Source organism: Paracoccus yibinensis (assembly GCF_030846195.1).
Lineage (GTDB): Bacteria > Pseudomonadota > Alphaproteobacteria > Rhodobacterales > Rhodobacteraceae > Paracoccus > Paracoccus yibinensis.
The window spans coordinates 1-112775 of the sequence record NZ_JAVCWH010000001.1; the positions used below are offsets into that span (position 1 = coordinate 1).

The following is a 112775-nucleotide window of genomic DNA, read 5'->3' on the forward strand; positions in this document are numbered from 1 at the left end:
CGCAATCAGTTCGCCATAATGTTCGGCGAGCGCTTCGACGCTTGAGTATCTGAAACCGCATGGACCGGGCCAGATACACAAAGTTCAGGACACTCCCTAGTCTTGGGGCGGAGCCGTTAGCTTGGCGAAGGCCATCGCCTTCGCCACGTGGCTCCATATCAACCAACGCCGCTGGGCCTCAAAGGCCCGGCCAGCGCCCGCCCCGCCACCGGCGGGCGCTTCACGCCCACCGGGTCGGGCGCTGGCCTACCGGGGTCGCGTGATGGGAATGTTTCTGATGGCACCCGGTCACGCGGGCGGGGAAACGCAATGCGTTTCCTTTTTCCGCCCGGTCGAAGGAAATCGCAGCATCTGCACTCAAGGCCGCCGCAGCTTTCGGAACGCCGCCGACGCCCCCCACCCCGCAAAGACCGCAACCCCCAGCGACATCAGCCCGTAAAGAAACGGCTGATCGAACGCCAACCGATATAGCCAGCGTTCCACCCCCACCTTGCGCACGTTGATGGGCGCCACGAACACGTCGATCACCTGCCCGTTCCGCAGCAGAAAGATGCGGGTCTTGTAGGCGCCCTCGACGAGATTCGCAGGCAGGCTGACATCGGCGCGGAACAGCGTCTGGTCGATCAGCGACACGCTGCCCTCGTCCAGGCGGTAAAGCCCCTCGTCCTCTCGGATGCGGATCAGGGCTTCGGTAAAGGGAACGGCGCTTTCGACCGCGACCTGGCCCGCAAAGGCCCGCATCGCAAGGGGAAGCGAAATGCGATAGCGGCTGTCCCATTCCGGCAGCAGGATGTCCTCAAGCGCGGCGGAGGTGGCGACGGCATAGAAACCCGGCGCGGCGCCGATCCTGACGGATTCGGAATTGACCCAGATCCCCGCCTTGCGTTCCTTGCGCCAGACCGTGACGCCGCGCGAAGGGGCCTCGACCGTGACGATGACCTGCAACGGGGGGCCGGGTGGGATGGGACCTTCACGCTTGATTGCGCCATAGATCAGGATGTCTGACCCGTCGAAGCTGGCGGTGATCGCCACACTGTCGCTGGACAGGCCCGCCACAACCGTTTCCGTAGGCGGCAAGGACTGGTCCCGCGGCGGAGCATCGGACACCGTCGATTGCGCGCCAGCCATGCCCGACAGCGCCAGCAGGACCAACCCGGCCCATGCCGCCCGCATCAGCCGATCCCCGGCTGGATGGCGTAAAGGTCATCGGGTGTCAGGAACAGATCCAGCGCCAGCTTGCCGCAAACCGCCAGCACCAGCAGCGCCAGCAGGATGCGCAGCTGTTCGGCCCGCAGGCGCGCACCCAGCGTGGTGCCGAACTGCGCGCCTACCACGCCGCCCAGGATCAGCAGCACTGCAAGCATGATGTCCACCGTGTTGTAGCTGACGGCGTGCATCAGCGTGGTGAAGGCGGTGACGAAGGTGATCTGGAACAGCGACGTGCCCACGACAACCTTCGTGGGCATCCCCAGCAGATAGATCATCGCGGGCACCATGATAAAGCCACCGCCGACACCCATGATCGCCGCCAGGACGCCTACCGCAACCCCTACCAGCAGCGGGGGAAAGACGCTGATATACAGCCCCGACGCCCGGAACTTGACCTTCACCGGCCAACGGTGGACCCAATTGTGCTGGTGCAGCCGCTTGCGGTGGCCGGGCTTGGACGATCGCCGCAGCGCGCGGACGCTTTCCTGCAGCATCATCGCGCCGATCAGGCCCAAGAAGACGACATAGCACAGTTGCACGACCAGGTCGACCTGACCCAGGTCCTGCAGCAGCGTGAAGACCCAGACGCCCATCCATGACCCGATCAGACCTCCGGCCAGCAGCACGCCGCCCATCCTGAAGTCCACGCTCTTGCGCTTCACATGCGCAAGGACGCCGGACACGGACGAGGCGACGACCTGATTGGCGCCGGTGGCCACGGCGATGGCGGGCGGGATCCCGATGAAGAACAACAGCGGCGTGATCAGGAAGCCGCCGCCCACGCCGAACAGCCCGCTCATCACGCCGACAAGCCCGCCAAGGCCGATCAGCGTGAAGGCGTTCACGGACACCTCTGCGATGGGAAGGTAGATCTGCATGAACCCGCGCGCCGTTTGCGTCATCGAAAAGGATGCAACGACCCGGCAATGCCGTCAAACCGCTTTCGGGCGCTTGAAGCGCAGGAACCGCGCGGCTAAGCAGGAACGAAGACGTGAACTGGCGCTGTCCCGCGCCCCAGGACCGGCGGAAAATGCGCATCTTGATCACGAACGACGACGGCATCAACGCACCGGGGCTTGAGGTTCTGGCCGAGATCGCGGCAACGCTTGCGGGTCCTTCGGGTCAGGTCTGGACGGTTGCCCCAGCGTTCGAACAATCGGGCGTCGCCCATTGCATCAGCTATTCCCACCCGACCATGGTGGCGAGATTGGACGAACGCCGCTACGCGACCGAGGGAAGCCCCGCCGACTGCGTTCTGGCCGCACTATGCGACATCATGGCGGACGCGCCGCCCGACCTGGTGCTGTCGGGCGTGAACCGGGGCAACAATTCGGGCGAGAACGCGATGTATTCCGGCACCATCGGCGGCGCCATGGAGGCCGCGCTGCAGGGCCTGCCCGCCATCGCCCTCTCGCAATACCTGGGACCGAAGACATCGGCCCTGGCCGATCCGTTCGAAGGCGCCCGCCAACATGGCGCGGCGGTGATCCGGCGGCTGCTGGATCATGGCGACTGGACCTCGGACGCGGATTTCCGGCTGTTCTACAACATCAACTTTCCGCCTGTTCCGGCGTCGGCGGTGCAAGGCACCCGCGTGGTGCCGCAGGGGCGCAGGCAGGGCACGAATTTCCGCGTCGTGCCCTATACCGCGCCCAATGGCCGCCGCTTCATGTGGGCGGCTGGCGGCGCGCAGAATGCCCCCGCACGGCCCGGCACCGATGTCGCGGTCAACATGGACGGCTTCATCTCGGTCACGCCCATGCGGGCGGATCTGACCTGCCACGTGTCGCTGCGCGAGATGGAAAACCTGTTCGACGAAGACAGCCCCAAGGCGGAGAGCCTATGAGCGAAGGTCACGACGACGAAGACGACCCGGCCGAGCGCAAGATGCGCTTTCTGTTCCAGTTGCGGTCACGCGGCGTTACCGATCCGCGCGTGCTGGCAGCGATGGAGAAGATCGACCGGGGGCTGTTCGTTCGCGGCCAGTTCGCCGACCGCGCATACGAGGACACGCCTCTGCCCATCCCCTGCGGGCAGACGATCAGCCAGCCATCCGTTGTCGGGCTGATGACGCAGTCGCTGAACCCCGGCCCGCGCGACACCGTGCTGGAGATCGGGACGGGGTCCGGCTACCAGGCGGCGGTTCTGTCGGGGCTGTGCCGCCGCGTCTATACCGTGGACCGGCACCGCCGCCTCGTGCAGGAAGCCGAGGTGATCTTCCGCCAGCTGGGCCTGTCGAACATCACCGCGCAGGTGGCCGACGGATCGCGCGGCCTGCCGGATCAGGCGCCCTTTGATCGCATCCTTGTCACCGCCGCCGCCGAGGATCCGCCCGGCCCGCTGTTGGCACAGTTGAAGATCGGCGGTATCATGGTCGTGCCGGTGGGACAATCCGATGCGGTCCAGACGCTGATCCGCGTCACCCGGACGGACACCGGCTATGACTATGGCGAATTGCGTCAGGTGCGATTTGTGCCGCTGGTCGAAGGGTTGGGACCGACATGACCCGGATCTGCGGCACGGCAGGTTGAGGACGACGGAAATGAGCAGGACTTTTCGACAGGCCGCCAGCGTCGGGGCGGCTGCCTTTCTTTTGGCGTCATGCGGCGCGACGGGCTTCGATGCCGACCTGCGCGGCTGGATGCCCGGGGCGTTGAACACGGCCGATGCCGCCGCCGGCGCCGCGCCGCGTCCGCAACCCGATGACCGGGGAGTGATCACCTTCCCGACCTATCAGGTGGCGGTGGCGCGCAGCGGCGATACGATCGGGTCCGTCGCGGCTCGCCTGGGTGTCGATGCCGCGCGGCTGGCCCAGCACAATGCCCTGCCTGCGAATGCCCCCTTGGGCGCAGGGCAGGTTCTGGTCCTGCCCCAGCGCGTCGGCGCGGGCGGGGCGGCGCCGGGACCGGGCGGCAGGGCTGTCGTGTCCGATCCGTTTGCGCAAAAGCCGGCGCAAGGCACCTCCTCCCCGGCCGCGACCAGGCAGCCCGCGCCCGGTCCTGCCAATCCCGCGCAGCATATTGTCGTCGCAGGCGAGACGGCCTGGTCGATTGCCCGAAAATACGATGTCAGCGTTCAGGATCTGGCGGCCTGGAACGGCTTGCCCTCGTCCATGGGGCTGCGCGTCGGGCAGCGGCTGATCGTGCCCGTTGCCGGGCAGAAGGCCCCGGATCCGGCGATCGTCACGACCGCGCCCGGCAGCGGCAGCCCCACACCCCGCCCGCCTTCCGCCGAACGCCCGCTTCCCTCGGAAACCACCATACCTGCGGCTGAACCCGGCCCCGCCGCGCCCACGACCGACCTGGGTGCGACGCGGACCGCCGCATCCGCCGGGGGCCGGTTCCAGATGCCGGTGTCGGGGTCGATCATCCGTGTCTATGAGAAGGGCAGGAACGACGGCATCGACATCTCCGCCACCGCCGGAACGGCGGTCAAGGCGGCGGGCAGCGGCACGGTTGCCGCTGTGACCAAGGACACCACCGGCGCGCCCATCGTGGTGGTTCGCCACGACGGCAACCTGATGACCGTCTATACGGGTCTCGACGGTCTTGACGTAGCCAAGGGCGACACCGTGTCAGCCGGCCAGTCCATCGGCAAGGCAGGCGGGGGCGGGTTTGTCCATTTCGAAGTGCGCCAGGGCTTCGAAAGCGTCGATCCAGAAAAATACCTCAACTGAGGACATGGGAACGCGCGCCTGCCTGCCGCGTTGGCCTGGCATCGACAAGCCAATGGAGGAAAGGCATGGACCATTCCCAACACCCCCGGCTTTTGCCGGATGAACTGACCGATGCGGTGCTGACGGGCGCATCCGTCTATGGTCCCGGAGACCAGACGATCGGCAGCGTGTCGCATGTGCATGGCTCTGGAAGCAATGCGCAGGTGGTGATCGACGTGGGCGGGTTTCTGGGCATCGGATCGAAACCTGTCCTGGTCCCGGTATCGGACCTGGACGTCATGCGTGACGGCGATGGCGTGGTCCATGCCGTATCGCGGTGGAGCAAGGAGGATCTGAAAGCCCTGCCCGAACATCGCGACTAGGCTGCCAATGGCGGCGTTCCCGCCGCCGCCTGGGGAGAGACACAGGTAAGGCCACCATCGTGTTCAGCGCATATGGGGTTACGTCGCCTCGGACGGCGGAGGAAGCTGGCATTCGACGCAGCGCCCGCGTTCAGCCTTGGGCGGCAAGCCACCGGCGGTGGTCGATGGACAGATAGCCGACATCGGCCGACCCGGTTTCCAGGGGCAACAAGCGGCTCAAGTCACGCCAGACCCCGTCAGACGATCGGGGTTTAAGTTATGGAGAGTAGCTCACCCACGTCCGCCCCCCCTGCCGTTGCCGCCACCATTCCCGTTGCCACCGCCGTTCCCGTGTCCGCCACCATTCCCATGGCTACCGCCGTTTCCGCGGCCCCCATCGTTTCCTTGTCCGCCGCCATTCCCCTTGCCGCCACCGTTCCCGTGACCGCCGCCGCTTCCCTTGCCGCCTCCCTTGCCGTCGCCGTGGCCCCCTGCACTACCGCCGCCGTTTCCGCGGCCGCCGTTGCTGCCACTCCCGCCTTTATTGCCGCCTGCACTGCCGCCACCGTTTCCAACGCCGCCGGCATTGTCGCCGCCCGGACTACTCCCCTTGTTGCCGCCACTGCCTCTGCCGTCATCAGCCCTATCCTCGGCGCCGTTGCCATCGGTGTTTCCAGTTCTCGCAACGGCATTGCTTTCTGCTCTGTTCCGGACGCCCGCCCGATTGCGGCTGTTCGAGGTGCGCAGCCATTCATTGTCTCCCCGGCCAAATATGGACCGCCGACGGCCCTCTGCTGTTGCCGGGGGTGCCTCGGCGCCGCTTCTGTCCCTGTTGGCCCGGGCCGGGTCTGGATCGCCCCTGCGGGTAATGACCGGCTTTGGCTTCGGGGGCGCTCCTCGGCCGCCCAGCCATAGTTCCAGATACCCCTCCTCTGGGGATGGCGTGAAGCTGACGAAGTCCCGCGCCGCAGTGTCCAGCGAAGCTGCAAGTTCCTCGGCTGCCTTCCGATCCTGGGGATGAAAATATCGGACATGGGTTTCGCCGATTGTGAACGGTGTCGAAGCCTCCTCGGGCGACCATCCCGCCTCTGCAAGCCGCGCCATGGTTTCGGTTCGCCCTTCGGCCGCCATGCGCTCGGGGACGTAGACGGCCAGGCGCATGGTTGGCATTTCCAGCAAGACCGGCGGTCGCTGCGGAATGGCATCTGCCTCCGGCACCTCGGGACGGACAAGCTGCGGCCGTGACAGAAAGAGAGCTTGCTCTGCCTCTCCGAAGGCCGCGCCAGACGACTGCGCCGCAACCCCGTGGCTTGCCTCGAGGTCAGGCTGTTCGGAAGCGAAAGGAAGTGCGGAAATTTCTGGCGTGCTGGGCGCAGCCGTCGTTGCCGCCAAGGCAGCCATCTTCGGTCCAGGCGAGAACGAGGCAGACAGCGCGTCAAGGGGCGCAACAGTCCTTGCCTGCGGATCCGCCGAAGGACCAGTCCCGGAATCCAGGAACACCGCTGCCGAAGGTGCCGACATGACCGGCGTCACATAGGAAAGCGCTGCATCCAAGGGAACGCCAGCCGAGACAACCGGCGGATCACCCAACTTCGGGAAATCACCCGCGTCGGGACGAGTTGCGCCAGGACTGACGAGGGAGGCACCTGCCAGACCACCAATCACCAGCCCAAACAGCATCGGCTGCACTCTGCCGCCAAACGCAGGCTTGTCTTTCGCCTGACGCCATGCGGCAAAGGCCGTGGGCGGACCGAAAAGATGCGCTACGCGGTTTGCGGCTTTCGGCTGCCCGTCCTCGGCAGTGTTCATCAGCGCCGGCACGCTTGCAGGTGGCACCATGTCAGGCAAGTCAGCGCGCTCGCAAGGCTTGGGGCATCCGCCGTGGACGGTCCGCTGCTGCTCTGCTGCACGCTGCTGCAAGACCTTTTCCCGCTTGGCGCGGGCAGCCGCTACCCGTTGTTTCCATTCTTCAGGATCATAGGGAAGAAATCTGGCAGCCGGAGCATCAGCTACGGTCTGGTGCTGCGGTTCTGGCGAATGCTGAACCATGACTGTACCACCAAAATCCGCGCCATTCTGACGCGCTCACGTGCAAAATACCATTTTCGGCCTCGATGCGCAAAGCTGCGAGGATATGGCAGGCGGTTATCCGCAGGGCAGCCTTGCGATCAGCGCGTGTCCACTGATGCCGACGCAGCCGCGCGGCACCGAAAGCAGCATCACAGCGAAAGGGACGAACGGGGATCGACATAGAACACATGGTCGTCGATCAGCCGCACCCGGACCATGGCCGGAACCCAGCTTGGGGACACGGATGTGGCGTGATAATGGTCAGCGCCTTTCAATTCGGGCATCGGACCTTCAAGCAGTGCCTGGGCCGCGAACCGGACCGCCCTTTCCCAAGCTTCCCTGTCGTCTATGGGCGGATAGTCGTACTGCGACGTGAGGAAGCTGAATTGCGAGGGGACGATGTTCCCGCAGGCCGTGTTCCCCCATCGGTGCGGAATTGCGGCGCGTTGAACGATCACCGATGCGACAGCACGCTGCCCGAGATCCTCCTGGTCACGGGCCTCATGGTAGATCGCCACAGCGATGCAGGACAGATCGCTTGCATTGCGCAGCGAGTCGGGCGGCAAGGGAATGGCGGCGCCTTGCAGGATCTGCCGCGCGGTGGCGGGACGCGGCTTCGGCCGACGAGTGTCGACCTTTGCCGGGCGAGGCGCGGGAGCACTGGCGACCTTGAGCGACAGGTCGGAGCGCACAGAGGGCGGAGAGAACCGTCCTGGCAGGGTTGCCAAAGGAAGCTGGAAAGGTCGCGGGGGCATCTGTTGAACCCCAGGCAATCCGATGGACGCTTCCGGCTTGCGGTAGGTCAAATCATCGCCGTCTTCGACCCGCGCAAGAACCATGGCACCGGCATACCATATACCGACGAGCGTGATGGCCGTGCCGAAAACCGTTCGGATCATCGGGAAACCCTTTCGATCCATGGCAACGGCGCAGGCCGCGAAACCGTTCCGGCCGCTTGCGCCATTGCCTGCCCGATAATTGGTGCGCCCGGATCTGCCCCATCAAAACGGGGCGAGCATCAAGCCAGATGAAGTGCTGGCGCTAGTATGGCAGACGCAGGTTTCGTGCGGACAAGGAATGACGAATGGCTCTACAGCGTTCTTCGGTGCTTGGCTCAGCAATAACGCTCGACGAACGCCATCTGGTGATCACCATACCGGTCGCCGTGCGCAAATCCGGCCGGAAGGATGCTGTCAATCTCCGCAAGGTCCGACGTGCTCAGATCGGGGATTTTCCAGTCGCCAAGGTGCTCTGCCGTCCGCGTGCCCGGAATGGGTATGATGTGATCCCCCTGCCCCAGAACCCAGCCAAGCGCCGCACCGGGTACCGTCCACCCTCGCGCGGCGCAAAGGGCGCGAAACGGCGCAACGGCACATAGATTGGCCGAGAAGTTCGGTTCGAGGAACCGGGGATTGGTGTCCCGGAAGTCGATGCCGACGCGGAAATCCCGCTTCAGGGGCTCTCGGCCGAACATCCCCCGCCCCAGCGGAGAAAATGCGACAAGGGCAACCCCCAGTTCCTTGCAGGTCTGGATCAGGCCAAGCTGGGGCATGCGCGTCCAGAGGGAGAATTCATTCTGGACAGCGGTCAGCGGATATTCGGCATGAGCCCGGCGCACGGTCGAGGGCGCGACCTCGGACAGGCCATACCCGCTTATTTTCCCTTCCTCGACAAGCCTTGCCATCGTTCCCGCCAGATCTTCTATGGGGATCTCGGGCTGGCGGCGGTGGATATAGTAAAGATCGACATGCTCGCGACGCAGTCGTCGAAGCGACTCCTCCAGACAGTTGCGGATATATGCCTCGTCGTTGCGCACGGCCCGAGGCGGCCCGTTGATGATGCCGCACTTGGTGGCAAGGTGCACATCCTGGCGCCCCCAGTTGCCGATGACCTCTTCCGACACGCCCATGCCGTAGATGTCGGCGGTGTCGAAATGGCTGATGCCCGCGTCCACCGCCGCGTCAAGGCACCTAAGGGATGTCGCTTCATCGGTGGCGCCGAACATTCCTCCAAAGCTCATCGCGCCAAAGCCAATGGCACCGACTTTGCGGTTGCCAAGCCGCCTCTGTTCCATGCGTGCCCCTCAATTGTATTCCGCGGTGCGGCAGGTAAGCGTGCAGGACTTCGCCAGTCAATAATTCAGTCGGCCTTGCTGTCGGTTAATGACACGCAGCCCTGCCCGCACGCACTGGTTTTCGGCCCGACATTGTTCAGCGACTTGGATCACTGGCTCGCCTTCAGCTCGTGAAGGAGGCAGCGGGATCTCAACAGGCGCAATTCGGAGGAGGTGCCTGATAGTTGGCGGGCCAGCCAAGCTCAGCAGTTTGCATGTCGCGTTTTCGGCCCCGGCCGTGTTACTGACTGCATAGGGGTCTGGTTCTTCCCCATGGGCTAGCAGGCGCACCTCGCTCCAGGCCTGATCCATCGCCGTTCGCGACCCCGTCTGTGGTTCGTGCTGCTACGACAGAGGAGACCTGCCGTGAAGGATGATGCGATGCAGTTCCAGCGCACCATCGGCATCGACTATTCAGGGGCGAAGACGGCAGACTCCAGTCTCCCGGGGCTGCGGGTCTACCAGACCGAGAGCGGTGGCCCTGCGGCAGAGATCGGCCCGCCGCCAGGCCCACAGCACTACTGGACGCGCCGGACCCTCGCCGGGTGGCTGATCGAGCGCCTCGCCGAACCCATCTCCACCATCGTCGGCATCGACCATGCCTTCTCATTCCCCGAGGCCTACTTCGAGGAACACGCCCTGCCCCGCGACTGGGACGTCTTTCTCGACGACTTCCACCGCCACTGGCCCACGGACATGCCCGGCCTCTCCGTTGATTCCCTGAGGCATGGAGGGGACGCGGCTGCGGCACTGGCGGCCTGCCGCAAGGGTCAGACCCGCTGGCGCCGGAAGGCAGAGGAACTGGCCCGGGGAAAGTCGGTCTTTCATTTCGGCGTCACGGGTCAGGTCGCCAAATCGACCCATGCCGGCCTGCCTTTCCTGCGCCACATCCGCCGCGCCCTGCCGAAGCTGCACGTCTGGCCCTTCGACGGCTGGAAGATACCCACGAACAGTTCGGCGCTGGTCGAGGCTTATCCCCGTCTCTACAGCGCCGCCTATGCCACCGAGGGCCGGACGGCTGATCAGCATGATGCCTTTGCGACCGCATCCTGGCTGCGCGACGCAGATGTGGACGGGCGCCTGCCTCAGGCCTTGGCCCCAAAGCTGAGCAAGGTTACAGCTCGACTCGCCCGGCACGAGGGCTGGATCCTCGGGGTGATCTCAGACCAGCCGCCTGCCTCGAAATCAGCGGCGGGCAAGGTGACTGGACTGCCCCGCGCTCGCCCGGGCAAGGGAACAACGACACCAGGCTATCGCAATCCCAATGGCCAGGTGGTGATCGGTCCGACAGGGCGCGCTGGAACGGACCACAACCAGCAGGTTTATCGCCTCTGCTGCGGGCAATGCGGCGTGAATTACGGAGCGAACGGCTCGGACATCCACGCACGCAGATGCCCGGCTTGCGGCGGAGGCAAACCGGGGCTGGTGATTTGACGGACTGACTGTGGTTCGCCCGTCAGCCTCCATAAGACTTCACGAGCCCCAAACCGGTCCGTGGCCGCCGAGACCTGTGACGCGGAGATCGACTTCGGCGCCGACCCCGGAAGTCTGGCTACCCTTGTCTTTACCCAGAGCAGCGTAGGGTGCGGATCTTCCGAGCGATCAGTTGCGCCCTCCAGGGATGAGGCAGTCTTTGTGCCTTGATGCGCGGCGGCCCTTGCCGACAAGGTTACGCGCCCTGTGCGAATGGCTAACCTTGCGCAAGCGCCGGCCTCAGTGGCAATCCAGGAGGCCCGGCGGCCGTCCGTCAGTGCCAGGTGACGACATAGGGGCCGAAACAGCAGCGGCGCGCGGTTACGTTTCCTCGTTCGTCGGCCACGGAAAAGACGCCGACGGTCCATTCGAAGGGGTTCGGGGCAAAGCTGATGACAGGCATGGGATGTTCCTGGGTTCAGGTTTCACGAACCCAACAGCCCTGCCCCGCCCTCAGGTTCCGAAAATTGTCAAATGATGACTTGCATCGCCCTTGATGTTGCACATGCACCACGGCCCTGAACCACTCACTGTCCTGATGGGGTGATCAGGTACTTTTCTCCTGTGGCCTTGCGGCCATAGGCCGCGACGGTTTCGGGTTGCAGCGCCTGTTCCAGCGTGACGCGGGCGGTGTAATGGCTGGCGAAGGTTGTCGTCATCTCGGCCAGGATCCGCTGGTGCATCCGCCCGATGACGGTCGGCTCAAGGCGCTGCAAGGCCCGGAACAGCAGCCAGCCCCCCACGTTCCAGCTGAAGCCGAAGCCGCGGCGCAGGACCGTTGGGCCGGTGTCCAGGGCGCCATAGATATAGCCCTGCTTCGGCACAGCAGAGCCATATCGGTCATAGCTTGTCATGTTGGCCTGCGCGACGGCCTCCATGGCGTTCAGGACGATGCTGGTCGTCTCGCCTCCGCCAATGGCGTCAAAGGACAGGGTGGCGCCGGTCGCGGCGATGGCCTGGGTCAGGTCGTCGCGAAAGCTGTCGCTGCTGCTGTCCACCACATGCTCGGCGCCCAGGTCGCGCAGCAGGGCCACTTGCCTAGGGCTGCGGACGATGTTCACCAGACCGATGCCGTCGGCCTTGCAGATCCGCACCAACATCTGTCCCAGATTGGAGGCGGCGGGCGCATGGACGATTGCGCTGTGTCCCTCGGCCCGCATGGTCTCGACAAAACCCAGGGCGGTCATCGGGTTGACAAACAGCGCCGCGCCTTCCTCGGGTCCGGCGCCGTCGGGAAGGACGAGGCAGTCAGCGGCGGCGATCAGGCGCAGCTTCGCATACATGGACCCTCCCAGCATGGCGACCCGTTTGCCCAGCAGGTGCTGCTGGTCCGGCCCCGCCGCGACAACGGTGCCTGCTCCTTCGTTACCGGGAACAAGCGGCTGGTCGATCCGGGCGCGCATGGCGGGCATGGCGGCAGGCGGAATGCGGGCGGTCAGGGCCTGGCCGTCCCAGGCCAGCGTCTCCATGTCGGCAGGGCCGAACATCAACCCCAAGTCCGAGGGATTGATCGGTGCGGCCTCGACGCGGACCAGAAGCTGGCCCGGGCCGGGATCGGGAAGCGTCAAGGGCTTCAGCTCCAGCCGCAGCGTGCCATCGGCTGTGACGGTCGTTCTCAGTTCCAGGCTGTCGCGGTCCATCAGTCCCTCCGTCTGCGGTTCCTGGGCATCTTTCCGCAGGCGCAGACCAGGTTCAACCGCGTTGTGGCGTGGTTCCTGTCCATAAGCTCAATCCGCCGCCTCGCCGGTCCCCCATGGAGCACCAACGACATGCCCGGGCGCAGATCCTCCGACGGGGGGTGGCCCTTGTCCATGACGATGCGTGCCGCCCTGCGCTACGCGTTTGCTGAATTTGCCGTGGCGTTGGTGCCCGCCAGAAGGCTGCATTTCAGGTGCCGTCGCCGGAGAGAAGGATCCGACCTGGCCTGGCAAGCCCTGGTGTTCCACCGCGTCCGGTTTCCGTGAGGTTGACGATTACCAGACCTCGCTGCCCCTATGGGACGCAAGCGCCCTGCGGGGGCCACAGACTCGCCGACCGACCTGCGCGCCGGCATGACCCAGACGGCCAGCGGCGGGGGGGCGGGTATACCGATTTTGTCCAGTTTGGCCCGGGACATATCGACGGCGATGCAGTCCTGCACCGTACTGGGTCACCGCCATGTCATCGGGCGGAATACCCCACCGGTTCGGCCCGCAGGCGGGGGATAAAATCCACACTGGCGCGGTCGCTCCCCCCCAAAGGCATCGGCAAGTCCCGCCCCACGCCGATTTCCCACCGAGGCCGCACCGGCGGGACTTGTCCACAAATTCTGTGGATCGTTTAGGGGATTACCAGAGGATGCAAGGCTGCGGAACGCCAGGCCGCGAACTGGCGGAAGGACCGCGCTTGCAAAGACGGTGGTCCGTGCCGACTGCAAACGCCGATCGTGCAGTCGGGCCAGTGGGTCCAATGCGACCCGGGTGTGGCGGCGAAGGCCCGCGCCTTTTCCCTCGCGGCAAGCAATGCCTCCTGGAGGGCTTCGGAGAAACCTTCGGCGTCAGCCGCCCCGATGCCCGCTGCCGTGGTGCCGCCATAATCCGCCCGGCCAGCATTGCAGCCCGGCCGCATACCGCAGCTTAGGTGGCGCGCCAGGCAATCCGTTGGGGCACGCCCTGCCTGGTCATGTCGTCCGCCATAGCCGCGCTTGAACCAGACAGTGCGGCCATCAGGTCAATCCGGGATTTCTCTCTGTAGCCTCGTCCGAACTGCCGATGGCGGACAGGATCGTCGTGACGGCTTGCCGATCTTCGCCCGCGAGCCCTTGATCGTCCCTCCAGCGCCTCCGGGAGGCGCCAGATTCGGCGGCATTGGGCAGGGGGCCGGCAGCCGATCGCCAAGCGCCGATCCCGTCCGCCGACGATCCCTATGCGCATGATGCCTCTGTCCGTTGGCTTGCCCGCTTCAACACCCCTGTCCCTGGCGAATCCCGGCGTTGAAGCGGGCGATTTCGCGCGGCTCGGGTTCCTGGCCCGTATAGATCCTGACATACATGGGAATGCGGGCAAGACGGGTTTCGACGTCCTCCTTGACCTGCATCGAGATATAGCCGATCTGGACCAGATAGACGGTGCGGGCACGGATATCGGCCTCGTCCGGAGGGTGGCCCCACCCGACCAGCATGGCGGTGATGGCCTGCAACCGAGCCTCGTCAGCGGCCTTGACACGGTCAGCCACGCCTTCGTCCTGCAAGGCCCAGCTTCGCACCGCGAACTCCAGCGGGGCATCGAAGGTGTTTGCCGCCAGAAAGCAGGTAAGCACATTCAGCATCGCCTCGGACACGGTTTCGGCATAGCGGGTGGTCGCTTCGACCAGCGGCCTTGTGGTCCGCTGTTCCCAGCCGTCGATCAGGGCAGCCAGCAATGCTTCGCGGTCCTCGAAGAACCAATAGAAGCTGGTGCGCGACAGGTTCAGCCGCTTGGCGAGCGGCAGGATCTTCACGGCATCGACGCCGCCCTCGATCAATGCCTGATAGCCGGCCTCAAGCCAACCCTCGCGCGAGCCGCGCCACCCCTTTTCCGCTGCATTGTCGTGGTTCATTGTCGATGGGTATGCGGTTGCCTCCTCCCGAACAAGCCAAATGTTCAGCACAAGCCCTACAGGGTTCAGTCATGTTTATAAAATTGACATCTGTGAACATTTTGGGCATGATCCGATCTTGCACGTTGATCTTGCAGGCAGGCCCATGGCGACCGACCCCCTACTCCAGCCCTTCCAGCTCAAGCACCTGACGCTTCGCAACCGCATCATGATCACCAGCCATGAACCGGCCTATCCCGAGGACGGGATGCCCAAGGGACGCTACCGTGCCTATCATGTCGAGCGGGCAAAGGCTGGCGTGGCGCTGACGATGACGGCGGGATCGGCCTCGGTGTCGCGGGACAGCCCGCCGGTCTTCAACAACATTCTTGCCTGGAAAGACGAAGTGGTCGGCTGGATGCGGCAGCTTGCCGATGAATGCCACGACCATGGCTGCGCTGTGATGATCCAGTTGACGCATCTGGGCCGGCGCACCCGCTGGGACAAGGCCGACTGGCTGCCGGTGGTGTCGCCCGGCCATCAGCGCGAGGCCGCGCACCGGTCCTTTCCGAAGAAACTGGAAGACTGGGACATTGCCCGCATCACCGGCGACTATGTCGATGCTGCCGAACGGATGAAGGCCGCGGGCCTCGACGGGATCGAACTGCAAGCCTATGGCCATCTGATGGACCAGTTCTGGTCGCCGCTGACCAACGAACTGGATGGCCCTTATGGCGGCGATCTGGATCATCGGCTGCGTTTTACCTTCGACGTTCTGCGCGGCATCCGCGAACGCTGCGGGCCGGATTTCATCGTCGGCGTGCGCTATACCGGCGACGAATGCCTGCCTGGCGGCCTGGACGCGGGCGACGGCATCGCCATATCGCGAAAGCTGAAGGACAGCGGTCTGGTCGATTTCCTGAACGTGGTGCGCGGCCACATCGATACCGATGCAGGGTTGACCGACGTGATTCCCGTCCAGGGGATGCGCAACGCCCCGCATCTGGAATTTGCGGGACAGATCCGCAAGGCGACGGATTTTCCCACGTTCCATGCCGCCAAGATCCCCGATGTGCCGACCGCGCGCCATGCCATCGCCTCGGGGCTGGTGGATATGATCGGAATGACCCGCGCCCATATCGCCGATCCGCATCTGGTCCGAAAGATCGTCGAGGGCCGCGAGGATGACATCCGCCCATGCGTCGGGGCGAACTATTGCCTGGACCGCATCTATCAGGGTGGCCTGGCCTTCTGCCTGCACAATGCGGCCACAGGCCGAGAGGAGACGATGCCCCACACCATCCCGCCTGCCGGCACGAAGAAGCGCGTCACGGTGGTGGGCGCCGGTCCCGCCGGCATGGAGGCCGCCCGCGTCGCCGCCGAACGCGGCCATGCCGTGACCGTCTTCGAGGCCGCCGACAGGCCGGGCGGCCAGATCCGCCTGACCGCGCTGCAGGAACGCCGGCGCGAGATGATCTCGATCATCGCCTGGCGCCAGGCCATGTGCGAGCGTCAGGGCGTGTCCTTCCGCTTCAACACCTTCGCCGAAGCAGACGACATTCTGGGCACCGACCCGGACGAAGTGATTATCGCCACCGGCGGGCTGCCCCATACCGAGGTTCTGGCCCAGGGCAACGACCTGGTCGTGTCGGCCTGGGACATCCTGTCGGGCGATGTGAAGCCGGCCCAGAACGTCCTGATCTTCGACGATGCGGGCGACCACGCCGCGCTGCAGGCTGCCGATCTGATCGCCGCGACCGGTGCGCGTGTCGAGATCGTCACCCCCGACCGCGCTTTCTCCCCCGAGGTGATGGCAATGAACCTGGTTCCCTACATGCGCAGCCTGCAAGCCCGCGACACCACCTTCACCGTCACTTGGCGGCTGATATCGGTCGAGCGGGAAGGCAACCAGTTGCGCGCTGCCCTGGGCAGCGACTATGGCGACATGACCCGGAATCGCATCGTCGATCAGGTGGTCGTCAACCATGGCACCCGCCCGCTGGACGATCTGTATTTCGACCTTAAGCCGCTGTCGTCGAATGGTGGAGAGGTCGATTACGAGGCCCTGACCACCGGCGCGCGTCAGGATGTCCGCACAAACCCCAAGGGCAGTTTCCGCCTGTTCCGCATCGGTGATGCCGTCGCCTCGCGCAACACCCATGCCGCGATCTATGATGCCCTGCGGCTGGTGAAGGATTTGTAGGGTCATCAGACGCGCCCGACGCGTCACCATCAAGGTCTGGGGCCGTACTCCAAAGCGTAAATTCGCGTGACTTTGCTGCGCCCTCGCACGTTGACACTGCCCAGCAGGCGCAGACCCGCGTGCTGACCAAGCGCCTCTGCGGTCGCCTCGCCCGCAATCAGGGGAACGCCCATATCCTTTGTCAGGCCTTCCAGCCGCGCCGCCAGGTTCACCGCGTCGCCAATGGCGGAATAGTCGAAGCGCGCCCCTGAACCCATGTTGCCCACGATGCAGGTTCCCGTGTTGATGCCGATCCCGATGGACAGCGGCGCGACGCCGTCGCGCGCGAACTCCTTGTTCAATGCGGCAACCGCGGCGATCATGCGGCGACCGGCGGCCACTGCCCGGGCTGCATGGTCGGGCACGTCCAGAGGCGCGTTCCAGAAGGCCATCAGGCAGTCGCCGATATACTTGTCGATCGTGCCGTTCTCGGCCAGGACGGCCTGGGACAAGGGTTCCATCAGCCGGTGAAGGATCGTCGTCAGCTGTTCGGGCTGTCCCTGCAACTGCTCGGCCAGGGTGGTAAAGCCGCGGATGTCGCAGAAAAGGACCGTGATCTCTCGGCTTTCGCCACCAAGCCGCAAGGCGCCAGGATCGGCTGCCAGGCGTTCGACAAGGGCGGGGGCGAGGTAATGGGCAAAGGCGCGCGTCAGCCCGGCACGAAGGCGCCGTTCGGCCGCAAAGTCGCGCAAGGTCTGTCCCGCCGCCGTTACGGCAAAAGCCGCCATCGGTGCCAGGGGCGGCAACCACAGACGTCCCAACCGCAATGTCAGCCAGCAGGCCACCGGCAGAACCGCCAGGCCCAGGATCAACAACGGGATCTGCCACTTTCGCGCACCCGACCACAGCACGGCCATCGCCAGGATTGCCGCCGCGAAGATCGCGCAGACGCGCGGCACTACGCCTGACGCACGGATCCAGTCCCCCGCGACAAGGTTCGCGACCAAGGTGGCATGGATTTCTGCCCCGGCTACCAAGGCCCCGGATCTGACGGTGGCAGGGGTCGTGAAGGCGTCGCCGCCGCCCTCGTCCGCTGTCGGGGCAGCCTGAAGGCTGAAGCCCACGATCACATCGCGTCCGGTGAAGATACCGGGGGGAAGGAAGGTTCCAGGATCAAGAGCCTGATAATAAGAGACCGTGGGCATGCTGCGTGCCGGCCCATAGAACTGCATCAACGCCCCCGGCGGCGTGTCCGGCACAGTCACCCCGCGCCCTGCCAGCAAGGCGCGGGCAAACGTATCTGGTTGATGAGGCACGCGGCGCGCCGTCCCGTCACGGTCGAGCGGAATGGTTGATACGCCCGCAACCGCGCCCGCCTCAAGCAGCGCCGGAAGGGGATCGGTCCGCAGAAGCTGCGTCGCCTGCGGCGTGTCGAGAATGCGTTCGTCGGCCGCCAGGATCGTGTCCGGCCCCACCGAAGCGGCCAGGGCGGCATCGGCCCCAGGCTCTGACGGATCGGCAAAGATCAGATCCAGGGCGATGACCCGTGCCCCCGCGTCGCGTAGCGCCGTCACCAACCGCGCATGGATGTCGCGGGACCAAGGCCATTGCTGTCCTATCTCCGAAAACGACGGCTCGTCTATGGCGACGATCAGCGGGGCGTCGGCGGGCCTTGGCGGTGGCGCGATCATCGACAGGTGATCGAAGGCCCGCGCCTCCAGAAGCTGCCAGGCGGGCAGTTGCGACAAGACACCCGCTGCCGTTGCCGCCGCCAGTGCCAGGACCGCCAGACTTGCGCGGCGCTTGTGTCTGGCGTCAGGCCCGCCGCCGCGCAGGTCTTTCCACCATGGACGAGAGGGGGCTGCCATGACGTCCCTGTCAGAACCTGATGCTGAGAGAGGCTTCTATGGTCCGGCCCGCGCCCTTGATGCCCGGCGCAACCTCGAACGGCTCGTCCAGCAGATTCCACACGTTCAGTTCTGCCAGGAACCGTTGGTCAGGGGATTCCCAGACCGCTTCAAGATCGGTGGTCCATGCGCCCTCCACGCGTCCGCCCGTTTCGTCACCGATCCGGGGACCGACCCAGTTGGCCGAAAGGCTGGCCCGGATATTCGCCGGATGGACCCAGGTCAGGCCCAGCCGCGCGGCTTCTTCAGGGACGAAGGGCAGGCTTTCGCCAAACGTCGCGCTTGCCGGATCGCGGTTCCTGCTAGCATTCCGCACCACGGTCGCGAACAGACCCAGTCCCTGGGGCAGTTTATAGTTCACCGTGGCCGAGATTCGGTCCAGCCGCCCGTCCACCACGTCGATCCAGTCAAGGCCGGTGGGAATGGGCACGGAAATGTCGGTGAACTCCTGCCGCTGCACATCGACCGAGGTAAACAGGCTGTCGCTCCATTCCGCGTCCCATCGGACAACGGCGGTCTTGGAAATGCCGTCAGGGTCCAAGGGCATACGGCTGGGCTGCAATGCCACGACACCGACCGGCGCCAGGGTGGTGTCCCCGGTGCCGGTCGTCTCGGCGATCCATGCCGCGCGCAGCCAGTGCCGTTCCGCCGGACGCCACGAGACGCCGATACGGGGGTCCAGCCTGGAAAGCGAGACGTCGCCACCGAAGCGCAAGGCGACGGCGCCGGCTTCGACGGCAAGGCCCGGTCTGACCTCGTGGTTGACGTTGACCCAGGCGCGGGCCACGTCGAAGGCGAGGCTTCGCTCCTCGCTTGTGACGATGGGCACCGGGCCAAAGATCGTGGTGTCTTTTTGCGCACGCGATGCCTTGACGCGGCCGACCTCGACCCCGGTGCGCAGCACCCATGGACCGCGACCATAGCGCCAGCCCAGGGCCGCCATGCGCGTGCTTTGCGAGGTGTCCGCGTCAAGGTTGCGGAGGCCAAGAATCCCCCCGGTGGCTGCAGAAGCCAGAAGGCCGGTTTCCCTGGTCTGCTGGACAGCCCGTGTCCCGAAGATCGCCGCTTCGACCACGTTGTGCCAGCCGAAACTGTGGCTCCAGCCAAGGCCCGCGCGATCCAGCCGCGTCTCGCGTTGGCGGTCGAAAAGAATGGTGTCGAAGGGCAGCAACGGTTCGTCCAGAATGAGCAAGCCATTGCCGACCTGGGATCTGACGCGGCCAGTCTGCCCATAGAACACGATGTCGTCATCGGGTGTGACGCTGGCGGTCGCATAGGCAAGACCCGAGGTCACCCGATCGTCGAGGTCGAATTCGGCCAGGGGGATCTGCGATCCGGGCTCGCGCCAGCTGCGGCTGTCCGCCAGCCCTTCCCGTTCCAGCAGAAGATAACCGCTGACCGGGACGGGACGATGGCCGAAGCCTTGCAGTTCAAGACTGCGCATTGCTCGGCTATCCGCGTCGGTCGCGATCGTCCCGAAGCCCAGCGTCGCCTCGACAAAGGGGCGGCGCAGCACGTCATTGCCGCGTTCACGCCCTGTGAGAATACCGGGGGACAGCAGCAGCCCCTGGAAAAGACCGGAAAAACTTGCGGCGTCGGGTATGGGATCAACGACATTGTCGCCATAGCCCAGGCTGGACGCGACGGGCGATGCACTGCCCGCCACGGCCTGGTCGATCAGGCTTGCGCCGTCGAAGGGATCGAACACCGCCTCGCCATAGGATCGGCCCCAGGCATCCAGGCCCTGCAACCGGAAGGCCTGGTTCAGCAGCGACCCCTCGGTCCGGTTGGCCTCGGCCCCCGCGAAATCGCCGCCGCGTGCACGGGCGCGACGCATGGCCGACTGCGCGGCGGCAATGGCGCGGTCGGCCTCGTATTCATCGATTGCAAGCGAGGCGGCGGCTTGTGCCGTGACAGGGTCGTTCGGGTCAAGGCGATCCGCATTGTCCAGCGCCTGCTGCGCCAGTTCGCGCTCTCCGGCGGCAATATAGGCGGCCGCCAGCAACAGCAGGCCCTGGGAATAGGCCGGGTTGGCGGTCGATCCCGCAAGCAGGTCGTCCTGGGCTGCGGCGACATCCCCCCGCTGAAGGTTCCAGCGGCCGCGCGCAAACAGCGCCACATCGAACGCCGGATCCAGGGCGAAAGCCTGGTCGATCAGCGGCTTGGCCTCGTCCGGTCGGTCCTGGTCCAGGTAAAGGAAGGCAAGATTGACATAGGCCACGGGATCCATCGGCTGCAGGGCAATGGCGCGCCGCAGCGCCGCCTCGGCCTCGCGGTTCGCGCCCAGCGTGGACTGCACCGTTCCGATCTGGTTCCACAAGGACGAGACGCCCGGGGCCTCGGCAACCGCGCGGTTCAGCACCGACAGGGCATCGGCATGGCGGCCTTCGAAGTCCGAAAGAAAGACCGCCTGCGCTTTCAATGCGCTTGGGTCGTCAGGGTCGATGGCAAGCGCCCGTGCGATGGCGGCCCGCGCCTGGCTGCGGTCATCGACCAGCATCGCAAGCTGCGCCCGGGCAGCGGGCAGGATCGCGTGGTCAGGAAAGCGCGTCTCGGCCGCCGCCAGTTCCCGCAGGGCGGCGGGAATGTCCAGCAAGACCGCCTGCGCGTAGGCGTGGGCAAGCGCACCCGACGGTGTCCCGGATCCGGGCGGAGGAGATTCCGCGCGGGTGGGATCGGCAAGGGCGCGGGCGAAATAGCCCGCATGATCGGCCACGGCCCTGCGGTCCGCATCCAGACGCGGCCCTGCCGCCGCAAGCAGACGCTGGGCATCTCCATAGCGTCGCTGATCCGCGGCGATAAGACCCTCGACCAGATCCAGCCGCGCGACCAGGTCAGGTTGCGTGACCCGCGCCCGTGCTTCTGCCACCCTTGTCCGCGCCACCTCCGTGCCTTCCAGCGCGAAGGCCACCTCGGCCGCGGTCACAAGGTCGGCCGGGCTGCGCGCATCCGCGGGCAAGTTTTCAAGCCGAGCGCGCTCGGCCCTCAGGGTGGCGCTGGGAAAGTGCGACGGGGCCAGCGACGAAAAGGCCGAGCGGAGGGACAGATAGGTCAGCATCTGTTCTCGGTCGGAAGGGTCGGTGATGATGATCTTGGTCGGCGCCTCGCCTATCCGGGCGGCGGCGGCTTCCCCCTGCCGGACAGTGACCGAGCCTTGTGGATTGCTGAGCCTGACGATCCCCTCCAGCACGGTCAGCGATGTCCGGTCGCCTTCCACTGTCAGGGAAAAATCGGTTCCCCGGACCGCTGCCGCTGCCGCCGGGGTTTCCACCATCAGCCCCTGCCCGCCGCGCGCGGCCCTGCCCCACAATGTGCCGCGCTGCAGTTCAAACACGCTGTCCGACGACGCACCCACCTTTTTGACGACAATCGTGGTGTTGCGCGCCAGACGCATCTGCGTCCGGTCCGCGAACATCACCGCAAGATTGCCCATGGCATTGGTCCTCAGCACATCTCCGGCCAGCAGGTCCTGCGCCAGTTCCACTGCCGTCCAGCCTGACAGGTCAATGAACTGGACCTCTTCGCCCGACCTTCGGGCTATGACGGACCCCGCCGGGGCGGCGTTGCGCGTCAGCGGTTCTGCAAAGGCCGGGCTGACCAGCAGACAGACCACGGCCAGGCGCACGGGCAGTCGGAGACACATGAACAGAAAACCCGAAAAACGGCCTCACGGTTCTGTTATCGGACGACCCGGGCAGTGGGTCAAGCTGTCCGTCTGACAGTCGGATTAAGTTGTCGGACAGCCCACCCGCATGATAAGCATCACCCAGAGTTGTTGCATTTTCAGCAGGTCTTGCGGTGAAATCCGAACCCATGCCCGACGCTCCGGGACCGGACGCACCTGGCGTCGAAAATCTGCCCGAGGCCCATTCTGGAAACGACCCTTATTGGGAGCATCTCAAGAAGGTCAACGACGTCTTCTATGATCAGATAAAGACCGCAGATCAGAAGGCTGCCTATCTGTTCACCTTCATGGTGGCCTTCCTGCTGGCTTCGGCCGAAGGTCGGGACATCTTTTCAATCGCTGCCTATCAGAACGCCATGATCCTTGAAGCGGCTATCAGGGCGGCCATGGCGGTGGCGGTTCTGTTTACACTGTTTTCGGCGCTGGGCGTGGTGCTGCCACGCAGGCTTGCAAAGGGAACGTCCCTGTTCTGGGGCGCCTGGCCCGAGCAGGGCTACCGCGTGCTGTCCGCGCGCGAAAAAGGCGACACGACATTCCTGTTCGACGAATACGCCCGCAATGTTGAAAACCTTGCCACCCTTGCAAGACGCAAATTCCGCCTGGTGGGCATTGCCTTTCGTGGCCTGATGGTCTGGCTGGCTTGCTATGTCCTGCTGCTGGCCGTGGGTCCGGCAAGCTGAGGGCTGATGCAGACCCGGGATGGGCCGGAAGTGAACAATCCGCATCCGCCAGAGGGTACTGTCAGCGGCATCATCAAGACAGACCAGTCCAAGAGGGTGGTCCTGCCCGAACCGCTCCGGCACCTCGCATCGAGGTCCAGAAGACCCGTGCATCAGGCAATACAGCGGTGCACTTCGTTCGGGAACTCCTGTCCCAGCTGAACATGAAAGGAAGCACTGCCGGTTGCCGCCCGAGAACCTGGTGGTCCAAGGCTATGGCGAGCGGTATCCGCAGGTCCGCCAGGAAGGTGACATCCGCGAGAACCGACGCGGACGTCCGCCGGATCACGGACCTGCTGCAAACCGCAGACGCCGTGACGACCTTGCCCAACTGACGCCGTCAGTTCTTGGGACGCGTTCCCGGCCGTCGGAAAAGGCGCCAATGCGGCGGACAATGTCGGCGCAGCGTCACACGGATCTGACGCCCGCGTCAGCCGTTTCTGACAAGCCGCATCAAGGTCATCATGCCCAGCGGTGGCAGAGTGCGTTCCTCTGCCAAGGTCAGGTTCGCCTCGCCGAGCACCCGGGATCGGTCGAAGTCGGAATGCCAGCCCAGCAGGTCCGCAAGTGGTGCGGCAACCCGTTCGGCCATGGCCAGGGCACCCCTTTTCCGGGCGAAGTGGTTGACGATGACCACGCTTCCCCCGGGTCGCACCACCCGGGCCATTTCGGACATGACCTTTTCGGGATCCGGCACCACCGAGATCACATGCATGGCCGCAACGTGATCGAAGCTTTCGTCTGGAAACGCCAGTTCGCGAGCGTCCATCCGGTGAAGTGCCGCCACATTCGCAAGGCCGTCGGCGGCCACTTTCGCACGCGCCTTTTCCAGCATCTCGGCGCTGTAATCGACGCCCGTCACCCTGACCTGCGGGCCATAGTGGCGCAAGGCAAGGCCGGTGCCCACGCCGACCTCCAGGACCGAACCACCCAGTTCGCTCAGCAGCGCGGTGGCCCGGCGGCGTCCGACATCCGTCACCGCCCCAAAGGTCCGGTCATAGATCGGTGCCCAGCGGGCATAGGATCTTTCAACGGCCTGCAACTCCATTCATGCGTCCTCTCGTGTATGACGCCGCCGAAGCCGGATCCATCCGGCCAAGAGCAGCAGCAGATAGGCAAGGTCCAACACCACCAGCGTCAACCAGGGATAGGTGAGCAGTGCCGCCCCCAGGGCCACCGTCCCCAGCAAGAGAAGGCGTGCCTGGTCAGGCCGAACCCGGACGGGCCGGATGGCGGGCGTGGGCAGGCGGCTGACCATCAGGGCAGCGACGGCAACGATCCAGAGAGCGGAAGCAGGACCGGGAAGGACCGCGCCGGGAATGAGATTGGCGAGGAAGATCGGCAGCAGGGCCAGCATCGCCCCTGCGGGCGACGGAACCCCCGTGAAGGACGTCTTGGGCATCGAAGACGCAAGCGCATCCCGGCTGCTGATGTTGAACCGCGCCAGCCGCAAAGCGCAGGCCGTCGCATAGACCAGGGCGGCAATCCACCCCAATCCTCCGGCACCCCCATAGGCCCAGAGGTGAAGCACCAGAACCGGCGCCACACCGAAATTGACGAAATCGCAAAGCGAGTCGAGTTCTGCCCCCATGGCGCTTTCGCTTCTCAGACGGCGCGCCAGCCGTCCGTCAAGGCCGTCAAGAACCGCCGCAACAAGGATCAAGGCAGCAGCCCGGTCGAACTCTCCAAGGCTGGCAAGGCGGATCGCCGTCAGCCCCGCGCAAAGCGCCGCAAGCGTAAGGATGTTCGGTAACAGTTGCACCACGGACAATCGGGACGGGCGATCCGGGTGCCGGGTCATGGTCAGTCCATCCGGGCGGGACGCGCGGACCCGACATGGCCAAGTTCGGCAATCACAGTCTCGCCCGCGACCATGGTCTGGCCGATGGCGACCAGCGGGACCACGCCCGGGGGCAGATAGACATCAAGCCGCGAGCCAAAGCGGATCAGCCCGAAGCGTTCACCTGTCCTCAGCTGCTGGTCTTTCCTGGTCCAGCAAAGGATCCGCCGAGCCACGAGACCGGCGATCTGCACGACCGCCAACTGCCGGCCGTCTGCCAGTGCCAGGCAAAGCCCGTTGCGCTCGTTCAGGTCGCTGGCCTTGTCGAGCGAGGCATTGAAGAACCGGCCGGGCCGGTAGGCCACGGCCAGCACGCGCCCCGCTATGGGCGCCCGGTTCACGTGGCAATTGAACACCGACATGAAGACGCTGACCCGTGTCAGGGCAACGGGTTCCATCCCCAGTTCGGCAGGAGGCACCGCTTCCTCGATCAGCGAGACGACACCGTCCGCAGGGCTGACAATCAGGCCCTCGGCCTGCGGAACGGCACGTCGCGGATCGCGAAAGAAGTAATAGCACCAGACCGTCAGCCCCAGGCCGATCCAGCCCAGCGGCTCCCAAAGGAAGAAAAGCCCCAGGGCGAAGAGGCCAAAGACCGGCAGGAACCGGAAGCCTTCCGGGTGCATCGGCTTGAGGAAAGTGCCCCACATGGTCATGCGTCGGTTGTCCTGCGGCCATTGACGGTTCGGGGCGCATAGCAGCCCGACCGGATGGGGTCAAACGAAGACGACGCTTTCTTGCCGGTTTGCGACATCGTTGACGGGACGGATGCCGCCTTCCCTGAACAAGAGGCGTTTTCTGAAACGCGCCCTTCGATGCCTGACAAAGACCTTGGTCGGCTCGGAGGCGACATAGATGCAACCCGCCGGCAGCCAACGCCGAATTGGGGATGGCGCGTTCAGATTCGGGCGGTTACGGAACTTTTCTGTCATCTGACGCTTTCTCGAACAGTAGCGCAACAAGGCGCCCGGAAAAGGATGTTCTGATGCGAGTTTTGACGGCAAGTCTGTGCGGCAGCATGCTTTTTGTTCTTGCGGCCTGTGGCAATACCGCAACCGAAAGAGCCGCGACTGGTGGTCTTGGGGGTGCGGTCATTGCCGGCCCTGCCGGCGCGGTCGTGGGCGGAACCGTCGGGGCGGCCACCGCCAATTGATTGCCCCCTGCACCTGAAACGGCCGCGTCCGACGCGGCCGTTTTCTGTTAGCCTTGCGGGGCCTTTCTGCTTCCCCTACATCTGGGAAACAAAGGCAGAAGGACAGCCCCATGGCCATGGAAGCCCATGACATCGAAGCCCTGATACGGGCGGCATTTCCCAACGCGCAAATCACGATCACCGATCTTGCAGGCGACGGAAACCATTACGCGGCCGAGGTGATCGACGAAAGCTTCCGGGGCCAGAACCGCGTCCAGCAACAGCGCGCCGTTTATGCCGCCCTTCAGGACAAGATGGCGGGGAAATCCGGTGCCCTGCATGCCTTGGCATTGACCACCAAAGCGCCTGACTGAGGCCCTGCCCCTTGGCCAGACCATCAGAAACAGGATAAAAGATATGACGCAAGTAGCTGATAAAATTCAAGGTCTCGTGGACAATGCCGATGTGGTCTTGTTCATGAAGGGCACCAAGGAAATGCCCCAGTGCGGGTTCTCCAGCCGTGTGGCGGGGGTCCTGAACTACATGGGCGTCGATTACCGCGACGTGAATGTGCTGGCGGACGATGACATCCGGCAAGGCATCAAGGACTTTTCGGACTGGCCGACGATACCGCAGCTTTATGTCAAAGGCGAATTCGTTGGCGGCTGCGACATCGTGACCGAGATGACCTTGTCAGGCGAACTGGATCAGCTCTTCGACCAGAAGGGTGTGGCTTACGACAAGGCCGCGGCGGACAAGATACGCGAAGCAAATGCCTGACGGCCGTAAAGGGCAATAAAAAGGGCCGCCGGAGGCGGCCCTTTCTCATAGGATGTCATCTTCGTAATCGTCGTCATCCTGCTGTTCCCGCAACTTGGCGGCAAGCGTGATGCCGATCGCAAAGGCCCCGATCAGCTTTGCCATGCTGGCGGCATTGCTGCTGTTCGCGCGTGACAAGGTATCCCTTGCGTCCTCGACCTTGTGGCGCACGGTCTGGATGTTGTTCGAGGTGAAACCAACCGCCTGGGCCGCGTTCCTGGCCACTCCGAAGACGCGGCGCTCGGTGTCGTCCGCCAGCTTGTTGGCGCGATAGCTGGCCTCATCCATGAGGGAACTGACCTTGTTACCCGCCTTGTCCAGCATCCGGTCGGCTTCTGCGCGTGCCCGTTCGACAGCTGCGTCTGCAGCCAAGGTGACGCGTGCCTCGACCTCTTTGCGCAAGTCCTCCTTGGTGGGCATTTCGTGCTTGGTCCGTTTGGACAGGACGAACAGCACGATGCCGATCAGGATGAACAGCCCGGCCACGCCAAGGGACGCCAGGGCCGGACCCCAGTCCAGATCATGCGCAAGGAACGACCAGAGGGCAGCGATCAGAAAACCTGCGGCAATGGCCAAGACAATCCCGGCCACCGCCTTCATCGCAGACCGACGCGCCGTGTCCTTGAGAGCCAACTGTAGACGCTGCGCATAGTCGAACATGGGAAACGTCCTCAGCGACGGGCCAGAATCAGGCCGACCAGAAAGCCGATGCCGGCGGCGATGCCCAGAGCCTGCGCGGGATTGCGCCGCACCATTTCGGACACTTCGTCGTAACGCTCTTCGGCATAATGGGCGACTTCGGACGCTCTCTGCTGGCCGGTCTGATACAGGCGCTCAGCCTCGGCCTTGGCGCGGCCTGCATATTCTCCGCCGACTTCACGGGCGCGTTCAACATAGTCCTGCGCCGTTTCACGGGCGGTCTGGGCCATGTCCGCGCCGCGGTCCTTCAGGCTGCCAGCGGCCGAGTTCTGCGACATCTTGTCGGCAGTATCGCGGACATCGTCGCCGATCTTCTTGGCGCCTTCGTTCAGATCCTTTTTCGCCTGCTGCCCGGCAGCCGTGGCGTCTTTCTTCATGTCATTTGCGGTGGGATTGTATTCAGCCATGTCAATGTCCTCCGGTGTGTTGTCACCATCGGGACCTAAACACGCACGACATCGCCATTGTTCCGAGAACCGAAAGAATTCCTGAAAGGCAAGGGCTTGGAAGGATGGTACCGCCTCCCCGGCTCGAACGGGGGACCTCTAGATCCACAATCTAGCGCTCTAACCAGCTGAGCTAAGGCGGCACGGATGCGTTCTCTAACGCCGCTTTGCCCCCGTTGCAAGCCCGTCTTGCCGTGAAATCGCACGCGGGATACAGAAAGCCATCACAGAAGGACAATGGTCATGGGCATCAACAGCCAAAGCGACATCGCAGCCAATCTTCAGATCGGCCCGACCGATCAGGGCATGGTGCGCATCTATGTCGAGGCGGAGGGGATCGACCTGCCCCTGGACTTCGATCCCGAGGAAGCGACCGAGATTGCCGAGGAACTGCTGGCCGCCGCCGAAGCCGCGCGCGACATGGGGAAAGGCGGCGGAAAGCCTAGGAAGCCCCGGCGCTGAACGCGTCGGGATCCGTCAGCCCTTGCAGGCGCAGGGCCGAAGCGCGGGCAAAATCGCGCATGATCCTGCTGCGGCGTGCCCCCGCCAGACGGGTTTCGGGTGCCATGCGCTGAATTTCAGCCCCATAGGCGTCGGCGCAGATCAGGCCGGTATCGGGCGGCAACAGTTCGGACGGGAAATCGCAATCGACGGCCCAGAAATAGCGGTCACACCATTCGAGATATCCCTGCCACTTGCGGTCGCCCATGAAATCGGCGCGGCAGCTTTTGCATTCGATGATCCAGAATTCGCCCTTCGGACCCATGCTGATGACATCGACCCGCAGCCCACGGATGGGCGTGAATTCCGTCAGCACTGCATGATCCAAGCTGCGCAGCAGCCGCCCGACGCCGCGCGCAAGACGTTGTCCAGGCATCGGGGGAAGGCTGGGGTCCATCTGTGTCATGCGGGGCGTTATAGAACGAAGAGGAAACATTCTTCAACCCGCTTGAACTGCCCCTGCCCTGCGCCTATCTCTCGGGATGGCGGGTTTCTGCTCCTCTCGCGTGCGGCCATTTTTCCACTGGCCTATAACTTTTCCGAGGGTGCTGGCTCTGTCGTGACCCTGGTCACGTTACCCGGCGCCCACCTGGTAATCCAGGCTTTCGGGAAATCTCGTGCTGCCGCGGTTGCTGCGGTTCCCGCCACCGACTGAAACCGCCCTGCCCTGCAGCGGCGGTTTTTCCATGCAAGAAGGGCGACCTTGCCGGCCGCCCTTCGTTCGCTGATCTGTCGCTTGAATTAGAAGCCGTAGACGACCGAAACGCCCAGGGTGTTGTCGGTGCGGATGTCACGGTCTTCTTCGTATTCGGTGGTGTAGCTGACACGGGTCGCCAACTGCTCCGACATCTGGAAGTTCACGCCGAACTGGTTGGTGATCACGTCGGGCGAATCTTCCGAGGACAGGAAGTCGGTGTCGTTGGTGATGAACACCATGTCGTTGAAGCGGTGATACAGGCGCGACGACACGATGTAGCCGAGACCGCTGTCCGAGGACTCCGTGACCTCTTCGCGAACGTAGACACCATCACCGTCTTCATCGACCAGATCGAAGCCAGCCTTTTGCGCACCCGACTGGGTGTAGCGATAACCGATACCGGCCTGGACACGCCAAGCGGTCTGATCGGTGTTGATCACGCGATAGCCGGGGCCGACGCCGATGAAGCCGTCGCGGGCCAGTTGGTCAAGATCTTCGGCAACGTCAGCATCGTTTGCAGGGTTGGCGGGATCATATTCATCACCGTTGGCCAAGCCGTCGATGCTGAAGCGTCCCAGCACGAAGGCATAGAAGCGGTCGTTGAAGTAGTACGCGCCATCATAGATGACCGAGACGTCTTCCCTATCCTTTTCGCCCTCGTCATCCTCGCCGAACTCGAGCAGCATCCCGATCGACTGCTGCCAGGGACCAGCATTGTTCGACACACGGCCAGCCAGCGAGAAGTCCTGGCCTTCGGTATTGCCGCTATCACCCGCATAGGTCAGCGCGACCGAGCCGAACAGCCCTTCGCGGCGATCCGGGTTGCTAAAGCGGGCATCGTCGTTGTCACGGTCAAAGTCGTCCTGAACGGCGTCTTCAACGTCGATGATGCGATCGTTGATCGACGAAATGCCGGTGGCGTCGGCGCCAGCCGCGATCTCGGTCTGGGCGAAAGCCGGGGCGGAAAGGGCAGCCATCAGCGCGGCGGAGCCGGTCAGCAGCGTAATTTTTTTCATCTCATCCTCACGAGCTGAGTTTGGTTGTTCTGAACGCCGGTCGGACGCCAGAGCATCTCTGCGAAGAATGAAGTAATGCCACCCGCCCTTGGTTCACAGACCCTCGAGAATCATGGTTGCTTCCCGAAAACGTGAGCAACAGCAGGACAGGGAAAGATAGGCAGGATCATGCTGAAATATGCAGGTGATGGCTTTTGCGGGAACCAAATCGTCATTTCGTGAAACAATTGGAGCTTGGGAATAAAACTCGGCCATTCGTCTAAAATGGTTAATTCCTGATCAACATGTCGGCTGCAATAAAGGCGTGATTGCCCATCTGGCAGGCAATCTGGCAGGAAGGGATACCGATCCGATCTGTTGCATAATCGACACGACAATTCGCATTTTCGTGTCAGCCTGGACGCTCTCCGCTATTTGCGGTTGGTCCGAATGGCCGATTTCTGCAAGACAGGCACCAGGCTTGGACGTGCGATCCAGGCGCGTTTGCCTGGGGATGGCGGCGTTTCGGCCTGTCCCATGACGGCAATGGCAAACTGAACGCCTGCGAAGACGATGGCGTTGAAGAACACCAGCATGAACAGGGCCAGCCAGCCAGCTTCGCTCTTGAGGATCAGATGGCGCAAATGGGCCACATCCAGGGCCAGCAGCGCGGCAACGAAGCAACAGGCCAGTGCAGCGCCGATCAGGACACTGCGGATATAGACGCGAACCATCGTCGGCATGGCGGACCCCACAAGGCATGAAGCCCGACATATAGGCTATCCGGGGCGAAATTGCAGGAAAAAGTGCTGCGTCAGAAAGCCTCGGGCCGCAGCTCGCGGGCGACGTGATCCAGGACGGCATTGACGAACTTCGGTTCTTTTCCATCGGGGAAAAAGGCTTCGGCCAACCGCACATATTCGGTGATGACGACCTTGGGCGGGGTTTGCGGCGTCACAAGCTCGGCCCCTGCCGCGCGGAACAGCGCACGCAGAACCGGATCGATCCGGTCGATGGGCCATTTCGCGACCAGACCCCGGTCCGTCGCCTGGTCGATCCGCGACTGCCAGTTCACCGCCGAATCCACGATGCGGGCAAACAAACCTTCATCCGCAGGCAGGTATCGGCCGTCCTCATCCTCGGCGCCAAGGCGATGGATCTCGAATTCCCGCATCACGCGGTCGGCGGACTGACCGGCCGCTTCCATCTGATAAAGGGCTTGAACCGCATAGAAACGCGCGCCGCTGCTTTTCTCCCGGCGGTCGGCGCGCTTGTCGGTCGGCTTGTCGTCGTTCGGGTTCATGGGATCAGGCCTTGCACAAAGACCGGCTGCAATGGAACGAAAGCCACCCCGCGTCAAGCCCCGGACGGCAAGGGCGCGCCCATGGCCTCGGCCAGGCGGGCGACATAACGGGCCAGGGTGTCGATCTCGAGGTTGACGGCGTCGCCCTGGGTGACGGCGCCCCAGGTCGTCACCTGCCGGGTGTGGGGGATCAGGTTGACGCCGAAGCGGCTGCCCTCGACCTCGTTCACCGTCAGCGACGTGCCGTTCAGCGCGACCGAACCCTTGGGGGCGATGTATCGGGCCAGGGCGGCAGGGGCTTCGAAGGTCAGTCGCAGGCTGTCACCCTCGTCCTGCATACCCACTACACGGGCCACGCCATCGACATGACCGCTGACGATATGGCCGCCCAGTTCGTCGCCCACCCGCAGCGCGCGTTCAAGGTTGAGACGCTTTCCGACCTGCCAGCCGTCCGCGCCGATATTCGTCTTGGACAGCGTCTCGGCCGAGATATCGACGGCGAACCACCCCGAACCCTTGTCCACCACCGTTAGGCAAACACCGTCGCAGGCGATCGAGGCGCCCATGTCAACGGTTGCCATGTCATAGCCGCAGTCGATCCGGGCGCGCATGTCGCCGCGCATCTCGACTGTTGCGACCGTGCCGATATCGGTGATGATGCCTGTGAACACGCGAAAACCTCTTTCCTTCGGCAAAGACCTAGGCGATAGCCTATGGCAGCGCAAGCATCGCACGTTCCGCCGTCTGCCCCTGCCGCGCTGTTGTCAGGATGGCATCGTGCTTCAGGATCGTCACAAGTCGTCGCAAACATCTGCCGCGCCCGAACCCCTGCCACGCGTCTTTCTGCTGCTGCAGGGTCCGCACGGACCCTTCTTCGACCGGCTGTGCCGCCTGCTGCGGACGGCGGGGGCGCAGGTCTGGCGCTGCGCCTTCAACGCGGGGGACGAATTCTTCTGGTCCGACCCTGCGCATCTGTTGCGCCACACGGGCAGCAGCGCCGACTGGCCTGCGCATCTTGACCGGATCATCGCCGAAAAGGGGGTGACGGATATCGTCCTTTATGGCGACGTGCGTCCCGTCCATGCCGCCGCGCGCAAGGCGGCGCAGGCCGGAAACCTGCGGCTGCACGTCTTCGAGGAAGGCTATCTGCGTCCCTACTGGATCAGCTATGAGCGCGGCGGCTCGAATGGCCATTCGGCGTTGCTGAACATCTCGCTGTCGGAAATGCGGGCGACCCTGCGCGGCACTGCGGCCGAGGTCCGCCGCCCGCCCGCCCATTGGGGCGACATGCGCCAGCACAAGGCCTATGGCGCCCTGTATCATTTCCTCGTGCTGGTGGCCAACCGCCGTTATCGCCAGTTTGCCAGCCATCGCTCGCTTCCCATCTTTGACGAGTTCCGGCTGAACCTGGCCCGGCTGATCCTGACGCCGGTCCATTCCCTGATGCGCGCGATCCAGTGGCGGCGCTTCCGTCTGTCGGGCGACCCCTATCTGCTGGTGCCGATGCAGCTGGAACATGATTCGAACATGCTGGGGCATTCCCCGTTCGCCGGAAACCGGGATTTCATCGAACAGGTCGTGGCGGAATTCGCGAGGTCGGCCCCCGGCCATCACCACCTGCTGTTCAAGGCGCATCCGCTGGAGGACGGGCGCGCCAGAAACCGCCGGTCGATCCGGCAATCCGCTGCACGGCACGGAGTGTCAGACAGGGTGCACTACTTCCGCGGTGGCAAGCTGGCCGACATGATGGCCCATGCCCGCGCGATCATCACCGTCAATTCGACCGCAGCCCAGCAGGCGCTGTGGCGCGGTCTGCCCGTCAAGGCCCTGGGCCGAGCGGTCTATTGCAAGCCGGGGCTGGTTTCGGATCAGTCCCTGTCCGATTTCCTGGCTCATCCCCAGCAGCCGGATACCGCGTCCTATCGCATCTTCCGCGATTACCTGCTGCAAACCAGTCAGGTGCCGGGGGGATTCTATTCCCGCCGTTCGCGCGCCCATGCGCTGCGGCTGGTCGCCGATCTGATCCTTGCGCCCGAGGATCCCTATCAGGCCCTGGCCTTGGGTCGCTTCCAGCGCCGCCAGCAGATCGGCGAAGTTCTGGACTAGGGTTCAGGAAGGTGTGGCGTCCGCGCCGCGCACGGTTTAGATTGCCTGCACAACCGGACGGCAAGTCCGGGCCAAGGAACAGGAGTTTTCGAGAGGTGACAGTGAAGCTTTCTCCTGCCCGTCCAGGGGCGGGCGTGGCCATGCGCATGGTCCTGATCGTCGCCATGACGTTGCTTGCGGCATGCAGCCTGCCGCGTTCCGGTCCCAGCAAGAACGAGATCTATTCGGGCGCCGTCGAAAGGGGCGGCAACACGCATGTGATCTATGTGAACGATCATGTCGCCCGCGCCACGAACTTCGTCCCTTCGTATGGTTTTTCCAACAGCTTCCTGCGCGCCGGGCAGGTCGGCGCGGACGAGATCCGGGCAGGCGACGTGCTGGGCCTTGCCATCTGGGAAAACGTGGATGACGGGCTGCTGACATCGCTTGGGACCAGTTCGACCGCGTTGCAGGAAATCCAGGTGGACAGCGGGGGGTATATCTTCGTGCCCTATGCGGGCCGGGTGCAGGCGGCGGGCAACACGCCCGACCAGTTGCGCCAGATCATCACCGAACGGCTGGCGACGCAGACCCCCGATCCGCAGGTGACGGTGGCGCGCGTGGCGGGCGATGGCGCCACGGTGTCGGTCATGGGCAAGGTAACGGCCCAGGGCGTCTATCCGATCGAGCGTCCCACCCGGACGCTGTCGGCCATGCTGGCCCGCGCGGGCGGCGTCTCGATCGAACCCGAAATCGCCGTCATCACCGTCAAGCGCGGCAACGACACTGGCAAGGTCTGGCTGACGGATCTGTATTCGAACGCCAGCAACGACATCGCGTTGCGCCCCGGCGATGTCATCCTGGTCGAGGAAGACCAGCGCAGCTTCACCGCTCTGGGCGCGCTTGGCGGCCAGACCCGCGTTCCCCTGGGGAACGAGATGATCAACGCGGTCGAGGCCGTGGCCATGGTCGGCGGCCTCAATTCGAACCTGGCTGATCCGACCGGTGTCTTCATCCTGCGGGACGAACCGGAATCGGTCGCGTCCCGCGTGCTGGGCAAGACCGTCTCTGGATCGCAGCGCATCGCCTATGTCCTGGACCTGACGCGGCCCAATGGGCTGTTCCTGGCGCGCGACTTCCTGATCCGGGACGGGGACACGGTCTATGTGACCGAGGCGCCTTATGTTCAGTGGCAGAAGCGGCTGGCCGCGCTGATCGGGCCGATCAATTCCGCGAATTCGATCCAGAACCTGACCCAGTGACCCGCGGATGATTGATGATCTGGAAGCCGCCGGGGGAAAGACCCGGCGGCTTTTCGCGTTCAATGCCGGCTTCTGGCGTGGTGCGCGTCTGCGGCGCATCCTGGCGCTTGCAGGGTGGGACCTGCGACTGGGCCTGCCGGGACGGGGCGACAGGGTGGCGATCTGGGGCGCCAGTCCGACAGCCTGGCGCGGCCGCGCCGTCGCAGGCCGCACCGGCGCAGGCTTGGTCACGGTCGAGGATGCGTTCCTTCGATCCGTCCTGCCGGGCCGCGCGCGGAGCCATGTCGCCCGGCGCGGACCGATCGGGTTGCTGATCGACCCGATGGGTCTGCATTTCGACCCTGCCCGACCTTCGTTGATCGAAAGCCTGATTGTCCAGGGTCGGACCGCAGGGCTGGAACCGCGCGCCTGCGAGGCGATCGCCCGACTGCGGTCGGCGGATCTGTCGAAATACAACGCCCATCGTCCCGAACTGTCCGCGCCAGATCCCGGCTATGTCCTGGTTATCGACCAGACGTCCGGCGATGCGTCCCTGATGGGCGTCGGGCGGGACCGGTTCCTGGCCATGCTGGACGCAGCGCGGCGCGAACACCCCGGCCGCCCTGTCGTGGTGCGCAGCCATCCCGAAACGATCCACGGCCTGCGCCTCGGCCATCTGGTCCGCGCCGACCTGCGGCCGGGCGAGATGCTGTGCGACCAGGAAATCTCGCCCTGGCGGCTGCTGGAAAATGCCCATGCCGTCTATGCCGTCAGCTCGCAACTGGGGTACGAGGCGGTCCTGGCCGGCCACAAGCCACGCCTGTTCGGCCAGCCTTTCTATGCCGGCTGGGGCCTGACGCAGGACGAATATCCCCTGTCCCCCGGACGGCGCAGCCCGTCCACGGTCGAAACCCTTTTCGCCGCCAGCCACCTTCTGGCCCCGGTCTGGTATGACCCCTGCCGCGACCGGCTGTGCGATTTCGAAACCGCCTTGGACCAGATCGAAGCCGAGGCGCGGGCCTTTCGCCAGGACCGGGACGGGCATCTGGCCTATGGGATGCGGTTGTGGAAACGACCCGCCATTGCGCGTGGGTTCGGGGACGGGGCGGGCGTGCGCTTTGCTGCCAAGCCATCGGGTGACGTCACGCTGGCATGGGCGGGCAAGGCCGCCCCGGTGCCGGGGGCGATCCGGGTCGAGGATGGATTCCTGCGATCCCGCGGATTGGGCGCGGCATTGACGCCGCCCTTGTCGCTCGTGGCCGACGACCTGGGCATTTACTATGATCCGGCCCGCGAAAGCCGGCTGGAACGGTTGATCGCCTCGGGTCCTCCCGCAGGCGGAAACGCCCGCGCCGGGCGCCTGATCGCGGCGATCCGCGCGACGGGCCTGTCGAAATACAACCTTTCGGGCGGCTATCACCCCGCCCCGACCGAACGCAGGCGCATCCTTGTGCCGGGCCAGGTCGAAGACGACGCATCCATTCGCCTGGGTGCAGGGAAGGAACGCACGAACCTGGATCTGCTGGCCCGTGTGCGCCAGGAAAACCCGGATGCGCATCTGATCTTCAAGCCCCATCCCGATGTCGAAGCCGGCCTGCGCCCAGGCGCCGTGGTGGCGATGCCCCTTGCCGACGAGGTGGCTGTCGCCGCCGATCCCATCGCCCTGCTGCCTCATGTGGACGAGGTCTGGACCATCACTTCGACCCTGGGGTTCGAGGCGCTGCTGCGTGGTGTTCCCGTGACAACCCTGGGCGCCCCCTTCTATCCAGGCTGGGGGCTGACGCACGACCTTGGCCCGATCCCTGCGCGCCGCGTCGCGCGGCCCGATCTGGCGGCCTTGGTCCATGCCTGCCTGATTGCCTATCCCCGCTATCGCGACCCCGTGACGGGCCTGCCCTGCCCGGTCGAGGTTGCCGTGGACCGTCTGCGCGCGGGCATCAGCCCACGCCCGCCTGCGCTGCGCCTTCTGGCCAAGCTGCAAGGGGCATTTGCCGGACAGGCCTGGATCTGGCGGCGCTGAGCAAAAAAGGGAAATTGTCGTCCCTTCCCTGCATCTTTCCGAATATGACCGGCCTCGTCCGGCTGGCGCAGGACAGGGATTTTTCCCCTGCCTGCTGATGTGGAACGCCGTCCTCCGGCATCGCCCCTGAACGCCGGGGTCCGTTCCTTGGCAAGCCCGCAGCCTGTTGTTAACTCATGCCGGCAAACAGGAAAGTCGGCCCATGACCCTTGCCATTTCGCATCTTGCCCGGCGCTTCGGCGCGACCCAGGTTCTGCGCGGCATCGACCTGCAGGTGCGGCAGGGGGAACTGATCGCGTTGCTGGGTCCATCAGGGTCGGGCAAGACGACGCTGCTGCGCATCATTGCGGGACTGGACTGGCCCGATGCAGGGGCGCTGTCCTTCGACGGCAGCGACTGGCTGGCGAAATCCGCCGCCGAACGCCGCATCGGCTTTGTCTTCCAGCATTATGCGCTGTTTCCGCACATGACGGTGCGCGACAATATCGCCTTTGGCCTGTCGGTCCTGCCCCGCGCCGATCGCCCTGGCAAGGCGCAGATCGCCGCCACCGTGGACCGGCTGCTGGCCTTTCTGCAGATCGGCGGATTGGCCGACCGCTATCCGGCGGAACTGTCAGGCGGACAGCGCCAACGCGTCGCCTTGGGCCGGGCCATGGCGATCGAGCCACGCGTCCTGTTGCTGGACGAACCTTTCGGCGCGCTTGACGCCCAGGTCCGCCGCGACCTGCGCCGCTGGCTGCGCGGCGTCCACGACAGCACGGGCACGACCACCGTCTTCGTCACCCACGACCAGGAGGAAGCGTTCGAGCTGGCCGACCGCGTGGTCGTGATGAACGGCGGCGTCATCGAGCAGATCGGCAAGCCGGATGAAATCTATGACCACCCCGCCACGCCCTTCGTGGCCCGCTTCCTGGGCCTGACCGTTGAACTGCCCGTGACGATGCGCGCGGGCCGCGCACATGCGGCGGGCCTGGATCTGACCGTCCTGCCCCGTCGCGCCATTCCCGACGGCCCCGCCACGCTGTTCCTTCGGCCTGCCGACATCCTGCCCGTCCCCGATCCCGAAGCGCCCTTCCGCGTGACCGAGATGGCGACGACCGGCGCCCTTCTGCGGATCGTGGCCGAGGACGACACAGGCTGCCGGATCGAATCCGAGGTGCCGCGCCGTGACGGCCGCGACCTGCGCCAGGGTCAGCCCGTCGGGTTGCGTGCCGTTGCGGGCCAGATCTTTCCCGGCAGCGGACAACAGCCCGCCCAGCCCATCCACACCCCGAAGACCCTCAAGGAGGCCCGCCCGTGAAGACCCGCCTGACCACCGCCCTTGCCCTTGTGCTGGGTCTCGCCAGCCCTGTTGCCGCGCAGGACGCGATCCTGAACGTGTCCTATGACATCGCACGCGAGTTGTTTGCCGAATTGAACCCGGTCTTCGCCGAGAAGTGGCAGGCCGAAACCGGTCGCAGCGTATCCATCGACCAGTCGCATGGCGGATCGTCGAAACAGGCCCGTGCCATCCTGGAAGGCCTGCCCGCCGATGTCGTGACCTTCAACCAGGTGACCGACATCGACGTTCTGGCCGAAGGCGGCATGGTCGATGAAAACTGGCGCGAGGCATTTCCGAACCAGGCTTCGCCCTACTACTCGTTGCCCGCCTTCCTGGTGCGCGAAGGCAACCCGAAGAACATCGACGACTGGGACGACCTGGCGGCCGAAGGCGTCCAGGTGATCTTCCCCAACCCCAAGACCAGCGGCAACGCGCGCTATACCTATCTGGCGGCCTATGCCTATGGGCTTGAGAAGAACAACGGCGACCACGCCGCAGCGCAGGAGTTCGTTCGGAAGATCTTTGCCAATGTGCCGGTTTTCGACCAGGGCGGACGCGCCGCGACCACGACCTTTGCCGAACGCGGCCTGGGCGACGTCCTGATCACCTTCGAGGCCGAAACCGGCGGCATCGCCCGCCAATATGCCGATGCGAAACTGGAACGCGTCACGCCCTCTCTGTCGGTGCTGGCAGAATTCCCGGTCGCGGTCGTGACCGAGAACGCCGAGGACAAGGGAACGGCCGACGTGTCGAAGGCGTATCTGGACTTCCTCTATTCCCCCGAGGCCCAGCGGATCCTGGCAAAGAACTTCAATCGCGTTCATGACGAGGCGATCACCGCCGAATTCGCCGCGAACTTTCCCGACGTGAAGCTGGTCACGGTCGAGGAGGTCTTCGGCGGCTGGGACAAGGTCCAGGAAGAACACTTCGCCGAAGGCGGGATCCTCGATTCAGTCTTTGTGAACCAATGAGCGTTGCGGCGGTCATAGAGGCCCCGACGAGACGGCAGAAGCGGGTGCTTCCGGGCTTTGGCCTGACCATGGGCCTGACGCTGACCTATGTCGGCATCATCGTCCTGCTGCCCGTGATTGCCCTGGTGCTGAAGGGGGCCGAGATCGGTCCCCTTCGCTTCTGGGAGATCGTGACCGCCCCCCGCACACTGGCCGCGCTGCGGCTAACCATCACCGCCGCCGCGCTGGCGACGGCTTTCAATGCGCTCTACGGCCTGCTGATGGCCTGGGTGCTGGTGCGGTATCGCTTTCCGGGCCGGCGGCTGCTGGACGCGATGATGGATATTCCCTTTGCCCTTCCGACAGCTGTGGCCGGCCTCGCGCTGACCGCCCTGTTTTCCGAGAACGGCTGGTATGGCGCCATCCTGGCACCTGCCGGGATTTCGGTCGTCTACACGATCTGGGGCGTGGCGATCGCGATGGCCTTCACCTCGATCCCATTCGTTGTGCGCACCGTCCAGCCGATCCTAGAGGATCTGGACGCCAGCCAGGAGGAGGCGGCCCGAACGCTGGGGGCGACGCCCTTCCAGATCTTTTCGCGCGTAATCTTTCCGGCCATCCTGCCCGCCTATCTGATCGGCACGACGATTGCCTTTGCCCGGTCGCTGGGTGAATTCGGCGCCGTGATCTTCATCGCGGGCAACCTGCCCATGAAGACCGAGGTCGCCTCGCTTCTGGCCGTGATCCGGCTCGAGGAATATGACTACAACGGAGCGGCGGCCATTGCCCTGACCCTGGTCGCCATCGCACTGGTGCTGCTGGCCTTGTCGAACTGGCTTCAGGCCCAACTGACGCGGCGGAGGGTTCCGGCATGACGCCCGCAGCCGCCCCCGCAGCCCTGGCCCCGCGCCAGGATCTGCGCACCGCCAACCTGCTGATCGGCCTGGCCGTCGCACTGACACTGTTCATTGTGGTGGTGCCGCTGGCCTATATCTTCTGGCGCGCGCTGTCCGAAGGGTTTGCGGTCTTTGCCCAGAATATCATGGCCCCCGACACGCTGCACGCGATCTGGCTGACTACGGTCGTGGCCGTGATCACGCTGCCCATCAACCTTGTCATCGGCATCAGCGCTGCCTGGCTGATCGCGCGCTTCACCTTTCCGGGCCGCAAGCTGCTGCTGACGATCATCGAACTGCCGTTTTCGATTTCGCCCATCATCGCCGGGGTGTGCTATCTGCTTCTTTACGGTCGCCAAGGCCTGCTTGGTCCAGCCCTTGCGGCAGGCGACATCAAGATCCTGTTCGCGCTGCCGGGTATCGTTCTGGTGACGCTGTTCGTCACCAGCCCCTTCGTCGCGCGCGAAGTCCTGCCGCTGATGCAGGCGCAGGGTTCGGAACAGGAACAGGCGGCGCTGACCCTGGGCGCATCCGGCTGGCAGGTCTTCCGGCGCGTGACGCTGCCCAATATCCGCTGGGCGCTGCTGTACGGGGCTGTGCTGGCCACGGCGCGGGCGGTCGGGGAATTCGGCGCGGTGTCGGTGGTGTCGGGGGCGATCCGGGGGCAGACGAACACCCTGCCCTTGCAGATCGAATTGCTGTTCAACGACCTGAACATCGTCGGCGCCTTTGCAGCGGCATCCACCCTGACGCTGATCGCGCTTGTGGTTCTGGTCCTGAAGACCGTCATCGAGGGCCGGACCCGCTGATCAGCGGCGGAAATCGGTGGGCCTGATCCCGTGGCGGGCCAGCTTGTCATAGAAGGTCTTGCGCGGCAATTGCAGCCGCCCCATCGCCGCCGTGGCATTGCCGCCTGAAAGACGCAGGGCATCGCGGATCAACTCTCTCTCATAGGCGGCGACCAGCTCCGAAAGACCCGGCGGATCGCCCCCGTCCTCCGCGTCGAAGGGGGTCACGCCGATGGCTTGGCTTTCGGCAAAACCGCGCAGTTCCGGCAGATTGCCGGGCCAGCCATGCCCCGACAGCCGCGCCTTGACCGCCCCGGTCATTTCGGGTGCAGGCCGATCCAGCCGCGCGCAGGCCGCCAGAAGGAAATGCCGGTAAAGCGCCGGGATATCCTCGCGGCGCTCCGCCAAGGGCGGGACCGGCAGGACGGTGCCCGAGAGGCGATAGAACAGGCGCGCATCGAACGGCCCTTCCGCCAGGCGCGCCGGGTCGGCCGTGGTCGAGGCCAGAAGCTGCACATCCATTGCACGAGGGGCCGCGGCGCCTGCGGGCCAAAACTCGCCCGCTTCAAGGATCGCGGCCAGCCGCGCCTGCATTGGGGGCGTCAAGGCATCCACGCGGTCCAGAAACAGCACGCCGCGCTGCGCCCGTTCCAGTTGCCCGGCCTGCCGGGTGCCGCGCGGTCCCGGGGCATCGCTGCCCAAAAGGTCGGCATCAAACCTGGCCTCGTCCACCGCATCACAGGCCAGATGGACAAAGGCGCGGGCGCGGCGCGGGCCCTGGCGGTGGATCGCGCGGGCGACCGTCAGCTTGCCCACACCCTGCGGGCCGGTCAGAAGCACGCTGCCCTCGGCGACGGCCACGCGGTCCAGGGCGGCGCGCAGATGGACCATCACCTCGCTGCCGCCCGCAAGTTCGGGAAAGCCGTCCGAGGCGTCATGGCTTGCCTGTCGCAACTGGCGGTTTTCAAGGATCAGGGCGCGGGCCGACACCGCCCGGTTCACCGCAGCCAGCAACACATCGCGCGACACGGGCTTGGTCAGGAAATCATAGGCTCCGGCCTTCAGCGCCGCCACCGCCATGGGCACGTCGCCATGCCCGGTCAGAAGGATCACCGGCAGGTCGGCGTCGATCGCGTGCAGGCGCTGAAACAGTTGCAGCCCGTCCATGCCGGGCATCCGCACATCGGACAGCACCACGCCCGGATAATCACGCGTCACCCCCTTCAGCGCATCCTCGGCAAGGCCGAAATCCTCGACCTGCAAACCCGCCATCTGCAAGGTCTGAACCTGTGCCGCGCGCAGGTCTTCGTCGTCATCCACCAGGCGCACCAGTCCGGTCATGCCGCTTTCCTCAGGGTCAGGCGGAAGGTCGCGCCCTGGCCCGGCACCGGCGCGTCGGCGATCAGATCACCGCCCAGGTCGCGCGCGATGTCGCGGGAAATCACCAGCCCCAGCCCCAGCCCCTGGGCCTTGCTGGTGGCAAAGGGGGCGAAAAGCTGCGCGCTCATCTGTGGCGAAAGGCCGGGGCCGTTGTCCGAAACCGTCAGCGTGACATGATCCCTTTCCTCCTCGACCCCGATGCTGATCCAGGGGTCGGAACAGCCTTCCTGCGCCTCGAAGGCGTTCGCCAGCAGGTTGACAAGGATCTGTTCCACCCGCACCCGCTCGCCCAGGACAGCCAGCCTTTCGGGAATGGCGGGAAGCCGCACCGGCGTGTCGCCCGCCTTGCGGCGGCTTGTGGTCAGCATCAGCGAGGCGTCGATCGCCGAGCGCAGGGGAACGGCGCCTACTTCTCCGGTGGCCTTGCGGGCAAAGCCGCGAAGCTGGTCGGTAATCTGGCCGATCCGGTCCGTCATGCGCGCAATGCGGGCAAGGTTGTCGCCCGCCGGGCCGTCCGGCAGCATCGCCTGCCCGTTTTCGGCCAGCAGGCGGATCGTGGCCAGGGGCTGGTTGATCTCGTGCGCGACGCCTGCGGTGATCTGCCCCATCGTCGCCAGCTTGTTGGCCTGCACCAGATCTGCCTGCATCTGCGACAAGCGTTGCTGGGCCAACTGGCGTTCGCGCATCTCCTCGGACAGGTCGCGGGTGCGTTCGGCCACGGCACGTTCCAGTTCCGCGCGATGGTTGCGGTCGGCGCGGGCCTTGCGGACAGCGCGAAGGCGGGCGCGGCGGGCCTGGTTCGCAAACCCCATCAGCAGCAGGGTTGCCAGCCCTGCGGCGCCCGCGGCATAGGCAGCCGTCTGGCGGGCCTCTCGGGTCGGCACATGCATTGCCAGCGTCCATCCCGTTCCCCGCACCGGAAGGGTGATCGCCAGGCTGTCGGGCACGGCGGGAGGCGTGGCGGCGAACCGAAGACGCGCATCGGTGGTGATGATGACGCGGCCGTCGGCCTCGGTCACATGGGTGGCGTTTGGGCTGCGCGCCCAGGCCGCCTCCAACCTGTCGAATTCCATCTTGACAACCACGACCCCAAGAAGCGTCGCGCCGTCCCGCACGTCATGGGACAGATACAAGCCCGGCTGGCCGCTGACGGTGCCAAGGGCAAATTCCATGGCCGTGCCCTGGATCAGCGCCTGCTGGAAGTAGCTGCGGAAGCTGTAGTCATGGCCCAGGAAGCTGTCCGGCCTGTTCCAGTTCGACGCGGCGATGGTGCGCCCGGTGTCTTCCATCAGATACAGGACCGAACTCTGCGTCTCCTCCCGCAAACGCTCCAGTTTGGCGGACACCGCGTCGCTTTCGTCGAACTCGCGGCGAAGCGCGGCCTTGACCATCGCGTCGTCCGCCAGGATCGCCACCACGGCCCGCTGCCTGTCCAGAATGCTTTCCAGCGTGAGCGCACGGGACTGCGCAGCGGCAAGCCCTTCGGCGCGCAGATCCTCCAAGGCCCCGGCCCGGATCGCCCAGAAGGTCGCGGCGGGAACCAGCACCAGAAAGGCCACAGCCAGCAGGACCGCCAACCATCCCGCGGCACGCGGCAAGGCCGGCGAATCGCTGGCAATGGACGATCTATGCTGCATATTCCGCACGCCTTCCTGCCCGGCATGGTGTTTCGGTTCCCACACTAGCAGCTTGGGTTTGTGCGGAAAACCACACATATTTTCCGGGTTCTTTCACAAAAACAGTCATGTTTTCAGCGCATTGCAGCCATGCGGCAAGTTTCTTGGGCCGACCTGCCCACGTTTTAGAATGGGCATCATCCAATAGACATCCAAGGCAGGAGGAGGCCTTTCCATGCAGCTGGACACTTCCGCGCATCCCGTGGCCCACGAAAAGCGGCCGTTCTATCGTCATCTCTATTTCCAGGTCATCATCGCCATCGTGGCTGGCGCGCTGCTGGGTCATTTCTATCCCGAAACCGGCGAGGCGCTGAAGCCGCTTGGCGACGCCTTCATCAAGCTGGTCAAGATGATCATCGCGCCGGTGATCTTCCTGACCATCGTGACCGGGCTTGCGGGGATGGGATCGCTGCGCGGCGTGGGTTCGGTCGTGGGCAAGGCCTTCGCCTATTTCCTGACCTTCTCGACGCTTGCCCTGATCGTGGGGCTGATCGTGGCCAACCTCATCCAGCCGGGTTCGGGGATGAACATCGACCCGGCCAGCCTCGATTCAGGGGCGGTGGCGACCTATACCGAAAAGGCGCATGAAACGTCCCTGACCGGTTTCGTCATGGACATCATCCCGACGACGCTGGTGTCGGCCTTTGTCGAAGGCAACATCCTGCAGGTGCTGTTCGTCGCCATCCTGTTCGGCATCGGCCTGATCCTGGTCGGCGACAAGGGCAAGCCCGTGCTGAACATCCTGGAATCGGCCAGCTTCGCGATCTTCCGCGTGGTGGACATCCTGATGAAGGCCGCGCCCATCGGCGCCTTCGGGGCCTTCGCCTTCACCATCGGCAAATACGGTATCGCGTCGATCATGAACCTGGCGATGCTGGTGGGCACGTTCTACCTGACCTCGGCCATGTTCGTGATCGTGATCCTGGGTGCCGTCTGCCTGGCGAACGGCTTTTCGATCTTCAAGCTGATCTCGTATCTCAAGGCGGAAATCCTGCTGGTGCTGGGCACCTCGTCGTCGGAATCCGCGCTGCCTTCGCTGATGGAGAAGATGGAGAAGGCAGGCTGCTCGCGTCCTGTGGTGGGACTGGTCGTGCCGACCGGCTACAGCTTCAACCTGGACGGCACCAACATCTACATGACGCTGGCCGCGCTGTTCATCGCACAGGCCACCAACACCGACCTGACGCTGCAACAGCAGGTGCTGCTGCTGCTGGTCGCGATGCTGTCGTCCAAGGGCGCGGCGGGCGTCACCGGCGCGGGCTTCATCACCCTGGCCGCCACGTTGTCGGTCGTGCCGACCGTTCCGGTCGCCGGCATGGCGCTGATCCTGGGCGTGGACCGCTTCATGTCGGAATGCCGGTCGATCACCAACTTCATCGGCAACGCCGTCGCCACCGTCGTCGTCAGCCGCTGGCAAGGTGCGCTTGACCGCGAGAAGTTCGACGCCGTGATGGGCGGGCGCGAACCCGACGGCCTGGCCGCCCCCGTCACCGGGCTGGCCCTGCATCCCGCCGGGCTGCAGTTGGGCGAACGCAGCGCCGACTGAACCTTCCCACGAAAACGCAAGGCACCGCAGCGATGCGGTGCCTTTTTTCGTCAGACCAGAACGTCGATATCGCGCGGCGGGATGCCCCGCTGGACCGCCAGCAGGTTTTCCATCATCCGCGTGATAGAGGGCGCGAAGCCCGCCGCGTCAAGCGCGCCAAGGTGCGGCGTCAGCACCACGCGTTCCAGCCCCAGCAACGGATTGTCGGGCGTGATCGGCTCGACCGAGAACACGTCGATCCCCGCCCCGCGCAGCCGGTCCTGGCGGATCGCGTCGGCCAGATCGGCTTCGACCAGGACACCCCCGCGCGCGGCATTGACCAGGATCGCGTCGGGTTTCATCAACGCCAGGCGACGGGCGTCGATCAGGTTGCGGGTGCTGTCGTTCAGGTCGCAGTTCAGCGTGACCACATCAGACGCCGCCAGCAATTCGTCCAGCGGCGCGAAGCGGGCATTCAGGTCCGCCTCCTCGGGTTTTGGCAGGGGGGTGCGCTTGGCATAAAGGATCGGGCAGCCGAAGCCGCCCAGCAGACGGGCGAGGGCCTTGCCGATGTATCCCATGCCGACGATGCCGACTGTTCGTCCCGACAGCGTGGCCGAGGTCGGAGCAACCTGCCCCTTGGGCCAGCCGCCGGCGGCGATGCCCACATGGCCGCGCACAATGTTGCGGTTCACGGCAAGGATCAGGCCCAAGGTCGTCTCGGCCACCGCGACGGCGTTCGATCCGGTCGTGCGCAGCACGCGCACGCCATGCCGCCGCGCCGCGTCCAGGTCGATGCCGTCATAGCCCACGCCCCATTTGTGGACTGCCCGCAGCCCTGGCGTGGCAAACATCCTGTCCGTCACCGGCATGTCGCCGGTAATTGCGAAGCTGGCGCCCTGCAGCGCGGCAAGCTGATCCTTCGGATCGCGCGAATCTGCGGCGGTCAGCACCCAGCCCTGCGGCAGGAAGGGCCGGATACGGTCCAGACGTTCAGGCGCGGCAGGGTCAAGAAGGACGATCCGTGTCGCGGTCATATCACGAACCGGATGCCGGGCCGGGCCAGGCCGCCCCCCTGCGCCATCACCGTGCCGTCCGCGCGCCAGCAGGCCGCGCCGGTCATGGTGCCGTCGGGCGAGACCGCGATGGCGTTCATGCCGCCGCCGATGGTCTTCACCGGCCGCACCTCGTGGCCGCGCGCGCGCATGGCGCCGGCCTGCGCGGCGTAGGCCGGTTCCAGTTCCAGGTGATGCCCCTCGGTCCACAGGCGCGGGGCCTCGACGGCTTGCTGCAGGGTCATGCGGTGGTCGATCAGGTTGACGATGGCCTGCATGGCCGATGGAAAGATCCGCACGCTCCCCGGCAGGCCAAGCGCATAAAGCGGCCGGCCGTCCCGCAGCACCATCATCGGCGCCATGGAGGTGGGCACCCTCTTGCCCGGCGCGACCGACAGCGCGCGCCCCGGCCGGGGGTCATAGTTCAGCATGTAGTTGTTGGGGATGATCCCCGTCCCCGGCACCATGAAGCGCGCGCCCCACAGCCCGTTGATCGTATGGGTGGCGCTGACGATGTTCCCGTCCGCATCGGCCACCGTCACATGCGTGGTATCGCGGCTTTCAAGGGCCATCCGCCGCCGGGCATAGTCCTTGGACGTGAACCGGTCCACCGGCACATCGACGAAAACCGGGTCGCCCGAGGCCGCGCGCCGGTCCTCGAAGGCCAGCGCAATCGCCCGCGCCATCAGGTCCATTGCCTCGGGACTGCCGAAACCCATGGCGCGCAGGTCGAAAGGTTCCAGCATGTTCAGCATCTGGACGACATGCACGCCCGAGGATGCGGGCGGCGGCGGCCCGGCGATGGTGTGGCCGCGATAGGTGCCGAAGATCGCCTGACGTTCGACGGCATGCGCGGTTTCCAGATCAGCCAGCGTCACATGGCCCCCGTCCGCCAACCGGTCCACCAGGGCGCGGCCCAGATCGCCGCCATGCAGCGCCGTGTCGCCCTGCGCCTGGATCAGGCGCAGGCTTTCGGCGTAATCGCCCATGACCAGCCGTGCGCCCGGCGCCAGCGGCGCGCCATCCGGCAGGAACAGCCGCGCCATTTCGGGATCGGCGCGCAGGTCGTCCTCATGCTCCCGGATTGCGCCGTGCAGATAGGGGCTGACAGGAAACCCCCGCGCCGCCACGCGGATGGCGGGGTCCACCACATCGGCCCAGGGCAGCCGTCCATGGCGGCGCTGCATCAGGAACCAGCCGCGCAGGTTGCCGGGCACGGCGACGGCTGACGGGCCGACCATGTTCCGCCGCCCTTCGGTCTCCATATAGGCGTCGGGCAGGTCCGAGACCGGCATGAACATATCCGCCCGCGCGCCCTGCCCGGCGACCGACAGCGCGTCGATCACCACATGCCGGCCGTCCGCCAGCCGCAGGTGGGCGATGCCCCCGCCTGCGATGCCGACCATCATCGGTTCCACGACCGTCAGCGTCAGCAGCGCGGCCACGGCGGCATCCACGGCGTTCCCGCCAATGGCCAGCATCTCGGACCCCGCCATGGTGCCCAGCGGCGCATTCGCGACCACCACCCCTCGCGATCCACTGGCGGGGCTTTTCTCGCAGGTAAAGGGAAGGGTCATGCCGGGGTTCCGCTGTTCGCGGCCAGCTTGGCCGCTGGGGACGGCGGGATCAAGCCCGTGCATCCTCCAGCATCATCCGGGCGGCTTTTTCGGCGATCATCATCACGGGCGCATTGGTGTTGCCGCTGGTAATCGTCGGCATGATCGACGCATCGGCGACCCGCAGCCGCCCAAGCGCGCGCATCCGCAGGCGCGGATCGACGACAGCGCCATCATCCGTGCCCATCCGGCAGGTGCCGACCGGGTGGAAGATCGTCGTACCGACCGCCCCGGCCGCTTTGACCAGATCGTCGTCAGTCTGGAAGGCAATGCCCGGCACATGCTCGCTGGGGTCATAGCGGGTGAATGCAGGCTGCGCCGCGATCTTGCGGGCCAGCCGGATCGCGCGCACCGCCACATCCCGGTCGCCCGGCGTTGACAGGTAATTCGGGCGGATCGCCGGATGGGCGCGGAAGTCGGGACCGGTGACATGGACCGAACCCCGGCTTTCGGGGCGCAGGTTGCACACGCTGGCCGTCATGGCCGGGAACGGGTGGACCGGATCGCCGAACTTGTCCAGGCTCACGGGTTGGACATGAAATTCCAGATCCGCCGTGGCCTTGTCCGGCCCAGACTTTGCAAAGATCCCCAACTGACTGGGTGCCATCGACATCGGCCCCGACCGCTTCAGCAGATATTCCAGCCCGATCGAGGCCTTGCCCAGCCACCTGGACGCCTTTTCGTTCAGCGTCGGCACGCCCTTGACCTTATAGACCAAGCGCAATTGCAGATGATCCTGAAGGTTCTCGCCCAGGGACGGCACCTCGACCTGCGGCGTGATACCTGCGGCTTGCAACACATCGCCGCGCCCGATACCGGATTGTTCCAGGATCTGCACCGATCCGATGGCCCCTGCCGACAGCACAGTTTCGCGCGCGGCCCGAACTTCCCGCCGCTGGCCGCCGTGGTGGAAGACGACGCCCTTGACCTCGCCTTCCTCGATCACCAGCCGCTCGACCTCGGCCCCGGTCAGCACGCGCAGGTTCTGACGTCCCAGGACCGGGCGCAGGAAAGCCTTGGCCGCGCTCCACCGCCAACCGGCGCGTTGGGTCACGTCGAAATAGCCGCCGCCTTCGTTGTCACCCCTATTGAAATCGGTGGTGCGCGGGATGCCCGCCTGCTCGGCCGCCTCCATGAAGGCATCCAGAACGGCCCAACGGACCCGGGCGGTTTCCACCCGCAATTCGCCGCCCGCGCCATGGGCGTCATCGGCGCCGCGATAGAAATCTTCCTGGTCGCGGAACAGGGGCAGGATGTCGTCCCATCCCCAGCCGGTGCAGCCAAGCTGGCGCCAGTGATCATAATCCGCCGCCTGCCCGCGCATGTAGATCATGCCGTTGATCGACGAGCACCCCCCCAGCACCCGGCCGCGCGGATAAAGCAGTTCCCGCCCACCCAAGCCTTCCTCGGCCTGGGTGCGGAATCCCCAGTCGGTGCGCGGATTGCCGATGCAATACAGGTATCCAACAGGGATGTGGATCCAGTGATAGTTGTCGCGGCCCCCTGCCTCCAACAACAGGACGCGGGTCTTCGGGTCGGCGGACAGGCGGTTCGCCAGCACGCAACCGGCGCTGCCCGCGCCGATGACGATATAGTCGTAGCTTTCCATCAGCTTTCCGATCTGAACCCCAGCCTGCGGCCCAGCCTGCTGGCGAAGAATTCCCCCACCAGACCGCGCCGGAAGACCAGCACGCAGACCATGAAGACAACGCCCGTGATGATCGTCACCGGAAAGTCAGAGGTGGCGAGGTAGTTCTGCAACGTCACCACCAGCCCCGCGCCGACGACCGGCCCGGCCAGCGTGCCGATGCCGCCCAGCAGGGTCATCAGGATCACCTCGCCCGACATCTGCCAGGACACGTCGGTCAGCGTGGCGAACTGGAAGATCAGCGCCTTGACGCCGCCCGCCAGCCCTGCAAGCGCGGCCGACATCACGAAGGCCCCCAGCTTGTAGCGGCTGACCGAATAGCCCAGCGAGATCGCGCGCTGTTCGTTTTCGCGGATCGACTTGAGGATCATCCCGAAGGGCGAATTCACGAAGCGCCAGATGATCAGCATCCCCAGGATGAACACGGCCAGAACGAAGTAATACATGGTCATCGGCTGGCTCAGGTCGAAGATGCCGAACAGGGTGCCGCGCGGCACCGACTGGATGCCGTCCTCGCCATGGGTGAAGCCCGCCTGCAGGCAGAAGAAGAAGAACATCTGCGACAGGGCCAGGGTGATCATGGCGAAATAGATGCCCTGGCGGCGGATGGCGATGGCGCCCATCACCAGCCCCAGGGCAGCCGCGCCCAAGACGCCCAGCAGGATGCCCGCTTCCGGGGGCCAACCCCAGACCTTCACGGCATGGGCGGTGAAATAGGCGGCACCGCCGAAGAAGGTGGCATGGCCGAAGGACAGAAGCCCCGTATATCCCAGCAGCAGGTTGAAGGCCGCCGCGAACAGCCCGAAGGCCAGCAGCTTCATCAGGAAGATAGGATACAGGAACTGCGGCGCCAGCAGCAGCCCGGCCAGGATGACCGCCAGCAGTGCAAGCTGGATCGCGCCGGCCTTGGGGTGGATGGCAACATGTTCGGTAGCGATGGGTTCGGATTTGCCGGCCATGTCAGGCATCCTTTCCGAAAAGGCCCGCGGGCCGCAGGATCAAGACGATCGCCATGATGACGAAGATCACGATGTTGGACGCCTCGGGGTAGAAGACCTTGGTCAGCCCCTCGACCACGCCCAGCATGTAGCCGGTGACGATGGCCCCCAGGATTGACCCCATGCCGCCCACGACGACAACCGCAAAGACGATGATGATCAGGTTCGACCCCATCAGCGGGCTGACCTGATAGACAGGCGCCGCCAGCACGCCCGCGAAGGCCGCAAGCCCCGCGCCAAGGGCATAGGTCAGCGTCAGCAGCAAGGGCACGTTCACGCCGAAGCTTTGCACCAGCGTCGGGTTTTCGGTCGCCGCGCGCAGATATGCGCCCAGCTTCGTCTTCTCGATCATGAACCAGACCGCAAGGCAGACGATCAGCGAGGCGATCACGACCCAGCCGCGATAGATCGGCAGGAACATGAAGCCCAGGTTCACAGCCCCCGTCAGCGCGGCAGGTGCCGCATAGGGCATTCCCGACGCGCCATAGAAGTAACGGAACGTCCCTTCGATCGCCAAGGCGAGGCCGAAGGTGAACAGCAGGCCATACAGGTGATCCAGCTGGTACAGCCGCGACAGCATGGTGCGTTCGATGATCGCCCCGAACAGGCCCACGATCAGCGGCGCCAGGATCAGCGCAAGCCAATAGTTGACCCCGCCCACGGTCAGCAGCAGCAGGGCCGCGAAGGCGCCCATCATGTACTGCGCGCCATGCGCGAAGTTGATCACGCGCAGCAGGCCGAAGATCACGGCCAGGCCCAGGCTCAGCAGCGCATAGAAGCTGCCGTTGATCAGCCCGACCAGAAGCTGGCCCATCAGCGCGGCAACGGGAATGCCGAAGATCATGGTCATGTCACACCCCCAGTTCCCGATGCAGCATGTCCATCTGGTTCGACAGGTCGGATACCGGGAATTCGGCAATCATGGTGCCATGGTCCATCAGATAGAAGCGGTCTGCGACCTTGGCGGCAAAGCGGAAGTTCTGTTCCACCAGCACCACGGTCATGCCGCGTTGTTTCAGTTGGCGCAGCACGTCGCCGATGGCGTTGATGATGACCGGGGCCAGCCCTTCGGTGGGTTCATCCAGCAAAAGGCAGCGTGCCCCCGTGCGCAAGATCCGCGCCATGGCCAGCATCTGCTGTTCGCCCCCGGAAAGCTTGGTTCCGGGGCTGTTGCGGCGTTCCTGAAGGTTCGGGAACAGGTCATAGATCTCGGCCACCGACATGCCGCCATCGGCGACCTTCGGCGGCAGCATCAGGTTTTCCTCGACCGACAGCGTCGCGAAGATGCCGCGTTCCTCGGGGACGAAGCCCAAGCCTGCGCGGGCGGTCCTGTGCAGCGGCACGGACATCATGTCCTGGCCCGCGAAGGTGATCCGGCCCGTGCGCTTGCGCAGGATGCCCATGATCGTGCGCAGGGTCGTGGTCTTTCCCATGCCGTTGCGGCCCAGGATACAGATCATCTCGCCTTCGTTGACGTGCAGGTCCACGCCATGCAGCACATGACTTTCACCATACCAGGCCTGAAGCCCGGCGGTTTCCAGAAGCGGAGCCGTCATTCTTCGGTTCCCATATAGGCGGTGCGCACGCGCGGATCGGCCGATACGGTGGCGTAATCGCCCGTCGCGATGATCTCGCCCCGCTGCAGCACGGTGACGTGGTGGCAGATGTCGGCGACCACATTGAGATTGTGTTCGACCATCAGCACGGCGCGGGTCTGCGCGACATCGCGGATGATTTCGGCCACCATGCGCACGTCTTCCTGGCCCATGCCCGCCATGGGTTCGTCCAGCAGCAGCACCTGGGGATCCAGGGCGAGGGTCGTCGCGATCTCCAGCACGCGCTTGCGGCCATAGGACAGGTCGGCGGCGCGGTGGTCGCGGTATGGTGTCAGGCCCAGGTTGTCGATCAACTGGTCCGCGCGCCCGTTCAGCCGGTCAAGGGCAGACAGCGGTTTCCAGAACTGCACGGCCAGACCCGCCGGGCGCTGCAGCGCGACCTTGACGTTCTCGCGCACGGTCAGGTGCGGAAACACGGCCGAAATCTGAAAGGACCGGACCAGACCCATGCGCGCGACCTTGTCGGGCCTGGTCTGGGTGATGTCCTGGCCCCGAAGCGTGATCTTTCCTCGCGTGGGTTGCAGGAACTTGGTCAGCAGGTTGAAGACCGTGGTCTTGCCCGCGCCGTTCGGGCCGATCAGCGCGTGGATGCGCGCGTGTTCGACATCCAGATCGACATTGTTGACGGCGGTGAAGCCCGCAAAATCCTTGCCAAGACCGCGGGCGGTAAGCACCACCCGCGGTTCGGATTGCGTCATGACAGGCGCAATGCTCATCGATATGCCTTACTGCGTGACCAGCGGGCAGCCGCTTTCAGCCGGATCCAGAAAGGCCTCGTCGCCCGGAATGGTCGCCAGGACGTTATAGTAGTCCCATTCCTCGGTGATGTCGGCCGGGGCCTTCACCTCCATCAGGTAGACATCCTTGATCAGGCGGCCATTGGCGCCGACCTTGCCGTCCTGGGCGAAGACGTCGTTGACCGGCAGTTCATGCAGCTTGGCCGCGACGGCTTCGGTTTCGTCCGTGCCGGCAGCCTCGATGGCCTTGAGATAGGACAGGACCGTCGAATAGGTGCCGGCGTGGATCATGTTCGGCATCGACCCGGTGCGTTCGAAGAAGCGGCGGCCGAACTCTTCGGATTCGGCATTGCGCTTCCAGTAGAAGCTTTCGGTCAGGTTCAGGCCCTGCGCGGCCTCGGCCCCCAGGCCGTGGACATCGGCCAGCGTGAACAGCAGCGCGGCCAGCTTCTGCCCGCCCTGGGTGATGCCGAATTCGGCGGCCTGCTTGATGGCGTTCTGCGTATCGGCCCCGGCATTGGCCAGGCCGATGACCTTGGCGCCCGAAGCCTGCGCTTGCAGCAGGAAGGACGAGAAATCGGTTGTGGCCAGCGGGTGGCGCACCGACCCGGCGATCGTGCCGCCCTTTTCGGTGACAAAGCTGCTGGTCTGTTCTTCCAGCGAATAGCCGAAGGCGTAATCCGCGGTCAGGAAGAACCAGCTGTCGCCGCCCTCCTGCACCAAGGCGCCGCCGGTGCCAACGGCCAGGGCATGCGTGTCATAGGCCCAGTGGAAGCCGTAAGGGGAACACTGCGCGCCGGTCAGTTCCGTCGTCGCGGCGCCGGTGGTCATGGTGACCTTTTTCTTCTCGTTCGACAGCGCCTGCACCGCCAACGCCACCGAGGACGTGGTCAGTTCCATGATGCTGTCCACCTGTTCGGTGTCATACCACTGGCGCGCGATGTTCGAGGCGATGTCGGCCTTGTTCTGGTGGTCGGCGGTCACGACCTCGATCGGGGCGTCCAGGACGGTGCCGCCGAAATCCTCGACCGCCATCAGCGCGGCTTCATAGGAATTCTTGCCGCCGAAATCGGAATAGACGCCCGACTGGTCGTTCAGGATACCGATCTTGACCTTGCCGTCCGAAATCTCGGCCATGGCGGGTGCGGCAATCACGCCGACAGACGCGGCAGACAACAGTAGTTTACGCATACAACCTCCCTAAGGCATGATCCTTCGGCGCCGCGGCGGAAACCGCGAGCCGGGAAAATGACCTGTTCATGTTGACGAAAGCCTCTCCACCAGCCCTCGCTCGGCCAAAGGATGACTTCAAAGTCACTTTGACACAAGCGTTCAATGCCGTCTAATTTCGTTCAGGTTCTGAACAAATTTGAACAATGATGCTAAGCTGGGATGACCTGCAATTCTTTCTGGCCGTGGCGCGCGAAGGCCAGTTGTCGCGGGCGGCGCGGGTGCTGGGCACGTCGCATGTCACCGTGTCGCGCCGGATCGACCGGCTGGAACAGGCGCTGAACACGCGGCTGTTCGAACGCAACCCGCGCGGATACGAACCGACCCCCGCGGGCCGCCGGCTGGTGGAAACCGCCGAACGCATGGAAGAGGCGGCCGACCAGATCCCTGTTGAACAGGGCACCGCCTCGCGTCAGGCGGGGCCGCTTCGGCTGGCAGTCCCGGAAGGTTTCGCCAGCCTCTTTTCCCAGCATCTGTGGCCCGATTTCATCACGCAGTTCCCGCTGATCTCTCTGGAACTGATCACCATGCCGCAGATCCTGTCGCTGTCCCGGCGCGAGGCGGACATGTCCGTCACCCTGGATCCGATTTCCAGCGGGCCTTACCGGTCCGAGCGGATGGCGAACTATACCCTGCATCTCTACGCGACCGACACCTATCTGGCCGGTCATCCCCCGATTGCCCGGCGCGACGACCTGCGGGCCCACCGCATCATCGGCTATATCGAGGAGATGATCTTCGCCCCCGGCCTGGACTACCTGAACGAGGTCTTGCCAGGAATCCGTGCCTCGATCAAAAGTTCAAGCGTGTTCAATCAGCTGGCGGCGGCGCGCAACCATCTGGGGATTGCCGTTCTGCCCCATTACATCGCGTCGAAATATCCCGAACTGCGGATCATCCTGCCGGACGAGGTGACGCTGGCCCGCAGTTACTGGCTGACCTGCCACCGCGACGTGCGCGCCATGCGCCGGGAACGCGCGGTCATCGCGTTCCTGACCGACAGCCTGCGGGCGCGGGGATCGGACCTGGTGCGCCCCATCTAGGCGCAGGTGATTTTTCTTGCCGCAATGCAACTTGGGGAACAGTCTGGCCATTACGAGAGGTAAAGGAGGTGGACATGGCCGAGGCACATCGACCCGAGGCGGGCACGCCACACCAACCCGAACTTCACCGCGTCATGGGACCCAAGCTGCTGCTTCTGTTCATCGTCGGCGACATCCTGGGAACCGGCGTCTATGCCCTGACCGGAACCGTCGCGGCCGAGGTGGGCGGCGCCGCCTGGGCGCCGTTTCTGATCGCCTTCCTGGTCGCCACGATCACGGCGCTTTCCTATCTGGAACTGGTGACGCGCTATCCTCAGGCGGCGGGGGCCGCGCTTTATGCCCATCGCGCCTTCGGGGTCCATTTCCTGACGTTCCTTGTGGCCTTTACGGTGATGTGCTCGGGGATCACCTCGGCCTCGACCGCGTCGAACGCCTTTGCCGGGTTCCTGAACGACGGCTTCGGGCTGGGGTTCGAACGGGGCGGCGCCGGGATCCTGCTGATCGCGCTTGGCTTCATGGCCCTGGTCGCGGTCATCAACCTGCGCGGAGTGGGCGAGAGCGTCAAGGCCAACGTGGTCCTGACCTGCGTCGAATTGACCGGGCTTCTGATGATCATCTTCGTGGGCTTCTATGCCATGTCCCAGGGCCGCGCCGACTTTTCCGAAGTGATGGTCTTCCGTTCGTCCGAGGAAAAGGGCGCCTTCCTGTCCCTGACCGCCGCGACCGCCCTGGCCTTCTTCGCCATGGTGGGCTTCGAGGATTCGGTCAACATGGCCGAGGAGGTGAAGGATCCCGTCCGTATCTTCCCGCGCATCATGCTGACGGGTCTGGCCATCACCGGGGTCATCTATGTGCTGGTGTCGATCTGTGCGGTGGCACTGGTTCCGGTGGGCGACCTGTCCGACCCGGACAAGGGATCGGCCCTGACGCAGGTGGTGCGCGCGGGCGCGCCCAATCTGCCCTTCGACACGATCTTTCCCTTTATCGGCATGTTCGCTGTCGCCAATTCGGCGCTGATCAACATGCTGATGGCCAGCCGGCTTCTCTACGGCCTGGCGCGGCAAGGGGTCCTGCCCCACGGTCTGGGTCTGATCCATCACACGCGCCGCACGCCCTGGGTGGCGATCCTGTTCACGACGGCGCTTGCCTTCGGGCTGATCTATTTCGTGGTCACGCGATCGAACCTTCCGGCAGTCAGCTTGCTGGGGGGCACCACGTCGCTGCTGTTGCTCTGCGTGTTCACGGTGGTCAACATATCGCTGATCGTGCTGCGCAGGCATCCCGGCGGACAGGACCATTTCCGCGCACCCCGGATCGCCCCCTGGATCGGCGCGGCGACCTGCGCCTTCCTGGCCGGTCCCTGGGCGCGCAGTGCGGCGCAGATGGATCAATACCGCATCGCAGGATGGCTGCTGGGCATCGGCATCCTGCTGTGGGCGGCAACCTGGATCTGGAACAGGGCGCGGCACAAGCCCCATCCGGGCAGCATGGGCGACATCGACCAGATGCGGGAACACCACGGGGATTCACCAAGGAACTGATTTCCGCGCACCTGGGCGAAATTGGCGATCCCGGAAGGAATCGAACCCTCAACCTGCCGATTAGAAGTCGGCTGCTCTATCCAGTTGAGCTACGGGACCGTCAGGCCGATCTTTTGCGGGATCGCGCGCCGATGCGCAAGTCACCCCTGCGCCTTGCAGTCCTGGAAAAGCACCGCGTCCTGTCCGTCCGCGCCATACGAGATCAGCGCGCTGTCGCCCTTGGACCACAGCTGATAGGCATCCGCGCCATCCCCGCTGCGAAAGCGCGCGCCCGAGGCGGAAACGGCCTGCCGCATCCCCACCAGCTTGCCGTCGATCTGCGCCACGGCATAGCCGTCGCTGCCCTCGGGGCTTACGAAGACCACAGCAACCTCGACCCCGCGTTCGCAAAGATAGGTTATGGGGATCAGGTCATCGGCTTGAGCAAGCGCCATCGTGCCAAGGCAGGCGACGGCGGGGGTCAGGATGCGGATCATCGGTTCCTCTCAAGGCCAGGGTCATGAAGACGCTGTTCGGATCGGGGCGATAGCTGCCAAAGGGCGGGCATTCGGCGAAGCCGCCCCGCGCATACAGCCCCCGCGCGGCGGCGAAGCCGGGCTGCGACCCGGTTTCCAGCGACAGCCGCGTCAGGCCGCGCTGGCGCGCGTGGCCGATCAGGCGGTCCAGCATCAGGCGCGACAGGCCGGACCCCCGCGCCTCGGCCAGGACATGCATGGACTTGATCTCGCCATGCGCCCCGTCCAGCCTCTTCAGCGCGGCCATGCCCATGGGCACGCCGTCCCGCCGCAGCACGAAGAAATCGATGTCGGGGGACACCAGAGTCTCGCGCGGCATCATGTGGATCGATTCAGGCGGAGTTTCGGCGTGCATGTCGGCCGTGTGGCGCTGAAACAGCAGCGCCAGGTCGTCCGACAGTGGGGATTCGGGAGCAAATGACAGGGTTCCGGTCACGGCAGCCTCTTGCGGGTGGTGCATGACTAACCCGGATGCAGGGACCCGGCAACCGCATGAAAAAGGGCGGCCGTCGCGGGCCGCCCCTGGCAAGGGATAACGATCAGGCCGCGCGGGACAGCAGCACTTCCTCGACGCTTTTCTGGGCCGCACCTTCGTCCAGGCCCTTCACGGCCGCGACCTCACGGGTCAGGCGATCCAGGGCCGCTTCGTAAAGCTGGCGTTCGGAATAGGACTGTTCGCGCTGATCGTCATTGCGGTGCAGGTCGCGCACCACCTCGGCGATGGACATCAGATCGCCCGAGTTGATCTTCTGGTCATATTCCTGCGCGCGGCGCGACCACATGGCGCGCTTCACGCGGGCCTTGCCCTTCAGGGTTTCCAAGGCACGGTCGATCAGGTCGGGCGTCGACAGGCTCCGCATGCCGATCTCGGACGCGCGGGCGGTCGGTACGCGCAGGGTCATCTTGTCCTTTTCGAAGGAAATGACGAACATCTCCAACCGCAGCCCTGCGACTTCCTGCTCTTCGATCGACACGATCCGGCCGACACCATGGGCCGGATAGACGACGAAATCATCAGGGCGAAATTCGTTCTTCTTGGTCTTGGACATCTGGCTTCCTCTAGGTAGTGCCTTCCGGAAGAAGGACACAAAAGAACCGAAAGCAGAAAAACTGCCTCCGGCTTGTTCGTTGTCGTCAGGCTGTTTCCGCCCGGCAGAGGCAGGGAAACGATAAGTGTGGGGCGCACATCCTTTGGGCCTCTGACTCCCATCAGACGCGAATATGACCGAAGGATAACACAAAATGGACGCCGAAAAAAGCGTCACGATCAGAAGGCAGAGTAGCGGAACAGGAATGATTTCTGTAAATCAGTCAGGTACTTGCCCAAATCCTCTATTACCGGGGCAATGACACGTTCCGAATCGTGTCATAATTGACGCAGCGTCGCCGGGACCGTTCAATCGCCTTCGCCCGGTGCTTCGGAAAAGTATTTTTCCAGCTTGCCCGGCATACCGTCCATTTCTGACGCGGTTGGCAGGGGGTCTTTCTTCTGGGTTATGACCGGCCAGATTTCCGAATACTTCCGGTTGAACTCGACCCAGGACTCCATTGCCGGTTCGGTGTCGGGCCGGATCGCATCGGCCGGGCATTCGGGTTCGCAGACGCCGCAGTCGATGCATTCGTCGGGATGAATTACCAGGGTGTTCTCGCCTTCATAGAAGCAGTCCACCGGGCAAACCTCGACGCAATCGGTGTATTTGCACATGATGCAATTATCGGTCACGACATAGGTCATCGCAGGCTCCATCTCCGTCAGGGCGCTAGTTACGCCCCGGCGGCTGATCATTCAAGGCCGCGCTTTCGGAAAAGACCGGCGTTTCCCGAACCGGGCCAGGGGGAAAACATCGTTCCCCAGGGAACCGGCACGGCCGAACGGTGGGTCGTCAGGCTTCTGCGTCCAGATCGTGATAGAGGGCCTGTGCTTCGGTTGCCGGGCCGCGCCGCTGGCCAAGCCCGGTGATTTCCATGGCGCGGACATGCCCGAATGCCGACACCACGACACGGTCGCCGGGCCGGACCAGCTTGCCGGGCTTGTTGCAGGGCTGGTCGTTCACCCGCACGCCGCCCGCCTCGATCCGCTCGACGGCAATCGCGCGGGACTTGAAGACCCGCGCGAAAAACAGCCATTTGTCCAGACGAATACCGTCCGGTCCGTCGGTCACTTCTTGTCCTTCAGGGCCGCAAGGATCGCGAAGGGGCTGTCGGGATCTGCCTTCTTCTCGGGGCGCGAGGAGAAGGTCGCAGGCTTGTTGTGCTGCGGCTTTCCGCCCTTCTTGAAGTTGTCCTTGCCGCGCGGCTTGCCGCCTTCGCCATGGTTGCGGTCCTCGCGGCGCTCGCGGTTCGGACGGCCGCCTTCGGGCCGGTCTTGGCGGTCGCCATGGGCCTGGCGTTCGCCACGATCCTGCCGGTCGGCGCGGGGTTCGCGCGGCGTGTCCTGCGCGCCGTCACGCCGGGGGCCACCGCGACGGCCCTGCCCTTCGCCCTGCGGACGACGGTTCGGACGCGGCTTCGGCGCCCAGCGGAAGGTATAGAAGACCTCCATCTCGGGCGTGGCTTCCTCGACCGGCTCACCCGCAGCCTCGGCCTCAAGGCGGCGCTTCTCGGCCTGCTCGGCCTCCCAGCGGGCGCGGGTTTCGGCGGCAAGCACGCTTTCTTCCTCGGTCATGGGCGCGTCGGACCCCTCGCCCTCGGGCGCGGGGGCCGCGACGACCGGCGCCTCGGCAGCCTTGACCTTGGCCCGCTCGCCCTTTTCGGCGGCATAGCCCAGGCCTTCCATCAGGCGCGAGAACTGCTCCAGCGTCATGCCCGTGATCGACAGCATGTCGGGATTGGCCTCGAAGCCGCCGCGCGTGTCCTGGGTGCGCAGCAGGTCGGCCAGCCGTTCCAGCATGTCGATGCGGATCGCGCGTTCACCCGCCGGACGATACCCCGACAGCGTGTAATGCTGTTCCGGGACATCGGCGATATGCGGGATCGTGACCAAGCCGGGGGGCGGGCTTTCGGGGAAGGTGTCCAGGCCCTCGGCCAGAGACCACAGCACCAGCCGCAGCCGGGTCGGCGCGGGTTTCAGCAGCGCGGGCATGAAGATCGTGAACTGGCCGAAGCGGACGCCGTGCTTGCGCAGCGCGCCGCGCGCGTCCTGGTCCAGGTCCTTGACCTCGTTCGCGACGCCGTCGCGGGGCAGGATGCCAAGCGCCTCGACCAACCGGAAGGCGAAGCCGCGGGCAAGGCCGGTCAGGGACTCGTCCTTTTGGAGGGTCAGCAGGGGTTCGAACAGCGCGACCACCTTGCGGTCGATGAAATGCTGCAACCGGCGCTTCACCTTCTCGGCGATCTCGGGGCCGGCTTCCTCGTCCACGAAGACCTCGACGCCAGGATGCAGCGCGTCCGATCCGCGCACCAGCTTGCCGACGGCAGAGGCACCCCACATCAGCCCGCCTTGCTCGGTATAGTCCAGTTCGGTGTCCGGCGCGTTGTAGAAGCGGTCGGCGCGCAGGTGGAACTCGGGGCGCAGCGCCTCGTAGCTGGCGCGGTTCAGCATCCGTGCCTCGTCGGCCGATCCGGTCTGGTCGGGGCGGAAGCGGAAACCCTCCAGGCGGCCGGCGAATTCGCCCTCGACCGTCACTTCGCCCTTGTCGTTCACTTCGGCCACAAGGCTCTCCTTCTGCTTGAGCCGGCGCAGCAGCACCGAGGTGCGCCGGTCCACAAATCGTTGGGTCAGCGCCGCGTGCAACGCGTCTGACAATCGGTCTTCTACCGCGCGCGTCTCGCCGCGCCAATGGCTTTCGTCCTGAACCCAGCCAGATCTCTGCGCGACATAGGTCCAGGTGCGGATATAGGCCAGCCGCTTCGAGATGGCGTCGATGTCGCCCTGCGCCCGGTCGATCCGCTTGATGGCATTGCCCAGCCAGTCGGACGGTATCGCCCCATCCTGAAGGAACCCGAAGATTCGCGCCAGCAGGCTGGTATGTTCGGCAGGTGAAATCCCCCGGAAATCAGGCACGCGGCAGACATCCCATAACAGCCGCACATCCTGCCCGCCCTGCACCCGGTCGCGGATTTCGGGGATGTCGCGCAGGGTTTTCAGCGCCTGCACGTCGTCGGCGTCCCGCCCCTTGCCCAGCAGCGCATGGCCGGACGGCGCCTCAAGGCTTTCGATCAGCCGGTCCATGGTGCCGAATTGCAGGTCGGAATTGCGCCAGGTCAGCCGCTGGATGGGCGCAAAGCGGTGATTCTCGATGGCGTCGATCAGGCCTTCGTCCAGGATCTCGGCCTCTCCGGTCACGCCAAAGGTGCCGGACTCGGTATGGCGACCAGCGCGGCCCGCGATCTGGCCCATCTCGTGCGGGAACAGGGGGCGGAGGCGGCGGCCGTCGAACTTGTGCGTGGCGGAAAAGGCCACATGCCGGATGTCGAGGTTCAGGCCCATGCCGATGGCGTCGGTGGCGACCAGATAATCGACCTCGCCCGCCTGATACATGGCGACCTGGGCGTTGCGCGTGCGGGGAGACAGCGCACCCATCACGACGGCGCAACCGCCCTTCTGGCGGCGGATCAGCTCGGCCATGGCATAGACATCATCGACGCTGAAGCCCACGATGGCGGACCGCGCGGGCATCCGCGACAGCTTCTTCGATCCCGACCAGGACAGCGTGGACAGCCGGTCGCGGCGCTGGAACTGGACGCCGGGGATCAGGGACGCAATCGCGGGGCGCATCGTGTCGCTGCCCAGGAACAGCGTCTCGTGCAGGCCGCGCATCTTCAGCAGGCGGTCGGTAAAGACATGGCCGCGTTCGGGATCGGCGCAAAGCTGGATTTCGTCGATGGCCACGAAATCGGCGGCGATGTCGGGCATCGCCTCGGTCGTCGCCACCCAATACTGCACCCGGTCGGGGACGATACGCTCCTCGCCCGTGACAAGCGCCACGACCGAAGGCCCGCGCGCCTTGACGATGCGGTCATAAACTTCGCGCGCCAGAAGGCGCAGCGGCAGGCCGATGACACCGGTGCGATGCGCCAGCATCCGCTCGATGGCGTAATGCGTTTTCCCGGTGTTTGTCGGGCCAAGGATGGCCGTCACCCGGCCGCGTTCATGAATTGTCATGGGCTAGATATCGGTGCCCTGTTGCTGACGTTCCAGACGGGCCACGCCATCTATCGCTTCTTGCTGGTGGGGATGGATGGCCAGGCTTTCGCGATAGGCGGCAAGCGCACGGTCGGCATCGCCCATTTCCTCCAGCATGACGCCCATCTGGGTCAGAGCCGGGAAATGGCGCGGCTCAAGCTGCAGCGCCCGAGCCAGGTCCTGCAACGCCGGACCGAACTGGCCCAGCGTCGCGTAGGCGGCGGCACGGGTGTAAAAGCCCGTGGCGAAGTCGGGCGCGTGATCGGTCAGCGCCGTCAGGTGGCCCACGGCGGCGGGGGCGTCGCCTTCGTCCAGGGCATCCTCGCCCCGTTGCAGCAACAGATCCATCGTGGCGGATCCCGACTTGGACCATTCGCGCAGGATGTCCGATTCGGCGATGCGCCAGCTTTCGCCTTGCGGATTGGCCAGGCGGAGGAAAAGATCGTCCATGTCGGGCCGGTCTTGGGCGCCTGCGGCGGCTGCAACCAGGAATGTTGCGGAAATGAGGAAAACCGTAACTATTCGGTGGCGGATTGCCGCGACGACATTATGGAAAATGTGGCGATCCAGGCGCATATCGTGGATCTTAACCAGCCCGCCTGCCGGGCGCCAGCCCACCTGAAACGAAAGAGCTGAAAATGAGCAATGTTGTGAACGCCGCCGTCGAGAAACTGAACGAGAAGATCGGCAGCTTCGGATCCACCGCCAAGTTCGTGATCGAGGATGAGGGCGCCATCATGATCGACGAAAACGGCGTTCGGGCGGGCGACGAAGAAGCCGAGGTGACCCTGTTCGCCAGCCGCGACACCTTCGAAGGCATCCTGAACGGCAGCGTGAACCCCGCCACCGCCTTCATGACGGGCAAGCTGAAGATCGACGGCTCGATGGGCGTCGCCATGCAGCTTGGCCAGGCCCTGTCCTGATCGCGATGCGCGGCAGGGCCGCACCCTTCAGGCAACTGCCAGGCGATCCCTTTGGCCCCGCGCAGGCCTTCTGGATGCAGGCCGATGACGGTGTGACGCTGAGGCTTGCCCATTGGACGGCGGTGTCGGACAGCCGGGGCAGCATCCTGCTGTTTCCCGGCCGCACCGAATATGTCGAGAAATATGCAGGCGTTGCTGCCGCACTGACCGATGCAGGATATGACGTGCTGGCGATCGACTGGCGCGGCCAGGGGTTGTCGGACCGCCTTTCGGCCGATGCGCGGCTGGGCCATGTGGGCCAGTTCGGCGATTATCAGCGCGATGTGGTGGAGATGGTGGTTGCCGCGACTGAACGTGGCCTTCCCAGACCCTGGCACCTTCTGGCGCATTCGATGGGCGGCTGCATCGGCCTGGCAGCCCTGCATCAGGGTCTTCCGGTCGCATCGGCCGCGTTTTCGGCGCCCATGTGGGGAATAAATCTTCGCCAGATGCCGCATGGTCTGGCCGTGGGCATGGCTTACCTGGCAGGACGGCTGGGGCGTGGCGGACGTCCCGCACCGGGCAGCGGGGCCTTGGAAACCTATGTCCTGCAAGAAAGCTTCAACGCCAACCTGTTGACCACGGATGCCGACGAATGGTGCCGGATGGTGCGCCAGGCGGCGGCTTGGCCGGACCTGACATTGGGCGGGGCCAGCTTCGACTGGGTGGGCAAGGCATTGAACGAATGCAGCCGCCTTGCGCGAATGCCCTCGCCCGACCTTCCGGCGCTTGCCTCCTTGGGCGGACAGGAAAAGGTTGTCTCGTCCGTGGCGATCCGCGACCGGATAGCCCGCTGGACGGATGCGCGCCTGCTGGAGTTCCCCGAGGCGCGACATGAAATCATGATGTGCACCCCTGATCGGCGCAGGGCATTCCTGTCGGCAGCCCTGCGCCTGTTCGAAAGCGCTGCCTGATCAGCCGTTCTCGCCGGACAAGGCCTGCGGACTGTGAACGCGCCGGACCCTGTCAGCCATTGCTGCCGCAGGCAGGCGCAGTCGGACCGTCTTGATGCGGCGCGGATCGGCATCGACCACTTCGAATTCAGCGCCCGAGGCGTGGGGGATCACCTCGCCCTGCGCGGGCAGATGACCCGCCAGCACGAAGATCAGCCCGCCCAGCGTGTCGATGTCCTCGTCCTCATCCTCTCCGGTCAGGTTCAGTCCTGTTTCCGTCTCGACATCGCTGACCGGGGCGCGGGCCTGGATCAGCCATTGGCCGGGTTTTTCCACCACCCACAGGCTTCCCTCGGCCTCGTCATGCTCGTCCTCGATCTCGCCGATGACCTGTTCGATCAGATCCTCGATTGTGACAAGGCCATCGACCCCGCCGTACTCGTCGATCACCAATGCCATGTGGATGCGCTTTTGCTGCATCTGCTGCAACAGCACGCCGATGGGCATCGACGGCGGGACATAAAGCAACGGCCGCAGCATCGGGCGCAGATTGAAGTCGCCGCCCTGACCGAACCCGTGCTTCAACGCCAGATCCTTGAGGTGGATCATGCCCAGGGGGCTGTCCAGCGTCTCGTCATAGATGGGCAGGCGGGAAAAGCCGTGCTCGCGGAACAGCAGGACCAGATCGTCAAGGCTGCTGGTTTCGGGCGCGGCGACCATTTCGGCCTTGGGAACCGCGACATCGTCCACGCGCATCCGGCGGAGGTTGACCATCCCGGGCACGACCGGGGCGGGTCTATGGCCGTCGTCCGCGCCATCTTCCGCGCCTTTCAGGGCATCAAAGAACCGCCCCAGGAAACCGCGCGAACTGGGAAGATCCCGTCCCTCCCCTCCGACGCCGTCCGCCTCGGAGGCGGCATCGGCACCAAGGGGATGGCCGGGTAATCGAGACTCGGAGTTCATCAGACCTTCTCGTGATAAGGATCGGGAATATCAAGGCCCGCCAGGATTGAACGCTCGGCGGCCTCCATTGTTTCCGCATCGGCGTCATTCATATGGTCATAACCCAGCAGATGCAGGGTCGCATGGACCAGCAGATGCGTGACGTGATCGGCGACGGGCTTGCCCTGCGCCCCTGCCTCGGCCAGGCAGGTGTCATAGGCGATGGCGATGTCGCCCAGCTCATCCTCGTCCGGCAGTTCGGGCGTGGCACCGGGTTCGTGGGGAAGATGTTCGACCGAGGGCCAGGACAGCACGTTGGTCGCGCGCGGCTTGCCCCGGAAATCGGCGTTAAGGGCGGCGATGCGGGCGTCGTCGCAACCCATGACCACAACCTCGCCGCCGATGCCGTGCCAGGTCAGCGTGGCCACAACGGCGCGTTCGGCCAAGGTTTCAAGCCCAAGCCGTTCCCATCGGTCATCCTCGATGACGCAATCGGTGGATATGTCGTCAGGCATCGCCTCGCATTGCCCGGCGGGGTGCGTATTGTCCGCGCGGTCCTTCTGATTCGCCACGCGCCAGGGCCGCAGCATCTTCGGTGTCATACGCCTCGATGATCCGGGCGACAAGCGGGTGGCGCACAACGTCCTTGGCGGTGAAATAGCTGAAGCTGATCCCCTTGATCCCGTCCAGGATGCGCTCGGCATCGACAAGGCCAGACTGGATGCCGCGCGGCAGGTCGATCTGGGTGCGGTCGCCGGTCACGACCATCCGCGATCCTTCCCCCAGGCGGGTCAGGAACATCTTCATCTGCATGGTTGTGGCGTTCTGCGCCTCGTCCAGGACCACGAAGGCATTGGACAGCGTGCGCCCGCGCATGAAGGCCAGGGGCGCGATCTCGATGCGCTTTTCCTCCATCAGCTTCTGCATCTGCTTGGCGGGAAGAAAGTCGTTCAGCGCGTCATACAGCGGCTGCATGTAGGGATCGACCTTCTCCTTCATGTCGCCGGGCAGAAAGCCCAGCCGCTCGCCCGCCTCGACAGCGGGGCGCGACAGGATGATGCGGTCCACATGCCCGCCGATCAGCATGGTCACGCCCACGGCCACCGCCAGATAGGTCTTGCCTGTGCCGGCCGGTCCGATGCCGAAGGCCAGTTCGTTCTGGAACAGCGAGCGGACATAGGCCTTTTGCGCGTCCGTGCGCGGCTCGATGGACTTCTTGCGCGTGCGCAGTTCATAGTCCCCGGCCGCGAACATCTCCATCTGCTCGGCCGGCGTTGCGGGGGCCGCATCGTCCATGCCCATCCGCAAGGCGGCCTCGATCTCGGCCAGCGACACGGGGCGGCCCTGTTCCAGCCGGGCGTACAACCCGCGCAGCAGCAGCGCAGCCTCGGACTGCGCTTCGGGGGTGCCCACCACCGCAAGCTGGTTTCCGCGTCGCAAGATGTGGACGCCAAGCGCCTCCTCGATCCTTGCCAGATGCCGGTCGTTCACGCCGCAGAGGTCGATCAGCAGCCGGTTATCGGGGAATTCCAGCAGGGTTTCGGTCGAAGGGGTCGCGACGGGGGGCGTAGGCGTGAGGCCCAAATCTTTCTCCTGCATAGGCATCTTGATTTAAAAGTGGCCCCCGAAGGGGATTCGCACAAGGTCATAGTGACGGGGTGTTGCCAAGAAACCCAGCCAGGGGTGCAGCGCGATCCATTGCGGGAACCGGGCCCTCCCAGGCGATGCGGCCATCCTGCAACAATGCCACCCGGTCGCCGATGGCGCGCACCGAATCCATGTCATGCGTGATGGTGATGGCCGTGGCGCCGGTTTCCGTGACGATGCCCCGGATCAGACCATTGATGCGCCGCGCGCGGATCGGATCAAGACCCGTGGTCGGTTCGTCGAAAAAGATCACCGCCGGATCGTCCGCAATGGCGCGAGCCAGTCCTGCCCGCTTGGCCATTCCACCCGACAGTTCGGCAGGCATCAGGTCCGCGGTTTCTGGCCCAAGGCCAACGCGGCCCAGCTTTTCGATCGCGATGGCCCGGGCCTGGACATCCGGCATCCGCTGGCGCAGGCGGAAGGCGACGTTTTGCCAGACGGTCAGGCTGTCGAACAGCGCGGCCCCCTGGAACAGCATCCCGAAGCGGGCCAGAAAGTCAGGCCGGGTCGCTTGGTCCAGCGGACTGCCCCGCCACAGGATCCGACCGGCCTCGGGCGTGGTCAGGCCCAGGATGCATTTCAGCAGCACCGATTTGCCGGTGCCCGATTGACCGATGACGCACAGGCTTTCGCCCTGCCCCACGGCCAGATCGACCCCCGACAGCACCGGCTTGCCGCCAAAAGATTTGTGCAGGCCATGGATCTGGATCATTCGAAGAACAACCCCGTCAGCACGAAATTCGCGGCCAGGATCCCCACGGCGGCCGCCACCACGGCGGATTTGGTCGCCCGGCCCACCCCTGCGGCCCCGCGGCCCGAATGGATGCCGAACCAACACCCGCAGACCGCCACGATCAGACCGAAAACAACGCCTTTCAGCAGCCCCGACACCACGTCCCAGCGTTCAAGATAGGCGGATGTGTTCGCCAGATATGCCGTCGAGTTGAAGCCCAGCGACTGCGTGCCGACCAGCCAGCCACCCATTATTCCGATGATATCCCCCACACCGACCAGAACCGGCACTGTCAGCATCGCAGCCCACAGGCGGGGCGTGACCAGCCAGCGCATCGGGTCGGTGGACAGCGTCACAAGCGCGTCGATCTGTTCCGTGACTTTCATCGTGCCGATTTCCGCCGCGATGGAACTGGCGACGCGCGCGGCCACCATCAACCCGCCCAGGACGGGGCCAAGCTCGCGCACCATGCCGATGGCGACGATGGCGGGGACCACGTCGCTGGCCTGGAACCGCGCGCCGCCCGAATGAATCTGCAGGGCAAGCGCGGCGCCGGTGAACAGCGCGGTAAGGCCCACCACCGGCAGCGACAGCCAGCCGATCTGCACCAGCTGAGCGGCGAAGGCGCGCCGGTAAAAGGGCCGCAGCCGGAATAACCCGCGCAGGGTGAACAAGGTCACGGCACCAATGCCGCGTGTCATCAACAGCGCGGCGCGGCCGGTCAGCCGAACTGGGTTCACTGCCACGTCCGGTGGTAGCGGTGGCCAAGCGAGGTCAGGATCTCGTATCCGATGGTCCCTGCAAAGTCCGCCAGCCGGTCCACCGGCTGTTCGGGGCAGATCAGGTCCAGTTCGCGCGGCACATCGGCCAGCCCGGTCACATCCACGGTGATCAGGTCCATCGACACGCGGCCCACGACGTGACAGGCCGTGCCTGCCGCATAAAGACTGGCGCCCTTGGAGGAGATCGACCGCAGGATCCCGTCGGCATAGCCCGCCGCAACCGTGGCGATGCGGCGCGGCGCGTCCGCCGTCCAGGTCGCGCTGTAGCCCACGAACTCGCCCGGCTGGACGGTCCGCGTCTGGATGACCGGCAGGGACAGGCGGACCACCGGCTGCGCATTCGCAAAGGGCAGCGCGCCGTAAAGGCCGATGCCGGGGCGGACCAGGTCGAAGTGATAGTCCGGCCCCAGCAGGATCCCCCCGGTCGCCGCGAGCGAACGCGGCACGCCGCAATCGTCGGTCATGGCGCGGAAGGCGGCCAGCTGCGCGGCATTGGCGGGATGGTCCGGCTCATCAGCGCAGGCCAGGTGCGACATGATGAAGTCGGGCTTGGCGGCCAGGACCTCGGCCCGGATGGCGGACCATTCCCCGGCTTCCAGCCCAAGGCGGTTCATGCCGGTGTCGATTTGGATCGCGAAGGGCTTGCCGGGGCGCATGGCCCGGTCACGGAAGAATTGCTCGGGGCTGTTCAGGACGGGGACGAGGCCGGTCAGGTCCGCGCCCTCCATATGGCCGGACAGCACGTTGATGCGGGCATCATCGGGCAGGTGCGGGCGCAACGCGCGACCCTCGCTGGCAAGTGCCACGAAGAAGTCGCGCGCGCCTGCCTCATACAGCGAAGGCGCCACGTGCGCGGCGCCCAGGCCATAGGCGTCGGCCTTGACCACGGCGGCGGCGCGGGCGCCGGAGGCCTTGGCGGCAAGCGCCTTCCAGTTGGCGACGATGGCTTGCAGGTCGATATGCAGGGTCATGGCGGGCCGTTACGTTGAGCTTGGGACCTTCAACCAGAAATCGGCACGCGCTTCCACCTGTTTCAGACGAACTGTTCGCGCAGCAGTCGCTCCTCCAGCCCGTGGCCGTTGTCGAACAGCAGCCGATGGCGGACGTCCTGCGCGCTGCGGATCTGGACCCGGACAACATGGCGCACGGACCGGGAATCCGCGTCCGCCATGACGGGACGGCGGTCAGGGGTCAGGACCTCGACCTCGACCTGGGCTCCCTTGGGCAGCAGCGCGCCCCGCCAGCGGCGCGGGCGAAAGGGGGCAATGGCAGTCAGGGCCAGAACTTCGGAATTGATTGGAAGAATAGGACCATGCGCGGAATAGTTATAAGCGGTCGAACCGGCCGGCGTGGCGATCAAGGCGCCATCACAGACCAGTTCGGCCATCCGCATCCTGCCGTCCACATGGATGCGCAATTTCGCGGCCTGCGGGCCTTCGCGCAACATGCTGACCTCGTTGATGGCCAGGGCCTCGTGGACGGATCCGTCGGCGCGGATCGCCCGCATCCGAAGGGGGTTGATGACGGTTTCCTCGGCGGCGGCCAGGCGGTCCAGCAGCCCGCCCTCGGCATAGCCGTTCATCAGGAACCCCACGGTGCCCCGGTTCATGCCATAGACCGGCAGGTCGCGGCCGGTCAGGCTGTGCAGCGTCTGCAGCATGAAGCCGTCGCCGCCCAGCGCGACCACCACCCCGCAGCGGTCCAGATCCACCGTGCCATAGCGGTCCGTCAGCACCGCCAGCGCCTTCTGGGCAACATCGGATTCGCTGGCGGTGAAGTGGATCAGTGGCGTCATGATGGTCCCTGGCCTTGGCGCGGGCAGCATCGGACGCAGCCTTTCGCAATGCAAGCCCCGCCACATCCCCGGGAAGTCGCACCTGTCCCGGGTTTCTGCCGCATTTGTGCCTTTCCGCACCGTCAACCCTGGGGTATGACATCGCCAAACCGCCGCCCCTTGGCCCAACGATAAGGACGCGAACCATGAACGCCCCGACCCGTGAAACCGGATTCTTCACCGATGCGCTGCAAAACAGCGATCCCGAAATCGCCAAGGCCATCACCCAGGAACTTGGCCGCCAGCGAGATGAGATCGAGCTGATCGCCTCCGAAAACATCGTCTCGAAGGCTGTTCTGGAAGCCCAGGGCTCGGTCCTGACGAACAAGTATGCCGAAGGTTATCCGGGCAAGCGGTATTACGGCGGCTGCCAGTATGTCGATGTCGTGGAAACCCTGGCCATCGAGCGCGCGAAGACGCTGTTCGACTGCGAATTCGCCAACGTCCAGCCGAACAGCGGCAGCCAGATGAACCAGGCCGTGTTCCTGGCGCTGCTGCAGCCGGGCGACACCTTCATGGGTCTCGACCTGAACTCGGGCGGTCACCTGACCCACGGCTCGCCGGTGAACATGTCGGGCAAGTGGTTCAACGTGGTCAGCTATGGCGTGCGCCAGCAGGACCAGTTGCTGGATATGGAGGAGGTTCGCCAGAAGGCCCTGGAAAGCAAGCCCAAGCTGATCGTGGCGGGCGGCACCGCATACAGCCGCGTCTGGGACTGGGCCGCCTTCCGCAAGATCGCGGACGAGGTCGGTGCCTATCTGATGGTGGACATGGCTCATATCGCGGGCCTGGTCGCGGGCGGCGTCCATCCCTCGCCCATTCCGCACGCGCATGTCGTGACCACGACGACGCACAAGTCGCTGCGCGGCCCGCGCGGCGGCATGGTGCTGACCAACGACGCCGACATTGCCAAGAAGATCAACAGCGCAGTGTTCCCTGGCCTTCAGGGCGGTCCGCTGATGCACGTCATTGCTGCCAAGGCCGTGGCCTTCGGCGAGGCGCTGCAACCGTCGTTCAAGGCCTATGCCGCGCAGGTCGTGAAGAACGCGCAGGCCATGGCGGACGAGCTGATGAGGGGCGGCATCGACATCGTCTCGGGCGGCACCGACAACCACCTGTGCCTGGCGGACCTGCGCCCGAAAGGCGTGACCGGCAAGGCGACCGAGGCAGCCCTTGGCCGCGCCCATATCACCTGCAACAAGAACGGCGTGCCCTTCGACCCGGAAAAGCCCTTCGTGACCAGCGGCATCCGCCTGGGCGCGCCCGCCGGCACCACCCGCGGCTTCGGCGAGGAAGAATTCCGCCAGATCGCCCGCTGGATCGTCGAGGTCGTGGACGGCCTGGCCGCCAATGGCGAAGAGGGCAATGCCGAGGTCGAGTCCAAGGTCAAGGCCGAGGTCGCCCAGCTTTGCGCGCGCTTCCCGCTGTATTCCGGGATGTGATCTGCTGAACGGCAATGACCCGCCGCATCGGTTGCGGCGGGTTTTTTCATGCCTACTCGGCTGCGGTTGCGGCGACAGTCGCGTTTGCCCGCACGCGCAACTGTGCCTCGCGCCAGGTGATGTAGCAGATCGCCCCGATCATCAGCCCGCCGCCCAGGATGACCCAGCCGTCCAGAGGCTCGTGGAAGACAAAGACCCCGACAAGGCTGGCCCAGATCAGTTGCAGGAAGGTGACCGGCTGCGTCACGGTCATCGGCGCGACTGCGAAGGCGCGTGTCATGGCGTAATGGCCAGCCGTGCCAAAGGCCGCGACAAGTCCCAGCCAGGCGACCTGCTCCCATGTCGGCGGAACCCAGACCGCCCAGGCGATCGGCGCCAGCCCGATCGAGACGGTCAGCGACATCATGGCGACCACGACAGCGGGCGCGACATGTTGGGTGATGCGCTTGGCGACCAGGTAGGAACCCCCGAACGCAAGCGAGGCGAGGACCTGCGACAGGTGCCCCGGGTCCAGTTCTCGCAGACCAGGCCGCAGCACGATCAGCGCGCCCATCAACGCCACGACGACCGCCATGATCCGCCGCGCGGCCAGACGCTCGCCCATGAACAGCGCTGCGCCAATCGTCACGACGATGGGGTTCAGGAAGCCGATCGCCGTCACCTCGGCCACGGTGATGCGCGACATGGCATAGAACCAGGCGATCACCGCCACCACATGCAACGCACCCCGCAGGGTCAGCAGACGCCAGACATGAGGCGAAAAGCCAGCCCGCAGCGCCGGCACCAGCAGCGGCCCCAGAAACACCAGCCCGAACAGAAAACGGATGAAGGCTGCCTGCGGGGCGGGCACCGCGCCTTCCAGCCCGCGCACGATGCCGTTCACGGCGACGAAACAGAAGCCCGTCACCAGCATCCAGCCGATCCCCGCAAGGTCACGGCGCGTCTGCGCATCCATTTGCATGACGTGCAGTTGGACCGGATTGCGAGGCGGGCGCAAGCTCAATCCACGATCAGGGTCAGGGCGATGGACCACATGACGAGGCCGATCCCCAATTCCAGCACCTGCCAGGCGCGGGGACGGGCGAAGACGGGCGCCAGCAGACGCGCCCCGTAACCCAGGGCAAAGAAGAACAGGACCGACCCGGTCATGGCACCAAGACCGAAGACCAGCGGAGAGGGCCAGCCCGCCGACACCGTCCCCAGCAGCACGACCGTATCCAGCCAGACATGCGGATTGAGCCAGGTCAGCGCCGCGATCAAGGCCAGCGTCCTGCCGAGGGTTTCACCATTCCCGTCGGGCCGCAGCGCGCCGCCCCCCCGCCAGGCCGCACGGAACGACCGCGTTCCATACCAGGCCAGGAACGCCGCCCCGGCCCACCGCATAGCCTCGGCCAGCACGGGCGCCGCAGTCAGGACGCGGGCCACGCCCGTCACCCCCAGCAGGATCAGAAGCCCGTCGGACGCGGCACAGAACAGGCAGACCCAGAAGACATGATGCCGCATCAGCCCTTGCTTCAGCACAAAGGCATTCTGCGCCCCGATGGCGACGATCAACGACAATCCGGTTCCAAATCCGGCGGCATAGGACAACATGGTGGCACCTCCGGGTTCGCCTGTCGCATGGCAGATAGACCAGCTAAAGTGAATTCGCCTTTCCTTGATGAAGCGAAGCTGATGCTTGACTATCCTGCCCTTGCCGCCCTGGCCGAAGTCATCCGCCGTAACTCCTTCGAAGCTGCGGCCGCTGCGCTTCGCGTCACACCCTCGGCCGTCTCCCAACGCATCCGGGGCCTGGAGGACCGGATGGGATGCGTGCTGATCGATCGGGGACCACCCCTGAAACCCACCACCGAAGGACTCCGCCTGGCAGCGCATCTGGATCGGGTCAGGCTGTTGGAGTCGGTCCTGGGCGACATCGCCCCCGAACGGCCGGTGATGCGCCTGGCGGTGAATGCCGACAGCCTGGCCACCTGGGTCATGCCTGCCTTGGCTGCCGCCCCAGGGCTGCTTGACCTGACCATCGACGACCAGGACCATGCGCTTGACTGGCTGCGCGGTGGATTGGTTACGGCCGCCATCACCAGTGACAGCCGTCCCGTGCCGGGCTGCGACAGCTTGCGCCTGGGGGGCATGCGATATCGCGCAACTGCCAGTCCCGATTTCATGAGGCGCCATTTCGCGAATGGCGTGGATGCAGCCAGCCTGGTCCGCGCCCCTTCGCTGTCCTTCAACAGCAAGGACGCGTTGCAAGCACGATGGATTGAGGCCTTGACCGGCAAGCGACTGACCCTGCCGATGCATCGTATCCCTGCTTCACAAGCCTTTGCCGATGCGGCACGACTGGGGATCGGCTGGGGCATGAACCCCGAGATGTTCATCTGCGATGACCTGATCCAAGGCCGCCTTGTCGACTTGGCCCCGGACCTGCCGCTGGACGTGCCGCTCTATTGGCAGTTCAACCGCATTGCAGGCCCGGTGCTCGCGCCCCTGACCGCCGCAATCAAGAAAGCCGCCCGCGCCGCCCTGCTGCCGTGATGGCCCTTTGCCTTGGTCCAAATATCCCGGGGGGCACGGGGGGCTGGCCCCCCGTCACCGCCCCCGGCAAGGCCCCGCCCTTACAGTTGCGCGGCAACCGCCTCGGACAGATCGAAGTTCCCGGTGACGTTCTGCACGTCGTCGTCGTCCTCCAGGTTGTCGATCAGCTTCATCAGCTTCTGCGCCGTTTCCAGATCGGTGATCTCGGTCGGCGCTTGCGGCTTCCAGATCAGCTTCGCGGTCTCGGACTCGCCCAGTGTGGCCTCAAGCGCGGTGGACACTTCGTTCAGGGCGGTGTCGGCGCAATAGATCCAGTGGCCTTCCTCGTCGGTTTCCACGTCATCGGCGCCTGCCTCGATCGCGGCCAGCATCACCGTGTCGGCATCACCCGCCGACAGCGGATACATGATCTCGCCCACGCGGTCGAACATGAAGCTGACCGAACCGCTCTGCCCCAGGTCGCCGCCCGCCTTGGTAAAGTAACTGCGCACGTTTGACGCGGTGCGGTTGCGGTTGTCGGTCATTGCCTCGACCACGAGGGCGATCCCGTTCGGACCGTAACCCTCATAACGGATTTCTTCATAGTTCTCGGCGTCGCCGCCCTGCGACTTCTTGATGGCGCGGTCGATCACATCCTTGGGGACCGAATTCGACTTGGCTTCCTTGACAGCCAGGCGCAGACGCGGGTTCTTGTCTGGATCGGGGTCGCCCATCTTGGCGGCAACGGTGATTTCCTTTGACATCTTCGAAAACAGCTTCGCCCGGATCTTGTCCTGCCGCCCCTTGCGATGCTGAATATTGGCCCATTTGGAATGGCCTGCCATGATCGGTCGTCCTTCGCATTTTCTGACAGTTCAGGTCTGGCCCGCTTTTAGTCCAGCCCGCCCGTCTCTCGCAAGACGCGCCGCGCCAAAAGCAAAGCGCCCGGCCTGTTGGGGACGGGCGCTGCACGGCAGGCAGATGCGCGGACCTCAGAGTGCGGCCGAGACGCCCATGATCCGCCGGATTTCGCCTTCGCGCGTCAAGCCGCGCGCCGCCAGTTGCGCATCGCTCAGCTGGTTCAGACGCTCAATCTCGCGGGCATGAGGAACGGCTTCGGCGATCAGCACCAGAAACCTGCCGATGGCCGCAAACGGTGTCGCCATTGATCTCCAGGAAAAACCCCGGGGCGCGTCGATGGTGGTGTTGGCCATGTGGAAACCCTTTCGTAGAACGACAAAGTGCTTCCTCCCCTGTGGTCCATATTGCGGCTGGACCCGGTTTTCTCAACCTTCGATGATGCATGACAGCATTGCAGGCTCGTCAGGACGGGTTAACCGGGATCAGATCGGCCAGAACAGCGGGATGACAAGGCAGGCAACGATGCCGCAGATGATGTCCAGAGGCACGCCCACGCGAACAAAGTCGCTGAACCTGTAGCCCCCGGGACCATAAACCATCATGTGGGTCTGGTATCCGATGGGCGTGGCAAAGGCGACAGTGGCCGAAAACATGACCGCCACCACATAGGCGCGCGGATCGTGGCCCAAGGACTGCGCAAGCGCGATGGCGATTGGCGTCAGCAACACGGCAACCGCGTTGTTCGACAGGATTTCCGTCATCACCAACCCCAGGAAATAGATCGCGATCAGCGTCGCAAAGGGGGGAATGTCGCGCAGCCAGGGGGTGACGAAATCGACGATCAGCGCCACGGTGCCCGTATGCTCCAGCGCCTCGCCCACGGCCAGCATGGCAAAGATCATCGCCATCAGCCGTCCGTCGATGAATGAGAACGCCTCCTCGGCGTCGATGCAGCGGGTCAGCAGGATCACGGCGGATGCAAGAAAAGCCAGGACCATGATGGGCGCCAGGTCCAAGGCCGCCAGCGTCACGACGGCCAGCAGGCAGACGATGGCAATCGGCGCACGTTCGCGCCGATACGCCCGGGCCGAGGGACGCGACACATCCACCAGCCCCATGTCTGCGGCCAGCCGGGCGATATCCTCAGGCGCGCCTTCCAGCAGAAGCGTATCGCCGACGCGGACCACAAGATCGTCAAGTTGCCGGCCCAGATTCTGGTCCCGACGATGCGCCGCAAGAACATAGATCCCGTAGCGGCGGCGCAGGCGCATGTCGCCAAGGCGGCGCCCGACCAACTGCGCGCCGGGCGAGATGAGCACCTCGACCGTTTCGGTTGCGACCGAACTCAGCTTGTCGGCAACTTGCAGGTTCTTGTTGCCCAGCAATTCCAGCAGATCGACCATCTCGGACCGCAGCACCACCCGGTCGCCTGGCTCCAGCACCACACTTGCCAGATCACGACGAAGCGATGCGTCGCCGCGCAGGACGTCGATCAGCCGCACAGCCTCGCGCTTGAACAACGCAACATCGACCGCCCTCTGGCCGACCAGCGTCGAATCCTGCGGGATCGCCAGTTCGGTGAAATACTTCATCTCCCGCCGCGCACCCAGAAAACCGGCCAGCGATGTCCGGTCCGGCAACAGCTTGCGGCCAAGCAACGCGAAATAGGCAACGCCTGCCAGGGTGATCGCAATGCCCACCGGCGCGATCTCGAAGATCGTGAAGGGTTCCATCCCCTGTTCGCGCGCGACCCCGTCCACCAGAAGGTTCGTCGAGGTGCCGATCAAGGTGATCATCCCGCCCAGAATGGTGAAGTAACTGAGCGGCATCAAAAGCTTGGAGGGAGAGAGTTTCATCCGGCCGGCAAGCTGGATGCAGATGGGGATCATCACCGCCACGACCGGCGTGTTGTTCATCACCGCAGAGGCGACGACGACAAACGCAAACAGCGCGCAGACCGTGAAAACGGGGTTCGAGGTCGCCCGCGCCGTGACGATGCGCGACATTATCTCCAGGGCGCCGGTGCGCAGCAGGCCGCCCATGATCAGGAACATGAAGGCGATGGTCCAGGGGGCGGAATTGGACAGGACGCCTGCCGCCGCATCGGCGGGCAACAGGCCCAGCGCCAGCATGGCGGCAGCGGAGCCGATGGCCACGACTTCGGGCGGCTGCTTTTCGCGGATGAACTGGATGAAGGTGATTGCCACGATGACCAGCATGGCAATTGCCGCATTCGTTCCGGTCAGGTCAAATCCAAGCATGAAGCCCCTGTCGATGGGCGCCGATCAACGGCGGGTCGTCGCGGGTGATAGAATTGTTTCGCCTGTCACCGCAAGCGAAAGCGGGCAGGCTATCCCGGATGGGTCTGGGACAGCCGCCCGCCGTCTCGCACCGGCTCGATCAGGGTGGCAAGGCCGGTGCGGTCGTCGGTGACGACCAGGGTGCCCGACAGCGTCGCATCACCCTCGGCCGGGACGAAACGGTCGCGGGTCATGCCGGTGATGAAGCGGCGCAGCGGTTCGGCCTTGTCCATGCCGATGACACTGTCGTAATCGCCGCACATCCCGGCGTCCGACTGATAACCCGTGCCGCGCGGCAGGACCTGGGCATCGGCCGTCGGCACATGGGTATGCGTCCCCAGGACAGCACTGGCCCGTCCGTCGCAGAAATGGCCCGTCGCCATCTTCTCGCTGGTGGCTTCCGCATGGATGTCGACCAGGGATGCCTGGACCATGCCGCCGGGCGGATGCGCGCGCAGCACGGCATCGAGGGCCGAGAACGGGTCGTCATAAGGCCGCGACATGAACACCTGCCCCAGGGCCTGCGTCACAAGCAGCTTGCGACCCCGCGCGTCAGAGATGACGGTGCTGCCCCGGCCCGGCGCCTCCTTGGCGAAGTTCAGGGGACGGACGATCCGGGGCTCGCGGTCGATGAAGGCCAGCATGTCCTTTTGGTCGAAGGCATGGTCCCCCAGCGTCAGGCAATCCGCGCCCGCTTCCAGCAGAAGCTGTGCGTGTCCGGCCGTGCAGCCGCGTCCGCCGCTGGCGTTTTCGGCGTTCACCACCACCAGATCGGCCTTCAGCCGCGTCCGCAGGGGAGCCAGCCGTTCCACAATGGCGCGCCGCCCGGCCCGCCCCATCACGTCGCCAAGAAAAAGTATCCGCATGAGTCGGTCGTTACGCTCATGCCCGGCCCGCTTCAAGCACCGTCTCTGGACAGGGGCGCGGGGCGCGATCATCCTGCGCCCCGAAGCGGAAAGGGACCGAGGATGGATCAGGCAGATTGGGCGGCGGTCGAGCTGGCCGCAGGAGAACTGCGCTTGTGGCTGATGGAGGGGGGCGAAAGTGTCACGGCATCCTGCGGCGACGATCCCGGCCAGACCTTGCGTGCGCTGCTGTTGCCCATGCTGGAAGGGGGGCAGGTCATGGATGTTGTCGCCTGCGGCTGGCCCGGGGTCGAACCGGTCCGCGTTCCCTGCCCGCCCCCGCCGCCCGCAGTCCCGATGGACTTGGACCCCCGGATACGGCTGCACGCGCTGCCCGGCCTGGTTCAGGACCGCCCCCTCGACCTGCTTGCCCGTGCCGTCCCCCTGATCGGCGGCCATCTGGCGGTCGTGCCGGATTTCGATGGGGTTTTGTGCCTGCCGGGCCAGCCTTCGGCATGGGTGCAGATCAGCGCGGGCGAGATCGTCAGCTTTCGCAGCTTCCTGACGGCCGAGATCCTGTCGGCACTCGACGCAGCGCCCCGGGCCGCTTTCGACAAGGCGGCTTTCACCGAAGGGGTTGCCCAGGCAATGTCCCGCCCGGCATCCCTGGCAGCTGACCTGTCATCCGCGCGCGCCGGTCTTGCGTTGGGCCGGACCGACCGCGCCGCCGCGGGCTCCCGCATGGCGGGGCTGATGATCGGGGTCGAACTTGCGGCAGCCCGGCCCTGGTGGCTGGGCCAGAATGTCGTCATCATCGGCGACTGCCCGCTGACCGAGCTCTATGTCGAGGCCTTGGCGGCGCAGGGCGTGATCGCCGCCAAGGCGGATCCCGAGCAGACCAGGCTTGCCGGAATGCGGGCGGCACGGCCAAGGCTGTCGCTGTAAAAGGAACCCCGGACCCGCCCTGTGGTTCTGTTGCCGAACAGCCTGCCGGAGCAGCGATGAATTCCAGGGACGATCTGTCTTGCGACGTGGCGATCATCGGGGCGGGCACGGCCGGCCTTGCGGCGGAACGCGCAGCCCGCCGGGAAGGCGCCCGCACCCTTCTGATCGACGACGGCTTTGCAGGGACGCTGTGCGCCACCACCGGCTGCATGCCGTCAAAGCTGCTGATCGCCGCCGCCAGCGCCTGTGCCGGCCTGGAGCAGGCGCGGCTGATGGGCATAGACATTCCATCGGCGCGGGTCGATGGCCAGCGGGTGATGGAACGGCTGCGGGCGGAGCGCGACCGTTTCGCGGCGGGGGTGCGCAAGGGATTGGCCGATCTTCCCGACGGCACCTGCATCGACAGCCGTGCGCGATTTGCAGCACCCGGCAGGCTGGAATTGCGCGACGGCAGGCAGGTCGCCGCGCGGGTCGTGGTGATTGCCACCGGATCGGCGCCCGTGGTCCCCAAACCCTATCGAGATCTTGGTCCGCGGGTCCTGACCAATGACACCGTGTTCGAACTGACGGATCTTCCGCGCAGCATGGCGGTGATCGGCGCCGGTCCCCTGGGTGCGGAACTGGCGCAGGCTTTCGCAAGGCTGGGCGTGCGGGTCGCGCTGTTCGACAAGGGCGACCGGCTGGCCAAGATCCGCTGCGACAAGGTGCACAAGACGTTTCGCGACCTGTATGCAAGGGATGTCGCGCTGCACCTGGGCTGCGCGCCACAGCCGTCGGCGCGGGAAGACGGGATCCGGCTGGCGTGGCAGGGCCGGTGCGAGGATTTCGACTGCGTGCTGGTGGCCACGGGCCGCGCGCCTGCGCTGGAGGGTCTGAACCTTGCGGCATCGGGGCTGCGGCTGGACGAAAAGGGCGTGCCCCGGTTCGACCGCGACACCCTGCAATGTGGCGACAGTGCGGTTTTCATCGCGGGCGACGCGGATGCCGATGCCCCTGTCCTGCACGAGGCCTCTCTGGAAGGCGCGATTGCCGGGCGGAATGCCGCCCGCTATCCCGATGTGACGCCCGTCGAACGTCCGCCCTTGTTCACCCTGACCTTCACCGATCCCCCGGTTGCGGCCATCGGCGCTGCGCCCGATGACTGCGCCTTGAACGGATTTGCCGACTATGCCGATCAGGGCCGTGCACGGGTCGAGGCGCGGGCGGGCGGCATCCTGCGCCTGGGCGCGGACGAACAGGGGCGGCTGACCGGTGCCGATCTGGCCGTGCCGGGGGGCGATCACCTGGCGCATCTTCTGGTCGCGGCGGTCATGAACGGGAACACCGCGCGCGACATGCTGGACATGCCCTTCTATCACCCTACGCTGGAAGAGGGGCTGAAGCCCGCCCTGCGCCAGCTCTGCAAGGCAGCAAGCCTGGATCTTTCCACCAGCCGCGACAGCGGCAACCCGCCGGGGGCATGATGGCCGAACGCATGATCGATCTTGGCAACGGCTTCTGGAACATTCGCGGCGACCTGAGGATCGGCGGCGTGGTCAATGTCGGCACCCATTCGTCGCTGGTGCGGCTGTCGTCGGGTGAATTCCTGTTCCTGGATTCCTATGGTTTTGGCGACGATGTCGCCCGCCAGATCAGGGCGCTGACCGACAATGGCCGCGCCGTCCGGGCAATCCTGAACCTGCACCCTTTCCACACGATCCATTGCGAGACGATGCACCGCATGTTCCCGCAGGCGGAACTGTTCGGATCGGATCGGCACAAACGCAAGTGGCCCGACCTGCCGTGGCAGCCCCAGACGGTCGAGTCGCCCGAGGTTGCTGCGCGTTTTCCCGATCTGCGCTTTTCGCTGCCCGACGGCCTCGATTACATCTGCCAGAACGAACGCGTCCATGCCGGATCGCTGCTGGCCTTTCATCCCGCCAGCGGCAGTCTGCACGTCGACGACACCCTGAATGTGCTGCCGATCCCCGGCTGGCTGCGGCAACTGCTGCGCCAGCCGCGACTTGCCTTCCACCCGACACTGGGTCAGGCCTTGCAGGACCGTCCCGGCGCGGCACGCGATTTCTGTAATTGGGCCCTGCGGATCGCAAATGACTGGCGCGATGCCCGCACTGTCTGCGCAGCCCATTCCGCCACGCTGGCGATAAACCCGGGCAGCTTTCCCGACCATATCAGGACGGCGCTGGCCCGCGTCGAATCCGTGCTGACGCGGGCCGAGGCGAAAACCCGCTAGCCCAGCCGCGCGATCAGGGACGAGGTGTCCCAGCGGCCCCCGCCCATCCGCTGCACGTCCTTGTAGAACTGATCGACCAAGGCTGTCACGGGCAGGGACGCGCCCACCTCGTCCGCCGCCGCCAGGCAGATTCCCAGATCCTTGCGCATCCAGTCCACCGCGAAACCGTGGTCGAAATGGCCCTGATCCATGGTCTTGTGACGGTTGGCCATCTGCCAGCTTCCGGCGGCACCCTGGCTGATGACCTCGACCAGCTTGTCGACCTGAAGCCCCGACTTCTTGGCGAAAGACAGGGATTCCGACAGGGCCTGCACAAGGCCCGCGATGGCGATCTGGTTGCACATCTTGGCGATCTGGCCCGCGCCCACGTCGCCCATGCGCCGGCAGATCCGGGCATAGGCGGCGATCACGGGTTCCGCCGCGTCGAAGTGCTGTTCCGACCCGCCGCACATGACCGACAGTTGCCCGTTCTCGGCACCCGCTTGTCCGCCCGACACGGGCGCATCGACATAGCCAAGGTCCATGCCCTGCGCCGCACCGGCCAGTTCGCGGGTCACGGCGGCGGACACCGTGGTGTGGTCCACGAAGATCGCGCCCGGCCGCATCCCGGCAAAGGCACCATCGGGTCCAAGGCAGACCTGGCGCAGGTCGTCGTCGTTGCCCACGCAGGCCATGACGAAATCGGCCCCTTCGGCCGCCTCCCGGGGGGTGGACGCCCAGGTCCCGCCATGCCTGGCCACCCAGGCCTCGGCCTTGGCGGCGGTCCGGTTGAAGACCGTCACGTCATGGCCCGCAGCCTTCAGATGCCCCGCCATCGGCGCGCCCATCACGCCCAGTCCCAGAAATGCCAGTTTTGCCATATGTCCCTCGACTACCGAAGCGCGGGTCCGTTGAATAAGGGCCGCGCCTGAACTATGCAGCACCCCAACATTCCCGTGCGCCTTGGTCAAGCGCGCAGGCACCCCGAAGGACAGGCAGCGGACCGGCCCATGGATCATCTTCCGACATGCTGACCCTTTTCCGCTGGCTTTTGCAGCTGACCATCGGGCTGATCGTGCTTCTGGTTCTGGCGACGGTCCTGGCCTGGTATTTTGCCGTCCGGTCCCTGCCCGACTACAACGCCACGCTGCATGTCCGGGGCATATCCGCCCCGGTCGAAATCGTGCGGTCCACCGAGAATGTTCCCCATATCTTCGGCCAGACGGACGAGGACGTGTTCTTCGCCCTGGGTCTGGCCCATGCCCAGGACCGGCTGTTCCAGATGACCCTGCTGCGCCGCGCGGCCCAAGGCCGCCTGTCCGAGGTGTATGGCGCCGGCGCGTTCCCCGCCGATGACCTGGCCCGGCGGTTGGAGCTTTACCGCAACGCCGCCGCATCGGTCGATTCGCAGGATCAGGCGACCCAGGCCGCGCTGCGCGCCTATGCCGAAGGCGTGAACCAGTGGATTGCAGAGGTGAACGAAGGTGCACTGGGCCGGGGCGCACCGGAATTCTTCATCCTGCCGCAAGAGATCGCCTATTGGCAGCCCGCCGATTCGCTGGCGATCCTGAAACTGCTGGCAGCGGCGACCAGCGATGCCGCGGCCGAGGAGATCTTGCGTGCGCGCCTGTCGCTGACCTGGCCGGAACGCGGGCCGGAACTGCTGTTCGGTGAGGGCGACGGTCCTGCGCTGCCCCGGTATGCCGATATGTTCCCCGGCGCCCGGCTTGCCCCGCCCGAGGCGCGGCTTGGCCCCGCCCCGGCGCGTGACGCCGCCGGTTTCCTGTCCCCCAACCAGGGACTTGGGGCCAACAGCTTCGCGGTCGCCGCCGACCGGACTGCGGCTGGCGGCGCGCTTTTGGCGAACGATCCGCAAAGCCCGCTGATCGCGCCGTCGCTGTATTACCTGGCGCGGCTGCAACTGACGCCGGGGGGCGTGATCGGGGCCACGGTGCCGGGGCTGCCGGTGGTCTTTTCGGGGCGCAACCCGCAACTGGCCTGGGGCATCGCGCCCGCCAATGTGGACGACGCCGATATCGCGATCGAGGAGATCCAGCCCGGAAAGGCCGACCGCTATCGCGGCACGGAAGGCTGGACCGAATTCACCACCCGCAGAGAGGTGATCCGGGTGCTGGACGAACCCGCCCGCGCCATCACCCTGCGCAGCAGCCGCAATGGTCCCCTTGTGCCGCTGCTGGATCCGGGGCTGGCGGATGTCACCCCCCTGGGCCATGTTCCCGCGCTGCGATGGACTGGCCTTTCGGCAACGGATACCACGATGTCGGCCCTGATCGGGTTGATGCGCGCCACCGATGCCGACAGCGCGGCGACTGCGCTGGGGCGGGTCGTGGCGCCTGCCATGGCCGTGACGCTGGCAGATGCGGACGGGATCCGCCAGGTGACAGTGGGCGCCCTGCCCCAGCGATCGGCCAGCCATCCGACCGGCGGCCTGATGCCGGTGCCCGGCTGGCTGCCGAATGGCGAATGGACGGGACTGATGTCTCAGACACTGGACAGCCCCACCCCCGATGAGCTGGCTTTCGCGACCGAGGAACGCGGTCCCCTGACCCTGCGCCGCGCCCGGTTGTCGCATCTGCTGGGGGACCGGGAGGTCCATTCGCGCGACAGCTTTATCGCCGCCCAACTGGATATCGTCAGCCCTGCCGCGCGCGCGCTGCTGCCGCTGGTCGGGGCCGATCTGTGGTTTACGGGGGAACCCGCCGCCCCCGGCACGCCGGAACGCCAGCGCCAGGACGCGCTGAACCTGCTGGCCGAATGGGACGGCGCCATGAGCGAGCATTTGCCCGAACCCTTGATCTATTCCGCCTGGGTGATGGCTTTGCAGGACCGCCTCATCCGGGACGAACTTGGCCCCGTGGCGGACGATATCCGCGTCCTGCACCCCGGATTCATCGATTCCGTGTTCCGCAACCGCGGCGGCGCGGCGGTCTGGTGCGACATCGTGCAAAGCGCCCCGGACGAGGATTGCACGACCATTGCCCGGCAAGCCTTGGACCGTGCGATTCTGGACCTGACCCAGCGCTTCGGTCCCGACGTGACAAGCTGGCGTTGGGGTGATGCGCATCAAGCGCGCCATCTTCATCCCGGCCTGGGGCAGATCCCGGCGCTTGGCTGGATCGTCAACCTGTCGCAGTCGATTTCCGGCGGCGCCTTCACCGTGTCCCATACCGAAATGCTGGGCACTGGCACCGCACGGTTCGAGGCGCGGACCGGCCCCGGTTATCGCGGGGTTTACGATCTGGCTGACCCTGACAGTTCTGTCTTCATCATCTCGACCGGGCAGTCAGGCCATCCGCTTTCGCGCCATTACGACGATCTGGCCGGGCTGTGGCGACGTGGGGAATACGTCGGCATGTCACTGGACCCGCAGCTTGCCCGCGCCGCGGCCACCGGCATTACCCGACTGGAACCCGATGGCTAGTCGAACAGCACGACCTGCCTGATCGCGCGGCCCTGGTCCAGCAGGTCGAAACCTTCGTTGATCTGATCCAGCGTCAGGGTATGCGTCAGCAGCCTGTTCACAGGCAACTGGCCCGCGCGATACATGCGGATGAAGCGCGGAATGTCGCGCTGCGGGACGCAGGATCCCATGTAGCTTCCCTTCACCGTGCGTTCGTCGGCCACGACATTCACGGCCGGGATCCGGAATTCCGCCGTGGGCGCGGCAAGCCCTGCCGTTACGGTCTGCCCGCCACGTCGGGTGATGGCATAGGCTAGCTCAAATGCCGGAACCGCGCCCGCCAATTCGATCGCGTGATCGACGCCGCCGCCCGTATCGGCCCGGATGCGGTCGGCCAGATCGGGTTCGGCAGCATGAAAGGTGCGCGTCGCCCCCAGGTCGCGGGCAAGGGCCAGCTTGTCGTCCGACAGATCGACGGCCAGGATGTCGGTCGCGCCCGCCGCCACTGCCCCCAGCAGCGCGGCCAGGCCGACACCGCCCAAGCCGACAATGGCAACACTTTGCCCCGGCTGCACGCGGCAGGTGTTCAGCACCGCCCCCACCCCTGTCTGGACCGCGCATCCGAACAGCGCCAGTTCCGCAAAGGGTATGTCGTCGGCATCCACCCGGACGACCGAGTGCCGCGACACGACCGCATGATCGGCATAGGCCGACACCCCGCAGTGGTGATGGACCTCGCGCCCTTGGTCATGCAACCGCATCGCGTCCCCCATCAAGACGCCCTTGCCGTTCGCCGCCGCCCCCGGAATGCACAGCGCGGGCCGTCCCTCGGCGCAGGGCAGGCAGGCGCCGCAGGTCGGCTGGAACGTCATCACCACCCGGTCGCCTGGCAACAAGTCGCGGACCGCGCCGCCCACCTGAACCACGGTTCCCGCCGCCTCGTGCCCCAAGACCATGGGGACAGGGCGGGGACGGTTTCCGTTGATCACCGACAGATCAGAATGGCATAACCCCGCCGCGCCGATCCTGACCAACACCTCCTCGGGTCCCGGGGGATCCAGCTCCAGTTCCCGGATTTCCAGCGGCCGGCTTTCGGCGAAAGGTGCGGCGGCGGGCGAGGATGTCAGCACGGCGGCGCGGATCTTCATTCATTTCTCCTTCTTCGTCAGGCGGATATTTCCGATCCAGGGACTGCCGATCAAGACAGTTGTTGGACCGTGCCGGCCATGGCAACGTGATCGCACCATTGTTGAAGACCGCGTTTTTCAAGGGTGCATGATGGCCAGAAATCCGAAGGGCAACAACGCCGCAACGGCAGGGAACAACCTTTTGTGGGGACATGCCCTGGTTCTTGGCGACGGAAGTTATGACAACCGCAGCGATTCCGGCATTCTGGCGCTGCGCGGGCTTGGCGGAAACGACACGATCCTGGGCGACATCCATTATGACGGGACCGATTTCTGCGAAGGCGACGACGCTTATGGCGGGACCGGCAACGACGTCATCTATGGCGATTGCGGCCCGGATGAACCTGGCTGGCAGACCAGCAGCAACGGCGCGTCCGACAGGCTTTGGGGCGAGGACGGCGACGACCTGATCTTTGGGCAGGCGGGCAATGACAACCTTTATGGGGGCCTGGGCCAGGACACGCTGATCGGCGGCATCGGCGGCGACTGGATCGAAGGAGGCGACGGCAACGACCTGATCTGGACGGATCTGCAAGAAAGGTTCGGCGTCGCCTTCTACAACACTGCCCATGGCGGGGCTGGAAACGATTCGATCCGGGGCGGGGATGGCGTCGATGTCATGGATGGCGGCACCGGCAGCGACCTGGCGATCGGACGGGGCGGCAATGACGACATCGACGGTGCCGACGGGGCTGACACGCTTTACGGCGGGACCGGAAACGACCGGCTTGAAGGCGGCGGCTATTACGCCACGAACGCAGACGGTGCGGACCTGTTGTCGGGCGAGGAGGGCAACGACACGCTGATGGGCGACGGCGGCCATGACCGGCTGTTCGGCGGCACCGGGTCGGACGTTCTGGAGGGGAACGAAGGCAACGATCTCTATGACGGCGGCCTGGGTGCCGACAGCTACTACTGCGGGTCGGGCAACGATGCCTATGTCGTCGACAATCCGGGCGACCGGCTGCTGTGGGATTATGCCGACACCGGCATAGACCAGGTTCGCAGCACCATATCCTGGACGCTTGGGACCTATCAGGAAAACCTGGCCCTTTTGGGAGCGGCTGGGACTGGCACCGGGAATGCCGGGGCGAATGCCCTGTTGGGCAACGGGGCCGCGAACCGGCTTTTCGGACTTGGCGGCAACGACGTGGTCAACGCCCAAGGCGGCAACGATCAGGTGGCAGGCGGCGCAGGGAACGACAGGCTGCTTGGCGGCGAAGGCGCGGATACCCTGACAGGCGCTGCGGGCGCCGATATTCTGGAAGGCGGACTTGGCGCCGACCGGTTCCATTTCTTCGCAGCCGCGGATTCGGCCGGTCCATCACGGGACGTGATCACCGATTTCATGCGTGTCCAGGGCGACCGCATCAGCTTGGGTTTCGACGCAGCCACCACCGTGGCCGGACTTCAGGATTTTGGCTTCATTGGCGCAAATGCCTTCGGCGGTGCGGCGGGGCAGTTGCGTTACCAGCTGACGCCTACAGGGACGGTGATTCAGGGCGATGTGAATGGTGACCGTGTGGCCGACTTTACCCTGCTGCTGGATGACCGCATCGCCTTGACTGCGGATTGTTTCATCCTGTGATCCGTCGCCAGCGATGGAACAGGTCGCCGCCAAGAGGGCGCGTTTCCATCAGTTGGAACTGTGGCGCATCGGCCAGATGCACAAGCCCCATCGGCCCGATCCCAGCCCTGCCCTCACCCCCCAGCACGACACCGGCGGTATAGCCGATGACCTGATCGACCAATCCCGCCTGCAATAGCGACGCGGCCAGCACCCCGCCCCCCTCGCAGAAGACCCGCGTGACGCCCTGTTGTGCAAGCCGCCTTAGCGCATCGGGGGCCGAGGCGTCGATCTGCAACAAGGGGCCATGCATTGGTCCTTCGGGGGGAAGGTCGGGCAAGGATTGTGAGGACAGCACCACCCGAAGCGGCTGGCGGGGCGTCGTCAGCCCCCGCACGTTCAGCGACGGGCGGTCGGCACGGGCGGTATTGCCCCCGACCATCACGGCGTCATGGGCCATGCGCATGGCATGGACGTGCAACCGCGCCTGCGGTCCGGTGATCCACTTGCTTTCGCCGCTGGCCGTGGCGATGCGGCCGTCAAAGCTGGTCGCCAGCTTCAGGGTCACGAAGGGCCGCCCGGCCAGGATGCGCGACAGGAACCCCGCCTGCAATTCCTGCGCCTCGGCCTGCCTGACGCCTTGGGCGACGCTGATGCCCGCATCCTCCAGCATCGCGTGCCCGCGACCGGCCACACGCGGATCGGGGTCCGTCATGGCCGATACCACCCGCCTGATTCCGGCCGCGATCAATCCTTCGGCGCAGGGGGGGGTGCGACCATGATGGGCACAGGGTTCCAGCGTGACATAGGCCGTGGCACCCTGTGCCAGGGAACCGGCGTGATCCAGTGCCATCCGTTCCGCATGAGGACGCCCGCCGGGCTGTGTCCAACCCCGGCCCACGATGCGCCCTTCCCGCAGGATTACGCAGCCGACTGCCGGATTGGGCCAGACATTTCCCAAGCCCCGGCGCGCCAGGCGCAGGGCATGATCCATGTGGCGCAGGTCGTCGTGGTGGGGCACGCCTTATTCGCTGCCGGCACCAGGGCGCAGTTCCGACACGAACTTGTCGAAATCGTCCGCGTCCTGGAAATTCTTGTAAACGCTGGCGAAGCGGACATAAGCCACGTTGTCTATGCGGGACAGGGATTCCATCACGATCTCGCCGATCATCTTGGAAGGAATGTCCGTCTCGCCCGTGCTTTCCAGGCGGCGGACGATGCCGCTGATCATCTGCTCGATCCGTTCAGGTTCGACGGGGCGTTTCTGCATGGCGATGCGGATGGACCGGGCCAGCTTGTCGCGGTCGAAATCCTCTCGCCGGCCGCTGGACTTGACAACGACCAGATCGCGCAGCTGCACCCGTTCATAGGTTGTGAAACGTCCCCCGCAGGCAGGGCAGAAACGGCGGCGGCGAATGGCGACATTGTCTTCGGCGGGACGTGAATCCTTGACCTGAGTATCCACATTTCCGCAAAACGGGCAGCGCATCCAGTTGTCCCCTGTGCCGCACAAATCCCTATAACCATAAGGCATCGGCAGGAATTGGGTAGCTTTATCCACAAGCCACAAGATGTTCTTCAGGCAGGCTGTGTCCTGAATGCCGCGCTGTCAGCCGGCCTGAAACAGGGCGGCGACTTCCCGTCTGTGAGGCGCGCGGCGGTGTTCCACCAGATAGAGCCCCTGCCAGATGCCAAGCATCATACGGCCACCTGCGACTGGAACTTGCAGGCTGACCGGCAGGACGGCCGCCTTCAGATGGGCCGGCATGTCGTCCGGGCCTTCGTCACGATGGCGCAGCCACGACATGGAAGGGTGATCGGCGGGCGGCGCGATGCGGTCCAGCCAGCCAAGCAGATCAGATTGCACGTCGGGATCGGCATTTTCCTGGATCAACAGCGAACAGGACGTATGGCGCACCATCAGCGTCAGAAGTCCGTCGCCCGCGCTGTGGTTCGCCAACCATGCCGCCACATCGCGGGTGAAATCGTGACAGGCGGGACCGCGCGTCTGGATGGTGAAGATGCGGTTCATTCCGCCGCCTCGGGACTGCTCAGCAGGGGCAGGTCGTCGTCGCCGTCATGCCCGATGGCCAGCCGTTTCTGGTTGCGTGCGCCAAGCTGGCGCAGCATCTCGGCCTGGCGGATCACGTTGCCGGACCCGCGGGACAGCCGGTCCATGGCCGTGGCATGGCTTTTCTGCGCGCGGTCCAGGGCCGTGCCGACTTCGTCCATTGCCGAGACGAAGCCGTGCAGCTTGTCGTAAAGCGCCCCTGCCCGGTTGGCGATGGCCGCCGCGTTAGATTCGCGCCGCTCGACCGTCCAGATGTGATCGACCGTGCGCAGCGTCAGCATCAGCGTGGTGGGCGTGGCCAGCCCCACACGGTTCTCCATCGCGTGTCGCGTCAGGTCGGGATCGACGCGCAGCGCCTCGGAGAACGCGCCTTCGATGGGGACGAACATCAGGACGTAATCGACCGAGCCTTCGTCCAGCGCATGATAGCCCTTGCCCGAAAGCGAGGCGATATGGGCACGCATCGCCGCCACATGCCGGCGCAGCGCGCCGTCGCAGATGGACGGATCCTCGGCGCTGACCGCCTCCTCATAGGCCAGAAGCGAAACCTTGCTGTCGACCACCAGAACCTTCTTCTGCGGCATCTTGATGATGACGTCGGGCCGCCAGGTCCGGCCCTGCTCATCCTTCTGGCTGGTCTGGGTGATATAATGCGTTCCCGCCAGCAACCCCGAATCCTCAAGGATGCGCTCCAGGATCATCTCGCCCCAGGCGCCGCGCTTCTGGCTGTCGCCCTTCAAGGCACGGGTCAGGTTGACCGCCTCGCGCGAGATGGCCTCGGACCGGCGGTAAAGCCCCTCGATCTGCTCGCGCAGGCGGGCGCGTTCCTCGTCCGTGGCCTTGTTGCGGGCCTGAAGCTCGGTCTGGAAGCGGTGGACCTGGTCGCGGAAGGGGGTCAGCAGCGCACTCAGCTGGTCGCCATGGACACGCTGCATCTCTGCCCCCTGGGCCTTCAGGGTCTCATTGGCCAGAAGCTTGAACTGGCTCGTCATTTCCTCGCGAAGTTCTTTCAATGTGGCGATCTCGCGCTGCGCCGCCTCCAGATCCTTCTGGGCCATCAGCCGGGCCTCGGACAGGTCGCGCTCAAGGCGGGCGACGGTCTGGCGTTCGACGCGCAGGGTCTGCTCCAGGCCGTTGCGTTCGTCGGTCAGCCTGGCGACCACATCATTCACTTGGCCATGCGCTTCATGCAGGCGCGCAACCTCTCGCCGCTCGGCGGCCACATCCTTTTCCGCCGCCAGCCGAGCGGAAGCCAGTTCCCCTTCCAGCCGCGCGAGGTTGCGGCGATCGGCGTGCAGTGCGTCCGCCAGTTCGTCTCGCTCCTGGCCCAGTTCTGACAGGCGCTTTTCCAGATGCTCGGCCTGAGCCTCGAGCCGTCCGGCGCGCAGTCGCTGTTCGTCCAGGTCGGCAAGCTTGCGTTCCAGATCCTGGATCCTGCCGTCGTCCACCAGCCGCGCAGTGCCGCGCCGTTGGGTCAGCAGCAGCACCAGCACGACCGCCGCCAGAACAAGGCAGATGACGATGGGGATCGTGTCGGCGGGCATGAACAAACCTCGTGCAACGTGGTTGCAGCGTTCACGATTTACCCCTGGATTGCAAGGGCCGTGGCAGATACCCGCACAGTCAGATTGCCGACAGTTGTATCGTTGCCATGAAAAAGCCGCCCGAAGGCGGCCTTTCGTTTACTGGTCCAGGAAGGACCGCAGCTTCCGACTGCGCGAGGGGTGCTTCAGCTTGCGCAGCGCCTTGGCCTCGATCTGGCGGATCCGCTCGCGGGTCACGCTGAACTGCTGGCCCACTTCCTCAAGCGTGTGGTCGGTGTTCATGCCGATGCCGAAGCGCATCCGCAGCACGCGTTCCTCGCGCGGGGTCAGGGAGGCCAGGACCCGAGTCGTCGTTTCCTTCAGGTTTTCCTGAATGGCCGAATCCAGCGGCAGGACGGCGTTCTTGTCCTCGATGAAATCGCCAAGCTGGCTGTCTTCCTCGTCCCCGATCGGGGTTTCGAGGGAGATCGGCTCCTTGGCGATCTTCATCACCTTGCGGACCTTTTCCAGCGGCATCTGCAGCTTTTCGGCCAGTTCTTCCGGGGTCGGTTCCCGGCCGATCTCGTGCAGCATCTGGCGGCCGGTGCGGACCAGCTTGTTGATCGTCTCGATCATGTGGACCGGAATACGGATCGTGCGCGCCTGGTCCGCGATGGACCGGGTGATCGCCTGGCGGATCCACCAGGTCGCATAGGTCGAGAACTTGTAGCCGCGGCGATACTCGAACTTGTCCACGGCCTTCATCAGGCCGATATTGCCTTCTTGAATAAGATCAAGGAATTGCAGGCCCCTGTTCGTGTATTTTTTGGCGATCGAGATCACCAGCCTCAGGTTCGCCTCGACCATTTCCTTCTTGGCCTGACGGGCTTCCTTCTCGCCGCGCTGGACCTGGGCGACGATGCGGCGGAATTCCTCGATGTCGACGCCGACATATTGGCCCACCTGCGCCATCTCGTTGCGCAGATCCTCGACTTTGTCGCGCGACCGTTCGAACAGCGCCTGCCAGCCACGCCCCGCCTGCTGGGACATCCGGTCGATCCAGGTCGGGTCCAGCTCGGTGCCACGATAGGCGTCGATGAATTCGCGACGGTTGATCCGCGCGGCGTCAGCCAGCTTGACCATGCCGCTGTCGATGGTGACGATCCGGCGGTTGATGCCGTAAAGCTGATCGACCAAGGCCTCGATCCGGCTGCTGTTCAGGTGCAGTTCGTTGACCAGCCCGACAATACGCGACCGCAGCACCTGATAGTCGCTTTCGTTGCTGGCCGAGAAGCTGTTGTCCTCGTTCAGCGTGGCCGACATCCGCTGGTCCTGCATCGCAGCCAAGGCTTCATAGTCCCGCGCGATCAGTTCCAGGGTTTCCAGAACCTTGGGCTTGAGGCTGGCTTCCATTGCCGCCAGCGACAGGTTGGCGCCTTCGTCCTCGTCCTCGTCATCCTCGCCCAGGATGGGATTGCCGTCGGCGTCCAGTTCCTCGCGTTTCTGCGTTGTTTCGGTCTGGACGCTTTCCTCGGTCAGTTCCTCTTCCTCGCCTTCCTCATCGTCAAGCGACTGGCCGAAGGTGGTTTCCAGGTCGATCACGTCGCGCAGAAGAATTTCTTCGTCCAGAAGTTCCTCGCGCCACATGGTGATGGCCTTGAAGGTCAGCGGGCTTTCGCAAAGTCCCGCGATCATGGTGTTCCGGCCGGCCTCGATCCGCTTGGCGATGGCGATCTCGCCCTCGCGGGACAACAGTTCGACCGAACCCATCTCGCGCAGATACATGCGCACCGGATCGTCGGTTCGGTCCAGCTTTTCCGTCTCGGAGGATGAGACCGCAATCTCGCGCGAGGTCGAGCCGACCACGGCGACCGCGCCGCCTTCGGGTTCCTCCGCCTCGTCCTCATCCTCGATCACGTTGATGCCCATTTCGGACAGCATCGACATCACATCCTCGATCTGCTCGGACGAGGCGTGTTCGGGCGGAAGGGCCGCATTCAACTGATCATAGGTGATATAGCCGCGTTCGCGCGCCTCGGCGATCATGCGCTTGACGGCAGCCTGGCTCATGTCCAGGGAATGCGCGTTGTCGTCCTTCTCGGTTTTGTCGTGATCGTCGTCCTTGGCGGCCATCAACGGCTCCCTTCTTCAGGCGGTGATTCGCAATGGGGCGAATCACTGAACATGAGTTCTACATTTAGCGTGGCGCACCCCCGAATCAAAGGGCACGCGATGCGACTGATTCGCTGGCGTGAGACGAATCGGTCAGGGGTGGTCAGCGGCGCGGTGGCTTGCGCCAGATCTGGCCATCGACGAACTGCGACAACTGGGCTGAAAGAGCCTCTCGATCCTCGTTCAAATCCATGCCGCCTTCCAGTTCAGGCCGCTCGGCACGGTGACGCGCGCGGGCGATCTGCTGCATCCGCCAAGTCAGCCCTTCGTCGGCCTCACCCTGGATTTCCGCTTCGGCCCGGGCAAGTTCGGTGCCGATGGCCCGCTGCGCCTCCAGCCGGTCCAGAAGGTTGCCCAGGATTGCGGCCACTGTTTCAGTGTCCTGCGTGTCGATGACCGCAGGAGTGAGGCCCAGATGGGCGTCTCGCCGCAGCGTTTCAAGACCGCGCCGCCCGGCATCGCTTTGGGTCTGGCCCAGAAGGTCGAACAGCAGGGCTGCCCGATCAGGATCCTGGGGCGACAGGCGCTCCAGGCGGGTTTCCATCTGCGCGACCAGTTCGGGGCGCAGCGCGCAGATCAGCAGGCTGGCCCCCTCCAGAAGGCTGCCCGCAGCCTGCGGGTTCGTGACGGTTGCGGGAATGGGCAAAGCCGGGCGCGATGTCCTTGCAGACCCTTTGCCCTTGCCGGGTGTCCAATCCTTGCGCCGCGACGATCCGCCAAACAGATCCCACTGCTTGCCCCGCAGTTCCTTGGCGTAATGGTTGCGGGTCAGTTCGTCCGGGATTTTGGCAACCGCATCCTGAAGGCGCTTTTCCAAGGCGGCCTTGCGTTCGGGGCTGTCGAAGACCTGTCCTTCGGTCTCGCGTGCCCACAGCAGATCGACCAGGGGGCGCGCCTGATCCAGCAGCGCCCCCATGGCAGCCGGTCCGGCAGCCTTGATCAGGTCGTCGGGATCCTGTCCCGCGGGCAGGATGACGAACCGCAGCGCCCGGCCCGGTCCCGTCATCGGCAAGGCCAGGTCGATCAGCCGCTGTGCCGCCCGCTGTCCCGCAGCGTCGCCATCCAGGGCGATCACGGGTTCGGGGCTGACGCGCCACATCAGGTGCAACTGTTCCTCGGTGATTGCCGTCCCCAAGGGGGCCACCGCGCCCTCGAACCCGGCGCGGGCCAGGGCGATCACGTCCATATAGCCTTCGGCCACGACCAACCGTTGACCCTTGGCAACAGCGGCGCGAGCAGGGCCGAGGTTGTAAAGGTTGCGCCCCTTGTCGAACAGCGGCGTTTCCGGGCTGTTGAGGTATTTCGCCCGTGCATTCGGATCCATTGCCCGGCCACCAAATCCGATGCAGCGCTCCTGCGCGTCACGGATCGGAAAGATGATGCGGCCCCGGAAACGGTCATAGGCCGCCCCGCCATTGTCGGGTCGCGCAGACATACCCGATTCGACGATCAGTGATTCGTCGAAGCCCTTGTCGCGCAATGCCTGCGTCAGTGCGGTGCGGCTGTCGGGGGCAAAGCCGATCTCGAACCGATCAAGCGCCGCCTGGTCCAAACTCCTCCGGGCCAGGTAGTCGCGCGCCTCGGCTGCGGCGCCGGTTTGCAATTGAAGGCGGAACCAGCGGCAGGCGGCCTCGGTCACCTCCAGCAGGCGGGTGCGGCGGTCGGTGCGTTCGCGGGCGCGGGGATCGGGCTCGGGCATCTGCAAGCCCGCCTCGGCGGCCAGCAGCTTGACGGCCTCGATGAACTCCATCCCGTCGGCTTCGCGCAGGAACTTGATCGCGTCGCCCTTGGCGTGGCAGCCGAAGCAATAGTAATAGCCCTTCTGGTCATCGCAGTGAAAACTGGCGGATTTTTCCTGATGGAACGGGCATGGCGCCCACCAGTCGCCGCGTGCCTGGTTCGACTTGCGCAGATCCCAGACGACCTTCTTCCCGATCACGCGGCTGATCGGGACGCGGTTGCGAATCTCGTCAAGGAAGCCGGGGGGCAGACTCATAAGGGGATTATCGCGCTGCGGCTGGTGTCAAGAAAGGGGTATTTGGGCAAAGAAGACGCGGCGGTCAATCCGCGCCCACGGCGCCGCGCGCCAGGCCCCAATAGATGTCGCCGATGCGGCGGCGGTCCAAACGGCCACCTTCGCGATACCAGTTGGTCACACCGGTCAGCATCGCGATCAGGGCCATCGTCGCCAGCCGGGGATCGTCGATGCGCATCACGCCCGCCGCCATTCCGTCGCGCAGGATGGATTCCAGCGCGGCCTCGTATTCGCCGCGCAGGGCGGCGATGCGCGCGCGGTTTTCGGGCGTAAGGTTGCGAAGCTCCATATAGGACAGGAACACGGCATCGGCATGATCCAGGCTGGTGTCGATATGGAAACGCACGAAATGTTCCAGCCGCGCCAGGGGATCGCCGGGAATGTCGGACCACGCACCCAACAACTCCTGCATGTGGCTTTCCAGAAGATCGAACAGCAAGGCCTGCTTGTCAGGGGTATAGGCATAGAGCGCCCCCGCCTGCACCCCCACGGCCGAGGCAATCTGGCGCATCGACACGGCGGCATAGCCCTGCCGCGCGAACAGGCGGCGGGCATGGGTGCGGATCAGGGGGCCGGTGACATCGGCGCGGGAACCTTGGGTGCGGGCCATGCGATCTTCTAGCGTGCGCAGGCGGGGCGGGAAAGTCCGTTGCCCCGGTGCAAGCCGCGCCATAATCTTGGGTCATGAAACATGTCCTGACCCTGACCTGCGCCGCATTCCTGGCGGCATGCTCGACCGATACTGAATCCTATCCGCGTCTGCTGCCCACCGATCAGATCCTGGCCGAACCCCTCCTGCCGGATCATGCGCCCCAAGCAACATCAACGGATCTCGAGGCCGAGACGCAGGCACGGGCGGACGCCCTGCGGCAGCGCGCCGACGCCCTGCGCGGGCCGGTTATTGAACCAGCGGCGCTGGAGCGAATCCGACCACAGGGATGATTGCTGCCCGAATGCATATCTGGTAAAGATTTTTGACCAATTCTGCCGGGGGGCCTCATGCCAGTCATCACTTCGATCGAAGATCTCAAGCGGATGCACCGCTCGCGCACTCCGAAGATGTTCTATGACTATGCGGAATCGGGCAGCTATACCGAACAGACCTTCCGGGAGAACACGACCGACTTCGCCCGGCTGAAGCTGCGCCAGAAGGTGGCCGTGGACATGTCGAACCGCAGCACGGCATCGGACATCGTGGGCCTGCCTGCGACGATGCCGGTTGCCCTGGCGCCAGTAGGCCTGACCGGCATGCAGCACGCCGACGGCGAGATCCATGCCGCCCGCGCCGCCGAAAAATTCGGCGTGCCGTTCTGTCTGTCCACCATGTCGATCTGTTCCATCGAGGATGTGGCGGAACACACTAGCAAGCCTTTCATGTTCCAGCTTTACACGATGAAGGACCAGGATTTTCTGGCCGCCATCATCGAACGGGCGAAAAAGGCAAATTGCAGTGCCTTGGTGCTGACGCTGGACCTGCAAATTCTGGGCCAGCGGCACAAGGATCTGAAGAACGGGCTGTCCGCGCCGCCCAAGCTGACGCTGCCGACCATGCTGGACCTGGCGACGCGCTGGCGGTGGGGAATGGGGATGCTGCAAACCAAGCGTCGTTTCTTCGGGAACATCGTCGGTCATGCCAAGGGGGTCGGCGATCCCTCCAGCCTGATGAGCTGGACGGCCGAGCAATTCGACGAGAAGCTGGACTGGGACAAAATCGCCCGCATCCGCGACATGTGGGGCGGCAAGCTGATCCTCAAGGGCGTGCTGGATCCCGACGACGCCCGGATCGCGGCCGATTTCGGCGCCGACGCGATCATCGTCAGCAACCACGGCGGACGCCAGCTTGACGGGGCGATATCATCCATCCGCATGTTGCCCCATATCGTCAAGGCCGTGGGCGACCGGGTCGAAGTCCACATGGACAGCGGCATCCGGTCGGGCCAGGACGTGCTGAAGGCCCTGGCGCTTGGCGCGCATTCCACCTGGATCGGGCGGGCATGGCTTCACGGCCTTGGCGCCATGGGCGAGGCGGGCGTGACCCGCGCGCTGGAAATCATCCGCAAGGAACTGGACATCAGCATGGCGCTGTGCGGCGAACGCGACGTCAAGCATCTGGGGCCGCAGAACGTGATGATCCCGCGCGGCTTCCTGGATGAATACGAGGTGCAGGCCCCCAAGGGGGCTTCACAAATCACCCCCATTGCCGTATAGGCCGCGACCTGTCGCCATGCACCCTTGGAGGATGGCGGCACCAACAACCAAGTTAGGAACATATCATGGCCAAAGAGATCCCTGATCTGGTGGCCGAGCCGCGCGCGGGGTCAGGCAAGGGGGCCGCCCGCCAAGCTCGCCGCGACGGCAAGGTGCCCGGAGTCGTTTATGGTGACCACAAGGACCCGGTCAACATCCAGTTCGACTTCAACAAACTGCTGACCCAGCTGCGCGCCGGTCGCTTCATGTCCACGCTGTTCAACCTGAAGGTCGAAGGTCAGGAAGACGTGCGCGTCATCTGCCGCGGCGTTCAGAAGGACGTGGTGAAGGACCTGCCGATCCACATCGACTTCATGCGCCTGCGCCGCACCTCGAAGGTGAACCTGTTCATCCACGTGGACTTCATCAACCACGACAAGTGCCCCGGCCTGAAGCGCGGCGGCACGCTGGTGACGGTGCGCCCCGAGGTGGAGCTGATCGTGACCGCCGGTGACATCCCCGATCACATCACCGTCGATCTGGAAGGCCTGAACGTCGGCGACACGATCCACATCAACGACGTGAAGCTGCCGGAAGGCGTGAAGCCGACAATCGACCGCAACTTCGTGATCGCCAACATCGCCGCGCCGTCCGCGCTGCGTTCGGGCGGCGACGACGAAGCCGAGGCCGCTGCCGAGGAGTGATCCCGGCCGGCGCGTAACGACGGGGCGGTGCCGCTGGCGCCGCCCTTTCCATTTTGCTAGTCCCCTTGCAGGAGGTCGCATGGAACCCATCCACATCATCGGCGCGGGCCTTGCCGGATCCGAGGCCGCCTGGCAGGCCGCCCGCGCGGGCGTCCCGGTGATCCTGCACGAGATGCGCCCCGCCAAGGGCACCTTTGCCCACAAGACCGGCGACTGCGCCGAGATGGTCTGTTCGAACAGCTTCCGGTCCGACGACGACGTGATGAACGCCGTCGGGCAACTGCATTGGGAAATGCGTGCGGCCGGCGGGCTGATCATGATGATGGCGGATCGCCACCGGCTTCCTGCGGGCGGCGCCCTGGCGGTCGACCGGGAAGCCTTTTCTGCCGCCGTGACCGAAGCCCTGCGGGCCGAGCCGCTGGTCCAGATCGTTCCGGGCGAGATCACCGACCTGCCCAGCGACGGCAACTGGATCGTCGCGACCGGCCCGCTCACTTCGGACAGACTTGCAGAGGCGATCCGGTCGGTGACAGGCACCGACGCCCTGGCCTTCTTCGACGCCATCGCCCCCATCGTCCATGCGGATACCGTCGACATGTCAGTCGCATGGGAACAAAGCCGCTATGACAAGGGCGAGACCGAGGCCGAACAGCGCGCCTATATCAACTGCCCGATGACCCGCGATCAATACGAGGCTTTCATCGACGCCCTTCTGGCCGCCGAAAAGACCGAGTTTCATGAAGGCGAAACCGCAGGTTATTTCGATGGCTGCCTGCCGATCGAGGTGATGGCGGAACGCGGCCGCGAAACCCTGCGCCACGGTCCGATGAAGCCGGTCGGGCTGACGAACGCGCACAAGCCCGATGAAAAAGCTTATGCAGTGGTTCAACTTCGGCGGGATAATGCCTTGGGAACGCTGTATAACATCGTCGGCTTCCAGACCAAGATGAAATACGGCGCGCAGACCCAGGTCTTCCGCATGATCCCCGGCTTGGAGAACGCCAGTTTCGCGCGTCTTGGCGGCATCCACCGCAATTCCTTCCTGAATTCGCCCACGCTGCTGGACGACCGGATGCGCCTGCGTCAGCGTCCGAACCTGCGCTTTGCCGGGCAGGTCACGGGGGTCGAGGGCTATGTCGAAAGCGCCGCCATGGGCCTGCTGGCTGGCCGGATGGCCGCCGCGCAGGCACAGGGACGCGACCTGCCGCCCCCCGCGCCGACGACCGCCATGGGCGCCCTGGTCAACCACATCACCGGCGGGGCCGAGGCCAAGACCTTCCAGCCTATGAACGTGAACTTCGGCCTGTTCCCGCCGCTGGAGGACATCCGGGGCGGCCGGAGGGGGCGCAAGGACCGCTATCCCGCCTATACCCAGCGGGCGAAGGACGATTTCGGCGCATGGCTGGCGGCGCAGTAACCCGCTTCGCGCCCTCGCCCACCGGATTGCTGCACCTGGGTCATGCCTATGCAGCCTTGGTGGCGGAAAGTCTGGCGGACCCCGGACGGTTCCTGTTGCGCATCGAGGATATCGACCAGGACCGCTGCCGCCCAGAATACGCTGCCGCGATCAGGGAAGACCTGGCTTGGCTCGGGCTTCGCTGGCCGGAACCAGTGATGCGGCAGTCGGACCGGATGGAGGCTTATCGCAAGGCGCTTCGGCGGTTGGCGCCCCTGACCTATCCCTGCCGCTGCCGCCGGGGGGACATCCGCGCCGCGCTGTCGGCTCCGCAGGAAGGCGTCCTGCCCGCCGGCCCGGATGGGTTGGTCTATCCCGGAACCTGCCGTGGCCGCAGCTTGGGGGACGCCGGGCCGGACGATGTGATCCGGCTGGACGTGGCCCGTGCCTTCGACGCCTTGGCCATGGCTAGGATCGCCTTCCAGGATCAGGCAATCATGCCCGGACATGACCACGAACTGACCCGAGATCAGTTCCTGGACGGTATAGGCGATGTGATCCTGTCCCGGCGCGGCATGGGCACCTCCTATCATCTGGCGGTGGTCGTGGACGACGCCGCGCAGGGGATCACCCTGGTCACGCGCGGAAAAGATCTTTTCGATTCAACCTATATTCACGTCCTTCTTCAGAAACTTCTTAATTTTTCCACCCCGCTTTACCATCATCACCGCCTGATCCGCGACGACGCCGGAAAGCGATTGGCCAAGCGTGACGACGCCCGCGCCATCCGTCATTACCGCGACGAGGGCGCCACACCGGATGACATCCGCAGCATGATCGGCTTCTAGGCCGTCGGCGCCATGATCTCGACCTCGCCGCTGTCGCGAACGGCCGTGTAAAAGCAGCTTCGCCGGTTGGTGTGGCAGGCCGGGCCGGTCTGTCGCACAAGGACCAGCAGGCAGTCACGGTCGCAATCGACGCGCAGTTCCACCAGTTCCTGCACATGCCCCGAACTTTCCCCCTTTACCCAGAACGATTGCCGCGACCGCGACCAATAGGTGACGCGCCCGGTTTCCAGCGTCCGCGCCACACTTTCGACGTTCATCCAGGCCATCATCAGAACCTCGCCCCCATCCGCGTCCTGGGCGATGGCGGGGATCAGCCCGTTCGGATCATATTTCAGGCTGGCAGGGTCGAACATCGGGTTTCCTTTCGGCTGACGCGTCCCTATCTAGACCCCAGGCAGCGCATGGGAAAGACCGATGGCCGACAGCGACCTGATGCAGCTTTATTCCCGCCGGATCCTGGCATTGACGACAGCGATCCCGCATCTGGGCGCGTTGTCGGAATTCGACGGCAAGGCCATGCGCCGATCGCCGCAATGCGGTTCCTCGGTCACGGCCTATGTCGCGATGGACGGGGACCGGATCGCGGATTTCCGGCAAGAGGTGCGGGCCTGCGCGCTTGGCCAGGCATCAGCCTCGGTCCTGGGGCAGGCCGTGATCGGGCGCAGCCGGGACGAAATCGCCGCGACCCGGGACGCCCTGCAAGCCATGCTGACGACCGAAGCCGATCCCCCCGCCGCACCCTTTGGCGCACTTGAGGCACTGTTGCCGGCGCGTGAATACCCGAACCGCCATGCCTCGATCCTGCTGGCTTGGAACGCGACGCTGGACGCCATCGACCAGGCCACCAAATCATGAAAAAGCCGGTCCCTTTGCAGGACCGGCAGGTGCGCGTGCTGGGGATCTGACGGCCGCACAGGCAAGCGCCGTCAGGGCAACGCGGGGCAGAGATCAGGCTTGCAGGATTGCAGGCAACCACAAGACAATGACGGTGGTGACGGCCAGGGCGGTGACACCCAACAGGTCGGATACGAATTCGCGAGACATGAGCAACTCCTATCTGTTGCTGTTTTGTTCTCATGTTCCTAGCGATTCGTAAAGAACATTTTAAGAACTTACCCGACCGAGATCAGCCGGATCGCCTCATCCTGGCTCATCAGCCACATCAGCATCCGAACAGCTTGCCCACGCGGGCTGTCCAAGGCGGGGTCACGGTCCAGAAGATGACGGGCGTCCTGACGCGCCACTGCCATCAGTCCCGCCTGATGTTCCAGGTCGCCGATGCGGAACCGGGGCAGGCCCGATTGCGCGGTGCCGATCACATCCCCTGCTCCGCGCATCTCCAGATCGACCTCGGCGATGCGGAATCCGTCCTCGGTGTCGCGCAAGGTCGTCAGCCGTCGTGCGCCGGTTTCGCCCAAGGGGGGATGATACATCAGCAGACAGGTTGAAGCCCCCGTTCCCCGCCCGACCCGGCCACGCAGCTGGTGCAGTTGCGCCAGGCCAAAGCTTTCGGCCCGTTCGATCACCATGATCGTGGCCTCGGGCACGTCCACGCCGACCTCAATCACCGTGGTGGCGACCAGAAGCCGGGCGCGGCCGCTGGCGAAATCGGTCATGGCGGCGTCGCGCTGATCGGGGGGCATCTGGCCGTGAACCAGCCGCACGACATCGCCGAACTGCGCCCGCAGGGCCTGAAACCGGGCCTCGGCCGCGGTCAGGTCCGTGACTTCGCTTTCATCCACAAGGGGGCAGACCCAATAGGCGCGCGCGCCCTGATCCAGCACATGACGCAGCCGGGCCGTCACCTCGTCAAGGCGTTGATCGCTGATCATCACCGTGGTGATCGGCTGCCGTCCCGGCGGCTTTTCGTCCAGGATCGAGATGTCCAGGTCCCCATATTGCGTCAGCGCCAGCGAACGCGGGATCGGCGTCGCGGTCATGATCAGCATGTCGGGCGGCACTTGCCCCTTGCCCGACAGTTCCAGCCGTTGCGCCACGCCGAAACGATGCTGTTCGTCGATGATCGCCAAGCGAAGATCGTGGAATTCGACGCCCCTCTGGAAGACCGCATGGGTTCCGACCAGTATGTCGATGCGCCCTTCCGCGAGGTCCTCCAAAAGTTGCGCGCGCAACTCGCCCTTGTCGCGTCCGGTCAGGGCAGCCAGCCGTATCCCTGCCGCACGGGCCAATGGCTCCAAGGCGCGGGCATGCTGGCGGGCGAGGATTTCGGTCGGGGCCATCAGCACCGCCTGCCCGCCCGCCTCGACCGCGACAAGGGCCGCCAGCATCGCGACCAGGGTCTTGCCCGATCCCACGTCGCCTTGCAGCAGCCGGTTCATGCGCCGGTCGCTGGCCATGTCCGCGGCGATTTCCCGGACGGCCCGCATCTGGGCACCGGTCGGAGGCCAGGGCAGATGATCCAGGACCGCGCGCCGCAGCCGCCCGTCGCCGCTGCTGGTCCGCCCCTTCAGCCGTCGCTTTTCACGCCGGACCAAGGCCAGCGTCATCTGATGGGCCAGAAACTCATCATAGGCCAACCGCGCCCGAGCAGGGGCGTCGGGCGACAGGTCGCGCATGGACCGGGGATCATGCGCGGCCTGCAATGCTGCCGCGAAGTCGGGCCAGCCCCGTTGTGCAACCAGTTGGGGGTCGATCCATTCCTGCATCGGCGGCAGGCGGGTCAGCGCCGCTTCAATCCCCTTGACGATGACCTTGCGCGTCAGACCAGCCGTCAGGGGATAGACCGCTTCGAACTCGGGCAGGGGCGGCTCGTCCTCTCGCTGGATGTGGTCGGGATGGACCATCTGGGCCAGGCCGTCGAACAGCTCGATCTTGCCGCTGACGATGCGGCGCGCGCCGGTGGGAAGCTGGCTCTCGATCCATTCCTTGCGGGGGTGAAAGAAAACCAGCGTCAGATCGCCGACGCCGTCGCCGCAATGGACGCGCCACGGGCGGCCCTTGACGGCGGGCGGATGATGGCGGCCCACCGTGACGGCGATGGTCACGATCTCGGGCGGCCGGGCTTCGCTGATGCGGGCGATGCGGCGGCGGGTGACGCCGCTGGCCGGCAGCGTCAGGATCAGGTCGCGCGGTCGTTCGATGCCCATTTGCGCCGAGGCATCGCGGCTTTTCGGACCCACGCCCGGCAGCGTGTCGATGGCCGCGAACAGCGGAAACAGCGCCGGGGGGCGCCCCTTGGGCTGCTGCGTCATGATCCGCCCGCGATGCGCAGCCATTCATCCTCGTCAATAACGGTGACGCCCAATCCCGCAGCCTTCGCCGCCTTTGATCCTGCGCCCGGCCCCGCGACCAGAAGGTCGGTCTTGGCGCTGACCGAACCTGCGACCTTGGCGCCCATGGCCTCGGCCCGCGCCTTTGCCTCGGCCCGCGTCATGCGCTCAAGGGTGCCGGTGAAAACCAGCGTCTTGCCGCTGATCGGGGTTTGCTGGATTTGGCGGACCGTGGCAGGAATGACCTGGACCTGTGCGATCAGCCGGTCGATGCTGGCGCGTTCGGCCGGTTGGGTCAAGGTAGTGACAAGGGACTGGACCAGCACGGCGCCAATGCCGTTGATCGTGGTCAATTCGGTCCAGTGCGGGCTGCCGGCCAGGGCGGCGCGGCGATCCTTGTCATCGGCGGCGAAGGCCGGTTCGTGCGCGGCGGCATCCACGGCGGCAAGCAAGGCGTCCCAGGTCCCGAAATGGCGGGCAAGGATCCCTGCCGCAACCTCGCCCACATGGCGGATGCCAAGGGCGAAGATCAGCCGTTCCAGGGGAATGCGGCGCTTGTCCTCGATCGCGGCGAACAGCTTTTCGACCGACCTTGCCCCGAACCCTTCGCGGTTCTTCAGCCTTGCGATGTTGCGGGCGTCGCGTTCGGCCAGGGTGAAGATATCAGCGGGTTCGCGGATCGGCAGAATGGGGTCGGCAAAGAACATCTCGATCTGCTTGGCGCCTAGGCCCTCGATGTCGAAGGCCGCGCGGCTGACGAAATGCTTCAGCTTCTCGATGGCTTGGGCAGGGCAGATCAGGCCACCCGTGCAGCGACGCACGGAATCGCCCGGTTCGCGGATCGCATCGGAGCCGCATTGTGGGCAGGTCTCGGGAAAGCTGTAGGGGGCGCTGTCGGCCGACCGGCGCGACAGATCAACGTCGGCGATCTTGGGAATCACATCCCCTGCCCGGTAGATCTTGACCCAGTCGCCTTCGCGGATGTCGCGGCCTTCCCGGATGGACGCGCCGCTGCTGTCGCGCCCGGCGATGTAGTCTTCGTTATGGAGGGTCGCGTTGGAAACGACCACGCCGCCGACCGTCACAGGCTCCAGCCGCGCGATCGGCGAAAGCGCGCCCGTGCGACCGACCTGAATGTCGATCCGATCCAACCGTGTCCAGGCCGTCTCGGCCGGGAACTTGTGCGCAAGTGCCCAGCGTGGCGTGGTCGAGCGGTATCCCAGCCGCGTCTGATAGGACAGGTCGTTGACCTTGTAGACGACTCCGTCGATGTCATAGCCCAGCGTCGCACGCTGCTGTTCGATCTCGGCCCAGACGGCCAGCATCTGGCCGACATCATGGCAGAGCCGTGTCAGGGGGTTCGTCTGGAATCCAAAGGCCGCCAGCCGTTCGACCGCCCCCATCTGCGTTTCGGCCAATGCCTGGCTGAGTTCCCCCCATCCATAGGCAAAGAACCGGAGAGGTCGCGAGGCGGTCACGTCCGGGTCGATCTGGCGCAACGACCCGGCGGCGGCGTTGCGAGGATTGGCAAAGACCCGCCCCCCTTCAGTCGCGTTCAGACGCTGGAAGTCGGCATGGCTCATGTAAACCTCGCCCCGCACTTCAAGAATCGCCGGAGCACCTGACAGTCGGTGAGGAATATCCGCAATGGTGCGGGCATTGGCCGTGACGTTTTCCCCTACCGTGCCGTCCCCGCGGGTGGCGGCTTCGACCAGGAATCCATCTTCGTAGCGCAGGGACAGCGAAAGCCCATCAATCTTGGGTTCAGCGGTAAAGGCCAGATCGCCGTCCCGCAGACCCAGAAAGCTGCGGACGCGGGCGACGAAATCCGTCACGTCGGTCTCGGCAAAGCCGTTTTCCAGCGACATCATACGCTGGGCGTGAACGACCTTGCCGAAGCCCTCTGCGGGGGCAGCCCCGACCCTGTGACTGGGGCTGTCGGGTCGGGCAAGCTGGGGAAAGGCACGCTCCAGCACCAGCAGCCGCTGCTTCAACGCGTCATAATCCGCATCCGACAGGACCGGTGCGTCCTTGACGTGGTAATCCTCGTTCGCCTGGGCGATCCGCGCGGACAGGTCGGCGATTTCATCGCCTGCGCGCTGTTCGTCAAGCGCGCCCGGATCCGGCCGCACCGCGCTGTCATCCTGCTTTTCGTGCGTCATCGCTGTCTCCGCCTTCCGTTCGTCTGTTCTATACGACGTTCGGCGAAGGGTTTTACAGGGGCTGCCGCCAGGTTCCTGCGGCAGCCGCCCTCTTAGGCGCCAATCGCCAGACGTTCGGCGTTGGGCGTAGGTTCGCGCAGGACATAACCCCTGCCCCAGACGGTTTCGATGTGGCTGTCGCCACCAATCGCTTCGGACAACTTCTTGCGCAACTTGCAGATGAAGACGTCGATGATCTTCAGTTCCGGTTCGTCCATGCCGCCATAAAGATGGTTCAGGAACATTTCCTTGGTCAGCGTCGTGCCCTTGCGCAGGCTGAGAAGTTCCAGGATCTGATACTCCTTGCCAGTCAGGTTGACGGCCTTGCCTTTCACCTGCACCGAACGCGCGTCAAGGTTCACCACGATTTCGCCGGTCTTGATGATCGCCTGGCTATGACCCTTGGACCGGCGGATGATCGCCTGGATGCGGGCTTGCAATTCTTCGCGGTTGAAGGGCTTGGTCATGTAATCGTCGGCGCCGAAGCCAAAACCGCGAAGCTTGCTTTCGGTGTCGTCAGAGCCGGTCAGGATCAGGATCGGCGTGTCGACACGGGCCAGCCGCAGATGGCGCAGAACCTCCATCCCGTGCATGTCGGGCAAATCCAGATCCAGAAGGATCAGATCGTAATCATACAGCTTGGCGAGGTCGATCCCCTCCTCGCCCATATCGGTTCGAAAGACATTGTAGCTGGCGGCAGTCAGCATCAATTCGATGGCCCGAGCCGTGCTGGGATCATCCTCAACCAACAGAATTCTCATGAATGTAAGCCCCGATTCTCGTATTCGCTGCGTTCAACCATCAACCCATAAGGTTAATATGTTGTTACCATGATCTGTTAATTGATCTGGCGCAACTTATGGTTGTCGAAATCGCTGGATTGCAGTGATTTTCAAGGCGTCAAGGCCATGAACCTGCATGGCCCTTGCCCAGCCGTCGAATTCCTCGTCCGACAGGCCATAGCGTCGAAGGGCCTCCTCCTTGGTGATCAGACCATGGACCACGGCGTTGACGACGGTTTCCTTTCGACTGGCAACCCATCGAGTGTGATCAGGCGGCAGGTCGGCCAGGGTCAGGATCCTGCCGTCCGGCAGTGTCACGGTGCGAGGCGTGTCGGTTTTCTTCAAGAACATCCCACCTGTCCTATGTCGCTTGCGAAGGACATTGTCCCGGATCCCCTTAAGGCCCGGTTGAGGGTGGCAGGTTTTTCTCGCTCCGGCTGCTTGAGAATAGACAGCATTTGCCTATATTTCGACGCAATTGTTATCCTTCGGATCCGTCATGACCCTTCATCACCGCGCCCCGGCGCGCGATCCCTTGCTGAACAGCCTCGGCTTCCCGAAACCGCCCGCACAGACACGGGTGGTCGTTGCCATGTCGGGCGGCGTGGACAGTTCGGTCGTGGCCGCCAAGCTGAAGTCCGAAGGTTATGACGTGATCGGCGTCACGTTGCAGCTTTACGATCACGGCGCTGCATTGGCGAAAAAGGGCGCCTGTTGCGCGGGGCAGGATATCCATGACGCGCGGCGCGTGGCCGAACGGATGGGATTCCCGCATTACGTCCTGGACTATGAAAACAAGTTTCGCGAATCGGTCATCGACGAGTTCGCGGATGCCTATCTGGCTGGCGCGACGCCCGTGCCCTGCATCCGCTGCAACGAACGCGTCAAGTTCCGCGACCTTCTGGAAACGGCGCGCGACCTGGATGCCGATTGCATGGCGACCGGGCATTACATTCAGCGCAAGGACGGTGCGGCACGGGCCGAGCTTCACATGGCCGCCGATCCGAACCGCGACCAGAGCTATTTCCTGTTCTCGACCACGCAGGAGCAACTTGATTTCCTGCGCTTCCCGCTTGGCCATCTGGAAAGCAAGGCCGAGACGCGTGCCCTGGCCGCGGAATATGGCCTCGCGGTGGCGGACAAGCCGGACAGCCAGGACATCTGCTTTGTGCCGAATGGCAATTATGCCGCGGTGATCGAGAAGCTGCGCCCCAATGCTGCCGAACCGGGCGAGATCGTGGACATGGAGGGCAAGGTCCTGGGCCGGCATCGCGGGGTGATCCACTACACGATCGGCCAGCGGCGCGGGCTGGGGATCGGCGGTTTGGGCGATCCGCTTTACGTCGTGCGGCTGGACCCGGATGCCCGCCGCGTGGTGGTTGGTCCAAAGTCTGCCCTTGCCACGACGGTCGTGCCCGTCAGCGAGGTCAACTGGCTGGGCGACGGACCCTTCGCGGGCGAGATCCCGGTAATGGTCCGCATCCGGTCCACCCGTCCGCCGCGCCCTGCGATCCTGCGCCCTGTCGATGCCACCCGCGCCGAAGTCGAGTTGCTGGACCCCGAGGAGGGCGTCAGCCCCGGCCAGGCCTGCGTCTTCTACGAGCCGGACAGCACCCGTGTGCTGGGCGGCGGATGGATCACGCTGCGTCGGCGGAAAGCTGCCTGATCCGTTGGATCATCGCCCGCAGCCCGTTCGAGCGCTGCGAGGAGAGATGCTCGTCCAATCCCAGGCGCGCCAGTTCGGCCTGGGCGTCGATCTGGCCCACCTGCCCGACCGGCACCCCGGAATAAAGCGCGTGCAGCACCGCGATCAGCCCGCGCACGATCATCGCGTCGCTGTCGCCCTGAAAATCGAAGCGCCCGTCTTCGATCCGGGGCATGATCCAGACCTGGCTGGCGCAGCCCTCGACCTTGGTGGCGGGCACCTGCAGCGCGGGGTCCATCGGCGGCATGGCACGGCCTAGTTCGATCACGTGGCGATAGCGGTCTTCCCAGTCATCCAGGAAGTCGAAGGTCTCGGCGATGTCTTCGAAGGCTTGGGTTGCCATGGCGCGGTCCTTTTGCCCTGTGGTTAGCGCGGCAGGCCGGCAAGGTCAAAGTGCCTTTATCCCGCAGCGGAATTCGCCTAACAAACCGAAAACGCCCGAGGGATGGTGACATGATGAAACTGACTGCGCCCCTGCTGATCGCCGCACTGGCCATGACCGGCTGCGGACGGCTTGGCGACAGCAGCTGGAACCCCCTGTCCTGGGGCGAGGCGCCGGCCCGGACCCTGGAACCCGAGGGCGGCTATGCCGAGGTGTCGGACAACCGCCCGCACATCCCTCAGATCACCGCCGCCCGTTGGGAGCCGCTGAACGAAGGCCGCCTGCTGGTCGTGAACGGATTCGCCCCGGTGCGCGGCTATTCCTCGGTCGCGCTTGTCACCGCGCGTCCGATGCCGGGCGACCGCATCTCTCCCGATGCCGATGGTGTGCTGCGGCTGCGGCTGGTGGGCGTCCCGCCCGCGCCGGGCAGCCCCGCCGCCCTGCCCGCCCGTCCCGGCGTGGACGAAATCACAGCGGCGATGGCGCTGTCCTCGGTGCAGCTATCGCGGATTGCGGCGGTGGAGATCACGAGTGCCGGGAATGTGGTAAGGTTGACGCGGTAGGGTGCCTGATTTCATACACTCTACGGAAATTAGCGAAAGCGGGATTGTAGGGTGGGGTTTCACCCCACCATTCCAACGGATGAGCCAAAAAACGGAGGGTGAAGCCCCAACCTACGCTTGTTAACGTGCAGCGTCCGCGATCAACGCCGGGTCAACAGCAATACCTGCATCCATAAGATGCTGGACCAAACCAGGGACCTGTTCTTGAACCCTCGTTTGATATTCAAGTCGAACAATGCCGTCGGTATCGGAAGGAAGTTCGACATCACCGCGTTTCTTTATTATAACCATGCGAGAGCGCGATAATGCTGCCATCACCATACCCATTTCCAAGACAACATTTTGGCGAGCACGGGCTTTAGCACCAGCTTCTCCATCACGGATCGAGTAGCCAACATCATCTGGAGTTACCAATACTATGCCAAATGCAGCGTCATTTATAATGCGCGCCTCAAGAGCTTCGATGAGTGTTTTACTCCCTGACGAAGAATTTTGAAGTATAAACGGCAAAAGGTTGAGCCTTCTTAAAATTAGTTCAAGTTCATTGCGCGCCGCTTCATCATGCCCGTGCACGATGAAGATTTTTGCAGGTGCTGCGGCTTCAACTTCCCGCTTTACCGGCTCTTTGCGCTGAAGTTGTTGATTTCCACCCAGAACTGAGCCGGCATTTCCATCGAGAAGTGAGCCACCTCTGACTATGGATTTCCGGTCATTCAGTGGTCAAGGCGTGATGGTTCTCCTTCTTCTGGCGCGCTGCGGCTGCTGAACTGGCCTTGAAGCGGAAGCTGTCGTTTCCGGTCTCCAGGATGTGGCAGCGGTGGGTGAGCCGGTCGAGGAGCGCGGTGGTCATCTTGGCATCGCCGAACACTGTGGCCCATTCGCTGAAGCTGAGGTTCGTGGTGATGATGACGCTGGTCCGCTCATAGAGCTTGCTCAGCAGATGGAAGAGCAGCGCCCCGCCCGAGGCGCTGAAGGGCAGGTATCCCAGCTCATCGAGGATCACGAGATCGAGGCGGGTCAGGCTTTCGGCAATCTGCCCGGCCTTTCCCTTGGCCTTCTCCTGTTCGAGGGCGTTGACCAGTTCAATGGTGGAGAAGAAGCGGACCTTGCGGCGGTGATGCTCGATAGCCTGGACGCCGAGGGCGGTTGCGATGTGGGTTTTCCCCGTGCCCGGACCGCCGATCAGGACGATGTTCTGGGCCCCGTCCATGAACTCGCAACGATGCAGTTGTCGCACTGTGGCTTCGTTGATCTCGCTGGCCGAGAAGTCGAAGCCCGAGAGGTCCTTGTAGGCGGGGAAGCGTGCGGCCTTCATGTGATAGGCGATGGAGCGCACCTCGCGCTCGGCCATCTCGGCCTTGAGAAGCTGTGTCAGGACCGGCACGGCTGCTTCAAAGGCCGGCGCCCCTTGCTCGATCAGGTCGGTGACGGCTTGCGCCATGCCATGCATCTTGAGGCTGCGGAGCATGATGATGATGGCGCCGCTGGCAGGATCATGACGCATGATGGCCTCCTGCAACGGAGGTGCGCAGGCCGTCGTAGCGTTCGACATTGGCCTTGGGCTCACGGCGCAGGGCCAGGGCCTGCGGGGTATCGAGGGGCGGCCCGCCGATGACCTTGCCATCGACCAGCCGGTGCAACAGGTTCAGCACATGGGTCTTGGTCGCCACGCCCTCGGCCAGGGCCAATTCCACTGCGGTCAGCACGGCCTGTTCGTCATGCTGGAGAACCAGGGCGAGGATGTCGACCATTTCCCGATCACCGCCGGGCTTGCGCAGCATCTGCTCCTGCAACTGCCGGAAGGCAGGCGGCAGTTCCGCGAATGGCGCTCCGTTCCTGAGAGCCCCGGGCTTGCGCTGGAGAACAGCCAGGTAATGCCGCCAGTCATAGATCGTCCGCGGTGGCAGCTTGTGGCTGCGCTGGATGATGCGGCCATGCTCGCACAGGATGTTGCCCTCGGCCGCCACGACCAGCCGGTCCGGATAGATCCGCAGGCTGACAGGCCGGTTCGCGAATGACGCCGGCACGCTGTAGCGATTGCGCTCGAAGCTGATCAGGCAGGTGGGCGAGACACGCTTGCTCAACTCGATGAAGCCGTCGAAGGCGGGCGGCAACGGCATCAGCGCGGCCCGCTCTGCAGTCCAGACATCTGCGATCGTGCCCGGCAGCGTGCCGTGCGGGGTCTCCTGCCACACCTCAAGGCAACGCTGCTCCAGCCAGGTGTTCATCGTGGCAAGGTCGGGAAAGCCCCGCATCTCCTGCAGGATCTGGCGGCGGGAGTCCTGAACGTTCTTCTCGACCTGACCCTTCTCCCAGCCTGCGGCCGGATTGCAGAACTCCGGCTCGAAGACATAGTGATTGGCCATGGCGAGAAAGCGGAGGTTGACCTGCCGCTCCTTGCCGCGACCGACACGGTCCACTGCGGTCTTCATGTTGTCGTAGATGCCCCGCTCGGGCACGCCGCCGAACACACGGAACGCGTGCCAGTGGGCGTCAAACAGCATCTCGTGGGTCTGGAGCGGGTAGGCGCGCAACAGGAAAGCCCGGCTGTGCGACAGCTTGATATGCGCCATCTGAAGCTTGGTGCGCTCGTCGGCCAGATGCCCGTAGTCTTCGCTCCAGTCGAACTGGAAGGCCTCTCCCGGTCGAAAGGACAGCGGCACAAAGGTGCCGCGGCCCGTCGTCTGCTGTTCGCGCTGGCGATCTGTGCGCCAGTTCCGCGCAAAGGCCGCCACCCGGTTGTAGGAGCCGGTGAAGCCGAGCGCCACGAGATCGGCATGCATCTGTTTCAGCGTCCGCCGCTGCTTGCGCGACTTGCCGGCTTCCGTCTTCAACCAGCCGGCCAGCTTCTCGGCGAAAGGATCAAGCTTGCTCGGGCGATCCGGCGTGGCGAACTTCGGCTCGATCGTGTCTGCCGCCAGGTGCTTCGTAATCGTGTTGCGCGACAAACCGGTGCGCCGCGCGATCTCGCGGACCGACAGCTTCTGCCGCAAGTGCATGCGTCGAATGATGTTCAAAAGTCCCATGTGGATCACTCCCGTTACCCCCGCCGCTCATCGCTTTGGGGAAAGGTTCACATGGCTCAATTCTCAGTGGAAATTACGCGCCTATCCGGCTCAGTTCTGGGTGGAAATCAACACCTTTAGTTCTTCTAAGCTGCCATAAAATTTCATGGTTTTCACCTACTCAACCCCCCACTCACACTCGGCACATCACCTGCCGCAAACCCATAATGCCGCAGCCACCGCAAATCGCTCTCGAAGAAGGCGCGCAAATCGGGAATCCCGTATTTCAGCATCGCGATCCGGTCGATGCCCATGCCGAACGCAAATCCCTGCCATTGGTCGGGATCAATCCCGCCTGCACGCAGCACCTTGGGATGCACCATGCCGGACCCAAGGATCTCCAGCCACGAATCCCCCTCGCCGATCTTCAACTGGCCGCCTTCCCAGGAACAGCGGATGTCCACCTCGGCGGACGGCTCGGTGAAGGGGAAATGGCTGGCGCGGAAGCGCAGCTCG

The 112775-nt window shown here is 65.0% G+C and carries 106 protein-coding genes, 2 tRNA genes and 1 other RNA gene (1 of these 109 running past the window's edge); 38 read left to right on the forward strand and 71 right to left on the reverse strand.

The features are described from left to right. Positions 1-357 precede the first annotated feature (357 nt). Both RAH32_RS00005 and RAH32_RS00010 read right to left on the reverse strand, forming a co-directional pair. The gene (locus RAH32_RS00005; RefSeq protein ID WP_306603898.1) at positions 358-1173 is read right to left on the reverse strand and encodes a TIGR02186 family protein; all 816 of its coding nucleotides are present in this window, start codon (positions 1171-1173) and stop codon (positions 358-360) included. Then, on the reverse strand, positions 1173-2087 hold the full coding sequence (locus RAH32_RS00010; RefSeq protein ID WP_306603900.1) for a sulfite exporter TauE/SafE family protein: 915 nt from the start codon (positions 2085-2087) through the stop codon (positions 1173-1175). Before RAH32_RS00010 ends, RAH32_RS00005 begins: the two co-directional genes overlap by 1 nt. A gap of 152 nt (positions 2088-2239) precedes the next feature. Here RAH32_RS00010 and surE point away from each other — a divergent pair, with 152 nt between their 5' ends. The 4 genes from surE (at position 2240) to RAH32_RS00030 (ending at position 5247) form a co-directional block, all read left to right on the forward strand. Next, positions 2240-3055: a 5'/3'-nucleotidase SurE gene (gene surE / locus RAH32_RS00015; RefSeq protein WP_306603902.1), complete on the forward strand. Its 816-nt coding sequence runs from the start codon at positions 2240-2242 to the stop codon at positions 3053-3055. After that, positions 3052-3714, forward strand: a complete 663-nt coding sequence (locus tag RAH32_RS00020) for a protein-L-isoaspartate(D-aspartate) O-methyltransferase (protein ID WP_306603904.1) — start codon at positions 3052-3054, stop codon at positions 3712-3714. The genes surE and RAH32_RS00020 overlap by 4 nt, the downstream gene beginning before the upstream one ends. Positions 3715-3751: 37 nt before the next feature. Continuing rightward, positions 3752-4885: a LysM peptidoglycan-binding domain-containing protein gene (locus tag RAH32_RS00025; protein WP_306603906.1), complete on the forward strand. Its 1134-nt coding sequence runs from the start codon at positions 3752-3754 to the stop codon at positions 4883-4885. Between the two features lie 65 nt (positions 4886-4950). Beyond that, positions 4951-5247 (forward strand): PRC-barrel domain-containing protein, encoded by a 297-nt coding sequence (locus RAH32_RS00030; RefSeq protein ID WP_103171141.1) that lies wholly within the window; start codon positions 4951-4953, stop codon positions 5245-5247. 251 nt (positions 5248-5498) lie between these two features. Here RAH32_RS00030 and RAH32_RS00035 read toward each other — a convergent pair whose 3' ends face one another. From RAH32_RS00035 to RAH32_RS00045, 3 genes are all read right to left on the reverse strand, one after another. Then, positions 5499-5891 carry a hypothetical protein gene (locus RAH32_RS00035; protein WP_306603912.1) on the reverse strand — a complete coding sequence of 131 codons (393 nt, stop codon included), beginning with the start codon at positions 5889-5891 and terminating at the stop codon, positions 5499-5501. Between the two features lie 1554 nt (positions 5892-7445). Continuing rightward, positions 7446-8195 (reverse strand): cell wall hydrolase, encoded by a 750-nt coding sequence (locus RAH32_RS00040; RefSeq protein ID WP_306603914.1) that lies wholly within the window; start codon positions 8193-8195, stop codon positions 7446-7448. Between the two features lie 215 nt (positions 8196-8410). Then, positions 8411-9370 (reverse strand): aldo/keto reductase, encoded by a 960-nt coding sequence (locus RAH32_RS00045; protein ID WP_306603916.1) that lies wholly within the window; start codon positions 9368-9370, stop codon positions 8411-8413. Between the two features lie 405 nt (positions 9371-9775). Between RAH32_RS00045 and RAH32_RS00050 the strand changes: the two genes are divergently transcribed. Then, entirely contained in the window at positions 9776-10843 is a 1068-nt protein-coding gene (locus tag RAH32_RS00050; RefSeq protein ID WP_306603918.1) for a hypothetical protein, read from the forward strand. 313 nt (positions 10844-11156) lie between these two features. Here the strand turns inward: RAH32_RS00050 and RAH32_RS00055 are convergent, their stop codons facing one another. The 3 genes from RAH32_RS00055 to RAH32_RS00065 all read right to left on the reverse strand — a co-directional run bounded on the left by RAH32_RS00055 (position 11157) and on the right by RAH32_RS00065 (position 14458). Continuing rightward, a complete protein-coding gene (locus tag RAH32_RS00055) occupies positions 11157-11285 on the reverse strand; it encodes a hypothetical protein (protein WP_306603920.1) in 129 nt (42 codons plus the stop codon). Positions 11286-11409: 124 nt separating this feature from the next. Next, the gene (locus RAH32_RS00060; RefSeq protein ID WP_306603922.1) at positions 11410-12522 is read right to left on the reverse strand and encodes a zinc-binding dehydrogenase; all 1113 of its coding nucleotides are present in this window, start codon (positions 12520-12522) and stop codon (positions 11410-11412) included. Positions 12523-13822: 1300 nt separating this feature from the next. Next, positions 13823-14458, reverse strand: coding sequence for a TetR/AcrR family transcriptional regulator (locus RAH32_RS00065; RefSeq protein ID WP_306603924.1), 636 nt, complete (start codon positions 14456-14458; stop codon positions 13823-13825). A 145-nt stretch (positions 14459-14603) separates the two neighbouring features. Between RAH32_RS00065 and hpbA the strand changes: the two genes are divergently transcribed. Continuing rightward, a complete protein-coding gene (hpbA, locus tag RAH32_RS00070) occupies positions 14604-16640 on the forward strand; it encodes an N-methyl-L-proline N-demethylase HpbA (protein WP_306603926.1) in 2037 nt (678 codons plus the stop codon). A 29-nt stretch (positions 16641-16669) separates the two neighbouring features. Here hpbA and RAH32_RS00075 read toward each other — a convergent pair whose 3' ends face one another. Continuing rightward, the gene (locus tag RAH32_RS00075) at positions 16670-18487 is read right to left on the reverse strand and encodes a CHASE2 domain-containing protein (RefSeq protein WP_306603928.1); all 1818 of its coding nucleotides are present in this window, start codon (positions 18485-18487) and stop codon (positions 16670-16672) included. A 10-nt stretch (positions 18488-18497) separates the two neighbouring features. After that, on the reverse strand, positions 18498-22169 hold the full coding sequence (locus RAH32_RS00080) for a TonB-dependent receptor domain-containing protein (protein WP_306603930.1): 3672 nt from the start codon (positions 22167-22169) through the stop codon (positions 18498-18500). A 155-nt stretch (positions 22170-22324) separates the two neighbouring features. Here RAH32_RS00080 and RAH32_RS00085 point away from each other — a divergent pair, with 155 nt between their 5' ends. Further along, positions 22325-22891, forward strand: coding sequence for a Pycsar system effector family protein (locus tag RAH32_RS00085; RefSeq protein WP_306603932.1), 567 nt, complete (start codon positions 22325-22327; stop codon positions 22889-22891). A 469-nt stretch (positions 22892-23360) separates the two neighbouring features. On the opposite strand, the gene RAH32_RS00090 is transcribed toward RAH32_RS00085, so the two are convergent. Genes RAH32_RS00090 through RAH32_RS00100 form a run of 3 tightly spaced genes read right to left on the reverse strand, consistent with a single transcriptional unit; the run spans position 23361 to position 25471 of the window. After that, positions 23361-23978 carry a class I SAM-dependent methyltransferase gene (locus RAH32_RS00090; RefSeq protein WP_306603933.1) on the reverse strand — a complete coding sequence of 206 codons (618 nt, stop codon included), beginning with the start codon at positions 23976-23978 and terminating at the stop codon, positions 23361-23363. After that, positions 23979-24731 (reverse strand): CDP-alcohol phosphatidyltransferase family protein, encoded by a 753-nt coding sequence (locus RAH32_RS00095; protein WP_306603935.1) that lies wholly within the window; start codon positions 24729-24731, stop codon positions 23979-23981. Between the two features lie 2 nt (positions 24732-24733). Further along, positions 24734-25471 carry a phosphatidylserine decarboxylase gene (locus tag RAH32_RS00100; protein WP_306605147.1) on the reverse strand — a complete coding sequence of 246 codons (738 nt, stop codon included), beginning with the start codon at positions 25469-25471 and terminating at the stop codon, positions 24734-24736. A 562-nt stretch (positions 25472-26033) separates the two neighbouring features. On the opposite strand from RAH32_RS00100, the gene RAH32_RS00105 reads away from it, so the two are divergent. Together RAH32_RS00105 and grxD are read left to right on the forward strand one after the other, a co-directional pair. Beyond that, positions 26034-26276 carry a BolA family transcriptional regulator gene (locus tag RAH32_RS00105; protein WP_275106184.1) on the forward strand — a complete coding sequence of 81 codons (243 nt, stop codon included), beginning with the start codon at positions 26034-26036 and terminating at the stop codon, positions 26274-26276. Between the two features lie 43 nt (positions 26277-26319). Continuing rightward, a complete protein-coding gene (gene grxD, locus RAH32_RS00110) occupies positions 26320-26682 on the forward strand; it encodes a Grx4 family monothiol glutaredoxin (RefSeq protein WP_306603939.1) in 363 nt (120 codons plus the stop codon). A 45-nt stretch (positions 26683-26727) separates the two neighbouring features. On the opposite strand, the gene RAH32_RS00115 is transcribed toward grxD, so the two are convergent. From RAH32_RS00115 to RAH32_RS00125, 3 genes are all read right to left on the reverse strand, one after another. Continuing rightward, positions 26728-27381, reverse strand: a complete 654-nt coding sequence (locus RAH32_RS00115) for a phage holin family protein (RefSeq protein WP_306603941.1) — start codon at positions 27379-27381, stop codon at positions 26728-26730. Positions 27382-27392: 11 nt separating this feature from the next. Further along, on the reverse strand, positions 27393-27827 hold the full coding sequence (locus RAH32_RS00120; protein ID WP_306603942.1) for an ElaB/YgaM/YqjD family protein: 435 nt from the start codon (positions 27825-27827) through the stop codon (positions 27393-27395). Between the two features lie 105 nt (positions 27828-27932). Further along, positions 27933-28009: transfer RNA gene (locus RAH32_RS00125), tRNA-His, on the reverse strand. Positions 28010-28109: 100 nt separating this feature from the next. Here RAH32_RS00125 and RAH32_RS00130 point away from each other — a divergent pair. Continuing rightward, positions 28110-28328, forward strand: a complete 219-nt coding sequence (locus RAH32_RS00130) for a DUF6324 family protein (RefSeq protein WP_306603944.1) — start codon at positions 28110-28112, stop codon at positions 28326-28328. Here the strand turns inward: RAH32_RS00130 and RAH32_RS00135 are convergent. Then, positions 28309-28764 carry an MmcB family DNA repair protein gene (locus tag RAH32_RS00135; RefSeq protein ID WP_306603946.1) on the reverse strand — a complete coding sequence of 152 codons (456 nt, stop codon included), beginning with the start codon at positions 28762-28764 and terminating at the stop codon, positions 28309-28311. The two genes, RAH32_RS00130 and RAH32_RS00135, sit on opposite strands and share 20 nt — an antisense overlap. Positions 28765-28854: 90 nt before the next feature. Here RAH32_RS00135 and ssrS point away from each other — a divergent pair. Next, a non-coding RNA gene (ssrS, locus tag RAH32_RS21640) (6S RNA) lies at positions 28855-29012 on the forward strand. A 96-nt stretch (positions 29013-29108) separates the two neighbouring features. On the opposite strand, the gene RAH32_RS00140 is transcribed toward ssrS, so the two are convergent. The 4 genes from RAH32_RS00140 to RAH32_RS00155 form a co-directional block, all read right to left on the reverse strand. After that, a complete protein-coding gene (locus RAH32_RS00140) occupies positions 29109-30080 on the reverse strand; it encodes a DUF481 domain-containing protein (RefSeq protein WP_306603948.1) in 972 nt (323 codons plus the stop codon). A gap of 410 nt (positions 30081-30490) precedes the next feature. After that, on the reverse strand, positions 30491-30802 hold the full coding sequence (locus RAH32_RS00145) for a hypothetical protein (protein WP_306603950.1): 312 nt from the start codon (positions 30800-30802) through the stop codon (positions 30491-30493). 71 nt (positions 30803-30873) lie between these two features. Next, a complete protein-coding gene (gene nusB / locus RAH32_RS00150) occupies positions 30874-31362 on the reverse strand; it encodes a transcription antitermination factor NusB (RefSeq protein ID WP_306603951.1) in 489 nt (162 codons plus the stop codon). A 53-nt stretch (positions 31363-31415) separates the two neighbouring features. Next, positions 31416-32033, reverse strand: coding sequence for a riboflavin synthase (locus tag RAH32_RS00155; RefSeq protein ID WP_306603953.1), 618 nt, complete (start codon positions 32031-32033; stop codon positions 31416-31418). Between the two features lie 106 nt (positions 32034-32139). Between RAH32_RS00155 and RAH32_RS00160 the strand changes: the two genes are divergently transcribed. From RAH32_RS00160 to cysW, 7 genes are all read left to right on the forward strand, one after another. Next, positions 32140-33468 (forward strand): capsule polysaccharide biogenesis protein, encoded by a 1329-nt coding sequence (locus RAH32_RS00160; protein ID WP_306603955.1) that lies wholly within the window; start codon positions 32140-32142, stop codon positions 33466-33468. A gap of 140 nt (positions 33469-33608) precedes the next feature. Continuing rightward, on the forward strand, positions 33609-34709 hold the full coding sequence (locus tag RAH32_RS00165; RefSeq protein WP_373429655.1) for a polysaccharide biosynthesis/export family protein: 1101 nt from the start codon (positions 33609-33611) through the stop codon (positions 34707-34709). A 7-nt stretch (positions 34710-34716) separates the two neighbouring features. Then, on the forward strand, positions 34717-36708 hold the full coding sequence (locus RAH32_RS00170; protein WP_306603957.1) for a capsule polysaccharide biogenesis protein: 1992 nt from the start codon (positions 34717-34719) through the stop codon (positions 36706-36708). A gap of 202 nt (positions 36709-36910) precedes the next feature. Further along, on the forward strand, positions 36911-38008 hold the full coding sequence (locus RAH32_RS00175; RefSeq protein WP_306603959.1) for a sulfate/molybdate ABC transporter ATP-binding protein: 1098 nt from the start codon (positions 36911-36913) through the stop codon (positions 38006-38008). Continuing rightward, positions 38005-39000, forward strand: coding sequence for a sulfate ABC transporter substrate-binding protein (locus RAH32_RS00180; protein WP_306603961.1), 996 nt, complete (start codon positions 38005-38007; stop codon positions 38998-39000). The genes RAH32_RS00175 and RAH32_RS00180 overlap by 4 nt, the downstream gene beginning before the upstream one ends. Then, positions 38997-39854 carry a sulfate ABC transporter permease subunit CysT gene (cysT, locus tag RAH32_RS00185; protein ID WP_306603962.1) on the forward strand — a complete coding sequence of 286 codons (858 nt, stop codon included), beginning with the start codon at positions 38997-38999 and terminating at the stop codon, positions 39852-39854. Before RAH32_RS00180 ends, cysT begins: the two co-directional genes overlap by 4 nt. Next, a complete protein-coding gene (cysW, locus tag RAH32_RS00190; protein ID WP_306603964.1) occupies positions 39851-40684 on the forward strand; it encodes a sulfate ABC transporter permease subunit CysW in 834 nt (277 codons plus the stop codon). Before cysT ends, cysW begins: the two co-directional genes overlap by 4 nt. On the opposite strand, the gene RAH32_RS00195 is transcribed toward cysW, so the two are convergent. Both RAH32_RS00195 and RAH32_RS00200 read right to left on the reverse strand, forming a co-directional pair. Next, a complete protein-coding gene (locus tag RAH32_RS00195; protein ID WP_306603966.1) occupies positions 40685-42004 on the reverse strand; it encodes a sigma-54-dependent transcriptional regulator in 1320 nt (439 codons plus the stop codon). It abuts the gene before it with no gap. After that, positions 42001-43680: a sensor histidine kinase gene (locus RAH32_RS00200; protein WP_306603968.1), complete on the reverse strand. Its 1680-nt coding sequence runs from the start codon at positions 43678-43680 to the stop codon at positions 42001-42003. Before RAH32_RS00200 ends, RAH32_RS00195 begins: the two co-directional genes overlap by 4 nt. A gap of 214 nt (positions 43681-43894) precedes the next feature. Here RAH32_RS00200 and RAH32_RS00205 point away from each other — a divergent pair, with 214 nt between their 5' ends. Then, positions 43895-45265 (forward strand): dicarboxylate/amino acid:cation symporter, encoded by a 1371-nt coding sequence (locus RAH32_RS00205; RefSeq protein ID WP_306603970.1) that lies wholly within the window; start codon positions 43895-43897, stop codon positions 45263-45265. A gap of 50 nt (positions 45266-45315) precedes the next feature. Here the strand turns inward: RAH32_RS00205 and RAH32_RS00210 are convergent, their stop codons facing one another. The 8 genes from RAH32_RS00210 to RAH32_RS00245 are packed head-to-tail and all read right to left on the reverse strand — an operon-like array spanning position 45316 to position 54105. Next, complete coding sequence (locus RAH32_RS00210) at positions 45316-46281, reverse strand: 2-hydroxyacid dehydrogenase (RefSeq protein WP_306603973.1); 966 nt, start codon at positions 46279-46281, stop codon at positions 45316-45318. Then, a complete protein-coding gene (gene ggt / locus RAH32_RS00215; protein WP_306603975.1) occupies positions 46278-47876 on the reverse strand; it encodes a gamma-glutamyltransferase in 1599 nt (532 codons plus the stop codon). Before ggt ends, RAH32_RS00210 begins: the two co-directional genes overlap by 4 nt. A gap of 49 nt (positions 47877-47925) precedes the next feature. Next, on the reverse strand, positions 47926-49524 hold the full coding sequence (locus tag RAH32_RS00220) for a GMC family oxidoreductase (protein ID WP_306603977.1): 1599 nt from the start codon (positions 49522-49524) through the stop codon (positions 47926-47928). Then, a complete protein-coding gene (locus RAH32_RS00225; RefSeq protein ID WP_306603978.1) occupies positions 49524-50522 on the reverse strand; it encodes a branched-chain amino acid ABC transporter permease in 999 nt (332 codons plus the stop codon). The genes RAH32_RS00220 and RAH32_RS00225 overlap by 1 nt, the downstream gene beginning before the upstream one ends. A gap of 1 nt (position 50523) precedes the next feature. Further along, a complete protein-coding gene (locus RAH32_RS00230; protein ID WP_306603980.1) occupies positions 50524-51411 on the reverse strand; it encodes a branched-chain amino acid ABC transporter permease in 888 nt (295 codons plus the stop codon). Between the two features lies 1 nt (position 51412). Then, on the reverse strand, positions 51413-52117 hold the full coding sequence (locus RAH32_RS00235) for an ABC transporter ATP-binding protein (RefSeq protein ID WP_306603982.1): 705 nt from the start codon (positions 52115-52117) through the stop codon (positions 51413-51415). Continuing rightward, positions 52114-52887 (reverse strand): ABC transporter ATP-binding protein, encoded by a 774-nt coding sequence (locus RAH32_RS00240; protein WP_306605152.1) that lies wholly within the window; start codon positions 52885-52887, stop codon positions 52114-52116. Before RAH32_RS00240 ends, RAH32_RS00235 begins: the two co-directional genes overlap by 4 nt. A 15-nt stretch (positions 52888-52902) precedes the next feature. Continuing rightward, positions 52903-54105, reverse strand: a complete 1203-nt coding sequence (locus RAH32_RS00245) for an ABC transporter substrate-binding protein (protein ID WP_306603984.1) — start codon at positions 54103-54105, stop codon at positions 52903-52905. Between the two features lie 185 nt (positions 54106-54290). Between RAH32_RS00245 and RAH32_RS00250 the strand changes: the two genes are divergently transcribed. Together RAH32_RS00250 and RAH32_RS00255 are read left to right on the forward strand one after the other, a co-directional pair. Beyond that, the gene (locus tag RAH32_RS00250; protein ID WP_306603986.1) at positions 54291-55187 is read left to right on the forward strand and encodes a LysR family transcriptional regulator; all 897 of its coding nucleotides are present in this window, start codon (positions 54291-54293) and stop codon (positions 55185-55187) included. A gap of 74 nt (positions 55188-55261) precedes the next feature. After that, positions 55262-56728 carry an APC family permease gene (locus RAH32_RS00255; protein WP_306603989.1) on the forward strand — a complete coding sequence of 489 codons (1467 nt, stop codon included), beginning with the start codon at positions 55262-55264 and terminating at the stop codon, positions 56726-56728. Between the two features lie 22 nt (positions 56729-56750). Here RAH32_RS00255 and RAH32_RS00260 read toward each other — a convergent pair. The 8 genes from RAH32_RS00260 to RAH32_RS00295 all read right to left on the reverse strand — a co-directional run bounded on the left by RAH32_RS00260 (position 56751) and on the right by RAH32_RS00295 (position 62818). Next, positions 56751-56827 (reverse strand) — tRNA-Arg (locus tag RAH32_RS00260). 41 nt (positions 56828-56868) lie between these two features. Further along, positions 56869-57204, reverse strand: coding sequence for an MliC family protein (locus RAH32_RS00265; protein WP_306603991.1), 336 nt, complete (start codon positions 57202-57204; stop codon positions 56869-56871). Next, positions 57140-57679: a GNAT family N-acetyltransferase gene (locus RAH32_RS00270; RefSeq protein WP_306603993.1), complete on the reverse strand. Its 540-nt coding sequence runs from the start codon at positions 57677-57679 to the stop codon at positions 57140-57142. The genes RAH32_RS00265 and RAH32_RS00270 overlap by 65 nt, the downstream gene beginning before the upstream one ends. 103 nt (positions 57680-57782) lie before the next feature. Continuing rightward, the gene (locus tag RAH32_RS00275) at positions 57783-58292 is read right to left on the reverse strand and encodes a CarD family transcriptional regulator (protein ID WP_306603995.1); all 510 of its coding nucleotides are present in this window, start codon (positions 58290-58292) and stop codon (positions 57783-57785) included. 347 nt (positions 58293-58639) lie between these two features. Continuing rightward, positions 58640-58978 (reverse strand): ferredoxin FdxA, encoded by a 339-nt coding sequence (gene fdxA, locus RAH32_RS00280; protein ID WP_306605154.1) that lies wholly within the window; start codon positions 58976-58978, stop codon positions 58640-58642. 148 nt (positions 58979-59126) lie between these two features. Beyond that, positions 59127-59405, reverse strand: coding sequence for an RNA-binding S4 domain-containing protein (locus RAH32_RS00285; protein WP_306603997.1), 279 nt, complete (start codon positions 59403-59405; stop codon positions 59127-59129). After that, positions 59402-62347 (reverse strand): helicase-related protein, encoded by a 2946-nt coding sequence (locus tag RAH32_RS00290; RefSeq protein ID WP_306603999.1) that lies wholly within the window; start codon positions 62345-62347, stop codon positions 59402-59404. The genes RAH32_RS00285 and RAH32_RS00290 overlap by 4 nt, the downstream gene beginning before the upstream one ends. Positions 62348-62350: 3 nt before the next feature. Continuing rightward, a complete protein-coding gene (locus RAH32_RS00295) occupies positions 62351-62818 on the reverse strand; it encodes a tetratricopeptide repeat protein (protein ID WP_306604001.1) in 468 nt (155 codons plus the stop codon). Positions 62819-63006: 188 nt separating this feature from the next. On the opposite strand from RAH32_RS00295, the gene RAH32_RS00300 reads away from it, so the two are divergent. Together RAH32_RS00300 and RAH32_RS00305 are read left to right on the forward strand one after the other, a co-directional pair. Further along, on the forward strand, positions 63007-63291 hold the full coding sequence (locus tag RAH32_RS00300; protein ID WP_306604002.1) for an SCP2 sterol-binding domain-containing protein: 285 nt from the start codon (positions 63007-63009) through the stop codon (positions 63289-63291). Positions 63292-63365: 74 nt separating this feature from the next. Continuing rightward, complete coding sequence (locus RAH32_RS00305) at positions 63366-64244, forward strand: alpha/beta fold hydrolase (protein ID WP_306604004.1); 879 nt, start codon at positions 63366-63368, stop codon at positions 64242-64244. Here the strand turns inward: RAH32_RS00305 and RAH32_RS00310 are convergent, their stop codons facing one another. The 7 genes from RAH32_RS00310 to RAH32_RS00340 form a co-directional block, all read right to left on the reverse strand. After that, positions 64245-65186 carry a hemolysin family protein gene (locus RAH32_RS00310; RefSeq protein WP_306604006.1) on the reverse strand — a complete coding sequence of 314 codons (942 nt, stop codon included), beginning with the start codon at positions 65184-65186 and terminating at the stop codon, positions 64245-64247. Continuing rightward, entirely contained in the window at positions 65186-65680 is a 495-nt protein-coding gene (gene ybeY / locus RAH32_RS00315; RefSeq protein ID WP_306604008.1) for an rRNA maturation RNase YbeY, read from the reverse strand. The genes RAH32_RS00310 and ybeY overlap by 1 nt, the downstream gene beginning before the upstream one ends. Then, a complete protein-coding gene (locus RAH32_RS00320; protein WP_306604010.1) occupies positions 65673-66770 on the reverse strand; it encodes a PhoH family protein in 1098 nt (365 codons plus the stop codon). The genes ybeY and RAH32_RS00320 overlap by 8 nt, the downstream gene beginning before the upstream one ends. A 40-nt stretch (positions 66771-66810) precedes the next feature. Then, the gene (locus RAH32_RS00325; RefSeq protein ID WP_306604012.1) at positions 66811-67524 is read right to left on the reverse strand and encodes an ABC transporter ATP-binding protein; all 714 of its coding nucleotides are present in this window, start codon (positions 67522-67524) and stop codon (positions 66811-66813) included. Then, positions 67521-68246 (reverse strand): MlaE family ABC transporter permease, encoded by a 726-nt coding sequence (locus tag RAH32_RS00330; RefSeq protein WP_306605156.1) that lies wholly within the window; start codon positions 68244-68246, stop codon positions 67521-67523. The genes RAH32_RS00325 and RAH32_RS00330 overlap by 4 nt, the downstream gene beginning before the upstream one ends. A 35-nt stretch (positions 68247-68281) precedes the next feature. Next, entirely contained in the window at positions 68282-69298 is a 1017-nt protein-coding gene (alr, locus tag RAH32_RS00335) for an alanine racemase (protein WP_306604015.1), read from the reverse strand. Positions 69299-69360: 62 nt separating this feature from the next. After that, positions 69361-70122 (reverse strand): NAD kinase, encoded by a 762-nt coding sequence (locus RAH32_RS00340; protein WP_306604017.1) that lies wholly within the window; start codon positions 70120-70122, stop codon positions 69361-69363. Between the two features lie 185 nt (positions 70123-70307). Here RAH32_RS00340 and glyA point away from each other — a divergent pair, with 185 nt between their 5' ends. Further along, positions 70308-71603 (forward strand): serine hydroxymethyltransferase, encoded by a 1296-nt coding sequence (glyA, locus tag RAH32_RS00345; RefSeq protein ID WP_306604019.1) that lies wholly within the window; start codon positions 70308-70310, stop codon positions 71601-71603. Between the two features lie 52 nt (positions 71604-71655). On the opposite strand, the gene RAH32_RS00350 is transcribed toward glyA, so the two are convergent. Beyond that, positions 71656-72564, reverse strand: a complete 909-nt coding sequence (locus RAH32_RS00350) for a DMT family transporter (protein WP_306604021.1) — start codon at positions 72562-72564, stop codon at positions 71656-71658. Between the two features lie 38 nt (positions 72565-72602). Beyond that, positions 72603-73196 (reverse strand): LysE/ArgO family amino acid transporter, encoded by a 594-nt coding sequence (locus RAH32_RS00355; RefSeq protein ID WP_306604023.1) that lies wholly within the window; start codon positions 73194-73196, stop codon positions 72603-72605. Positions 73197-73277: 81 nt separating this feature from the next. On the opposite strand from RAH32_RS00355, the gene RAH32_RS00360 reads away from it, so the two are divergent. After that, positions 73278-74138 (forward strand): LysR family transcriptional regulator ArgP, encoded by an 861-nt coding sequence (locus tag RAH32_RS00360; protein WP_306604025.1) that lies wholly within the window; start codon positions 73278-73280, stop codon positions 74136-74138. 80 nt (positions 74139-74218) lie between these two features. Here RAH32_RS00360 and RAH32_RS00365 read toward each other — a convergent pair whose 3' ends face one another. From RAH32_RS00365 to RAH32_RS00380, 4 genes are all read right to left on the reverse strand, one after another. Beyond that, positions 74219-74962 (reverse strand): YebC/PmpR family DNA-binding transcriptional regulator, encoded by a 744-nt coding sequence (locus tag RAH32_RS00365; protein ID WP_306604027.1) that lies wholly within the window; start codon positions 74960-74962, stop codon positions 74219-74221. 147 nt (positions 74963-75109) lie between these two features. Then, on the reverse strand, positions 75110-75331 hold the full coding sequence (locus tag RAH32_RS00370; RefSeq protein WP_306604029.1) for a hypothetical protein: 222 nt from the start codon (positions 75329-75331) through the stop codon (positions 75110-75112). Between the two features lie 129 nt (positions 75332-75460). Continuing rightward, positions 75461-77239, reverse strand: coding sequence for an SLC13 family permease (locus RAH32_RS00375; protein WP_306604030.1), 1779 nt, complete (start codon positions 77237-77239; stop codon positions 75461-75463). 89 nt (positions 77240-77328) lie between these two features. Further along, positions 77329-78144, reverse strand: coding sequence for a TIGR00282 family metallophosphoesterase (locus RAH32_RS00380; protein WP_306604031.1), 816 nt, complete (start codon positions 78142-78144; stop codon positions 77329-77331). Between the two features lie 102 nt (positions 78145-78246). Between RAH32_RS00380 and RAH32_RS00385 the strand changes: the two genes are divergently transcribed. Genes RAH32_RS00385 through RAH32_RS00395 form a run of 3 tightly spaced genes read left to right on the forward strand, consistent with a single transcriptional unit; the run spans position 78247 to position 81301 of the window. Beyond that, on the forward strand, positions 78247-79068 hold the full coding sequence (locus tag RAH32_RS00385) for a 2-dehydro-3-deoxygalactonokinase (protein WP_306604032.1): 822 nt from the start codon (positions 78247-78249) through the stop codon (positions 79066-79068). Between the two features lie 56 nt (positions 79069-79124). Continuing rightward, entirely contained in the window at positions 79125-80531 is a 1407-nt protein-coding gene (locus RAH32_RS00390) for a dihydrolipoyl dehydrogenase (protein WP_306604033.1), read from the forward strand. A gap of 11 nt (positions 80532-80542) precedes the next feature. Further along, complete coding sequence (locus RAH32_RS00395) at positions 80543-81301, forward strand: hypothetical protein (RefSeq protein WP_306604035.1); 759 nt, start codon at positions 80543-80545, stop codon at positions 81299-81301. Here RAH32_RS00395 and RAH32_RS00400 read toward each other — a convergent pair. Then, on the reverse strand, positions 81298-82299 hold the full coding sequence (locus RAH32_RS00400; RefSeq protein ID WP_373429628.1) for an NAD(P)-dependent oxidoreductase: 1002 nt from the start codon (positions 82297-82299) through the stop codon (positions 81298-81300). The genes RAH32_RS00395 and RAH32_RS00400 overlap by 4 nt on opposite strands. Before the next feature lie 8 nt (positions 82300-82307). Here RAH32_RS00400 and RAH32_RS00405 point away from each other — a divergent pair, with 8 nt between their 5' ends. After that, on the forward strand, positions 82308-84722 hold the full coding sequence (locus RAH32_RS00405) for a penicillin acylase family protein (RefSeq protein WP_306604039.1): 2415 nt from the start codon (positions 82308-82310) through the stop codon (positions 84720-84722). On the opposite strand, the gene RAH32_RS00410 is transcribed toward RAH32_RS00405, so the two are convergent. After that, positions 84719-85849 (reverse strand): zinc-dependent alcohol dehydrogenase family protein, encoded by a 1131-nt coding sequence (locus tag RAH32_RS00410; protein ID WP_306604041.1) that lies wholly within the window; start codon positions 85847-85849, stop codon positions 84719-84721. The genes RAH32_RS00405 and RAH32_RS00410 overlap by 4 nt on opposite strands. A gap of 127 nt (positions 85850-85976) precedes the next feature. Between RAH32_RS00410 and RAH32_RS00415 the strand changes: the two genes are divergently transcribed. After that, on the forward strand, positions 85977-87476 hold the full coding sequence (locus tag RAH32_RS00415) for a calcium-binding protein (RefSeq protein ID WP_306604043.1): 1500 nt from the start codon (positions 85977-85979) through the stop codon (positions 87474-87476). Here the strand turns inward: RAH32_RS00415 and ribD are convergent. From ribD to RAH32_RS00450, 7 genes are all read right to left on the reverse strand, one after another. Further along, positions 87466-88476, reverse strand: coding sequence for a bifunctional diaminohydroxyphosphoribosylaminopyrimidine deaminase/5-amino-6-(5-phosphoribosylamino)uracil reductase RibD (gene ribD / locus RAH32_RS00420; protein ID WP_373429629.1), 1011 nt, complete (start codon positions 88474-88476; stop codon positions 87466-87468). The two genes, RAH32_RS00415 and ribD, sit on opposite strands and share 11 nt — an antisense overlap. Before the next feature lie 3 nt (positions 88477-88479). After that, the gene (gene nrdR / locus RAH32_RS00425) at positions 88480-88944 is read right to left on the reverse strand and encodes a transcriptional regulator NrdR (protein WP_103171064.1); all 465 of its coding nucleotides are present in this window, start codon (positions 88942-88944) and stop codon (positions 88480-88482) included. Between the two features lie 120 nt (positions 88945-89064). Beyond that, positions 89065-89487 (reverse strand): secondary thiamine-phosphate synthase enzyme YjbQ, encoded by a 423-nt coding sequence (locus RAH32_RS00430; RefSeq protein WP_306604047.1) that lies wholly within the window; start codon positions 89485-89487, stop codon positions 89065-89067. Further along, complete coding sequence (locus RAH32_RS00435) at positions 89484-91070, reverse strand: DNA recombination protein RmuC (RefSeq protein ID WP_306604048.1); 1587 nt, start codon at positions 91068-91070, stop codon at positions 89484-89486. Before RAH32_RS00435 ends, RAH32_RS00430 begins: the two co-directional genes overlap by 4 nt. A 138-nt stretch (positions 91071-91208) precedes the next feature. Then, complete coding sequence (gene rpoD, locus RAH32_RS00440; protein WP_306604050.1) at positions 91209-93182, reverse strand: RNA polymerase sigma factor RpoD; 1974 nt, start codon at positions 93180-93182, stop codon at positions 91209-91211. Between the two features lie 142 nt (positions 93183-93324). After that, entirely contained in the window at positions 93325-95217 is a 1893-nt protein-coding gene (gene dnaG, locus RAH32_RS00445) for a DNA primase (protein WP_306604052.1), read from the reverse strand. 64 nt (positions 95218-95281) lie between these two features. Continuing rightward, a complete protein-coding gene (locus tag RAH32_RS00450; protein WP_306604054.1) occupies positions 95282-95866 on the reverse strand; it encodes a TetR/AcrR family transcriptional regulator in 585 nt (194 codons plus the stop codon). Positions 95867-95940: 74 nt separating this feature from the next. Between RAH32_RS00450 and RAH32_RS00455 the strand changes: the two genes are divergently transcribed. The 5 genes from RAH32_RS00455 (at position 95941) to gluQRS (ending at position 100391) form a co-directional block, all read left to right on the forward strand. Beyond that, positions 95941-96198 (forward strand): hypothetical protein, encoded by a 258-nt coding sequence (locus RAH32_RS00455; RefSeq protein ID WP_306604056.1) that lies wholly within the window; start codon positions 95941-95943, stop codon positions 96196-96198. A 57-nt stretch (positions 96199-96255) separates the two neighbouring features. Continuing rightward, positions 96256-97464: an alpha-hydroxy acid oxidase gene (locus tag RAH32_RS00460; protein WP_306604058.1), complete on the forward strand. Its 1209-nt coding sequence runs from the start codon at positions 96256-96258 to the stop codon at positions 97462-97464. A 65-nt stretch (positions 97465-97529) separates the two neighbouring features. After that, complete coding sequence (locus tag RAH32_RS00465) at positions 97530-98147, forward strand: 50S ribosomal protein L25/general stress protein Ctc (RefSeq protein ID WP_306604060.1); 618 nt, start codon at positions 97530-97532, stop codon at positions 98145-98147. Between the two features lie 79 nt (positions 98148-98226). Further along, on the forward strand, positions 98227-99564 hold the full coding sequence (gene trmFO / locus RAH32_RS00470; RefSeq protein WP_306604062.1) for a methylenetetrahydrofolate--tRNA-(uracil(54)-C(5))-methyltransferase (FADH(2)-oxidizing) TrmFO: 1338 nt from the start codon (positions 98227-98229) through the stop codon (positions 99562-99564). After that, positions 99546-100391, forward strand: coding sequence for a tRNA glutamyl-Q(34) synthetase GluQRS (gene gluQRS, locus RAH32_RS00475; protein ID WP_306604064.1), 846 nt, complete (start codon positions 99546-99548; stop codon positions 100389-100391). Before trmFO ends, gluQRS begins: the two co-directional genes overlap by 19 nt. Here gluQRS and hisI read toward each other — a convergent pair. Continuing rightward, positions 100388-100744, reverse strand: coding sequence for a phosphoribosyl-AMP cyclohydrolase (gene hisI, locus RAH32_RS00480; protein ID WP_306604066.1), 357 nt, complete (start codon positions 100742-100744; stop codon positions 100388-100390). The two genes, gluQRS and hisI, sit on opposite strands and share 4 nt — an antisense overlap. 61 nt (positions 100745-100805) lie before the next feature. Here hisI and RAH32_RS00485 point away from each other — a divergent pair, with 61 nt between their 5' ends. Continuing rightward, a complete protein-coding gene (locus RAH32_RS00485; RefSeq protein WP_306604068.1) occupies positions 100806-101246 on the forward strand; it encodes an iron-sulfur cluster assembly scaffold protein in 441 nt (146 codons plus the stop codon). Between the two features lie 257 nt (positions 101247-101503). Here RAH32_RS00485 and recG read toward each other — a convergent pair whose 3' ends face one another. From recG to sciP, 4 genes are all read right to left on the reverse strand, one after another. Continuing rightward, on the reverse strand, positions 101504-103627 hold the full coding sequence (gene recG / locus RAH32_RS00490) for an ATP-dependent DNA helicase RecG (protein WP_306604070.1): 2124 nt from the start codon (positions 103625-103627) through the stop codon (positions 101504-101506). Further along, positions 103600-105783, reverse strand: a complete 2184-nt coding sequence (gene ligA / locus RAH32_RS00495; protein WP_306604072.1) for an NAD-dependent DNA ligase LigA — start codon at positions 105781-105783, stop codon at positions 103600-103602. The genes recG and ligA overlap by 28 nt, the downstream gene beginning before the upstream one ends. Positions 105784-105875: 92 nt before the next feature. Further along, complete coding sequence (gene ctrA / locus RAH32_RS00500) at positions 105876-106583, reverse strand: response regulator transcription factor CtrA (protein WP_089388317.1); 708 nt, start codon at positions 106581-106583, stop codon at positions 105876-105878. A 96-nt stretch (positions 106584-106679) separates the two neighbouring features. Next, entirely contained in the window at positions 106680-106955 is a 276-nt protein-coding gene (sciP, locus tag RAH32_RS00505; RefSeq protein WP_306604076.1) for a CtrA inhibitor SciP, read from the reverse strand. 148 nt (positions 106956-107103) lie between these two features. Between sciP and mnmA the strand changes: the two genes are divergently transcribed. Then, positions 107104-108270, forward strand: coding sequence for a tRNA 2-thiouridine(34) synthase MnmA (gene mnmA, locus RAH32_RS00510; protein ID WP_306604078.1), 1167 nt, complete (start codon positions 107104-107106; stop codon positions 108268-108270). Here mnmA and RAH32_RS00515 read toward each other — a convergent pair. Further along, on the reverse strand, positions 108242-108652 hold the full coding sequence (locus RAH32_RS00515) for a SufE family protein (protein WP_306604080.1): 411 nt from the start codon (positions 108650-108652) through the stop codon (positions 108242-108244). The two genes, mnmA and RAH32_RS00515, sit on opposite strands and share 29 nt — an antisense overlap. Before the next feature lie 110 nt (positions 108653-108762). Here RAH32_RS00515 and RAH32_RS00520 point away from each other — a divergent pair, with 110 nt between their 5' ends. After that, positions 108763-109254, forward strand: coding sequence for a hypothetical protein (locus RAH32_RS00520; protein ID WP_306604082.1), 492 nt, complete (start codon positions 108763-108765; stop codon positions 109252-109254). A gap of 120 nt (positions 109255-109374) precedes the next feature. Here the strand turns inward: RAH32_RS00520 and RAH32_RS00525 are convergent, their stop codons facing one another. The 4 genes from RAH32_RS00525 to pheS all read right to left on the reverse strand — a co-directional run. Next, positions 109375-109827: a nucleotide-binding protein gene (locus tag RAH32_RS00525; protein ID WP_306604084.1), complete on the reverse strand. Its 453-nt coding sequence runs from the start codon at positions 109825-109827 to the stop codon at positions 109375-109377. 136 nt (positions 109828-109963) lie between these two features. Then, positions 109964-110758 carry an IS21-like element helper ATPase IstB gene (gene istB, locus RAH32_RS00530; protein ID WP_306605160.1) on the reverse strand — a complete coding sequence of 265 codons (795 nt, stop codon included), beginning with the start codon at positions 110756-110758 and terminating at the stop codon, positions 109964-109966. Then, entirely contained in the window at positions 110748-112280 is a 1533-nt protein-coding gene (gene istA, locus RAH32_RS00535) for an IS21 family transposase (protein WP_306604087.1), read from the reverse strand. Before istA ends, istB begins: the two co-directional genes overlap by 11 nt. 152 nt (positions 112281-112432) lie before the next feature. After that, a protein-coding gene (pheS, locus tag RAH32_RS00540) for a phenylalanine--tRNA ligase subunit alpha (RefSeq protein WP_306605162.1) crosses the window boundary here: on the reverse strand, positions 112433-112775 show its 3' end. The gene runs 740 nt beyond the window's last position; only the last 343 of its 1083 coding nucleotides appear in the window; its start codon lies beyond the right edge, outside the window; it ends in the stop codon at positions 112433-112435.

Excerpts from the sequence above, each read along its gene's own strand:
- RAH32_RS00045 (WP_306603916.1), bottom strand. The coding sequence starts at position 9,370 with ATGGAACAGAGGCGGCTTGGCAACCGCAAAGTCGGTGCCATTGGCTTT.
- RAH32_RS00275 (WP_306603995.1), bottom strand. The coding sequence starts at position 58,292 with ATGTCCAAGACCAAGAAGAACGAATTTCGCCCTGATGATTTCGTCGTC.
- RAH32_RS00090 (WP_306603933.1), bottom strand. The coding sequence starts at position 23,978 with ATGGAGTTGCAGGCCGTTGAAAGATCCTATGCCCGCTGGGCACCGATC.
- RAH32_RS00410 (WP_306604041.1), bottom strand. The coding sequence starts at position 85,849 with ATGAAGATCCGCGCCGCCGTGCTGACATCCTCGCCCGCCGCCGCACCT.
- glyA (WP_306604019.1), top strand. The coding sequence starts at position 70,308 with ATGAACGCCCCGACCCGTGAAACCGGATTCTTCACCGATGCGCTGCAA.
- ggt (WP_306603975.1), bottom strand. The coding sequence starts at position 47,876 with ATGACCCTTCCCTTTACCTGCGAGAAAAGCCCCGCCAGTGGATCGCGA.
- surE (WP_306603902.1), top strand. The coding sequence starts at position 2,240 with ATGCGCATCTTGATCACGAACGACGACGGCATCAACGCACCGGGGCTT.
- dnaG (WP_306604052.1), bottom strand. The coding sequence starts at position 95,217 with ATGAGTCTGCCCCCCGGCTTCCTTGACGAGATTCGCAACCGCGTCCCG.
- RAH32_RS00395 (WP_306604035.1), top strand. The coding sequence starts at position 80,543 with ATGATCGATCTTGGCAACGGCTTCTGGAACATTCGCGGCGACCTGAGG.
- RAH32_RS00105 (WP_275106184.1), top strand. The coding sequence starts at position 26,034 with ATGGCCATGGAAGCCCATGACATCGAAGCCCTGATACGGGCGGCATTT.
- RAH32_RS00265 (WP_306603991.1), bottom strand. The coding sequence starts at position 57,204 with ATGATCCGCATCCTGACCCCCGCCGTCGCCTGCCTTGGCACGATGGCG.
- RAH32_RS00485 (WP_306604068.1), top strand. The coding sequence starts at position 100,806 with ATGGCCGACAGCGACCTGATGCAGCTTTATTCCCGCCGGATCCTGGCA.
- RAH32_RS00140 (WP_306603948.1), bottom strand. The coding sequence starts at position 30,080 with ATGAAAAAAATTACGCTGCTGACCGGCTCCGCCGCGCTGATGGCTGCC.
- RAH32_RS00115 (WP_306603941.1), bottom strand. The coding sequence starts at position 27,381 with ATGTTCGACTATGCGCAGCGTCTACAGTTGGCTCTCAAGGACACGGCG.
- ligA (WP_306604072.1), bottom strand. The coding sequence starts at position 105,783 with ATGACGCACGAAAAGCAGGATGACAGCGCGGTGCGGCCGGATCCGGGC.
- RAH32_RS00390 (WP_306604033.1), top strand. The coding sequence starts at position 79,125 with ATGAATTCCAGGGACGATCTGTCTTGCGACGTGGCGATCATCGGGGCG.
- hisI (WP_306604066.1), bottom strand. The coding sequence starts at position 100,744 with ATGTTCGACCCTGCCAGCCTGAAATATGATCCGAACGGGCTGATCCCC.
- RAH32_RS00135 (WP_306603946.1), bottom strand. The coding sequence starts at position 28,764 with ATGGACCCCAGCCTTCCCCCGATGCCTGGACAACGTCTTGCGCGCGGC.
- RAH32_RS00450 (WP_306604054.1), bottom strand. The coding sequence starts at position 95,866 with ATGGCCCGCACCCAAGGTTCCCGCGCCGATGTCACCGGCCCCCTGATC.
- RAH32_RS00075 (WP_306603928.1), bottom strand. The coding sequence starts at position 18,487 with ATGGCAGCCCCCTCTCGTCCATGGTGGAAAGACCTGCGCGGCGGCGGG.
- alr (WP_306604015.1), bottom strand. The coding sequence starts at position 69,298 with ATGACCCTGCATATCGACCTGCAAGCCATCGTCGCCAACTGGAAGGCG.
- RAH32_RS00320 (WP_306604010.1), bottom strand. The coding sequence starts at position 66,770 with ATGCCTATGCAGGAGAAAGATTTGGGCCTCACGCCTACGCCCCCCGTC.
- RAH32_RS00455 (WP_306604056.1), top strand. The coding sequence starts at position 95,941 with ATGAAACATGTCCTGACCCTGACCTGCGCCGCATTCCTGGCGGCATGC.
- RAH32_RS00405 (WP_306604039.1), top strand. The coding sequence starts at position 82,308 with ATGCTGACCCTTTTCCGCTGGCTTTTGCAGCTGACCATCGGGCTGATC.
- rpoD (WP_306604050.1), bottom strand. The coding sequence starts at position 93,182 with ATGGCCGCCAAGGACGACGATCACGACAAAACCGAGAAGGACGACAAC.
- RAH32_RS00415 (WP_306604043.1), top strand. The coding sequence starts at position 85,977 with ATGATGGCCAGAAATCCGAAGGGCAACAACGCCGCAACGGCAGGGAAC.
- RAH32_RS00055 (WP_306603920.1), bottom strand. The coding sequence starts at position 11,285 with ATGCCTGTCATCAGCTTTGCCCCGAACCCCTTCGAATGGACCGTCGGC.
- RAH32_RS00295 (WP_306604001.1), bottom strand. The coding sequence starts at position 62,818 with ATGGACGATCTTTTCCTCCGCCTGGCCAATCCGCAAGGCGAAAGCTGG.
- istA (WP_306604087.1), bottom strand. The coding sequence starts at position 112,280 with ATGGGACTTTTGAACATCATTCGACGCATGCACTTGCGGCAGAAGCTG.
- RAH32_RS00385 (WP_306604032.1), top strand. The coding sequence starts at position 78,247 with ATGGATCAGGCAGATTGGGCGGCGGTCGAGCTGGCCGCAGGAGAACTG.
- nrdR (WP_103171064.1), bottom strand. The coding sequence starts at position 88,944 with ATGCGCTGCCCGTTTTGCGGAAATGTGGATACTCAGGTCAAGGATTCA.
- RAH32_RS00040 (WP_306603914.1), bottom strand. The coding sequence starts at position 8,195 with ATGATCCGAACGGTTTTCGGCACGGCCATCACGCTCGTCGGTATATGG.
- RAH32_RS00060 (WP_306603922.1), bottom strand. The coding sequence starts at position 12,522 with ATGGACCGCGACAGCCTGGAACTGAGAACGACCGTCACAGCCGATGGC.
- RAH32_RS00205 (WP_306603970.1), top strand. The coding sequence starts at position 43,895 with ATGCAGCTGGACACTTCCGCGCATCCCGTGGCCCACGAAAAGCGGCCG.
- fdxA (WP_306605154.1), bottom strand. The coding sequence starts at position 58,978 with ATGACCTATGTCGTGACCGATAATTGCATCATGTGCAAATACACCGAT.
- RAH32_RS00200 (WP_306603968.1), bottom strand. The coding sequence starts at position 43,680 with ATGCAGCATAGATCGTCCATTGCCAGCGATTCGCCGGCCTTGCCGCGT.
- RAH32_RS00195 (WP_306603966.1), bottom strand. The coding sequence starts at position 42,004 with ATGACCGGACTGGTGCGCCTGGTGGATGACGACGAAGACCTGCGCGCG.
- RAH32_RS00025 (WP_306603906.1), top strand. The coding sequence starts at position 3,752 with ATGAGCAGGACTTTTCGACAGGCCGCCAGCGTCGGGGCGGCTGCCTTT.
- RAH32_RS00235 (WP_306603982.1), bottom strand. The coding sequence starts at position 52,117 with ATGACGGCTCCGCTTCTGGAAACCGCCGGGCTTCAGGCCTGGTATGGT.
- RAH32_RS00365 (WP_306604027.1), bottom strand. The coding sequence starts at position 74,962 with ATGGCAGGCCATTCCAAATGGGCCAATATTCAGCATCGCAAGGGGCGG.
- RAH32_RS00095 (WP_306603935.1), bottom strand. The coding sequence starts at position 24,731 with ATGACCCGGCACCCGGATCGCCCGTCCCGATTGTCCGTGGTGCAACTG.
- RAH32_RS00380 (WP_306604031.1), bottom strand. The coding sequence starts at position 78,144 with ATGCGGATACTTTTTCTTGGCGACGTGATGGGGCGGGCCGGGCGGCGC.
- RAH32_RS00080 (WP_306603930.1), bottom strand. The coding sequence starts at position 22,169 with ATGTGTCTCCGACTGCCCGTGCGCCTGGCCGTGGTCTGTCTGCTGGTC.
- RAH32_RS00250 (WP_306603986.1), top strand. The coding sequence starts at position 54,291 with ATGATGCTAAGCTGGGATGACCTGCAATTCTTTCTGGCCGTGGCGCGC.
- cysT (WP_306603962.1), top strand. The coding sequence starts at position 38,997 with ATGAGCGTTGCGGCGGTCATAGAGGCCCCGACGAGACGGCAGAAGCGG.
- RAH32_RS00165 (WP_373429655.1), top strand. The coding sequence starts at position 33,609 with ATGCGCATGGTCCTGATCGTCGCCATGACGTTGCTTGCGGCATGCAGC.
- RAH32_RS00005 (WP_306603898.1), bottom strand. The coding sequence starts at position 1,173 with ATGCGGGCGGCATGGGCCGGGTTGGTCCTGCTGGCGCTGTCGGGCATG.
- RAH32_RS00340 (WP_306604017.1), bottom strand. The coding sequence starts at position 70,122 with ATGACGCCACTGATCCACTTCACCGCCAGCGAATCCGATGTTGCCCAG.
- RAH32_RS00065 (WP_306603924.1), bottom strand. The coding sequence starts at position 14,458 with ATGAACCACGACAATGCAGCGGAAAAGGGGTGGCGCGGCTCGCGCGAG.
- RAH32_RS00355 (WP_306604023.1), bottom strand. The coding sequence starts at position 73,196 with ATGTTGTCCTATGCCGCCGGATTTGGAACCGGATTGTCGTTGATCGTC.
- gluQRS (WP_306604064.1), top strand. The coding sequence starts at position 99,546 with ATGGCTGGCGGCGCAGTAACCCGCTTCGCGCCCTCGCCCACCGGATTG.
- ctrA (WP_089388317.1), bottom strand. The coding sequence starts at position 106,583 with ATGAGAATTCTGTTGGTTGAGGATGATCCCAGCACGGCTCGGGCCATC.
- RAH32_RS00465 (WP_306604060.1), top strand. The coding sequence starts at position 97,530 with ATGGCCAAAGAGATCCCTGATCTGGTGGCCGAGCCGCGCGCGGGGTCA.
- RAH32_RS00330 (WP_306605156.1), bottom strand. The coding sequence starts at position 68,246 with ATGACACGCGGCATTGGTGCCGTGACCTTGTTCACCCTGCGCGGGTTA.
- RAH32_RS00325 (WP_306604012.1), bottom strand. The coding sequence starts at position 67,524 with ATGATCCAGATCCATGGCCTGCACAAATCTTTTGGCGGCAAGCCGGTG.
- RAH32_RS00130 (WP_306603944.1), top strand. The coding sequence starts at position 28,110 with ATGGGCATCAACAGCCAAAGCGACATCGCAGCCAATCTTCAGATCGGC.
- RAH32_RS00230 (WP_306603980.1), bottom strand. The coding sequence starts at position 51,411 with ATGACCATGATCTTCGGCATTCCCGTTGCCGCGCTGATGGGCCAGCTT.
- RAH32_RS00035 (WP_306603912.1), bottom strand. The coding sequence starts at position 5,891 with ATGGCAACGGCGCCGAGGATAGGGCTGATGACGGCAGAGGCAGTGGCG.
- recG (WP_306604070.1), bottom strand. The coding sequence starts at position 103,627 with ATGGCTGCGCATCGCGGGCGGATCATGACGCAGCAGCCCAAGGGGCGC.
- nusB (WP_306603951.1), bottom strand. The coding sequence starts at position 31,362 with ATGAACCCGAACGACGACAAGCCGACCGACAAGCGCGCCGACCGCCGG.
- RAH32_RS00010 (WP_306603900.1), bottom strand. The coding sequence starts at position 2,087 with ATGCAGATCTACCTTCCCATCGCAGAGGTGTCCGTGAACGCCTTCACG.
- RAH32_RS00375 (WP_306604030.1), bottom strand. The coding sequence starts at position 77,239 with ATGCTTGGATTTGACCTGACCGGAACGAATGCGGCAATTGCCATGCTG.
- RAH32_RS00350 (WP_306604021.1), bottom strand. The coding sequence starts at position 72,564 with ATGCAAATGGATGCGCAGACGCGCCGTGACCTTGCGGGGATCGGCTGG.
- RAH32_RS00290 (WP_306603999.1), bottom strand. The coding sequence starts at position 62,347 with ATGACAATTCATGAACGCGGCCGGGTGACGGCCATCCTTGGCCCGACA.
- RAH32_RS00245 (WP_306603984.1), bottom strand. The coding sequence starts at position 54,105 with ATGCGTAAACTACTGTTGTCTGCCGCGTCTGTCGGCGTGATTGCCGCA.
- RAH32_RS00145 (WP_306603950.1), bottom strand. The coding sequence starts at position 30,802 with ATGCCGACGATGGTTCGCGTCTATATCCGCAGTGTCCTGATCGGCGCT.
- RAH32_RS00460 (WP_306604058.1), top strand. The coding sequence starts at position 96,256 with ATGCCAGTCATCACTTCGATCGAAGATCTCAAGCGGATGCACCGCTCG.
- RAH32_RS00030 (WP_103171141.1), top strand. The coding sequence starts at position 4,951 with ATGGACCATTCCCAACACCCCCGGCTTTTGCCGGATGAACTGACCGAT.
- RAH32_RS00360 (WP_306604025.1), top strand. The coding sequence starts at position 73,278 with ATGCTTGACTATCCTGCCCTTGCCGCCCTGGCCGAAGTCATCCGCCGT.
- mnmA (WP_306604078.1), top strand. The coding sequence starts at position 107,104 with ATGACCCTTCATCACCGCGCCCCGGCGCGCGATCCCTTGCTGAACAGC.
- RAH32_RS00310 (WP_306604006.1), bottom strand. The coding sequence starts at position 65,186 with ATGAACTCCGAGTCTCGATTACCCGGCCATCCCCTTGGTGCCGATGCC.
- RAH32_RS00435 (WP_306604048.1), bottom strand. The coding sequence starts at position 91,070 with ATGCCCGCCGACACGATCCCCATCGTCATCTGCCTTGTTCTGGCGGCG.
- RAH32_RS00225 (WP_306603978.1), bottom strand. The coding sequence starts at position 50,522 with ATGGCCGGCAAATCCGAACCCATCGCTACCGAACATGTTGCCATCCAC.
- RAH32_RS00210 (WP_306603973.1), bottom strand. The coding sequence starts at position 46,281 with ATGACCGCGACACGGATCGTCCTTCTTGACCCTGCCGCGCCTGAACGT.
- RAH32_RS00520 (WP_306604082.1), top strand. The coding sequence starts at position 108,763 with ATGATGAAACTGACTGCGCCCCTGCTGATCGCCGCACTGGCCATGACC.
- RAH32_RS00170 (WP_306603957.1), top strand. The coding sequence starts at position 34,717 with ATGATTGATGATCTGGAAGCCGCCGGGGGAAAGACCCGGCGGCTTTTC.
- RAH32_RS00515 (WP_306604080.1), bottom strand. The coding sequence starts at position 108,652 with ATGGCAACCCAAGCCTTCGAAGACATCGCCGAGACCTTCGACTTCCTG.
- istB (WP_306605160.1), bottom strand. The coding sequence starts at position 110,758 with ATGCGTCATGATCCTGCCAGCGGCGCCATCATCATCATGCTCCGCAGC.
- RAH32_RS00305 (WP_306604004.1), top strand. The coding sequence starts at position 63,366 with ATGCAGGCCGATGACGGTGTGACGCTGAGGCTTGCCCATTGGACGGCG.
- hpbA (WP_306603926.1), top strand. The coding sequence starts at position 14,604 with ATGGCGACCGACCCCCTACTCCAGCCCTTCCAGCTCAAGCACCTGACG.
- trmFO (WP_306604062.1), top strand. The coding sequence starts at position 98,227 with ATGGAACCCATCCACATCATCGGCGCGGGCCTTGCCGGATCCGAGGCC.
- RAH32_RS00175 (WP_306603959.1), top strand. The coding sequence starts at position 36,911 with ATGACCCTTGCCATTTCGCATCTTGCCCGGCGCTTCGGCGCGACCCAG.
- RAH32_RS00400 (WP_373429628.1), bottom strand. The coding sequence starts at position 82,299 with ATGATCCATGGGCCGGTCCGCTGCCTGTCCTTCGGGGTGCCTGCGCGC.
- RAH32_RS00220 (WP_306603977.1), bottom strand. The coding sequence starts at position 49,524 with ATGGAAAGCTACGACTATATCGTCATCGGCGCGGGCAGCGCCGGTTGC.
- RAH32_RS00430 (WP_306604047.1), bottom strand. The coding sequence starts at position 89,487 with ATGAACCGCATCTTCACCATCCAGACGCGCGGTCCCGCCTGTCACGAT.
- grxD (WP_306603939.1), top strand. The coding sequence starts at position 26,320 with ATGACGCAAGTAGCTGATAAAATTCAAGGTCTCGTGGACAATGCCGAT.
- RAH32_RS00255 (WP_306603989.1), top strand. The coding sequence starts at position 55,262 with ATGGCCGAGGCACATCGACCCGAGGCGGGCACGCCACACCAACCCGAA.
- sciP (WP_306604076.1), bottom strand. The coding sequence starts at position 106,955 with ATGTTCTTGAAGAAAACCGACACGCCTCGCACCGTGACACTGCCGGAC.
- RAH32_RS00020 (WP_306603904.1), top strand. The coding sequence starts at position 3,052 with ATGAGCGAAGGTCACGACGACGAAGACGACCCGGCCGAGCGCAAGATG.
- RAH32_RS00300 (WP_306604002.1), top strand. The coding sequence starts at position 63,007 with ATGAGCAATGTTGTGAACGCCGCCGTCGAGAAACTGAACGAGAAGATC.
- RAH32_RS00120 (WP_306603942.1), bottom strand. The coding sequence starts at position 27,827 with ATGGCTGAATACAATCCCACCGCAAATGACATGAAGAAAGACGCCACG.
- ybeY (WP_306604008.1), bottom strand. The coding sequence starts at position 65,680 with ATGCCTGACGACATATCCACCGATTGCGTCATCGAGGATGACCGATGG.
- cysW (WP_306603964.1), top strand. The coding sequence starts at position 39,851 with ATGACGCCCGCAGCCGCCCCCGCAGCCCTGGCCCCGCGCCAGGATCTG.
- RAH32_RS00370 (WP_306604029.1), bottom strand. The coding sequence starts at position 75,331 with ATGGCCAACACCACCATCGACGCGCCCCGGGGTTTTTCCTGGAGATCA.